We start from the raw sequence: 115,343 nt of genomic DNA, 5'->3' as shown, positions 1-115,343 counted from the left end.
TTGCCGGCGCGGGTCAGGGCGCGCAGCGGCGTCAGCGTGTCGTTGCTGACGCGCCCGGACCACACCAGCTCCCACAGCGCCGCCGAGACGGCCTGGTCGGTGGCGGTCTCGCCGGCGGCCTGCACCTGCTGGGCGAGCTGGCGGAAGAACCACGCACCGCCGCCTGCCAGCGCGTCGAGCACCGCCTGGTGCAGCTCGCTGTGGGCGAACGGCTCGTGCTCGGGCAGGGTCAGCGGCGCCTGGTCGGCGAGGTGGAGGGAGACCCACCCATCGGCGCCGGGCAGCGGTCCGTGACCGGCCCAGACCACCTCGCCGGAGGCGGTGAGCTCGTCGAGGTAGGACGGCTCGTAGTCGCGCACCCGCGCCGCCAGCACCAGCGGCTCCAGCGCGGACGCCGGCACGGCGCAGCCGGCGAGCTGGTCGACGGCCGCGAGCACGCCGTCGACGCCGCGCAGCCCGCCGCGACCGGACGTCGAGGCCGCCCACACGTGCTGCCAGGCGGGCAGGAAGCGACCCAGCGCCTCGGGGTCGACGGGCTCGACCTCCTTGCGCAGCCGCGCCAGCGAGCGCCGCCGCAGCCGGCGCAGCACCTCCGCCTCGCACCACTCGCTGCCGGAGCCGGCCGGGCGGAACTCGCCCTCGAGCACCCGCCCCTGCCCGGCGAGGCGCTGCAGGGTGTGGCGCACCACCGCGGCGCCCAGGCCCAGCCGCTCGGCCACCTGGTCGGTGGTGAACGGGCCGTGGGTGCGGGCGTAGCGGGCGACCAGGTCGCCGATGGGGTCCTCGACCGGGTCGGTGAAGGCGTCAGGGGTGCCGGGCGGCACGGGGGTGCCGAGCCCGTCGCGCAGGCGCCCGACGTCCTCGATGGCGCTCCAGCGCTCCGCCCCGGCCATCCGCAGGTGCACCACGCGGCGGCTGTCGGCCAGTGCCCCGAGCCAGCCCGTCACGTCGGCGTCGGGCACCGAGCGGGCCACGATCTCCTCGGTGCTGAGCGGGCCGAGCAGGCGCAGCAGGTCGGCGACGCCCTCGGCGTCGCGGGCGCGCCGCTCGTCGGTGAGCCGCTGCAGCTCGGCCTCCACCTCGGTGAGCACCTCGGGGTCGAGCAGCTCGCGCAGCTCGGCGCGCCCGAGCAGCTCGGCGAGGAGGCCCTGGTCGAGGGAGAGCGCGGCAGCGCGGCGCTCGGCCAGGGGGGAGTCGCCCTCGTAGACGAACTGCGCGACGTAGCCGAAGAGCAGGCTGCGCGCGAACGGCGACGGCGAGGGCGTGGCGACGTCGACGACCTGCACCTCGCGCCGCTCGACGCGACGCATCAGCGCGACGAGCGCGGGCAGGTCGTAGACATCCTGGAGGCACTCGCGCACGGCCTCGAGCACGATGGGGAACGACGGGTACTTCGACGCCACCTCGAGCAGCGCGGCGGAGCGCTGGCGCTGCTGCCACAGCGGCGAGCGGCGTCCGGGGTCGCGTCGCGGCAGCAGCAGCGCCCGCGCGGCGCACTCGCGGAAGCGGGAGGCGAACAGCGCGGAGCCGCCGACCTCCTGGGTGACCAGGTCGTCGACCTCGTCGGCCTCGAAGACCACGACGTCGGCGCCGGGCGGCTCGGCGTCGGTGTCGGGGATGCGGATGACGATGCCGTCGTCGGAGGCCACGGCCTGGCCGTCGACGCCGTAGCGCTCGCGCAGCCGGGCGTTGAGGGCCAGCGCCCACGGGGCGTGCACCGGCGTGCCGTAGGGCGAGTGCAGCACCAGGCGCCAGTCGCCGAGCTCGTCGCGGAAGCGCTCGACCAGCAGGGTGCGGTCGCTGGGCAAGACATTCGTGGCCTCGAGCTGCTCGTGGAGGTAGGTCAGCAGGTTGCTCGCAGCCCACTCGTCGAGGCCGCCGGCGCGCACCTGCGCCTCGGCCTTCGCCCGTGGCATCGCGCCCAGCTCGCGCACGAACGTGCCGATGGCCTCGCCGAGCTCGGCCGGGCGGCCGAGGCTGTCGCCCTTCCAGAAGGGCAGCTTGCCGGGGATGCCGGGGGCGGGGGTGACCAGGACCCGGTCGTGGGTGATGTCCTCGATGCGCCAGGAGGTGGCGCCGAGGGCGAACACGTCGCCCACCCGCGACTCGTAGACCATCTCCTCGTCGAGCTCGCCCACCCGCCGGCCGGGCCCTTCGCCGCCGACCAGGAACACCCCGAACAGGCCGCGGTCGGGGATGGTGCCGCCGCTGGTGACCGCGAGGCGCTGGGCGCCGGGTCGTCCGGTGAGCTCGCCGGTGACCCGGTCCCACACGATGCGCGGGCGCAGCTCGGCGAACTCGTCGGAGGGGTAGCGGCCGCTGAGCAGGTCGAGGGTGGCGTCGAAGGCCGAGCGCGGCAGGCCGGTGAACGGCGCCGAGCGGCGCACCAGGTCGAAGAGGTCGTCGACGCCCCACGGCTCGAGGGCCGTCATCGCCACCACCTGCTGGGCCAGCACGTCGAGGGGGTTGGTCGGCACCCGCAGCGACTCGATGGCGCCGCTGCGCATGCGCTGCACCGCGACGGCGGTCTGGGCGAGGTCGCCGCGGTGCTTGGGGAACAGCACCCCGCGCGACACCTCGCCGACCTGGTGACCGGCGCGCCCCACGCGCTGCAGCGCGCTGGCCACCGACGGCGGCGACTCGATCTGCACGACGAGGTCGACCGCGCCCATGTCGATGCCGAGCTCGAGGCTGCTGGTGGCGACCACCGCGGGCAGCCGGCCGCGCTTCAGGTCGTCCTCGATGAGGGCGCGCTGCTCCTTCGACACCGAGCCGTGGTGGGCCTTGGCGACGACCACGGCACCGGGGGTCTCGCCGGCGCCGGCCGACGACCCGGCCTGCGCCATCACCTGCGCCGGCGGGGCGGGCACGGGCACCAGGTCGCCGGGCGCCGCCTCGACGCCGGCGCGCTCGTTGGCGATCTCGTTCAGCCGCGCGGTGAGCCGCTCCGAGAGCCGGCGGGAGTTGGCGAAGACGATGGTGGAGCGGTGGGACTCGATCAGGTCGACCACCCGTTCCTCGACGTGGGGCCAGATCGAGGCCGCCCGGGCGCCGGACTCCTCGTCGTCCTCGTCGAAGCCGCCGGGCGCGGTCATGTCCTCCACCGGCACCACGACCTCCAGCTCCCACTCCTTGCTGGAGGGGGGCGCCACGATGTCGACGGGCGCGGAGCCGCCCAGGAACCGGGCCACCTCCTCCAGCGGGCGCACGGTGGCCGAGAGCCCGATGCGCTGGGCCGGGCGCTCGAGCAGCGCGTCGAGGCGCTCGAGGGTGAGCGCGAGGTGGGCGCCGCGCTTGCCGCCGGCCACGGCGTGCACCTCGTCGACGATGACGGTCTCGATGCCGCGCAGCGACTCCCGGGCCTGCGAGGTGAGCATCAGGAACAACGACTCGGGGGTGGTGATCATGATGTCGGGCGGGGAGGTCGTGAGCTTGCGCCGGTCGGCGGGGCTGGTGTCGCCCGAGCGCAGCCCCACCCGCACCTCCGAGACCTCGGCGCCGAGCCGGTCGGCGGTGTGGCGGATGCCGGTGAGCGGGGCGCGCAGGTTGCGCTCGACGTCGACGGCCAGGGCCTTCAGCGGGGAGACGTAGAGCACGCGGCAGCGCTTCTGCTTGTCGTCGGGCACCGCGCTGCTCAGCAGCCGGTCGAGCGACCAGAGGAACGCCGAGAGCGTCTTGCCCGACCCGGTGGGGGCGACCACCAGCGCGTGGCGCCCCGCGCCGATCGCGTCCCACGCCCCGGCCTGCGCGGGGGTCGGCTCGGCGAACGCCGCCGCGAACCACGTGCGGGTGGGCTCGCTGAACCGCGCGAGCGGGTCGACGGTCTCCGGCATGTGGCCAGTCAACACGGCGGCACCGACACCCGACCTCCCCCCGATGGCCCCGGTGACGGGGTGGAACGACGTCGCCGCGCCCGCCTAGGGTGCGGGGCGTGGTGGACGACGTGACGATCCGGCCCGACACGAAGGACTGGACGTGGGTGCTCGACCGGCCCTGCCCCGAGTGCGGGCACGACGCCACGACCGTCGACCCCGCCGACCTCGGTGGCCGGCTCCGCGCCGACGCCGCCGGCTGGCGGGCGCTGCTCACCGTCGCCGGCGGGCCCGACCCGGCGGTGCGCACCGACCCCGGGCGCTGGTCGGTGCTGGAGTACGCCGCCCACGTGCGCGACGTGCACCGGGTGTTCCTGGGCCGGCTGCGGGCGATGCTCGACACCGACGACCCGCGCTTCGCCGACTGGGACCAGGACGCCGCGGCCGCCGCGGGCCGCTACGCCGAGCTCGACCCCGTCCGGGTCGCCGCGGAGCTGGGGGAGGCGGCCGAGGAGGTCGCCGCGGCGTACGACGCCGTGGCCGACGCCGACCGGTCCCGCCCGGGCACGCGCAGCAACGGCAGCGTCTTCACCGTCGAGTCGCTGGGCCGCTACCACCTGCACGACGACGTGCACCACCTCTGGGACGTGCGCGACGCCGCGCGCGCGGTCACCGTCGGTGCCTACGAGCACGACGCCGAGGCCTACCGCGCGGCCACCGCGACCCTGGTCGACGAGACCGCGCGGCTCGTCGACGAGGTGGCGTCGCGAGCGCCCGGCGGGCGGGTGCTGGAGATCGGCAGCGGCGGCGGTCGCGACGCCCTCGCCCTGGAGGCGCGCGGGCTCACGGTGCGCCGCACCGACGTCACCGCGGCCTTCGTCGACCTGCTGCGCGCCGACGGTCACGACGCCGAGCGGCTCGACCCGCTCACCGACGACCTGCGCAGCCCCGCGGGGCCCCACGACGTGGTGTGGGCCAGCGCCTGCCTCCTGCACGTCGAGCGGGACGACCTGCCCCGGGTTCTCGCCCGGCTCGCCGAGGTGACGCGCCCCGGTGGGCTGCTGGTGGCCAGCCTGAAGGAGGGCGACGGCGACGCCTGGTCGGTGCACGGCACGATCGGGTCGGCCCGCCGCTTCGTGCTGTGGCGCGAGCCCGCCCTGCGCGCCGCGGTCGCGGGCGCCGGGTGGCGCGTCGAGCGGGTCGGCCGGCGCACCGGCCTGCGCGACACGGCCTGGCTCGAGGTGGTCGCCCACCGCTCCGGCTGACCGACCCGGGCTCCGCCCACGCCGCCCGGGGGCTCGCCCGGGGGCCGCCCGGGGGCGGACGTCATGCGTTTCGTGGAGGCGACTCCACGATTCGTATGACGTCCCGGCCCGCCGGAGGGCCGGGACAACGGGTGTTGGGACCCACCGGGGTGGACGTCATGCGTTTCGTGGAGGCGACTCCACGGTTCGTATGACGTCCCGGCCCGCCGGAGGGCCGGGACAACGGGTGTCGGGACCCACTGGGGTGGACGTCATGCGTTTCGTGGAGGCGACTCCACGGTTCGTATGACGTCCCGCACCACCGAGGGGCCGTGACGCGGGGTCGGGGGGTGTCGGCGGGGCGCGGCATCATGGGCGCATGAGGCACACGGAGTTCTGGTCGCGGCTCGACGAGGCGCTGGGGGAGGCCTCCGCCCGTCCGTGGGCCGAGCTGTTCGTGATCGGTGAGCTCGGCGGCCGCACCGCGAGCGAGGCCCTGGCCGCGGGGGTCGCGCCCAAGGAGGTGTGGGCCGCGGTGTGGCGGGTGCTGGAGCTGCCGGCCTCGAAGCGGTGACACGCGGCCGGCCGCGGTGCCGGCCGCGGTGCCGGCTGCGGTGCCGGCTGCGGTGCCGGCTGCGGTGCCGGCTGCGGTCCCGTGGCGGCCGGGCGGGCACCGGGCTGGCACAGTGGCGGCCATGACCCTGACCGCAGACGTCGCCGTGATCGGTGGCACCGGCTTCTACTCCTTCCTCGACGACCCGCAGCAGGTCAGCGTCGAGACGCCGTACGGCCTGCCGTCGGCGGCGGTCTCGGTCGGCACGGTGGCGGGCCGCTCGGTCGCCTTCCTGCCCCGGCACGGCGACCACCACGACTACCCGCCCCACGCCATCCCCTACCGCGCCAACCTGTGGGCGCTGCGCTCGCTGGGGGTGCGCCAGGTGCTGGCGCCGTGCGCGGTCGGCGGCCTGCGCCCCGACGTGGCCCCCGGTGACGTGGTGGTGCCCGACCAGCTCGTCGACCGCACCTACCGGCGCGTCCCGTCGTACGTCGAGAGCGGCGCGGTGCACCTGCCCTACGCCGACCCGTACTGCGCCCGGCTCGGCACCGCGGTGACCGACGCCGCCGCGAGCACCGACCAGGACGTGCACGCCGGCGGCACCATGGTCGTGGTCGAGGGGCCCCGCTTCTCCACCCGCGCCGAGTCGCAGCACTACGCCGCGCAGGGCTGGTCGCTGATCAACATGACCGGCCACCCCGAGGCGCCGCTGGCCCGCGAGATGCAGCAGTGCTACGCCGCGATCGCGCTGGTCACCGACATGGACGCCGGTGTCGAGTCGGGCGAGGGGGTGGGCCAGGAGGAGGTGTTCGCGCTGTTCCGCGCCAACCTCGAGCGCCTCAAGACGCTGCTCACCGCCACCATCGCCGGCCTGCCGGACCCCGACGGCTGCTCCTGCTCGACGTGGGCCGACGGCGTCGACCTCACCTACGGCGTGCCGGGGCCCGGCTCCGTCCCGGCCGCCGGGTCCGACCACCCGTCGTACGACGGGGGTGACCTCGCGTGAAGGTCCTGCTCACCGGCTCGGCCGGCTTCATCGGCGCCGCGGTCGCCGACGCGCTCGAGGCGCAGGGCGACGAGGTCGTGCGCGTCGACATGATGCTCGACATGGCCCACGGCGCGGCCACCGTGCCCGCCGGCACCCACGCCCACGACGTGCGCGACGCCGACGGCTGGGCCGACCTGCTGCGCGGCGTCGACGTGGTGTGCCACCAGGCGGCCGTGGTCGGCGCCGGGGTGAAGGTCGGCGACCTGCCGGCGTACGCCTCGCACAACGACTACGGCACCGCGGTGCTGCTGGCCGCGATGCACGAGGCGGGGCTCGACCGCATGGTGCTGGCCTCGAGCATGGTCGTCTACGGCGAAGGCCGCTACACCTGCCCGGAGCACGGCGACCAGGTGCCGCCGCCGCGTGCGCGGGAGGCGCTGGAGGCCGGCGACTTCGACAACCACTGCCGTGTCTGCGGCGGTCCGCTCGGCTGGGCGCTGGTCGACGAGGACGCCCGCCTCGACCCGCGCTCGAGCTACGCCGCGAGCAAGCTCGCCCAGGAGCACTACACCGCCGCGTGGGTGCGCCAGGCCGACGCCGCGGCGGTCGCGCTGCGCTACCACAACGTCTACGGGCCCGGGATGCCCCGCGACACGCCGTACTCCGGCGTGGCCGCGATGTTCCGGTCGTCGCTGGAGCGCGGGGAGGCGCCGCAGGTCTACGAGGACGGCGGGCAGATGCGCGACTTCGTGCACGTCGCCGACGTGGCGCAGGCCAACCTCGCGGCGATCCGCGCCACCGTGGCGGCCCCGACCGGCCACTACGCCGCCTACAACGTGGCCTCGGGTCGCCCGGTGGGGATCAAGCAGGTGGCCGAGCTGGTGGCGACCGGCACCGGGGCCGACGGCGGTCACGAGATCGCGCCCCAGGTCACCGGCGGCTACCGCCTCGGCGACGTGCGCCACATCGTGGCCTCGCCCGAGCGGGCCCGCGTCGAGCTCGGCTTCGCCGCCGCGATCACGCCCGAGGAGGGCCTGCCCGCCTTCGCCACGGCCCCGCTGCGCGCCTGAGCCCGAGCCCGGGCCTGGGCCCGGGCCTGGGCCTGGGCCTGGGCCACCCTCACCACCTCACCAGGTGGTGTACATCAGGTGCTGCAGCACCAGGGCGGCGACGACCTGGAGCCCCAGCCCCCAGCGGCGCCACCGCTCGGGCAGGAACGCCGCGCCGATCATCAGCCACGGCACGAACGGCACCCAGATGCGCTCCACCTCGGCCTTGCTCATCCGCGACAGGTCGGCCACCGCCACCGCGGCGGCGGCGGTGGCCACCAGCAGCAGCGGCGAGGAGAGCACGCCGCGCCCCAGCTCACGACCGCGCACGGCGGTGACGGCCAGCGACGCGCCCAGCACCGGACCGGCCGAGAGCACCAGCGCGGCGAGGTTGCCCCACATCCAGTACGACGCGGGGCGGTCGGCCGCGATGCCCTCCCAGTAGCGGTCGTGCAGCACCGGGTAGGCCTCCCACCACGCGAAGCCGCCCACCGCGAAGCCCAGCACCACCACGAGCGCGCTCGCCGCGGCGACCGGCAGCGGCAGCCACGACCGGGCCAGCACCAGCACCCCGAGGGCGGTCAGGCCGAGCAGCGGCAGGCCGTACGACGTCATCACCATCGCGCCCAGCAGCAGCCCGGCCAGCACCGACCAGGCGACGAGCCGGCCACGGGTGGGGCGGGTGGCGCCGATGGCCAGGCACGCCAGCCCCCAGGCGCCGAGCGCCCCGAACATCGCGTCGGCCGAGACGGCCATGAACACCGCGGCCGGGGCCAGCACCAGGAACGGGGCGGCCCGCCGGGCGACCGCCTCGTGGCCCAGCGCCCGCAGCGCCACCATGACCGCGACCGCGGTGGTGGCGGCGAGCACCGTGACGACCACGCCGGCGGCGAGGTCGCCGCCCAGGCCGACCGCCACCAGCCCCACGAAGAACAGCAGCGCCAACGGGGGGTGGCCGGCGACGTGGGTGGGCCAGTTGTCCTCGGCGGCGTAGGAGATGCGGTCGACGTACTCGCCCAGCAGGGTCGGCACGCTGGTGACGTCACGGGCCGTCGGCAGGTACTCGACGTCGCTGCCGAGCACCCGGGAGAGGCCCTCGGTGCCGTCGACCAGTGCGAGGGACAGCATCCAGGCCAGCGCCACGACGTACGACACGAGCAGCAGGCGGTGCCACGACAGGGTCGCCGACCACCGCGGGAACCAGCGCCACCCGGCCAGCGCCAGCAGCACGGCCGGCACCGTGCCGGGGCCGAACAGCTTGGGCTGCCAGTAGCCGTGCAGCGGCGGCACGGCGAGGTCGCTGTAGGAGCGGGGGGCCCGCGTCCAGGTCTCCCAGTCGAGCACGCGCGGCAGCACGACGGCCGCCACGACCAGCGCGACCGCGACCGCCAGGCCCCACACCGCGGCCCGGCCACCCGACCGCGCGTCGGCCGCCAGCCCGCCGGGACCGTCGGCGGTTCGGGGGTGGCCCGCAGGACCGGTGAGGGGGGAGCGCGTGGCCATGGCCAGACCCTAGAGGCCGCCGCCAGCGCGACCCGGGCGGCCGGCGGGCCCACCGACCGGCCAGCACAGTGGGTGTGGGGAACGTCGCGGCAAACGGTGGCCCTCGGGGTGAAGGCCGGACGGTGGCCCGTGGGGTTCGATGGACCCTGCCGGACGTCCCGGCGTCTCTGACTCGTAAGGGTTGTCCGCCTCGATGCCACCTACCGTTGACGACGTGCCCGTCTGCGACCTCGTCCTCCCCTGCAAGGACGAGGCGCCCGCGCTGGAGGCGCTGCTGCCCACGGTGCCGCCGCAGTTCGCGGTGATCGTGGTCGACAACGGCTCCGTCGACGGCACCGCGAAGGTCGCGCGGCGCCTCGGCGCGCGGGTGGTCACCGAGGCGGTGCCGGGCTACGGCGCCGCCGTGCACACCGGCCTGGAGGCCGCCACCCACGACCTGGTCGCGTTCATGGACGGCGACGGCTCCTTCGACCCCGCCGAGCTGCTGCCGCTGCTCGACGACGTCCGCTCGGGGCGCGCCGACTTCGCCGTGGGCCGCCGCCGGCCCGTCGACCGCTCGGTGTGGCCGTGGCACGCCCGCGCCGGCAACGCGCTGATCGTGGCCTGGCTGCGCCGGCGCATCGCCATGCAGGCCCACGACATCGCGCCGATGCGCGTCGCGCGCCGCCAGGCGCTGCTCGACCTCGACGTCCGCGACCGCCGCTTCGGCTACCCCGTCGAGCTGCTGCAGAAGGTGACCCGCGCCGGGTGGCGGGTCTCCGAGCGCGACGTCACCTACCACCCCCGCGCCGCCGGCACCCGCTCCAAGGTGTCGGGCTCGGTGAAGGGCACCCTGCGCACCGCCCGCGACTTCGCGCGGGTGCTCGCGTGAGCGCCGCCGTCGACGGCCCCCGCATGCTGGTGGTGGCCAAGGCCCCCGTGGCCGGCCGCGTCAAGACCCGCCTCGGCGCCGACATCGGCATGGCCGCGGCCGCGGAGGTGGCCGCCGCGTCGCTGCTCGACACCCTGGTGGCCTGCGCCGACGCCGTCGGCCCCCAGCGCTGCCACCTCTCGCTGGATGGCGACCTCCTCGACGCCGTGCACGGCGAGCAGATCCGTCGCCACCTCAGCGGCTGGCAGGTCGCCGCCCAGCAGGGCGACGGCTTCGACGAGCGGCTCGCCCACGCCCACGCCGTCCTGGCCGCCGCCGGCCCGGGCGCGGTCGTGCAGGTCGGCATGGACACCCCCCAGCTCACCCCCGACCTGCTGCTCGGCGCGGCCGCGCCGCTGCTCGACCACGACGCCGTGCTCGGTCCCGCCGACGACGGCGGCTGGTGGGTGCTCGCCCTGCGCGACCCCGCCGCGGCCGCCGCGCTGCGCGGGGTGGAGATGTCGACGCCCACCACCCACGACGACACCCGCGCCGCCCTGGTCGCCGCCGGGCTGAGCGTGGGGTCCACCGGCGTGCTGCGCGACGTCGACACCGTGGCCGACGCCCACGCCGTCGCCGCGCTCGTGCCGGGCGGGCGCTTCGCCGCGGCCTGGACGCCGGAGGTGGCCTCGTGACGCTGCGCGACGAGTCGTTCTCCACCGTCTTCAGCCACGCCCTGCGCGGCACGACCTGCCACGTCGTCGGCATGGGCCCCGACCCCGCGCTGCTGCCGGTCGGCGACTGGACCCGCGAGGCCGACGAGGCCGACCACGCCCTGCTGGCGTGGTGCAAGGGCCCCACCATCGACATCGGCTGCGGCCCCGGTCGACTCACGGCCGGCCTGGCCGACCGCGGCCACGTCGTGCTCGGCATCGACGTGGTGCACGAGGCCGTCGAGCAGACCCGCCAGCGCGGTGCCTCCGCGATCCTGCGCGACGTGTTCGAGTCGCTGCCGGGCGAGGGCCGCTGGGAGTCGGCGCTGCTGGCCGACGGCAACGTCGGCATCGGCGGCGACCCGGTGCGGCTGCTGCGCCGGCTGCGCGACGTGCTCGACCCCCGCGGCCGCGTGGTGGTCGAGCTGGCCCCGCCCGGCGTGCCGCTGACCACTCAGTGGGCCACCCTGGAGGGCGGCGGCGCCCGCAGCCGGCCGTTCCGCTGGTCGGTGCTCGGCGTCGACGACGTCGAGGACGTCGCCGCGGCCGCCGGCTGGGCCGTCACCAGCTGCGAGTCGTTCGGGGAGCGGTGGTGCGCGGTCCTCGAGGAGGTCCTGCCCCCGCGACCGCACCTGCTCGCCGTGTCGAGCGACCACCCGCCCACCACCTGAGGACCCCCATGAGCCTGCCGTGCCCGACCTGAAGAGCGCGACCGACAGGCTGCCCACGCAGGCCTCGTTCACCTCGCGCCTGCGCAGCCCGGCCGTGGCGGCCCGGGTCGGGCTCTGGCTCGGCATCTGCTTCGTCGTCGCGTTCGTCACCGGGCTGGTCAGCCACTACGCGCAGCAGGTCGTGCAGCCGGCGGGGTTCCCGAGCAGCCCGTCGTGGGGCTACCGGGTGTCCCAGGGCGTCCACGTCGTCAGCGGCACCGCCGCCGTGCCGCTGCTGCTGGTCAAGCTCTGGACGGTCTACCCCGCCCTGCTCGCGCCCCGCGCGCGCGGCCTGGGCCGGCTGGCGGTGCAGGGCCTGGAGCGGATCTCGATCCTGGTGCTGGTCGGCGCGGCGCTGTTCCAGCTCGTCACCGGCCTGATGAACTCCGCGCAGTGGTACCCCTGGGCCTTCTCCTTCCGCCCCACCCACTACGCGCTGGCCTACGTCGCCATCGGTGCGCTCGTCGTGCACGTCGCGGTGAAGCTGCCCGTCATCCGCGGCGCGCTGACCCGCGACGTCGACGACACCACCTACGACCGGCCCGAGGCCACGAAGGAGGGGGCGGTGTCGCGGCGCGGCCTGCTCCGCGCCACCTGGCTGGCCACCGGCGTCGCCGTCCTCGCCACCGCCGGTGCCGCGGTGCCGCTGCTGCGCCGGGTGTCGGTCTTCGCCGTCCGCACCGGTGACGGCCCGCAGGGGCTGCCGATCAACCGCTCCGCCGAGGCCGCGCAGGTCACCGAGGACGACGTGGACGCCGGCTTCCGGCTCACCGTCGCCGCGGGGGAGCGCAGCGTCGAGCTCACCCGCGACGACCTGCTCGCGATGACCCAGCACACCGAGGAGCTGCCCATCGCCTGCGTCGAGGGGTGGAGCGCGAGCGCCACCTGGACCGGCGTGCGGGTGCGCGACCTGGTGGCCCTGGTCGGGGCGGCGGCGACGTCCGACCTGCGGGTCACCTCGCTGCAGCGGGCGGGCTCCTTCGCGGTGACCGCGCTGCAGGGGAGCTTCGTCGAGGACGACCGCACGCTGCTGGCCCTGGCGGTCAACGGCGAGACGCTGAGCCTCGACCACGGCTACCCCTGCCGCGTCATCGCGCCCAACCGGCCCGGGGTGCTGCAGACCAAGTGGGTCACCTCCCTGGAGGTGCTCGGATGACCACCACCGTCTCCCGGGTCGTGCTCGGCGCCCTCGGCGTCGCCCTCGGGCTCTACGGCGCCTGGCTGCTGTGGTCGCGCGCGGAGCCCGCGCAGGTGCTCGACGCCCTGGTGTGGGCGGTCGGCGCGGCGCTGGTGCACGACCTGGTGCTGGCACCGGTGGTGCTCGTGCTGGTGGCCCTCGGCTCGCGGCTGCTGCCCCGCGACCTGCGCGCCCCGCTGGTCGTGGCGCTGGTCGTGCTCGGCAGCGTCACGCTGCTGGCGGTGCCGGTGCTGGGCCGCTTCGGCGCCCGCGCCGACAACCCCACCCTGCTCGACCGCGACTACGCCGCGGGCTGGGCGGTGCTGGCCGCCCTGGTGCTGCTGGGGGTCGTGCTGGGCGCGCTCGTCGTGCGCCGGCGCCGGCTGGCCGGGGCACGGGAGCGCTGAGTGGCGCTGGTGCTCGTCGTCGACGACGACACGACCGTGCGCGAGGTGGTGGTGTCCTACCTGCGCGCCCACCAGCACGAGGTGGTCGAGGCCGGGAACGGCGAGCGGGCGCTGGAGCTGATGCGCGAGCGGCGTGCCGACCTCGTGGTGCTCGACCTGATGCTGCCCGGCATCGACGGCCTCGAGGTGCACCGCCGGCTGCGCGAGGCCGGCGACGTGCCGGTGGTCATGCTCACCGCGCTCGGCGGAGAGGTCGACCGGGTCGCCGGTCTCCAGCTCGGCGCCGACGACTACGTCAGCAAGCCGTTCAGCCCGCGCGAGCTGGCGCTGCGCGTCGACTCCGTGCTGCGCCGCACCGTCGAGCCCGACGAGCCGGTCGGGCCCCGGGTGGTGGAGGACGGCGACCTGGTGGTCGACGACGCCCGGCGCACCGCCACCCGGGCCGGCGCGCCGCTGGCGCTGACCACCCGCGAGCACGACCTGCTGTGGTTCCTGGTGACCCACCCCGGCGTGGCGCTGAGCCGCGACGACCTGCTGCAGGAGGTGTGGGGCTGGTCGGTCGGCGACCGCTCCACGATCACGGTCCACGTGCGCCGGCTGCGCGAGAAGATCGAGGACGACCCCACCCACCCGCGGCGCCTGCTGACGGTGTGGGGCGTGGGCTACCGCTGGGAGGCTGCGACGTGACCGACGACCAGGGACAGATCGTGCTGGTGGCGGCCGTGGCCGCGGTCGCCGTCGGTGCGCTCGGGCTGCTCGCCGCCTGGCTGGTGCGCCGGCTCTCGATCCGCTGGCAGCTCGGGCTGGTCGCGGTGGTGCCGGTGGTCGCCGTGCTGGCCGGCGTGCTGGCCGCGGCGCAGCGGATGTTCATCACCGACGACGACGTCGAGGTGGTCACGCTGGTGGCCGGCGCCGCCGCGGTGGTCGCCCTGGTGGTGGCGCTGGTGCTCTCGCGCGCCATCGTGCGGTGGTCGCGCTCGCTGCGCGACGAGGTGCGCCGGGTCGGCACCGAGGAGGACTACGTCGGCGAGCGCGTCGGCCCCGCGGAGTTCCGCGAGCTCTCCGAGGAGCTCGCCGGCGCGCGCGCCCGCCTCGAGGAGGCCCGCACCCGCGAGACCCGCCTGGAGGAGTCGCGTCGCGAGCTGGTGTCGTGGGTCTCCCACGACCTGCGCACCCCGCTGGCCGGCATGCGGGCGATGACCGAGGCGCTCGAGGACGGCATCACGCCCGACCCCGAGCGCTACCACCGCCAGATCCGGGTGGAGGTCGACCGCATGGTCCGCATGGTCGACGACCTCTTCGAGCTCTCCCGCATCCACGCCGGCGTCCTGCGGATCACCCCGGAGTCGGTGTCGCTGCGCGACGTGGTCAGCGACGCGATCGCCGCGGCCGACCCCGTGGCCGGAGCGCGCGGCGTACGCCTCGGCGGCAGCGTCGAGGACGGCGTGGAGGTCAGCGCCGACCCCGCAGGGCTCTCGCGGGTGGTGTCGAACCTGGTGATGAACGCCGTGCGGCACACCCCGCCCGGCGGCCGGGTCGAGATCCGCGGCGGCGCCCACGGCGACGGCGTCGAGCTCAGCGTCGCCGACGGGTGCGGCGGCCTGGCCCCCGGCGACCTGGCCCGGGTCTTCGACGTGGCCTGGCAGGCCGGCGCCTCCCGCACCCCCGACGACACCTCGCCCGGCCGCGGCGCCGGGCTGGGCCTGGCCATCGTCAAGGGCATCGTGGAGGCCCACCGGGGCGAGGTCGTCGTGGAGAACGTCGTGCCCGCCGGGGACGCCGGTGCGGCGCCGGCCGGGTGCCGGTTCTTGGTGCGGCTGCCCGCCCGGCCGCCCGCCGAGCCGCCGGTCCAGCTGCCGGCCCGGCCGCTGGTCGGTCCTGCGGCCGACGGCGAGCGCGACGCGGGCTGAACGGCCCGGGTGCTGCCTGCGCCGGTCGCGCCGGGTCGGGACCGGCGTGTCGTGGCGTGTCGGGGCGGCTCGAACACCTGTTCGGGATACAGTCGTGGCAGCGACGCGCAGTCGGCGTCCTCCACAGGTCCGGGCCGCTGGCCCACGGCTGTCGGCGGGGTCCTCTAGCGTCCAGCCAAGAGACGTTGCACCGACCACGCACCACATCCACACGACACCCGGGGTGCCCACACCCCGCACGGGACGGAGACATCATGGCTGATCGCGACAAGGCCCTCGACGTGGCCCTCGCCTCCATCGAGAAGCAGTTCGGCAAGGGCTCGGTGATGCGCCTCGGCGACGAGACCCGCGCGCCGCTGGAGGTCATCCCCACGGGCTCGATCGCCCTCGACGTCGCGCTGGGCCTCGGCGGCCTCCCGCGCGGTCGCGTGGTCGAGATCTACGGTCCGGAGTCCTCCGGAAAGACCACGGTCGCCCTCCACGCGGTGGCCAGCGCCCAGCGCGCCGGCGGCATCGTGGCGTTCATCGACGCCGAGCACGCCCTCGACCCCGACTACGCGAAGAACCTCGGCGTCGACACCGACGCCCTGCTGGTCTCCCAGCCCGACTCCGGTGAGCAGGCGCTCGAGATCGCCGACATGCTGATCCGCTCCGGGGCGCTCGACCTGATCGTCATCGACTCGGTGGCCGCGCTCGTGCCGCGCGCCGAGATCGAGGGCGAGATGGGCGACAGTCACGTCGGCCTGCAGGCCCGCCTGATGAGCCAGGCGCTGCGCAAGATGACCGGTGCGCTCAACAACTCCAAGACCACCGCCATCTTCATCAACCAGCTGCGCGAGAAGATCGGCGTCATGTTCGGCTCGCCGGAGACCACCACCGGTGGTCGTGCGCTGAAGTTCTACTCCTCGGTGCGCCTCGACGTGCGCCGCATCGAGACCCTCAAGGACGGCCAGGACATGGTCGGCAACCGTACCCGGGTCAAGGTCGTCAAGAACAAGGTCGCCCCGCCGTTCAAGCAGGCCGAGTTCGACATCATGTACGGCAAGGGCATCAGCCGCGAGGGCGGCCTGATCGACGTCGGGGTCGAGGCGGGCCTCGTCCGCAAGGCCGGCGCCTGGTACACCTACGAGGGCGACCAGCTGGGCCAGGGCAAGGAGAACGCGCGCACCTTCCTGCGCGACAACCCCGACCTGGCCAACGAGCTGGAGAAGAAGATCCTCGAGAAGCTGGGGGTCGGCCCGCAGGTCGACGCCCAGGCCGCCGAGCTGCCCGGTGACCCGATCGGCATCGACGACTTCTGATCGTGCCCGGCACTCCTGACCGCGACGCCGATCCCCGTCCTGCCCCGGCGTGGGCGGGGGTCGACGAGCCCTGGGCCGGTGACGTGTCGCTGGGCGTCGACGCCTGGACGCGTCGCGCTGGTGGCGGCGCGGCCGGCGCCTCGACCGACCCCGTCGACACGGCGAGTCCGCTCGGGGACGGCGACGACGCCGGGGACGTCGGCGACACCGCGGGTGGCTCGACGCGCGGTGGCCGCCGGGCGGGCGGCCGCTCCGGTGGTGCGGGTGCTCGTGGGTCCACCGCCCGTGGGTCCGGGGCCGGGCGTGAGCCCGGTGGTCGTGGCTCGCGCGGGGGCACGTTCGGCCAGCGGGGTCGTCGTGCGCCCGCGCCGCCCGACGACGAGGCCGTCGACCCGCACGCCGACCCCGAGTCGGTGGCACGCACCATCCTGCTCGAGCAGCTCACCGGCCGCGCCCGCAGCCGCCGCGAGCTCGGCGACAAGCTGGCCCAGCGCGACGTGCCGCCCGACGTCGCCGCCCGTCTCCTCGACCGGTTCGAGGAGGTCGGCCTCATCGACGACGAGGCCTTCGCCCGGCTGTGGGTCTCCACCCGGGGTGCCGGCGGGGGCGGCAGCAAGGCCCTGGCCCGCCGGGCCCTGAGCCAGGAGCTGCGCCACAAGGGCATCGCCGACGAGGTGGCTCGCACGGTCCTCGACGAGATCGACCCCGCCGACGAGGAGTCGGCCGCTGCCGAGCTGGTGCGGCGCAAGCTGCGCTCGGTCAGCCGCGTCGACGACGTCACCGCGACCCGGCGCCTGGTCGGCATGCTCGCTCGCAAGGGCTACCCGCCCGGGCTGTCCTACGCCGTGGTCAAGGCCGAGCTGGCCGCGTCCGGCCGTGATGACGACGCCGCTGACGACTATGACGGCGTCCCCGACCTCGAGTGAGAGGCCGCCCACGGGTGGCGGTCGGCGTCCGAGTGCCGGTGCCGAGGTCGACGCCCGCGGAGGGCACCGCCACAATGCTCGGGTGGCCGACGAGCGCGAGACCCTCACCTACGACCTGTTCGGCACCGCCGTGCGCGACCTGGCCCGCCAGGTCGTCGACGACGGCTACGAGCCCGACCTGGTCCTCGCCATCGCGCGTGGGGGCCTGGGCCTGGCGATGGGCCTGGGCTACGCCCTCGACGTGAAGAACCTGTCGGCGGTCAACGTCGAGTTCTACACCGGCGTCGACGCCCGCCTCGAGGTCCCGATCATGCTGCCGCCCACCCCGGCGGCGGTCGACCTGTCGGGGCTCAAGGTGCTGATCGCCGACGACGTCGCCGACAGTGGCCGCACGCTGGAGACGGTGCTGGCGTTCTGCGCCGACCACGTCGCCGAGGCGCGCTCGGCCGTGGTCTACGAGAAGCCGGCGACCGTCGTGCGCGCCGACTACGTCTGGCGGCGCACCGACAAGTGGATCAACTTCCCCTGGTCGACCGAGCCGCCGCTGGTGCGCCGCACGACGGTGGTGGACGCGTGATCGCCGCGGCGCTGCGCCTCCCCGCCGGTCCGGTCGACCTGCGCGCGATCCCCACCGACGCCACCCCCGGCGTGACCGGGGGCAAGAAGGAGGGCCAGGCCGCGCTGGCCGCCCTCGGTGGGCCGCTGGCCGAGCTGCAGGAGCGGCTGTTCGCCGAGCACACCACCGACCACCCCCGCAGCGTGCTGCTGGTGCTGCAGGGCATGGACACCTCCGGCAAGGGCGGGGTGGTGCGCCACACGCTGGGGCTGGTCGACCCGCAGGCCCTGCACATCACCTCGTTCAAGGCGCCGACCCCCGACGAGCTGGCCCACGACTTCCTGTGGCGCATCCGTCAGGCGCTGCCCGGCCCCGGGCTGATCGGGGTCTTCGACCGCTCCCACTACGAGGACGTGCTGATCGGGCGGGTGCGCGCGCTGGCCGACGACGCCGAGCTCGAGCGGCGCTACGACGCGATCAACGAGCTGGAGGCCGAGCTGCTCGCCCAGGGCACCACGGTGGTCAAGTGCATGCTGCACATCTCCGCGCAGACCCAGCACGAACGGCTGCTGGAGCGGCTCGACCGCCCCGACAAGCACTGGAAGTTCGCCCCCGGCGACATCGACGACCGGCGGCTGTGGCCGGCCTACCGCGCGGCCTACGAGCAGGCGCTGGAGCGCACCAACACCGAGGTGGCCCCCTGGTACGTCGTGCCGAGCGACCGCAAGTGGTACCGCAACCTGGCCGTGGGCGAGCTGCTCCACGACGCGCTGGCGCGCCTCGACCCGCAGTGGCCCGCCGCCACGTTCGACGTCGAGGAGCAGCGCCGACGGTTGCTGGAGGAGGAGCCCGTCGACCCCACCGGCGAGCCCGCGGCGGGGCCGGAGGGCACCGCGTGACCGGTCCGCTGCCCGTGGTGGCGGTGACGCGCTACGTCACGCCGCTGCGGGAGGGCGGGAGCCTGCCCGGCATCGTCGAGGCCGACGACCTCGGCACCTACGTGTGCAAGTTCCGCGGCGCGGGGCAGGGCGTGCGGGTGCTGGTCGCCGAGGTGGTGGTGGCCGCGCTGGCGCGGCGCCTGGGCCTGCGCACCCCGCGGCTGGTGGCGCTCGACCTCGACGCCGAGATCGCGCGCTACGAGGCCGACGAGGAGGTGCAGGACCTGCTGGTCGCCTCCGTGGGGCTCAACCTGGGCGTCGACTTCCTGCCCGGGTCGTTCGGGTTCGACGGGGAGGTCGCGACGCAGGGCGACGAGGCCGCGCGGGTGCTGTGGCTCGACGCGTTCTGCGCCAACGTCGACCGCAGCTGGCGCAACCCCAACCTGCTGGTCTGGCACGGCCGGCTGTGGGTCATCGACCACGGTGCGTCGCTGTACTTCCACCACGCCTGGCCCGGCGGCGTCGGCGACCCGGCCCGCTTCGCCGCCCAGCGCTGGAGCGTCGACGACCACGTCCTGGCCGCCCACGTCGACCGGCTCGCGGAGGTCGACGCCGAGGTGAGCGGCCTGCTCGACCGCGCCGTGTTCACCGAGGTGCTCGCCGAGGTGCCGGACGCCTGGCTCGACCCCGTGCCCGGCGCCGAGACGCCCGCGGCGCTGCGCGCGGCGTACGTCGACTTCCTCGACGCCCGGCTCGGCACCCGCCAGTGGCTGCCGGGTGCCGGCGGGGAGGCGGCGCGGTGACCCGCGTGGCCTACCAGTACGTCGTGCTGCGCTGCGTGCCGCGCGCCGACCGCGAGGAGTTCGTGAACGTCGGGGTGGTGCTCTACGCCCAAGCCGCCGACCACCTGGCGGTGGCGTGGCACTGCGACGACGACCGGCTGCGTGCGCTCGACCCCGGTCTCGACCTGCGCCACGTCGCCGACGCGCTGCGCTTCGTCGAGGCGGTCTGCGCCGGCGACGACCGCGCCGGTGCCGCGGCCCGCCACCCGGTCGGCCAGCGCTTCGGGTTCCTCAAGGCCCCCAAGAGCACCGTGCTGCAGCCCGGCCCGGTGCACGGCGGGCTCACCACCGACCCCGCGGCCGAGCTCGACCGGTTGCTGGCCCGCCTGGTCACCTGACCCGGCGGGCAGTGAATCCGCCGAGGGGTCAGACGGGGACGAGCTCGACGGCGCCGACGGCGTACCGGGCGAGCACGGTGCGGGCGACCTCGGGGTGGGCGCCGAGGGGCGCGCAGACCGCGATGGCGCCGGCCTCGAGGGCGAGCTCGGCCGACCGGTCGGTGGCCGCGCCGGGGGTGAGGAACAGCGAGGCCACCGCGATGTGACGGCGTCCCTCGCCGCGGAACGCGCGCACGGCCTCACCGGTGGCCGGCGGCGACAGCGCGGCGAAGGCCGCGGTGACCGGCAGCTTGTGGTGGGAGCCCCAGAGCCGGGCGAGGCGGGCGACGGCCTGGTTGGCCAGGGGGTCGGTGGAGCCCTCGGCGGCGAGCACCAGCGCGTCGAGCTCACGCACCCGCGAGCGGCTCAGCGCCTCGCGCATCCGCACGTCGAGCACCTCCAGGAAGCACGGCTCGAGGCCCAGCACGGCGGTGGCCCGCACACGCAGCCCCGGGTGGCGCTCGGCGACGGCGGCGACGGTGGCCGCGACCTCCGCCGCGGCGGCCGGCGACTCGGTGAGCAGCATCGGCACCACCACGACCTCCTCGTGGCCGCTGCGCACGAGCCGGTCGACCACGGTCTGCAGGGAGGGCTTGGCATGGTCGAGGTAGGCCCGCTCCACCTTGAGGTCGGGGCGCATGGAGCGCACCTCGGCGACCAGCGCGTCGACGGTGTCGGCGGCGCGCGGGTCGCGGCTCCCGTTGGCCAGGGTGATCAGTGCCGGAGCAGCCATCTCGTGGCCTCCTCTTCAGTGGGTCCGTGTGGTGCGAGCGGATCGTGCAGGTGGTGCGGTGCAGGTGGCGCGGGCCGAAGGTCAGGGGGCGGTCACACGTGGATGCCGCACTCGGTCTTGCCGGTGCCGGCCCAGCGGCCGCTGCGGGCGTCCTCGCCGGGGGCGACGCGGCGCGTGCAGGGCGCGCAGCCGATGGAGGGGTAGCCGTCGTAGACCAGCGGGTTGACCAGGATGCCGTTGTCGGCGATGTAGGCCTCGACCTGCTCGTCGCTCCACCGGGCGATGGGGGAGACCTTGACCTTGCCCTTCTTGGCGTCCCAGCCGATGACCGGCGCGATGACGCGGTTGCGGGTCTCAGCGCGGCGCAGACCGGTGGCCCAGGCGTCGTAGTCGTCCAGCGAGCGCGCCAGCGGCTCCACCTTGCGCAGCTTGCAGCACAGGTCGGGGTCGGTCTTGTACAGGTCCTTGCCGTACGTTGCGTCCTGCTCGGCCACGCTCTGCACCGGGGTGATGGTGAGCAGGTTGACCGGCATCGTCGCCTCGACGGCGTCGCGGGTGCCGATGGTCTCGATGAAGTGGTAGCCGGTGTCGAGGAAGACCACGTCGATGCCCGGGACCACCTTGGAGGCCAGGTGGGACAGCACGGCGTCGCCCATCGAGGACGTCACGGCGAACCGGTCGCCGAAGGTGGCGGCGGCCCACTCGATGATGTCCTCGGCCGGGGCCAGCTCGAGCTCGGCGCCCCAGTGCGAGACGAGGTCGCGCAGCTGCTCGGGCGAGCGGCCGGCGGTCTCGATGCCGCGGTTGTGGCGGGCGGTGGTGGTGGTGGCGCTCATGACGGTGCTCCCTGGCTCGTCGAGCCCGGCCGGACGAGGCCGAGCATCGACAGGGAGAAGGCCCGCAGGCACGACCTGCATTCCCAGGCGCCGTGTGGGGACGTCGTGGCGCCGTCGGCCGCGACCACCTCGTGGGGCCACAGGTCCTCGTCACCGCAGTAGGGGCAGTGGAACGGCACGCCCCGCTCGCTCACGGTGTCGCCCCCGCCACGGGGGCCAGGACCTTCTCGCCCTTGAGCAGCTCCTCGTCGGCGCGGCCGACCCAGGTGGCGAACGACTCCTCGCCGACGCGGTCGGCGAGGTAGTTGGTGACCAGGGCGGCGACGTAGTCACCGAGGCCGGCGCTGGTCACCTTGTGGGCGCGCAGCTTGCGACCGAAGGTGGCCTCGAGCCCGGTGGCACCACCGAGGTGCACCTGGAAGCCCTCGACCTGCTCGCCCTCGTGCATGACCAGCTGGCCCTTGAGGCCGATGTCGGCGACCTGGGTGCGGGCGCAGGCGTTGGGGCAGCCGTTGACGTTGACGGTGATCGGCACGTCGAGGTCGGGAAAGCGCCGCTCGAGCTCGTCGACGAGGTCGCGGGAGCGGTCCTTGGTGTCGACGATGGCCAGCTTGCAGAACTCGATGCCGGTGCAGGCCATCGTGTTGCGCCGCCAGCCCGAGGGCCGACCGGACAGGCCGATGGCGTCGAGGTCGTCGAGCAGCGCGTCGACCGCGGCCGGCTCCACGCCGATCAGCACGATCTTCTGGTACGGCGTGAGGCGGGCGCCCTGCACCCCGTGACGGTCCATCAGGTCGGCCAGCTGCACCAGGAGCGTGCCGGAGACGCGACCGGCGGTGGGGGCGATGCCGACGTAGCGGCGTCCGTCCTTCTGCTCGTGCACGCCGATGTGGTCGCGGTGGCCGACCGGCGAGGGCGGGGAGGGGCAGGAGACGAGCTCGCGGCCCAGGTACTCCTTCTCCATGACCTCGCGGAATCGCTCCACGCCCCAGTCGGCGACGAGGAACTTCAGCCGTGCGCGCGACCGCAGCCGGCGGTAGCCGTAGTCGCGGAAGATCGAGGCGACGGCCTCCCAGACGTCGGGCACCTCGTCGAGCGGCACCCACACGCCGAGGCGCTGGGCCAGCATCGGGTTGGTCGACAGCCCGCCGCCGACCCACACGTCGAAGCCGGGGCCGTGCTCGGGGTGGACGGTGCCGACGAACGACACGTCGTTGGTCTCCGGCGACACGTCGTGGGAGGGGTGCCCGGTCAGCGCGGTCTTGAACTTGCGCGGGAAGTTCGAGAACGCCGGGTCGCCGATGTAGCGGCGCTTGATCTCCTCCAGCGCGGAGGTGCCGTCGATGATCTCGTCGGCGGCGACGCCGGCGACCGGCGAGCCGAGGAACGGGCGGGGGGAGTCGCCGCAGGCCTCCAGCGTGCTGAGGCCGGCGTCCTCGAGGCGCTCCCAGATCGTCGGCACGTCCTCGACGCGGATCCAGTGGTACTGGATGTTCTCGCGGTCGGTGACGTCAGCGGTGTCGCGGGCGAAGTCGCGCCCGATGGTGCCGAGCGCCCGCACCGTCTGCGGCGGCAGCAGGGCGCCGTCGGAGCGCACGCGCATCATGAAGAACTCGTCGTCGAGCTCCTCCTCGGCCAGCGTCGCGGTCTTGCCGCCGTCGAAGCCCGGGGCGCGCTGGGTGTAGAGGCCCATCCAGCGGAAGCGACCGCGCAGGTCGGCGGGGTCGATCGAGGCGAAGCCGCGCTTGGAGTAGGTGTGCAGGATCCGGTCGCGGACGTTGAGGGGGTTGTCGTCCTTCTTCGTCTGCTCGTTCTTGTTCAGCGGCTCGCGGTAGCCGAGGGCCCACTGGCCCTCGCCCCGCTTGGGGCGGGGACGGGCGGTGCGGGCGGGTGCGTCAGTCATGGGGGAGTTCCTCGCGAGGGCTGTCTGCGTCGATGAGCGCGCGACTCTTCGCTGGTCGGAACCACGTCGTCGGGGTTCTGGTCGACCTCGGAAGACCGGCGCCCGCGGTCGGTGGTGCGGGCGGCGCGTCGTGTCGCCGGTGAGGCGCGACGCTGGTCAGTGAGGTCGACACATCGAGCTGCGGGTGCGCCCGAGGTCCACGTGGCGTCGGACCACGAGGAAGGCGGACGTCGCAGCGGAGATCATGTCAAGGAGTCTCAGTCCTCGGACCGTCCGCCGACAAGGCGAAATCCCATGATGTGGGACGCGTGTCCGCATGTTGGTACGCACCCCCGGAACGGCGGGCCGCGCGCCGTCCGGTGCGGCCCAAGTCACACGGCCGTGACGCGTCCGCGACCGTCCGGCGAGCCGGCCTCCGCGCGTACGCTGGTCATCATGACCGCCACGCCCGACCTGACCAGCAGCGTCTACTCCCAGGCCCTGGAGCTCATCGCCTCGGTCGAGCCGCGCATCGCCGAGGCCACCCGTCAGGAGCTGGCCGACCAGCGGGCGTCGCTGAAGCTGATCGCCAGCGAGAACTACGCCAGCCCGGCGGTGCTGATGACGATGGGCACCTGGTTCAGCGACAAGTACGCCGAGGGCACCGTCGGCCACCGCTTCTACGCTGGCTGCCAGAACGTCGACACCGTGGAGTCGCTGGCCGCCGAGCACGCCCGCGAGCTGTTCGGCGCCGAGTACGCCTACGTGCAGCCGCACTCCGGCATCGACGCCAACCTGGTGGCGTTCTGGTCGATCCTGGCCCACCGCGTGGAGTCGCCGGCCCTGGCCGAGCTCGGCGCGCGCAACGTCAACGACCTCACCGACGAGCAGTGGGAGACGCTGCGCCGTTCGCTGGGCGACCAGCGCCTGCTCGGCATGTCGCTCGACGCCGGCGGTCACCTCACCCACGGCTTCCGCCCCAACATCAGCGGCAAGATGTTCCACCAGCAGCAGTACGGCACCGACCCGGTCACCGGCCTGCTCGACTACGACGCGCTGGCCGCCAAGGCCCGCGAGTTCAAGCCGCTGGTGCTGGTCGCCGGGTACTCCGCCTACCCCCGCCGGGTGGACTTCGCCAAGGTCCGCGAGATCGCCGACGAGGTCGGCGCCACCCTGATGGTCGACATGGCCCACTTCGCCGGGCTCGTGGCCGGCAAGGTGTTCACCGGCGACGAGGACCCGGTCCCGCACGCCCACGTCGTCACCAGCACCACCCACAAGTCGCTGCGCGGCCCCCGCGGCGGCATCGTCCTGGCCACCGAGGAGTACGCCCCGTCGGTCGACCGCGGCTGCCCGATGGTGCTCGGTGGCCCGCTGTCGCACGTGATGGCCGCCAAGGCCGTCGCCTTCGCCGAGGCCCGCCAGGAGTCGTTCCGCACCTACGCCCAGCAGGTCGCCGACAACGCGAAGTCGCTGGCCGAGGGCTTCCTCACCCGCGGCGCCACCCTGGTCACCGGCGGCACCGACAACCACCTCGTGCTGCTCGACGTGTCGTCCTACGGCCTCACCGGCCGCCAGGCGGAGTCGGCGCTGCTCGACGCCGGCATCGTGACCAACCGCAACTCGGTGCCGGGCGACCCCAACGGCGCCTGGTACACCTCCGGCATCCGCCTCGGCACCCCGGCGCTCACCACCCGCGGCTTCGGCCACGACGAGTTCGACACCGTCGCCGAGCTGATCACCCACGTGCTCGCCAACACCCAGCCCGGCACCACCAAGGCCGGCGGCCCCTCCAAGGCGTCGTACGCCCTGGAGGCCGGCGTGGCCGACAAGGTCAAGGACGCCTCCGCCGAGATGCTCGACAAGCACCCGCTGTACCCCGGCCTCGAGCTGTCCTGACCTGCCCGCTGGTCGAGCGCCGGCGAGCGTCCCCGTTCGTTGGTCGAGCAGCGAGCGCCAGCGAGCGACCCCGTTCGTTGGTCGAGCAGCGAGCGCCAGCGAGCGTCGTCGAGACCCACCCACGCCGTACGTCGGCACGCACCTGGCACCCTGGCGGCATGCAGGAGACCACCCCGCCGAGCCCGACGTACCAGTGGGCCGTGCGCCACGACCCCGACGCGCTCGTCGTCCAGCTGCCCCCGGTGGCGGTGGACGACGGCGGCGCGGTGCGTGACGCGCTGCGCGGGTTGTTCCTGCGCCGCGGGTTCACCCCGGTCGACGACCCGGACCACGTCGGTCCCCGGGCGGCGAACGGCTGCCTGCTGCACCGCGTCGTCGACACCGAGGCCACGCTGGTGGTGCTGATCAGCGAGGCGGTGGGTGCCACGCGCATCCCCGTGCCGCACGGCGACCGGGCCTGGTCGGCGCGGGTGTTCGAGGCCGGTGAGGTCACCGTGCTGCTCACCGAGGCGGCCGTGGACCCCAGCGGCGGGCTCACCGTGGCCAGCCTGGCCGCCGACGTCGCTGCCGGCGGCGTGCACGCGGCGCGGGTGCCGGCCGGCACGCTGTGACCGCGCCCGCGCGTTCGGTGCCGACGGGGCCGACGACCCCCTAGGCTCCAGCGGTGCAGCAGCAGGAGCAGGCGGCGGTCGACGCAGAGGCGTTGCCGCCCACCCACACGCGGGTCGGCCGGGCCGGCCCCACCGCCAGCATCCGCGCGTGGCAGCTGTGGCGTCTCGCGGTCGTGCTCGGGTGGGTGGTCGTCCTCGGCTTCGTCGTCTCCACCGGCTCCCGGGAGTCGACGTGGGACGACTTGCGCCGCGACGTCGCCAGCGGCCAGGTCGACGAGGTCGACGTCGTCGGTGGCCTCGAAACGGGCAGTCGCGGCTCGGTGCCGGTGGAGCTCCGCTGGCGCGACGGCGTCGTCCGGCACACCGCGACGGTGGTCGAGCGCCCCTCGGCGGTCGTGGTGACGCGGCGGCCGAACCGCACGGTCGTCGTGCCCGACGTCGCTGCCCGGCTCCAGGCAGTCGACCCGGGCGTGACCGTCCGCCAGGTGTCCCGGCCTGCCGGGACCTGGGAGGGGTCGGCGACGGTCTACGGGTGGAGCGCCGCGGGGTGGACGTTCGGCGCCACGCTGATCTTGTGGGTCGCCACGCTGCTCCTCCTCGTCGGCTCGCCCGAGCCGCGGTGGGCCACCCGGTGGGCGTGGTTCTGGGTGTACGCCATGGTGCCGCTGGTCGGCCTGCTCGCCTACCTCGCGCTCGGCGGTCCGGCCCGGCGGGTCCCCGGTCGACCCGTCGACGGCCGGATGACCGGCGGCTGGGCGTTCCTGCTCGCGCTGGTGCTCGGGTCGGCCACCAGCGCGTTCGGGTAGCGGTCGGGGCTCAGCGCGCCCTGCGGTCGTGGAACCACCGCGCCAGCCGGAGGCCGAACCGGCGGCCCCGTGCCTCCGCGGCTGCGTTGCCGGTGTTTTTCAGTGCGATGTAAAGCCCGCCGACGACGGAGGAGCCGAGCCCGAGGACGACGTACGTGCCGGTGTCCAGCTGGCTCGGTGACCAGATCTGCCGCCCGACCCACACGGTGACGCAGATGAGCGTGCCGACCACGAACTTGGTCAGGAACGACCACGACCTCACAGACACCTCCTCGGGGTTCACTCGCCCTCGTCGGGCGCGCAGCTCGCTTCGTTGGTCGAGTAGCGAGCGCCAGCGAGCGTATCGAGACCCCGCAGTCCGGGGATGTCTCAGCCACAGCGGCGTGCCGGGGGTGGGGAGGGCAGGGCCGCGCCGGTGCTGCCGACCGGGGCTCACGTCCCCGACGCGACCAGCGAGTCGCCGAGCGGGGTGCGCCAGTAGAGCACCTCGCGCCCTGACCGTCGACGCAGCACGACGCCGGCCCGGAGCAGCACCCGCAGGTGCCCGCCCACCGACCCCAGGGGCAGCCCCGTGAGCGCCGCCAGCTGCGACGTGCTGCGCGGCACGTCGAGCAGCCCGAGGAGCGCGGCGCGGTTCGTCCCGACGAGGCCGGGGAGGCCTCCGGCGCCGGGAGCCCCGGTCGTGGCCAGTCGCCCGGCGAGCGGGTAGTAGAGCGCGTAGCGGTCGCCGCGCCAGCCCACCCACCTGCCGTCGGCGTGTGTCGGCACGAAGCGCAGCCGCGCGCCCAGTGGGAGGACGCGGGTGGGCAGGTCGAACCGGTTGATCCGCAGGTGCCCGTCGCCCACCCACTCCAGGTCCGGCCCGAGGTCGCGCAGGACCGCCGCCCAGCCGTGCCGGGACAGCTGCGCCGTGCGGGCGACGACGTCGGCCCGCAGCAGCCGCTGGCGGCGTGGCCAGTCGGTCTCCAGGGTGTGCGTCCAGAGCCACCGCAGCAGGTCGACCGCCACCTCACGCAGCCCGGGCTCCAGCAGCGACGGGTCGAGAGGTGCGCGAGTGGTGGCGCGCAGGTCGGCGCGCACGTCGTCGTCGGTGAGCCGCGCCAGGGCAGCGATCTCCTCGTCGAACGTCGGGTCGGGCGTCGCGGCGGGGTCGGCGAGGTAGTCCGCGATCCAGCCGGACGCTCGGGCGGAGGAGGTGCGGAAGCTGGCCCGCACCAGGTCGGCCCCGGTGGGGTGCGCCGAGAGCCACGACGCGAACGCCGCGCCGTGGGCGGCCCGGAACGCGCGCTGCTCGGGAGAGCGGGGGCTCGTGAGCCACCCCAGCGCCCCCACCACCTCGGCCTTGGGCGAGGTGCCGAAGCCACTGGTGGCCAGGACGTCGGCCGGCACCTGCCAGGTTCCCATGTTTCGCCTCCACGCGAAACGTTACCCGCCGTGGTGCGAGGCGGGCGAGGGTCGGCCGGTGAGGACCTACCGCGAGCTGTTCGCCGTCGCCGAGTTCCGGGTGCTGTTCGGCTCGACGTCGCTGCTGGTGGCGGCATCGTCGGTGGGCGGCCTGGCGCTCGGCACGCTGGTCTACGAGGAGACCGGCTCTCCGCTGCTCAGCGCGTTCGTGATGTTCGGCGGGCCGCTCGTGCGGATCACCTGCTCGTGGTTCGTGCTGTCGCTCGCCGACCTGTGGCGCCCCCGCACCGCCATCTCGGTCTCGGCCGGGGTGCAGGCGGCGTCGTTCGCCCTGCAGGCGCTGCCCGACCTGCCGCTGGCGGGCCGGTTGGTGCTGCTGGTGGTGCCCTGGGTGGTGCTGTCGGCCGTCGGGGGCGGCACTCCTGCCCTGGTGGCCGACATCCTGCCGCCGGGCGCCTTCGTCTTCGGCCGGGCCACCCTGAACGTCGCGGTGGGCGTGATGCAGGTGGTGGGGTACGGCGCCGGCGGGCTGCTCCTGCTGACGCTGACCACCACCGAGCTGTTCCTCGGCGCCGCGGTCGTGGCCCTGGCCGTGGTGGCGCTGGTGCGGCTCGGCCTGTCGGACCACCCGCCGCGGGCCTCCGGGAAGGCCGTGCCGCGCAGCCGCGCGGCCAACCGAGCCCTGCTCGGCTCCCCGGTGCTGCGCCCGGTCTACCTGTCGCTGTGGGTGCCGAACGGCCTGGTGGTCGGCTGCGAGGCGCTCGTCGTCCCGTACGCCGGCGAGCGGGCCGGCTTCCTCTTCGCGGCCACGGCCGTGGGGATGCTCGCCGGCGACGTGGTGATGGGCCGCTTCGTGCCGCCACGCCTGCGCGACCGCCTGGTGGAGCCGGCGCGGCTGCTGCTCGCCGTGCCGTGGCTGCTGTTCGTGCTGCAGCCCGGCCTCGTCGTCGCCTGCCTCCTGGCGGCGGTGGCCTCGGTCGGCTACTGCGCCAGCCTGCCGCTGCAGGAGCGGCTCGTCGTGCGCACCGCCCCGGACATCCGGGGTCACGTGCTGGGGCTGAACGGCCTGGGCATGATGGCGATGCAGGGCGTCGGCGCGCTGCTCGCCGGCGGCGTCGCCACGGCCCTCGGTGCGGATGCCCGCGCCGCCGGGCTGGCCATCGCCGTCATGGCCGCGGCCTCCGTCGTGGTGACCGTCGCCCTCACGCCCGGCCTGCGCCGCAGCCGGGCAGGTCGTGCGCCCGAGGTCGTCGGGATCGGCTCGTGAGCCGCCCGCGGCCCGCGGCGGCGAGCGCGGTGGCACGTCGACGCCCACCTGCGGAGGACCGTCAGTCGCCGGCCCTGCCCGACCCCGGCAGCGGGGGCAGCTCAGCACGCACCGAGCGGGCGAACCCACCGTCGACGTGCACGACGTAGGCCTCGTCGTCGTCGCGGGGCCCGATGAGGTCGGACCAGAACAGGTCGTCGTACTGACCGGATCGCACGAACTCGGCCCACTGCTGTGGCGTCACCACGACGGTGACCACGTCGTCACCGGTGTCGACCTCGAGCCGGTCGGGGGCGACCTGGGTGACCGTTCCCTCGCCGGCCAGGTCGCTGAGCAACCAGGCCCAGGACTCGGGGGGCCCCGTCACGGGCACCACCGGTACTCCAGCTCGGGGCGCCCGCCGCGGCCGTAGCGCGGGGCTCGCTCGGCGCGGCCGGTGTCGGCGAGGTGCTCGAGGTAGCGGCGCACGGTGACGCGGGAGGCGCCGACGAGGGCGGCGACCTCGGAGGCGGAGCGGGCGGCGCCGGCGTCGCGCAGGGCCGCGGTCACGTCGCGCAGCGTCTCGGCGCTCATGCCCTTCGGCACGCCGGCGCCCACCGCCGGGGCGCGCAGGTGGGCGAACATCGAGTCCACCTCGTCCTGGGCCATCTCGGGCGGCGAGGCGGCGACCTGCTCGCGGTAGGCGGCGTACTGCTCGAGCTTGGCGCGGAACGTGGCGAAGGTGAACGGCTTGAGCAGGTAGAGCACCACGCCCTGGGTGACCGCGTGGCGCACCACCTCGGCGTCGCGCGCGGAGGTGACCGCGATGACGTCGCACAGGTGACCCGCGGCCCGCACCCGCTGCAGCAGGCCGAGCCCGTGGCCGTCGGGCAGGTGGAGGTCGAGCAGCACCAGGTCGACGCTTCGACCCTGCTGGCGCTCCTGCTCGAGCAGCCGCGCCGCGTCGGCGGCCGAGCGGGCGGTGCCGGCCACGGCGAAGCCCGGCACGCGTGCGACGTACGCCGTGTGGGCCTCCGCGGCCCGCGCCTCGTCCTCCACCACCAGCACCCGCACCACCGGCGACCCGCTCACCGCGCACCCCCTGGAGCCGGCTCGGCGGCGACCGGCGCGACCGCCCGCAGCGTCACCACGAACTCCGCCCCGCCCAGCGGCGAGCGGCCCACGGCCACCTCGCCACCGCGGCGGCGCGCCACCTGCCCGACCAGCGCGAGACCCAGGCCGCGGCCGCCGTCGGCGCCGGCCTTGGTGGTCCAGCCCCGCTCGTGCACCCGCGCGGCGGAGGCGTCGTCGAGTCCGGGGCCGGAGTCGCCCACGCTGATCCGTACGTCGGCACCTGCGGCTGCCAGCCCCACCACCACCCGCCGCTGGGCGGCGCCGGCGACGGCGTCGAAGGCGTTGTCGACGAGGTTGCCGAGCACGGTGACCAGCTCGCGTGGCGCCACGGTGGTGCCGGCGGGCAGCCCGCCCTCGATGACCAGCTCGATGCCGCGCTCGACCGCCTCGGAGGTCTTGCCCAGCAGCAGCGCCGCCACCACGGGGTCGCCGGTGGCGCCGACGACCTGGTCGGCGAGCAGCTGGGCGACCTGCAGCTCCTCGGTGGCGAAGTCGACGGCCTCGTCGGGCCGGCCCATCTCGATCAGCGACACCACGGTGTGCAGCCGGTTGGCGGCCTCGTGGTTCTGCGAGCGCAGCGACTCCGTGAGCCCGCGCACGGCGTCGAGCTCGCCGGTGACCGCGCGCAGCTCGGTGTGGTCGCGCAGGGTGACCACGGCGCCGACGTCGCGCCCGTCCCAGGCGGCGGGCGCTGACGACACCAGCAGCAGCCGCTCGCCGGCGAGGTAGAGGTCGTCGGACTCCGCGGTGGGCGCCAGCGCGGCCGCGACCAGCCCGGGCGCCAGGCCGAGGTCGTGCACCGAACGGCCGACGACCGGGTCGGTGCGCGGGTCGGGGCCCTCGCCGGGGCCGGGCAGGCCGAGCAGGCGGCGCGCCTCGTCGTTGACCAGCTGCACCCGCCCCTCGGTGTCGATGAGCAGCAGCCCCTCCCGCACCGCGTGCAGCACCGCGGAGTAGTACTCGTACATCCGGGTGATCTCCTGCTCGCCGAGCCCGTGGGTCTGGCGCCGCAACCGCCGGCTGACCAGCCAGGCGCCCACCAGCCCCGCCGCCAGCACGGCCGCGGCCGCGAGCGCGACGAGCAGCAGGTCGCCGCGGAACGTCTCGTCGATCGCGCGCACGGTGATGCCCACCGACACCAGCGCCACCACGGCGCCTTCGTCGGTGACCACCGGCACCACTGCGCGCATCGAGGGCCCGAGGGTGCCGGTGTACTCCTGGGTGAACACCTCCCCGCGCGGCGCGCCGCCGAGGTCGCCGACGAACGGCTCGCCGATGCGCGCGGGGTCGGGGTGGCTGAAGCGGGTGCGGTCGAGGGCCATCACGGTCACGAAGTCGACGTCGGCGTCGCGGCGCACCTCCTCGGCGTAGGGCTGCGCCACCGCGCTGGGGTCGTCGCCCTGCACGGCCGCCACGATGGTGGGGGAGTCGGCGACCGCCTCGGCCACGCCGACGGCCCGCTCGGTGGCCGAGTCGCGCGCGTCGCGGCGGGCGTCGTACGCCGCGAGCGCCAGCGACGCCACGACCAGCACCACCACGACCGCGACCTGGAGCAGCAGCACCTGCCGGGCGACGGAGCCGTCGCGCCGCGACCCGCCCGTCCCACCCCGCCAGCGCCCCACCCGCGCATCATGCCCCACCGCGCCGACGACGGGACCGTCGTGAACTCAACGACCACAACGGTGACGGCCGTCACACGGAGTGCGACGGTGCTCACGCCGGGCAGCCCGCCCGCCGCAGACTCGGAGGTCACCATGAGCAGCACCACCCGCGCCGGGACGGGGCAGCAGGCTCCCCGCAGCCGCACCCACTACCTCTACCTCGCCGTCATCGTGGCCGTGCTGGCCGGCATCGCCGTCGGCTTCATCGCCCCCGACTTCGCGGTGAGGCTGAAGTTCCTCGGCGAGGCGTTCGTCGCGCTGATCAAGATGATGATCCAGCCGGTCATCTTCGTGACGATCGTGATCGGCGTCGGCTCCGTGGCCAGCGCGGCACGCGTCGGCAAGGTCGGCGGCCTGGCCCTCGGCTACTTCCTCACCATGTCGACGGTCGCCCTGGCCATCGGCCTGGTGGTCGGCAACATCCTCAAGCCCGGCGAGGGGCTCGACCTCGACGAGGAGACCGCCGCGCTGGGCCAGGAGACCGCGGGGGAGAAGGAGACCACCACCGACTTCATCCTCGGCATCATCCCCGACTCGCTGTTCTCGGCGCTGACCTCCGGCGAGGTGCTGCAGACCCTGCTGGTCGCCCTGCTCGTCGGGTTTGCCCTCCAGGCCATGGGCCGCAGCGGCCAGCCCGTGCTGCGCGTGTTCACCCACCTGCAGCGGCTGATCTTCCGGGTGCTGGCCATGGTGATGTGGGCCGCCCCGATCGGTGCCTTCGGCGCCATCGCCGGCGTGGTCGGCGAGACCGGCATCGACGCGCTGAAGAGCCTGGCGGTCATCATGATCGGCTTCTACATCACCTGCGCGCTGTTCGTCTTCGTCGTGCTCGGCACGCTGCTCAAGGTCGTCACCGGCGTCAACATCCTCAAGCTGTTCAAGTACCTCGGCCGCGAGTTCCTGCTGATCGTCTCCACGTCGTCGTCGGAGACCGCGCTGCCCCGCCTGATCGCCAAGATGGAGCACGCCGGCGTCGACAAGCCCACCGTCGGCGTCGTGGTGCCGACCGGTTACTCGTTCAACCTCGACGGCACCGCGATCTACCTGACGATGGCCTCGCTGTTCATCGCCGAGGCGCTGGGCGACCCGCTGTCGATCGGCGAGCAGATCTCGCTGCTGCTGTTCATGATCATCGCCTCCAAGGGCGCTGCGGGCGTCTCCGGCGCCGGCCTGGCGACGCTGGCCGGTGGCCTGTCGTCGCACCGCCCCGAGCTGCTCGACGGCGTCGGCCTGATCGTCGGCATCGACCGGTTCATGTCGGAGGCCCGTGCGGTCACCAACTTCGCCGGCAACTCGGTGGCCACCATCCTCATCGGCCACTGGACCGGCGGCCTCGACCGCGGCCAGCTCGACCGGGTGCTGGCCGGGGACGACCCGTTCGACGAGACCACCATGGTCGACGACCACGGCGAGGACGACGCCGAGCCGGTCGCCGCGGGCACGCACACCCCGGGCGACGCGCTGCCGGCCGAGAAGGTCTGAGCGCACCCACACCGGCACGAGGGCCCCACCGCAGCCGCGGTGGGGCCCTCGTCGTCGTACGCCGGGGCTCAGACCACCGGGGTCGTGCGCTCCACCACGGCGCGGTGGTCGCCGCCCTCGAGGGCGCCCAGCACCCCGTCGTACGACGCGCCGAGGCGGGAGGCGCAGAAGACGTCGGCCACCGCGGGGTCGCCGTGGCGCACCAGCAGCGAGCCCTGCAGCACCACCGCCATCCGCGCGGCCAGCCGGCGCGCTTGGCGCTCCATCGCGGCGGCGTCGCCCAGCAGCGTGCCGAGCAGCGCGAGCGTGGTCTCCACCGCGCGGTCGAGGCGGGCGTCGCCGCCGCGGGCCAGGCCGACCTCGGTGATCCACGCGTCGAGCGCCTCGGGCTCGCGGCCCAGCGCGCGCAGCACGTCGAGGGCGTTGACGTTGCCCGAGCCCTCCCACACCGAGTTCAGCGGCGCCTCGCGGTAGAGCAGGGGCATGCCCGACTCCTCCACGTAGCCGTTGCCGCCCAGGCACTCCAGCGCCTCGGCCACCATCATCGGGGTGCGCTTGCACACCCAGAACTTCGCCAGCGGCAGCGCCAGGCGGCGCAGCGCGGCCTCGTGGGGGTCGTCGCGGCGGTCGACGGCGGCCGCCAGCCGCATCGCCAGCACGGTCGCGGCCTCCGACTCCACGGCGAGGTCGGCCACCACGTTCTGCATGAGCGGCTTGTCGGCGAGCAGCCCGCCGAAGGCGGAGCGGTGGGCGACGTGCCACGACGCCTCGGAGACCGCGCGGCGCATCAGCGACGCCGAGCCCAGCACGCAGTCGAGGCGGGTGGCGGCGACCATCTCGATGATGGTGCGCACCCCGCGGCCCTCGTCGCCGAGGCGCACCGCCACGGTGCCGTCCATCTCGAGCTCGGAGGAGGCGTTGGAGCGGTTGCCGAGCTTGTCCTTGAGGCGCACGACGTCAAGGGGGTTGCGGGTGCCGTCGGGCAGCACCCGCGGCACCACGAAGCAGGTGACGCCGTCGGCGGCCTGGGCCAGCACCAGGAACACGTCGTTCATCGGGGCGGAGGTGAACCACTTGTGCCCGTGCAGCGTGTAGGTGCCGTCCTCGGCGGTGGGCCGGGCGCGGGTGACGTTGGCGCGCACGTCGGAGCCGCCCTGCTTCTCGGTCATCCCCATGCCGGCCAGCGCCCCGCGCTTCTGCGAGGCCGGGCGCAGGCCGGGGTCGTAGTCGCGGGAGGCCAGCAGCGGCGTCCACTCCTTCGCGAGGGCGTCGTCGGCGCGCAGGGCCGGCACGGCGGCGTACGTCATCGACACGGGGCAGCCGTGGCCGGGCTCGGTGTGCGACCACGCCATGAAGCCGGCGGCCCGACGTACGTGGGCGTGGGGGTCGTCCTGCTCCCACGGCGTCGCGGCGAGGCCGTGGCCCACCGCGCGGCCCATCAGCCAGTGCCAGCTGGGGTGGAACTCGACCTCGTCGACGCGGGTGCCGTAGCGGTCGTAGGGCACCAGCCGCGGGTGGTGCTCGTTGGCGAGCCGGCCGTGCTCTCGGGCCTCGGCGCTACCGGCCTCGCGACCCAGCGCGCGCAGGTCGTCGAGCACCTCGGGGCCGGCGTGGCGCACCACCGCCTCCGCCAGCGCGTGGTCGGCGGTGACGACGTCGTGGCCCACCAGCGGCGGCGCCTGGTTGGTGACGGTGCGCAGGTCGCCGCGACCGGGCGCGGGCTCGCCTCCGCGTGCGGGGGAGGGGGTCGACATGGCGTTACCGTACGACCCATGGCCACCTCCGCCCGGCACAGCGCGGTCGGGTCGGCCGTGGAGGCCTGGGGACGTCGCGCCGCCGCGACGTTCTGGCGGCTGCTGGTCACCACCGTGGGCTCGTGCCTGCGCTACCGGGTGACCGGGCTGGCCGCCGAGGCGGCGTTCTTCGCGGTGGTCTCGGTGCCGCCGCTGATCTTCGCGCTGGCCGGGGCCATCGGCTACGTCAGCGACCAGTTCTCCCCGGCGCAGGTCGAGGACGTGCGTCAGGCCATCCTCGACGTGGCGTCGCGCGCGCTCACCGAGGGCGCGGTCACCGACGTGGTCGCGCCCACGATCGACGACGTCCTGCGCGGCGGGCGCTTCGACGTGATCTCGCTGGGCTTCGTGCTGGCGCTGTGGTCGGGCTCCCGCGCGCTCAACGTCTTCGTCGACACCATCACGATCATGCACGGGCTCGGCGGCGAGCGGGGGATCGTGAAGACCCGCGCGCTGTCGTTCGTCCTCTACATCCTCGCGATGATCACCGGCGTCGTCTCGCTGCCGCTGGTGGTGGCGGGGCCCACGCTCGTGGGCCGCTGGCTGCCCAACCGCGCCGACGTCCTGATGGCGTTCTACTGGCCGGTGGTGCTGGTGCTGTGCATCTGCTTCCTGGCCACGCTCTACCACGTGTCGGTGCCGGTGCGGACGAGCTGGAGCTTCAACCTGCCCGGCGCCACGTTCTCGCTGGTGGCCTGGATCGGCGGGTCCTACCTGCTGCGCTGGGTGCTCACCGTGACCGCGTCCGACTCCCGCTCCGTCTACGGCCCGCTGGCCGCACCGATCGCGGTGCTGCTGTGGCTCTACCTGGTGGCGATCGCGGTGCTGATCGGGGCGGCGGTCAACGCCGCCTTCGACACGGTGTGGCCGCAGAAGACGACGTCGAGCGCCCGCCGCGAGCTGGTCGCGCGGCTGCGCCAGCGGATGAACCGGGAGCGCCCGCACGAGCTCGACGAGGGCGTCGACTAGATTCGCCCCGTGGCCGACCTCCCCGAGCCCGCCCCCGGCGGCAGACGCGGGATGGTCTCCCTCCCCGACCGTGCCCGAAGTCCCGTCTGGGAGCTCAGCCGGCGCCTGCTGATGGCGGCGGGCATCCTGGTCGGCACCGTGCTGCTGGTCTACTTCGACCGCTCCGGCTACCGCGACGGCAACGACCCCGCCTCGAACTACGCGGTCGACTTCAAGGACGCGATCTACTACACGACCGTCACCCTCAGCACGACCGGGTACGGCGACATCGCGCCGGTCTCCGACACCGCGCGCATGGTCAACGCCTTCATCATCACCCCGGCCCGCATCGCCTTCCTGGTGCTGCTGATCGGCACCACCCTCGAGGTCCTCGCCTCGCAGGGCCGCGAGCTGCTCCGGGTCTCCCGGTGGAGGAAGCACATGGACAAGCACGTCGTCGTCATCGGGTACGGCACCAAGGGCCGCAGCGCGGTCGACACCCTGATCAACAACGGCCTCGACCGCGAGGGCGTGGTGGTGGTGGACCCCAGCGCCCTGGCGCTGCAGGACGCCCACGCCGACGGCCTCGCCGTGGTCACCGGCGACGCCACCCGTCGCGAGGTGCTGCGCCGCGCCGGCGTCGCCCGCGCCGAGCAGGTCATCATCACCACCGACCGCGACGACTCCAACGTGCTGGCCACCCTCACCGTGCGCCAGCTCAACCCCGACGCCTGGATCGTGGCGGCGGTGCGCGAGCAGGAGAACGCGCCGCTGATGAAGCAGTCGGGCGCCGACTCGGTGATCACCTCCTCCGACGCCGTGGGCCGGCTGCTGGGGCTGTCGTCGATGTCGCCGACGCTGGGCTCGGTGATGGAGGACCTGCTCACCTACGGCGACGGCCTCGAGGTCGCCGAGCGCGACCTGCTCGTCGCGGAGGTCGGCAAGCAGCCGCAGACGCTGCCCGACCAGGTGATCGCGGTGGTGCGCGACGAGAAGGTCTACCGCTACTTCGACCCGGTGGTCACCCAGCTCGCCCGCGGCGACCGGCTCGTGGTCGTGCGCCCCGCCCGCGAGCTGCCCTGGGCGCCCCGCCCCGGCACCCACAACGAGGACTCCGCCTCCGACTGACCCCTCCTCGCCCGTCGAACACCTGTTCGAAGATGTGAGACGATGCGTCGGTGGTGTGGGGCAGGCCGGTCGGCGCGGACGCCGCCGGCGCGTGCCCGGCGCGGCACTGCTGGGTCGACGAGGCCGTCGACGACGAGGGCGTGCGCCGCCCCGGCCTCCTCGTCGAGTGGCGCCACGACGACGACGGCTGGCAGGGCCGGGTCGTCTACGCCGTCCGCGTGCGCCCCGACGAGTGGGGCCTGGTCGAGGAGTGGCTCCCCGGCCGCCTCCTCACCCCCCGCTGACCGCGTCTTTTCGTCGGTCGAGCGCCGCCCTTTCGTTGGTCGAGTAGGTCGCGCAGCGACCGTATCGAGACCCCCGCAGCCCGCGCTGGGACCTTATCGAGCGAGTCCCAGCGGAGGGTCGGGTGGTCTCGATACACCTCGTCGCTGGCGCTCCTCGGCACTCGACCACCGAGCCCGCTGGTCGGTGGTTGAGGAGGGAGCGCCAGCGACCGTCTCGAAACCACCCGGCTCCGCACGTCGTCGGCCAAGTAGGTCGCGCAGCGCCCGCCGGGTGTTCGTTGGTCGAGTAGGTCGCGCAGTGCCCGCCGGGTGTTCGTTGGTCGAGTAGGTCGCGCAGCGACCGTATCGAGACCCAGGCCCACCCCTTGCGCCGTTCTTGAGGATCCGCAGAGCCCATCGAGCGCCGCCACCGCACGCCCCCTTGAGCCGGACCGCGCAGAGTAGTGCTCACCGGAAGGCCGGCGGGGGAGCGATCCCCGGCCGGCCACCCGGGCTCGCGCATGGGGGCGCGGACCGGGTCAGGTCGCAGCTCGAGCACTCCACCAGGTGATGCCTCACCGGGTGGCCGCTCGCGCGATGCGTCCCGTCACCGGCCACCGAGGGAGGCGGCCGGCGTCAGGGCGTTCCGGGGACGTTCGGGGGGGCGTCTCCGGGGACACGCCAGGCCCCCGCCCAGGACCACCCGGGCGGGGGTGCTGGCGCGTGGGCACCGACAGCCTTCCCGAGGTCGCGCGGGTCTACAGGACGGTCTGGGCGACGACCCAAGCGCCGATCAGGCACAGGTCGAGGACGGTGAGGAAGAACGCGCCGTACCCGATCAGCAGCCCTGCACGCCGTACCCAGCGCGCACCGCCGCCCTGCATGCGGTCGGCGCCCCACCCGAATCCCGCAGCGACTGCTGCGAGGAGGAGGGACACCGCGGGAGGGGCGACGAGGAAGACCCAGTAGACGACGACGAAGACCATCAGCTCGACTTCGACGGCGAGCGCGACGACCGCGGCCGCGGTGACGAGCAGCGTGAACGTCACGGTGAGCACGGCCGTCGCCCGGATGATGTTGCGCAGTTCGCGACGATCGTCGGTGGCGGTCACGCCGTCATCCTGCCCACCGTGCTCGCGCACCTGACCGGCGGCCAAGCACGTGCGGCGGCATCGTCACCACACGGAGAAGGCCCCGCCTCCCAGGTGGGGAGAACGGGGCCTGACCTGCGTGTACCGGTGGTGGGCGATACTGGGTTTGAACCAGTGACCTCTTCCGTGTCAAGGAAGCGCGCTACCGCTGCGCCAATCGCCCGAGGTGGAGACGGGATTTGAACCCGTGTAGACGGATTTGCAGTCCGTTGCCTCGCCTCTCGGCCACTCCACCACTGGAGGTCAAACCAAGAGAGAGACCTCTCCGAGCGGACAACGAGACTCGAACTCGCGACCTCAACCTTGGCAAGGTTGCGCTCTACCAACTGAGCTATGTCCGCTTGCATCCGACCAGTTCGGTCGGCGACGTGAGAACAGTAGCCCACGCCCCAGGGCGTGCCAAATCCGGGTGTCGGCGGCGTGGCGAGGGGTGGTCCGGGGTGTTTCGGGCCGGCGTACGACGCCCGTCGTGGCCCCGCGCAGGGCCCTCCCGAGGCCGTCCGGCGGCCCTAGAGTGGGCGTCATGCACGCGTGGATCGACGGCCGACTGCTCCCCGACGCCACCGCCGCGGCGGTCCCTGTCAGCGACCACGGGCTCACCGTGGGCGACGGCGTCTTCGAGGCCGTGAAGGTCGTCGACGGCCGCCCGTTCGCCCTCGACCGCCACCTCGAGCGGCTCGGCCGCAGCGCCGCCGGCCTCGGGCTGCCGCCGGTCGACCTCGACGCCGTGCGCGGGGGAGTGCGAGCCGTCCTGGGCGCTGAGCACCTGCCCCTGGGCCGCCTGCGCATCACCGTCACCGGCGGTCCCGCGCCGCTGGGGTCGGGGCGCGGCGACGCCGCCCCGACGGTGATCGTCGTGGCGGCGCTGCTCGCGCCGGCGGTCGAGGTGGTCTCGGTGGCGACCGTGCCGTGGCCCCGCAACGAGCGTGGTGCGCTCGCCGGGCTGAAGACCACGTCGTACGCCGAGAACGTCGTCGCGCTCGCCGAGGCGCAGCGCCGCGGCGCGAGCGAGGCGGTGGTGGCCAACCTCGCCGGCCACCTCTGCGAGGGCACCGGCTCCAACGTCTTCTACGTCGTCGACGGCGAGCTGCGCACCCCCACGCTCGCCAGCGGCTGCCTGGCCGGCATCACCCGCGCGCTGGTGCTGGAGTGGCACGGCGGCCGCGAGGTGGACGAGCCCATCGAGGTGGTGCGCGAGGCCAGCGAGGTCTTCCTGGTCTCCACCACCCGCGACGTGCAGCCGGTGGAGCGCTGGGACGACCTCGCCCTGCCCGCCCCGGGCCCAGTCACCCTGGCCGCCCAGGCCACCTGGCGGGCGCGCGAGCACGAGCTGCTCGCCGACGCCTGACCCGGTCGAGATGGCCGTCGGGCGACACGAGGATGGGGCGGATGTGAACGTCGGCCCCAGGATGGGCTAGTGTTTCCGCCGCACCACAGGGGCGATTGGCGCAGTGGTAGCGCGCTTCGTTCACACCGAAGAGGTCACTGGTTCGAACCCAGTATCGCCCACCCCGTTTCCGCAGGTCAGAGGCACTTTTCTCCGAGCAGACTGACCGGCGAGGAACATACGAGGAACAAGGGACGCCCACTTCTGGCCGTTATTGACCGTCCGGTCGCTCGCCCCCGACTTGAGCTGCACTGGATGAATGACGTCGTACCTCCAATATTCCCGCAGACTCGGACTGCTGAGTCCCGGGATGAAGGCCCGGCCCTCCGCCCAGACATCCTCGGAGTCCCGCACCTTGCGTTGAACGCGCGAGCTTGATCCAAGAACGAACTGATCGAAGTTTGAGGGGACCTTTCCCACCTCCGATCGGTGGCTGCGACGCTCGCTGGACGCCCACGCGCCAAGCCGCAGGCTCGCTTTCTGCGCCGGGATCACGGCCGGGCTGCGATGCCTTACCGGGGCGGCCGGATTCGCCGGGTTCGCTATCGGGTGGCTCGCGGGTGCTCACACGGCCCACAGTGCCCACGGCTACCGCCGGCGCATACGGGTGGCAGACACCTACGCGTCAGCGGTAGCGGGACCGGCTGTGGCGGCAGTGGCCGTGTAGCCGCCACTCAGGTGCCGTTCGGCATCGACGGGCCCGCAAGCATGGGGTAGCTGGGGTGAGACCGTGTCGTTCACGGCCAGGGCCCCGTCACGTGCATACGACACAGAGGTCCTTGATCTTGAAGCAGAGAGCCGGCACCGTTCAGCGCACACCCCCGCCACCGCGATGCAGCAGAGGAGCCCGGCTTTGTGATTCATCGAACTCGGGACGATCCATGAACACGCCTGGCATGGTGCGCGGGCGTCACTTCACGACCTACGTGGAGACCATGAAGGAGCTGAAGCGGCAGGGCTCCTACGCTGCTGCTGAGAAGTTGATCCTTGAGCTTATCGACGCCACCGAAGAGGAAGCACGAGTCAAGAGGTGGGGGCCGGCGCCGGCCTACTACGAGCACCTCGCCATCGTCTATCGCAAGACAGGACGCCCAACAGACGAAGTCCGGCTTCTCCGCCGGTTTGAGAACGCCAACCGCGATTACGGCGGCCTGACCGACAGGTTCCGCGAACGGATCGCCAAAGCCGAACAGCTATGCGCCGAGTCAGGCGTTGCAGCGCCCGCTGGCGCTGCCGATGCATCACAAGATGCTGTTCTGCTGGCGTCACCCAGCAACAACCCCGGGCACACCCCAGTCCCGAAACCCAACAGGATGGACACCCCGATGGCTAAGCGCCGAGGATTCTTCGCAGAATTGCAGCACCAGGCCGCGGTCGCTGAGCGCGACCGGCAGCGCAGCAGCGCAGCAGCGGTTCGTGCGGCCCAGAAGCAGCACCGCGAGGCCGAGCAGGCTCGTGCCCGGGCCGAGCGGGCCAGGGTGGCCGCGTCACGCGCCACCGAGAAAGACCGCGCAGCTGCGGAGCGGGAAGCGAAGAAACTCCACGCGGAAGCGCAGATGGCACAGGTGGAATCGTTGAACGCGGCGTTGGAATCTACCCTGGCGGACGTCGACTCAGTCCTCGAATGGACGCTGAGCGTCGACGACCACGTCGACCTTGAAGAACTCCGCCGTGTGGTTGAACATCCCGCGTTCACGTCGAAGCACCTCGCTCCTCTCACACCACCTGGTCCGATCTTCGCGCCGCCGGAGCCGGCCTTTGTTGAGCCCGCCGCCCCCACTGGGGTGGGTGCGATGTTCGGAAAGAAGAAGCACGCGCAGGCGGTGGAGCTGGCACGCCAAGAGTTCACCCGGGTACACGCCATGTGGCGGAACGAGGCAGCGGCGGTTCCGGTGCGTCAGCTCGAGCAGGCGACCAAGCATCAGGCCGCGGATGCCGAGCGGCAGGCCAAGCTCGCCGCAGATGAGGCGACCTACGCCGCCCAGTCACAGGAGCGGCAGTCCAAGGTCGACGCCGAGAACGCCCAACTCGACGCCCTGATCACAGCCTTGGCGGTGGGAGAGAAGGCGGCGGTTGAGGAGTACTTCGGCATCGTGTTCGGCAACTCGGTCTACCCTGACCCGATCACCATCGACATCGAACAGTCCTACAATCCGGCCGAAAAAGAACTCGAGGTAGCGCTGCGTCTTCCCGGGCCAGAGGACCTCCCGACCACCCGGGCCTACAAGTACACGAAGTCGAGCGACGAGATCACCGAGAGCGAGCAGAGTGCTACCGACCAGAAGAAGCGCTACAACGGGCTCGTGCACGCCATCGTGCTGCGGACCCTGCATGAGGTGTGGGAGTCAGACCGCCTCGGCCACGTCGAAACGATCGCTCTGACCGCTGGGGTCGAGCACATCGACCCCGCCACCGGGCGCCTCACCACGACTCCTCTCGTCGCGGTAGCCGCTCACCGAGGAGACTTCGAGTCCATCGACCTGGCCCATGTCACTCCGGTCGAGACACTGAAGCACCTAAAGGCCGTTGTGTCGAAGAACCCGCACGCCCTCACCCCGATCGACCTGCCAGACGGGGTCCGCGGATGAAATTCAACACGCCCCCCGGGTGGCCACCCCCACCAGCCGGCTGGGTCCCCGACGCCATCTGGCGCCCCGACCCTTCCTGGCCGCCAGCGCCACCCGGATGGAACTTCTGGGTTCCCGACGACGCCCCCACCCAAGAGCCAGCGACACCGGAGCCAGCGACACCGGAGCCAGCGACACCGGAACCTTTGGCACCGGAACCTGTGGCACCGGAACTAGTGACAGCTGACCAACCCTCGCCTGATGGGTCCAGCGACGATGAGTTGGTTGAACCCGAGTCGGAAGCTCCATCTGCGGCACCGCAGGAGCCTCCACCCGAGCCATCCGTTGCCGATGCAGGAGGTGCCGGTCAAACGGAGATCTCGGAACTGCGCAGCCAGCTCGAGGCGGAGCTGCGGCTCTCAGCGAGCCTCCGGGCGGAGCTGGCCACAGCATCCGCGGAGGCAGCTTCGGCTGGCAGGTCGGACGTCGCCCCGGCCGCAGCCGGCCGCACCACCATTGACGAAAAGCTCGAAGCGGCCCGGCGCGAGCTCGTCGAGCTCAACGACGCTGTCCTTCTGCAACAGGTCGGCATCTACGACTACCACCACCCCCTCGAGAACGCCGAGGCCTACAAGGCCCGTTTGGCCGACATCCGCGACCGCATCAAGGACGCCATTCGGACCAAGGCCGCCATCGAGGCCTCTGACCGGTTCGCCTACAACAACTCCCTCGCACAGGGTCGCAAGATGACCGGCGACTTCTCCAAGCTGATGCTCCGCGCCTACAACGCCGAAGCAGACAACTGCGTCCGGTCCCTGCGCGCCGGGTCCATCGCCGCAGCCATCAAGCGCCTCAACGGGTCGGTCGAGACGATCGCCCGCCTGGGCTCCATGATGGAGATGCGAGTCAGCCCCGACTATCACGCCCTGCGCATCGAAGAGCTCGAGCTCACCTCTGACTACCTGTTCAAGGTGCAGGAGGAACGCGAAGAGGCCCGCGAAGAACGCGAACGGCTGCGCGAGGAGCGCAAAGCCGAGCAGGAGCTTGCAGCCGAGAGGGAACGCCTCGACAAGGAACGCAACCACTACGCCAACACAATCGCTGCCCTGCGCGAGCAGGGCAAAGAGGACGAAGCTGTAGAGCTGGAACAGCGAGTGGCGCAGATCGATGACGCAATCGCTCAGAACGACTTTCGAGCAGCCAACATCCGTGCCGGGTACGTCTACGTCATCAGCAACATCGGCGCGTTCGGACCCAACGTCGTCAAGATCGGACTCACCCGACGCCTCGAGCCGCTCGACCGTGTCCGCGAGCTAGGCGATGCTTCGGTGCCGTTCCCGTTCGACGTGCATGCCATCTACTTCTCCGACGACGCCGTGCAACTCGAAAATGAGCTCCACGTCGCGTTCGCAGCCATGCGCGTCAACCACGTGAACCTGCGGCGTGAGTTCTTCTTCGCCACTCCTGCCGAGGTTCGCGACGTGCTCGCGACCAAGGTCGGGAACCTCCTCGAGTTCACCGAGGCTCCCGAGGCAACCCAGTACTTCCAGAGCCACGGAGCCTGGCCCGCAGCTCCCACCGGCGCGAGCCAGTAGCTGGCGGCCTCCAGTGCTCCCGTGTGCGTGCCTCCGCTTGTGTGGTGCCGGCTGCACAGATGAGGTGGAGGGGCGCCTCCCCGCAGACGCCGCGCCGGCTACCGCCCGGGTGAGGGACTTTCGGACGAGTTGCACGCCGCGATCGAGGCCGAGCTCCAGTGTCAGCAGCGGATGCAGTGTCAGCGGGGATCCCAGTGTCAGCATGGACCGCCTCTGACACTCCGGCCGGATTTCCTACTCGCCGACGATGAACCGCGAGGGCCGCATGATCAGATCCACGCAAACCCCAATAGTCCGGGGAGGCGGGGGCACTTCACTTGCGCGTAGCGAGCGCCCGAGGGCCCGACGTCGGTTCATGCGGACATTGTCGACGACGATGCGACGACTCGCAGGAGTTCGGTCGATTGGCGCCTCCTCAGCCAGTGGCTATAAGGCTTGTGGACTCAAAGATTAGTTCTGGAAGCGGCTGACGCAGACGCCACGTGAGGGCGACTGGTCGGTCTCCTTCGAGGTCGCCGTAGAGGTCGACTTGGCCAAAGCACCGGAAGGTGCTTTCGATGCCTCCGCTGCTTTTCTCGCGGACGAAGAGCAGTCGGTGCTGAGACGCGTCCGAGCCACGCCCAATGCAGCGGAGCATCGCGCTGGTGTGCTGCCTCCAATTGTTCGGTGACTCCCAGTGGAACAAGTCGGCCGAGACAGCGTGATCCTTGTACTGGATGTTCGAAGCGAACTTCGACTCATCCTTGTTGAGGGTCACGAACATGAGTTGGGTGCGGCTCTGCGGTACGAAGTAGACGCCTTCCCGGTGCTCCTTGGGCTTGTCGATCGCACTGATACCCATCGCGGCGAAGACCTCGGCCCGCGTGTAGCGCGCGTGAGCCATCAGCGGGACATCATCGAGACCAGCAAGTGGTGTCACGTCCGCGTCGCGCTGCGCGTGGACAAGCGGCACCAGCTCGGCGAGCTCGGCGAGGACGGCGGGGTGACGCCACAGCTGGTCGAAGCCTTCTTGCAGCGTTGGCGGCTTCATCCCGAGCAGGTGCATGAGCTGCATCGCCAGCCGGCTCTCGGTTAGCGACGCGCCGTCGGCGCGAGGGGCATCGTCAGCTGCGAGCCACCTGGACCAGGTGCTCGCCCGCAGCCGGTCCGTCGCGTGTTGCACAAACCCGACGCGCTTGAGAAGGGCTGCCTCGGCCTCCTGCGTCGGAGAGTCGTTCGGCTCGGCGCTCTGGTCCGCGACACCGACAGCTCGTTGGAGTCGCGTCCATGACATCTTGCGAGCATCTGCTGCATAGAACTGCTCGATACTGCGCTCTGTGTCACGCAGGAAGTCTCGGAGTGACGACGCACCCGTTACTCGGAGATCGTGCTGGAGTCCCTTGAACCCTGACTTGGGTGCCAACGCCTTCAGGCGCTCGAGGACGCGCTCTCGCGCGACACGTTCGAGAGTGATGGCGCAACCGGCCGGCAGGAAGGGGAACTCACTCTCTGCCTGTTTCCTCAGGCTGCCGCGAGCCGGGTTGATGAGTGCCTGGAAGCGAGTTTCGTAGCGGTATTCGACTCGGTGCTGGCCGATGAAGTCCAACACCAGGCAGCCTTGTTTGCCCGGTGCCTGACGCAGCCCGCGACCGAGTTGCTGGGTAAACAGCACCGGACTCTGGGTAGGTCTCAGCAGGAGCAATGTGTCGACGTCCGGCAGGTCGATGCCCTCGCCGAGTACGTCGACGCTGAAGACGACCTGGAGCTTGCCCGCCTTCAACTTGTTCAGCACCACGTCGCGGTACGGCTGGTCGTGAGTGCCGTCGAGGTATCCGGCGTTGATGCCGAGCCGCATGAACTGTTCGGCCATGAACCGCGCGTGGCTGATGGACACGCAGAACCCCAAAGCGCGCATCGTTCGTGGATCGTCGACCCAACGCTCGAGGGCCTGAACCACGAGCTTCACCCGCTCGTGATCACCCGTGTACAGCGCTTCGAGCTCGCCGACCGCGTAGTCACCGTGCCGCCAGTTGAGCGTCCGAAGATCGGTGCCGTCATCGACTCCGACGTAGTTGAACGGCGCCAGCAATTGATCGTCGACGGCCTCCCAGAGCCGCAACTCCGTCGTGTACTGCCCACCGAACAAATCAGCGACGTTGACCCCGTCGGTGCGCTCGGGGGTGGCGGTGAGGCCGACGATCTCTCGCGGTGAGAAGTGCTCGATGACCCCGCGCCAGGAGTCGGCGGAGCCGTGATGGGCTTCATCGATGTAGATAACGTCGTAAGCGTCCGGCGGCACAGTTGCCAGACGGTTGTGCAAGGTCTGCACCATCGCGAAGACATGCGTGTCGCTGGGCAGTTCTCCGCCGCCGGCGAGCATCTCGCCGAACCCGGGATCCTTCAGTGCTGTGCGGAATGTGCTCCGTGCTTGCTCGAGGATCTGCTCGCGGTGAGCCACGAAGAGCAGGCGCGGGCGAGCCGCCCCCGGCAGGCACAACCGGGCATAGTCCAGTGCGGCAATGACCGTCTTGCCAGTCCCTGTAGCGGCAACAACGAGGTGCCGGTGCTCGTCGAATGATTCGCGACGCAGGTTCAAAGTATCGAGCACCAAACGTTGGTGGGGCTTTGGCTGCAGGACGAGTTCGGAGTATGCGTCGGTGAGCTGTCGCTGGAGCTGATCGATCGTCCGCTGCGAAGTTCTGCTGTGCGCCTGAACGGCATAACCCCTGCCGGCGAGAAGCGCTGTATCGAGTCGCTCGCGGTCGGCGGTTGTGTATCGCTCGTAGACGGGGGTGTGCCAGTAGCTGTCGAAGGTCTGTTGGATTCGACCGAACACGCCGGGCGCGTCAGCCCGGGCCAGTCGGACGTTCCACTCGAGGCCCGAGTAGAGCGCTGCGTCCGAGAGGTTCGAGGAACCCACGCACGCCGTATCGAGCTCGCCTGGCCGGCGGAACAGCCACGCCTTCGCATGGAGCTTTGTTGCTTGGCCCTGGTAGTTCACTCGGACCTCGGCGCCGAGTTGGACGAGTTCATCGAGCGCCTTGGCGCTGGTAGATCCGAGGTAGGTCGAGGTGATGACGCGGACTCGACCTCCACGCTCGAGCAGCTTGCGGAACTCCTCTTTGAGCGGGTGGAAGCCGGTGTACCCGACGAAAGCACAGATGAGGTCGACTTCGTCGGCGCAGCGGATCTCTTCCTTCAGGACCTTGCCGAATGCCGGCTCGCCCGTGCCGTTGACGAGCAGCTCGCTGGATGTGAGGGGAATCGTGGGGTGGTCCGGCAGTGGGCCGCCCGCCAGGCCACCGACGGTTCGCACGCCCTTCAGTAGTCGTGGTGGCAGGCTGACTCGATCTCCGACTAAGTCGGTGCCCAGTGCCTCGATTGCGGAGTTCACGACGGTGGCGCTGGCCTCGACTGCTGCCGCGTCGTTTGGATTGCGCAGCCTGCGCGCCACTCGCAGGAGATGCTTGCCCAATCGCACCACGGCCTCACTCGCCCGGAGCGGATCGTCAATCACCTGTTCCGGATCGAGGGTCGCCAGGAGGTCGGCGAGCTCGCTCGTCACGAGCTCATCGCGCAATCCGTGCTGGAGCGGGTCGTGAGCCATCCGCCGCCTCCAGAGTCAGTGATGCTTGTGCTCGAGTCGCGGTGAGCTTAGAAGGTTTTCGACGACCGTTGAGCGGAACAGACGGATCTCCGGCACCTAGAAGAACGGGCGCATGTACTCGCGCAAGTGCGGGTCGACCACGTAGACGTAGGTGCCCCGAATGCCACGAGTCAGCAGCACGCTGTAGATGTTCTGGACGTACTCGAGCAGGTCAGCATCGCTCAGCTTCTGTCCTGGGTTGTTCTGCCTGCCCTTCTTGTCGTAGTAACTCTCGCGGTTGAACTTCAGGCTGCGGGTGGCCGGGTCGTAGGTGAGGTCCCGACCGATGATCACTCCCGCGTAGTTGAGGTCGTACCCCTGGATCGTGTGGATCGAGCCAACCTCGTCGATGGACTTGGGGGAGTCGACCCAGTCCACGACTCGGCTGTTCCACTGGAGTTCGATGCCGGGGAAGACGATGTCGGCTCGCAGCTTGTCCTTCTTGCTCTCCCAGGACCACGCGTAGCCGGCCAGGAGGCGGGCAAGCCCGTGCTCCGCGTCGCGGGTCTTGATGGCGTCGACCATCCGCCCGACATCTTCAAAGAAGCGGAAGTCGTACTCGCCGAAGTCGATGGTCTGCGTAGGCGGAGTCGAACTCAGTACCCGACGGACATGATCGACGTAGTCCTCACCTGCGCGGACACGCATCTGCGAAGTGAGTCGATGCAGGCGTCCCTGTGCCAGCGACGCCGCGCATAGCTCGGCGAGCAACGAGGCATCGAGATCGGCCGGACGGACGCGTTGCCGCGCGTCTACCAGGAGCACCTGCTGGTGGCTCTGCTGCGTGACCCATTCGAGTTGGGTGTACTTCGGGTCGTCACCCCCGAAGAGCGTGGCGTTGATTTCCGCGAACTCTCGATTCTTCTGCGCTGAGGTCTGGTTCGCCCTCTGGTTGAGCCGGTGGCTCTCGTCGACCACCAGGAGGTCCCAGGTGTGGGCACTCTTCCCGACGTCGAATGGGGACAGCACCATCTGAGCAGTGAGTCCCGGCGTTCTCGCGAACACCGCCTGGATGGACTTCCGAAGCGATTGCTGGGGGACGACCAGGCCGATTCGCAGCCCGCTCAGGGTTGCGGCGTTGTCTGCAGTGAACAGCCCTGAAAGGTAGGTCTCCGACTCGAACGGCTCGCCGTCCCACTCTCCGATGTCGCGCAACATCTTCACCAGGAAGATCGCGACCACTGTCTTCCCGGTCCCAGGGCCTCCCTCGATCACTGTTTCACTGCCCGGTTCCCCGCGCAGGTCAGCCAGAAGGCCCTGGACGATCGAGACGACCGCGTCGCCTTGCTGCTCGGTGAGCGACTTGAACGGCGAGAGCTTGAAGAGATCCGAGTTCTCGATCTCCTCGATGGTTGCCTCAAACAGGCCGTCTGCCCGCAGCCGTTCGAAGATTTCGCGGAACCGCCCGCGGTAGCGCTCCCGTTCGAAGTAGCTTCCGTCCACGACCCCAGCGTTGCCATTCAGCACCCGTCGACCGTCGCCGTGAAACAGTTGGATCAGGTACGACTCAAGATCAAGGCACGCCGACTTGTTGAAGGTATCGTCGATGATCACCCTGGCCTCAACTAGCTGCACCTTTCTGCCCTGATCCAGGTGTTGGCGGAGGCGGCCGCCCCCATCGAGAGACTCGCCGACGTACACCTCGGTGTCGTTGTTCAGCGTGTAAACGACGGGCCAGTCGCGATGCCGATCGGTTGCCCGTCCCCAGGCCGCGACGGCACCGTGATCGAACCTAAGTCGTTCAATCCGGAAGTCGGTCATACTTCGTGCTCCGCCCACGCGCCTTATCGATCGGATACTTGCGCTGCGTCGATTCCAGCTTCGACAAGACGATCGCGTCCGGGTCGAGCTCAAGCTTGTCGGCCAATAGCCAGCAGTAGGTCAACACGTCAGCGAGCTCATCGCGGACAGCGTCGGGATCACCCTGGTCCGACCATTGGAAGCACTCGAGCAACTCTGCGGCCTCGATCACGACCGACCTCGCGAGGCTGGCCGGCGTGTGAAACTGCGCCCAGTCACGCTCGTCCACAAGCCTCCGCAACGCCGTGCGCACCGCCTCATCAACCACGCGACCACCTTAGGGTCGGAACTCGCGACAGTGGTGTGAAACGCGGGCCGGATGCCTATATCGCGGACATCGACCGCTACGGACCCTTAGCAGCAGTCCAGGCCGCCGCTCTCAGGCGACACCGCGAAGAGTCCGAAACCCGCACGCGCCGGCCCCGGCATCCCGCTCACCACTCCCCTCACCACCCTGCTCACCACTGGACCCAGCCGGGGCATGGCAGCTGGAACTGTTGCGCGAGCTAAGAGCTGCCGGATTCTCTGTAGACCTCAACAAATTGCACTGACCCGCAGCCCGACTTCGCGGTGAGTCATGGGTTCCCAGTCGGGGCGTTCGTGGCATCCAGTCACCCACGATCAAGTGCCAATCGGCACGGTTCGCTTTCAGCTCATGGATTCGGACTGGGCTCACGAAGGGAGCGCAAGGTCGAGGTCGCAACCGGTGCCGAGTACTTCAGACTCGCTCAGCGTTGGCACCGAGTAGAACGGACCATGGACTACGCGAACGATTGGTATGACGAGACGATCACCGATGCATTGACTGGCGCCGTCATCCGGGACTGCCACGAGCGATTGAGCGAACGCCAAAGCCGGGATAACGCGAGACATCGGAGGGACAGAGCCGAGTAGCACGGCGGTTGCCAGCAGTCTCCAGACAACATCGGACGCAACGCTCGGCTGAGCGTCTCGGGAACGCATCCTCATCTGTCACGGCCCCGAATCGGCGTACGTCATTCCTCGCGTCTGCACGCTCGGCCTACTGCCGGAGCATTCCAACGTGGGTGTTCAGAGTGCGCAGCGCCCGGTCGATGTTCGCGAGACTCTCTTCGGACTTGGTGAGGCTCGAACTTGAAACCTTGCTTCCTGTTGACGGAGAGGGCGCCACGGGCCCGTATCCCTCAGTTACAACGTCGAACTGGTCGAAGTACTCGGTCCCCCCGTCATCGTTGTAAGTGGCGGTCACTCTCACACTAGGGTCGGCACCTGCGACTGTCCGCCCAGGATCTTTCTCCATCCGCCACATCACTCGACGTCGCGCGCCTGGCGGAAGCGTGTGGGATCGCGACAAGAACAGGGACAAGCGCTCACTGATGTGATCGTCGGCATCTCGCGCCGCGAGCGGCCCGGCGTCGATGCGGACGTTGCGCGCGATCGAGCGGCCAACGTTCTCGATGGTGATGTCCCAGAACCCATTTCCATGGAGCCCTGGGACGAGATCAATGTTCACGTAAGGGCGAGTCTGTCGAGCACTGTCGTCCGCAAGCAACTTCAATTGCGCGACTGAGGCTCGGAAGGCCGTGAACGCGAAAACAGCAAGACCCAACGTCCCGATCGCAGTCGCGATGCCGGCACAAACTGTCAGCCACTCAAACGTCGTCATGACGGCTAGTGTGCAGGCAAGCGCCGACAGTAGTGGCGTTACCGATCCACCGCCACGAGACGTTTTGCCGTCCGCCCGCAGACTCCCGTCGGATCCAGCTACGGGCTCGGCGCACTCCTTGCTACTTCGTCTAGGGGTTCCACCGCGCCGGGGACGTCTTTGCGCCGCGTGTCACTTGGCCGTCAACTGAGGGTGGTTGCTATCGCGGTAGACAGATCGGCTCCGAGCCTGTGGACTCGCGGCGTGACAGACACACTCGCAGTCGCATCTGCGCTGATCGCAGCAGCTGCTCTCGGCTTCTCCGGTTGGCAACTGCGTCTGATCCACCAGGACCGCAGGACAGAGCGAGAGCTGGAGATCGGCGGTGTCTGCCTATCGTGGCGGGCTGCGTCGGCCCCCAACGAGGCGGACGTAGACGCCGACGGCAACGCCGTCTGGAAGTACGTGTTCACCTTGACTAACCCTGGACGCTTCCCAATCAGCGACGTGGTTGCACGGGTGACATTCCCCGGCCCGGTAATGAGGATTCGGCACAACGGCGTCGGTGCCGCGGCCGTGACCGTCGAGCTCAAGCATCCAGTGCTGGCGGGTGGTTCGAGTTTCGACTGGGCAGCTCGACGTCTGAAGACTCGTTTCAACCCATCGCCGGATCGAGGTGCAATCACCGCCCAGGTGTCGTTCGTCGACTCCGAAGGGTTTTCACACAAGACTATCTGGCCAGCCAGGCGTCTTTCTCCGTAGGTCCCTCAACTACGTCCTTTTCGCCGATACGTCAAGAGGCAGGCGGCAGCCCGACTCAAATGACTCTATGACCGTCCACATGGCGAGCACCGCCAGTGGAGCCGTGGGCACGGTGGATTGCTCTCGTTGAGCGGGTGGTTCCTGATCCAATCAGGGGGCGCTGGCCGTGCTCAGCGCCGGTTCCACTTGTTTCGCAGCGTGACGAGGCCGTCGAGGTCGTCGGCGGAATCCAGAGTCGCGTCTAGGCACAGCCCGACCTGTTCGATACGCATCTGGCCGTTGGTGCCGAGCGGTACCTGCACCCACCAATCCACCCACTTCTTGACCGAATCTCTCAGTAGTTCGTGTGGCCCGCGGTGTGCCCACTCGTAGCCGAGAGACCGGCGGGTTGCTTCAATTCGTCGTGCAGCCCACAGCACTGTGAAGAGGTCCTCGATGCGAGCAGAGCGCTCTTCTGGGCTGTCGAACGTGATGCACTCTCCTGAGGCGAGCTGGTCGGCGTACTCGTAGACAAGTGCGCCGACACGGTGCCGAGCCGTCGCGACGGTGCCGTCGCTGACGAAATCGACCGCGCGCATGACTCGTTCGTAGGCCGCGCGGCGAGCCGCTAGCGCACTGAAAGCTGCGCCGACCGCGAGCGCGATCACAGAGATGAAGAAAGTCAAGACAGCGGAGCTCGGCATGCTGTGATCCTCTCGCACCATATGGAGATCCAGCGGGATTTGTTCTTGCCCTCCGTCCCCGGCCCCGGGCGTAGCCATGACCGTCCGATGCGACCTACGCCGCTCGGGTGGCACGGCCGCCCGAATTTCTGATGCCGCGTCATACCCCCGCCTATGAGCCAGCCAGCTCCGACAGCCGCCGTGCGATCTCGGCGTCGCGGTCGGCAGCCGCGTGCTGGTAGCGCGTCGCTGCCCTTGGTGTTGAGTGGCCGGGGCGACCCATAAGTTCCGCCAGCGTGGCACCGGTCTGCGCGGCCAGGACAGCGCCGGTGTGTCGGAGGTCGTCCCAACGGAGGTCTGGGCGGCCGGCGGCCTCGCGGGCCGGGTAGAAGACTTTGTAGAGCGTCGCCGGAGCCATGTGACGGTTGCTGTCGCCTGCGGCCGGGAAAAGCAGCGATTCTCGGCCGGGTGCGGTGTGTTCGGACAGGTGGTCTTTCACCAGCGGCAGCAGGGGTGGGATGGCGATGTCGCGGACGCCCGCGTCGGTCTTGGGTGGGCCGATGATGAACTCCCCGTCGACCCGGACGACGCCACGGCGTACCTTCACCCGCCCGGTGCGCAGGTCGATGTCGCCGCGGCGGAGCTCGGTCAGCTCGCCGAAGCGCATGGCGCACCACGCAGCCAGGAGCGCCATCAGCTTGTAGCGATCCGGCATCTCCTCGACGACCGTCCTGAGCTCGTCGAGGCTGGCTCGCTGGACGTGGCGGGCCGCGCTTCGCGCTGCCGGCACCGCGGATCTGAGCCGGGTTGTAGGGAACCAGGGATGGGGGCGCTCCGAGGCCGCGCTGGCGAAGACCGTGCGGAGGAGGCTGTGGGACTGGGCGCGGGCGGTCTCTCGTCCGGGCGCGAGAGTGTCGTACCAGCCGTTCACGTCCTCGGCCGAGATCCGGTCCATCCGCTCGTCGCCGAACGTCGGGTAGATGAACGTGTCGAGGAACATCCGGTACTGCCTAGTCGTGGGCCGCAGGGCGCGGCCCTGCGTCTTCCTCGTCTCGAGCCGCTCGTCGGCGTACGCGTGCAGGGTGGGGATCTCCCTCTGACGGGTTGCGCGCGCGGCCGCATCTTGTGCTCAGAGCTCCGGGTTGATCTCGGCGCGTCGCGAGGTCAGCCACGCGATACATCGTCCTTCGCCGCGAATGTCTCCGGTGCGCGATGCAGCCTGCGGTCGGGCCCGGTGTAGGCGGCTCGGTAGCGGCCCGATGTGAGCCGCTCGACGCGGCCGAACCCACGCCGCCCGCTCGCGCTCCTACTCGTCACGCCAGTTCCTACAGACTCGACTCTGCGGAACAAGGGGGTGCAAATCTGTCCCGACGTGTCTGCGCCTGTCGTCGGCGCATGCGGCCTTTGATCTGCGCAGATACAGCAATTCGGCGCAGCGGCGCGAGTTAGGCGAGGGTGTCTCTCAAAACTCCGAACCCACTATCGCCAACTAGTGGGAATGGCCGCTCCCGGATACCGGGTTCGGCGCGGGCAAGGCGCGGTCAAGGTCGTCGGGGCGTGCCAGTGACCTCGGCCCCGGCCCTCTCGAGGAGGACCGGGGCCGAGGCGGTGTCCGCGACTCACGCCGTCGGAGTGAAGGTTCACCCGTTGTCGTGGATCTCCGGACTGTGGCACTGGCCCCGCCAGAGCGGGCCCCCCGGCACCGCTCGGATCGGGGGTGATGTCGTGGCGAGCCGCGATCCCCTCCAGTGCCTCCATCGTGGGGTCCGGGTCTCCGGATGAGGTATGCGTCACCTCAAGGCTTCTGCAAGGTCGCTTCGCTCTGCGTTGGTGACTAATGCGCCTCAGTGCGAGAGTTTGAGGCCGACGACGCAGCCGACGATGCCGAGCAGCAGCACGATCCGCACGATCGAGACCGGCTCCGCGCCACTGGCCATCGCCCAGCCGGCGGTGGTGGCCGCGCCGATGCCGACCCAGACGGCGTACGCCGTGCCGACCGGCAGGTCGCGCAGGGCCCAGGCGAGGCCGGCCATGCTGCCGGCCATCGCGACCAGGAACACCACCACGGGCCCGGCGCGGGTGAAGCCGTCGCTGCGGTCGAGTGCGGTGGCCCACACCGCCTCGAGCAGACCGGAGACGACCAGGACGATCCAGGGCATGGGAGCTCTCCTCGAGCATCGTCTTGTCGCTGTCCGGGTACGACGCGCCTCGTCCGGGTGCCGGTGTGGCACGTCCAGGGTGCCACGGGGTGGTGCGGGGGTCTCGATACGCTCGCTGGCGCTCGCTACTCGACCAACGAATGAGCGAGATTCGTCGGCGCTCGCTGCTCGACCAGGGCGCTTGGCTGGGTCTCGATACGCTCGCTGGCGCTCGCTACTCGACCACCGAAGCAGTGAGTTCCTGCCCGACACACGAGCGGAATGCGGGCCGGCCCTGACCCGTTGAGGCAGGCATGACCACCATCGGGCTCATCGGAGCAGGGAACATCGGCAGCACCGTCGCGCGGCTCGCGGTGCGGGCCGGCCACGACGTCGTCCTCAGCAACAGCCGCGGGCCGGAGACGCTGGCCGACCTCGTCGCCGAGCTGGGCGAGCACGCCCGCGCGGGCACCGCACAGGAGGCCGCGGAGGCGGGCGAGGTGGTCGTGGTGACCATCCCGCTGAAGAGCTACCGCGACGTGCCGGTCGAGCCGCTGCGCGGCAAGGTCGTCATCGACACCAACAACTACTACCCCGAGCGCGACGGCCAGATCGCCGAGCTCGACGACGAGTCGACCACCACCTCCGAGCTGCTGCAGGCACACCTGCCGGAGTCGCAGGTCGTGAAGGCGTTCAACAACATCACCTCCGGGCACCTCCTCGGCCTTGCCCGCCCCGCCGGCGCCCCCGACCGCAGCGCGCTGGCCATCGCCGGCGACGACGCCGCGGCCAAGCAGAGCGTCACCGACCTGCTCGACTCGCTGGGCTACGACGTCCTCGACGCGGGTCCGCTCGCCGAGGGTTGGCGCTACCAGCGCGACACCGCGGCCTACGGCGCGCCGTACGCCGGGCCCGGCCCCGAGGGTTGGACCGCAGACGGCGGGCAGCAGGTCACCGCGGAGACCCTGGCGGGGGAGCTCGCCGCGGCGCAGCGCTACCGCGACCTGGCCTGACCCCTCCCGCACGCAGCACCACCCGAGCCCCGCGGCCCGGGACCCCGCGAAACCCGTGGGCGTCCCGGGCCGCGCGGTCGTTACGCTGGGCGCGGCCCGCCGAGCCGTGCGAGCCGCCGCCACGCCACCCCCAGGAGCCACCGTGCCCGACCTCAAGATCTCCCTCGTCCACGCCGGTGTGCGTGAGGTGCGGGAGGTCACTGCGGGCACGAAGGCCTGGCAGCTGTTCGCCGACGAGCCGACCGTCGTCGCCGCCCGGGTCGGCGGCACGCTGCGCGACCTGGCCCACGAGCTCGCCGACGGCGACGAGGTGGAGGGCGTGGCGGTCGACTCCGCCGACGGCCGCGACATCCTGCGCCACTCCACCGCCCACGTGATGGCCCAGGCCGTGCAGCAGCTGTTCCCCGACGCCAAGCTCGGCATCGGCCCGCCGGTGCAGGACGGCTTCTACTACGACTTCGACGTCGCGACCCCGTTCGTGCCCGAGGACCTCGCGAAGATCGAGACCGCGATGCGCAAGATCATCAAGGAGGGCCAGCGCTTCGACCGCCGGGTCACCTCCGACGCCGACGCGATCAGCGAGCTGGCCGACGAGCCGTACAAGATCGAGCTGATCGGCCTGAAGGGTTCGGGCAAGGGCGAGGACGCCGCCGAAGGGGCGAGTGTCGAGGTCGGCGCCGGCGAGCTGACCATCTACGACAACGTGCGCCGCAACGGCGACGTGGCGTGGAGCGACCTGTGCCGCGGGCCCCACCTGCCCACGACCAAGCGCATCCCGGCGTTCAAGCTGACGCGCAGCGCCGCGGCGTACTGGCGCGGCGACGAGAAGAACAAGCAGCTGCAGCGCATCTACGGCACCGCGTGGGAGTCGAAGGAGGCGCTGGAGGCCCACCTCGAGCGCATCGCGGAGGCCGAGAAGCGCGACCACCGCAAGCTCGGGCGCGAGCTCGACCTGTTCAGCTTCCCCGACGAGATCGGCTCCGGCCTGCCGGTCTTCCACCCCAAGGGCGGCGTGATCAAGCGCGAGATGGAGGACTACGTCCGCCAGCGCCACATCGAGGAGGGCTTCGACTACGTCGGCACCCCGCACATCTCGAAGGAGCAGACGTTCCACCTCTCGGGACACCTGCCCTACTACGCCGACGGCATGTTCCCGCCCATGGACCTCGAGGGGTCGAGGTACTACCTCAAGGCGATGAACTGCCCGATGCACAACCTGATCTACCGCTCGCGCGGGCGGTCCTACCGCGAGCTGCCGCTGCGGCTCTTCGAGTTCGGCCACGTCTACCGCTACGAGAAGTCCGGCGTCATCCACGGCCTGACCCGGGTGCGCGGCTTCGCCCAAGACGACTCGCACTCCTACGTCACCGAGGAGCAGGCGCCCGGCGAGATCACCCACCTGCTCGAGTTCGTGCTCGGGCTGCTGCGCGACTTCGGCCTCGACGACTTCTACCTCGAGCTGTCGACGCGCGACGACTCCAAGCCCGACAAGTTCGTCGGCTCCCAGGAGCAGTGGGACAACGCCACCGACATCCTGCGCACCGCCTGCGAGGCCTCGGGCCTCGACCTGGTGCCCGACCCGGGTGGCGCTGCGTTCTACGGCCCGAAGGTGTCGGTGCAGGCCAGGGACGCCATCGGCCGCACCTGGCAGATGTCGACGATCCAGTACGACTTCAACCAGCCGCAGGGCTTCGACCTGACCTACCAGGCCTCCGACGGCACCCGGAAGCAGCCGGTGATGATCCACTCGGCGAAGTTCGGGTCGATCGAGCGGTTCCTCGGCGTGCTCGTCGAGCACTACGCCGGGGCGTTCCCGCCCTGGCTCGCCCCGGTGCAGGTGCAGCTGATCCCGGTCGCCGACTTCGCCGGCGACTACCTGCACGACGTCGCGCGGCGGATGAAGCTGCAGGGCCTGCGCGTCGAGGTCGACGACTCCGACGACCGGTTCCAGAAGAAGATCCGCAACGCGCAGCTGCAGAAGGTGCCGTTCATGCTGATCGCCGGCAACGACGACATCGAGGCCGGCGCGGTCTCGTTCCGCTACCGCGACGGCCGCCAGGACAACGGGGTGCCGCTCGAGGAGGCCATCGCCCGCGTCAGCGCCGCCGTGGGGTCGCGCGAGCAGGTGTGACCCGGGTGCGGCGGTGGAGGAGCGGCCTGGCCGCCGCGCTGCTGTGCGGCGTGGCGGTCGCCGGCTGCTCGTCGGGCGGTGAGGACGAGGCGGGCGCCGGGGTGGTGCGGCGCCAGGCCGAGCAGCGCCTCGACGCCGGCGCCCCGCCGCTACCCGAGCCGCCCCGCTCCACGCGCCCGGACCGTCCGGACGACGCCGCGTCCACCCCGCCGGAGGTCAGCGACTCCGAGCTGGCCGACCTGGCCGATGCCGCCGAGGGCGCCGCGCGCGAGCAGGAGCGCGCCGTACCGCGGTTCACCGCGCCCGTGCTCGGCGGCGACATCAGCTGGCCGCAGTGCCCCCGCGGCCTCGGCATCCCCGAGAAGCGCACGCTGGGGCTGCCCCCGCCGCTGCCCGAGGCGCGCTACGTCGTCATCGGGCTCACCAACGGCCCCGGGTTCGTGGCCAACCCCTGCCTGGCCGACCAGGTGACGATGGCCCGCGAGCGCGGCCTGCTCACGTCGGCGTACGCCGTGTCGAGCTTCCCCGACGACGCCGAGCTTGCCGAGCACGGCGACGACGGGCCGTACGACGACGGCTCGCGCCTCGGTGCGCTGGCCAACACCGGCTACCAGCAGGCCCGCTACAACGTGGACGCGCTGCGGGCCGCGGGCCTGGAGACGCCGGTGGTGTGGATCGACGTGGAGCCGGTGCCCGACTTCGAGTGGAGCACCGACGCCACCGCCAACGCGGCGGTCGTGCAGGGCGTGGCGCGCGGCTACACCGACGCCGGCTACCGCATCGGCGTCTACTCCACCCCCGCGCTGTGGGACGCCGTGGTCGGCCCGCTCGAGCTCGGCGTGCCGGAGTGGCGCGCGGCCGGGCAGACCTCGCGCGACGAGGCGGAGTCGCGGTGCGGCGACGACTGGGTCATCCAGGGCGGCGAGGCCGTGATGGGCCAGTGGGTCGAGGCCGAGCGCGACCAGAACATCACCTGCGGCGACGTGCACACCGACCTCGGCCAGTGGTTCTCCCGCCCGTGACCCCGGGCCGCGCACCGCATGTAACGCGGTGTCCACGACTCGGGGCGGCGCTGCAGCACCGCACCAGGACGGTGGACACCGCGTTACATGCGGCGGTGGGTGGCAGCGGGGGCGGGCGATACGCTGCGGGTCGAGACGGACGACGAGGCGCGGCGGGTGCGCGCACAGGACGGGGTGGGGCATGGCGGTGACCGAGCGCGGTCGCCCCGACGGGCGCCAGGCCCGCTGGGACCGGCACAACCGGGAGCGCCGCCAGCAGATCCTCGACGCCGCGCTGGCCGTGATCGAGGCCGAGGAGCCGGGCGCCGAGGTGCACGTGCAGCAGTACGCCGAGCAGGCCGGGCTGAGCCGCAGCGTGCTCTACCGCCACTTCGCCGACCGCGCCGACCTCGACCGCGCCGTGCAGACCCAGATCGTCGACGCGCTGGCCGCCGAGCTGCTGCCCGCGGTCACCCTCGACGGCACCATCCCCGACATCGTGCGCCGCGTCGTGCGCACCTACGTCGACTGGGCCGTCACCCACCCCGCGCTCCACCACGTGGCCGCGCAGGACACCTCCTCCGACGGCACCGGCCCCCTGCAGCAGGGCATCGAGCGCATCGCCACCCAGGTCGCCGAGCTGATCACCACCGCCATGGAGGTGCTGGGCCTCGAGGTCACCGACGACGAGCGCGCCGCCGTCGACCCGCTGGTCTTCGGGCTGGTGGGCGCGGTGTTCGGCGCCGTGCGCCGGTGGATGTCGCGCCCGGGCCACACGCCGCCGGCCACGGTCCTGGTCGACATCACCACCGACTCGGTGTGGTTCATCCTGCGCGGCCACGCCCGCACCCTCGGCCTCACGCTGCAGCACGACCAGCCCGTCGAGGAGCTGCTCGCCGCCCAGGCCGCCGCCCGCGCGGCCGCCGCCGGGGCCGACGAGCCGGCGCGCGTCGTACGCCGTGCGGTGCCGGCCGGGCCGGCCGGGCCGGTCGAGGTAGTGCGGTGAGCGGCGTGCGGCTGCAGGACGGCGTGGGGGAGCCCGACGACCTCGAGCGGCTGTGGACGCCCCACCGGATGGCCTACATCCGTGGGGAGAACAAGCCGTCCGACACCACGTCGGGGCAGTGCCCGTTCTGCCGCATCCCGGCCCTGCCCGACGCCGACAGCCTGGTGGTGCACCGCGGCGAGCTGGCGTTCGTGCTGCTGAACCTCTACCCCTACGCGCCCGGCCACCTCATGGTCTGCCCCTACCGCCACCTCGCCGACTACACCGAGACCACCGACCAGGAGGCCGCCGAGATCGCCGACCTCACCCGCACCGCGATGCGGGTCGTGCGGGCCACCTCGCGCGCCGAGGGCTTCAACATCGGGATGAACCAGGGTGCGGTGGCCGGCGCCGGCATCGCCGCCCACCTCCACCAGCACGTCGTGCCGCGCTGGCCCGGCGACCAGAACTTCATGCCGATCATCGGGCGCACCAAGACCCTGCCCGAGCTGCTCGACGACACCCGCGACCTGCTGGCCGCCGCCTGGCCCGGGCCCACCGCGTCGTGAGCACCGCCTCGACCGCGGACGCCGGGCTCGCCGCCGCGCTCGTCCGCGACGCCGGCCGGCTGGCCCGCCGGATGCGCGCCGAGGGCCTGGCCACCGAGCACAAGACGTCGGTCTCCGACGTGGTCACCGCCGCCGACCGCGCCGCCGAGGCGCTGGTGCTCGACCGGCTGGTCGCCGAGCGGGCCGCCGACGGCGTGCTGGGCGAGGAGGGCACGGCCCGGGCCGGTACCAGCGGCCGCACCTGGGTGGTCGACCCCGTCGACGGCACCTACAACTTCGTGCGCGGCCTCACCGGGTGGTGCTCGGCGCTCGCGCTGGTCGACGGCGACGACCTGCTCCTCGGCGCCGTGCACCAGCCCCACACCGACCACACCTGGGTGGGCGGGCCAGGCCTGCCCACCACCGTCGACGGGGAGCCCCTGCCGCCGCTGGTCGACCGGCCGCTGGCCGAGTCGTGCGTGGCGACGTACCTGCACCCGCCGCTGCACCCCACGCCCGTGGGTCGGGCCTGGGCCCACGCCCTCGAGCCCGCCGCCACGCTGCGGATGCTGGGGTCGGGCTCGATGGACGCCGTGCTGGCCGCCGAGGGCCGCGTCGACGTCGTCGTGCAGCACACCGTGCCCGACTGGGACCGCCTGCCCGGGCAGGCCCTGCTGCTCGGCGTCGGCGGCGCCGCGCGCGAGGTGGAGGCCGCGGGGCGGCGCTGGTACGTCGCCGGCGTACCGACCGCGGTGGCCGAGGTGTGCGCGCGGCTGGTGGCCGACGCGGGCGCGCGGCCCGGCGACCGCTAACCTGCTCCCGCCATGATGGAACGTTTCCGCGCCTTCTGGACGAAGGTCATCGCCCCGGTCGCCCACCTGCTCATCCGCCTCGGCGTGAGCGCCGACGTGGTGACCCTCGTCGGCACGATCGGCCTCAGCGCCGGTGCGCTGGTCTTCTTCCCCCAGGGCATGCTGCTCACCGGCGTGCTGGTGGCCACGGCGTTCGTCTTCTCCGACCTGATCGACGGCTACATGGCCCGCACCCAGGGCACGAGCAGCAAGTTCGGTGCGTTCCTCGACTCCACCCTCGACCGCATCGGCGACGGCGCCATCTTCATCGGCCTCGCGCTGTACTTCGCCGGCCCCGGCGACAGCACCCTCTACCTCGTGCTGTGCCTGGTCTGCCTGCTGATGGGCGGGGTCACCTCGTACGCCCGCGCCAAGGCGGAGGGGCTGGGTTACACCGCGAAGGTCGGCATCGCCGAGCGGGCCGACCGCCTCGTCGCCATCCTGGTGATGACCGGGCTGAGCGCCATCTTCGACCTCCCGATCCTGCTCCACGTCGTGCTGTGGGCGCTCGCCGCGGCCAGCACCGTCACCGTGGTGCAGCGCATCTGGGTGGTGCGCCAGCAGGCCCTCGCCGAGGCGGCCGCGCCGGGCCCGCACGCCTGACCGGCGGCCCGTCGGTGAATGTGACCGGGAGGTAAACAACCGTAGGCTCGGGGCATGTCCGAGACCTCTGCGCAGCCCACGTCAGCGACCGGCACCACCCGCGTGAAGCGCGGGATGGCCGACATGCTCAAGGGCGGCGTCATCATGGACGTCGTCACCGCCGAGCAGGCCAAGATCGCCGAGGACGCCGGCGCCGTGGCCGTCATGGCGCTGGAGCGGGTGCCGGCCGACATCCGCGCCCAGGGCGGCGTCTCGAGGATGAGCGACCCCGACATGATCGACTCGATCATCGACACCGTCTCGATCCCGGTGATGGCCAAGGCCCGCATCGGCCACTTCGCCGAGGCGCAGGTCTTGCAGAGCCTCGGCGTCGACTACATCGACGAGTCGGAGGTGCTGACGCCCGCCGACTACGCCAACCACATCGACAAGTGGCAGTTCACCGTGCCGTTCGTGTGCGGCGCCACCAACCTCGGCGAGGCGCTGCGCCGCATCTCCGAGGGCGCGGCGATGATCCGCTCCAAGGGCGAGGCCGGCACCGGTGACGTCTCCAACGCGGTCATGCACATGCGCACCATCGGCGGTGAGATCCGTCGGCTCTCCTCGCTGTTGCCCGACGAGCTGTACGTCGCGGCGAAGGAGCTGCAGGCGCCGTACGACCTCGTCGTGGAGGTGGCCCGGCGCGGTGCGCTGCCGGTGGTGCTGTTCACCGCCGGCGGGATCGCCACCCCCGCCGACGCCGCGATGATGATGCAGCTCGGCGCGCAGGGCGTGTTCGTGGGCTCGGGCATCTTCAAGTCCGGCAACCCCGCGCAGCGCGCGGAGGCCATCGTCAAGGCCACCACCTTCCACGACGACCCCGACGTGGTCGCCAAGGTCTCCCGCGGCCTCGGCGAGGCCATGGTCGGCATCAACGTCGACGAGATCCCGCAGCCACACCGCCTGGCCGAGCGCGGCTGGTGACCCTCGTCCCCTCGGCTCGCTGCGCCGGGGTGCGCGTCAGCGGAGCTCGGGGCAGGTGAGCCGCGCGCGGTCGGCGGCGCCGAGCGCGTCGTAGTCGCCGACCAGGTCGAGCACCCGGCCGCGCTCGTCGAGGTAGGCGCGGAAGTCGTAGGGCCGGGCGGCCCAGTAGAGCTGCGGCTCGCCACCGTCGGCGACGGTGTAGGCGCCCGACGGCTCGCCCATCACCGCGACCACCGCCGCGCGGTCGCTGCCGAGCGCCACGTCGCACCAGCGGGCCACCCACCGGTCGGTGACCCCCTCGCCCGCCGCGGCGTCGCCGCGCGGGCCGGTGTCGGCGACCTGCCACGCGGCGTCGGCGTACGTCATCGTGACGGTCTGGTCGATGTCGGCCAGGTCGACCGCGAGCAGCACCCGCTCCGCGGTGGCGCTGGTGACCTCCACGGCGCCGGCCGCGGTGGCGAGGGCCTCGGTCGGCTCGCTCCACAGCACGTCCACGAACACCGGGCACGGGTCGCCCTGCGCCGCCCGCCCGAGCAGGATCGCCCGCTGCCGCAGCTCGATGGTGAACCCCGGCGCGTGGCGCGCGCAGGCCGCTTCCGGGTCGCGCGCCTCGAGCGCGGCCATCCAGGCGCGGTACGCCGTCGCCGCTGCTGCTCCGGGCTGGTCGTCGGTGGCGCCGGTGTTCCCGGCGTCGGGGGTGGCCGTCGGTGCTGTCGCGCCGGGCGAGGGCGTGCCGCCCGTCGAGGCCAGTGGCCGGGCGGGCTGCTCCTCGGCGCACGACACCGTCGGGCCGAGCAGTGCCAGGAGCGCGAGCGCGGCAGCGGTTCTCACCCGACGACCGGGGGACTGCGCCGAGCGCGGTGACGGGCGGGGCCGGTGAGGCAGGACGCGCGGGTCTCGTGGCCTCGGTCGCACGGCCGCAACTGTGCCACGCGCAGGACCACGCGCAGGACCACGCGGGTGACTACGCTCGGGACCACCCGGCGCCGGGGACGGGCCCGAGGCCTGCCCGCGGCGTCCGGCCGGCCACCTCCTAGCATCGCCCGGGTGAGCACCCCCGTCGTCGGCGTCCTGGCCCTGCAGGGCGACGTCGCCGACCACGTCGCGACCCTCGCCGCGCTCGGCGTCGAGGCCCGCACGGTGCGCCGTCCCGAGGAGCTGGCCGCCGTCGACGCGCTCGTCGTGCCGGGCGGGGAGTCGACCACGATGATCCGGCTGGTGCGGGCCTTCGACCTGCTGGAGCCGCTGCGCGCGCGCATCGCGGGCGGGCTGCCGGTGCTCGGCACCTGCGCCGGGATGATCCTGCTCGCCGACCGCGTCGAGGACGCCGCCCCCGGGCAGGAGACGCTCGGCGGGCTCGACGTCACGGTGCGCCGCAACGCCTTCGGCCGCCAGGTCGACTCGTTCGAGGGCGAGGTGGAGGTCAGCGGCCTCGACGCCCCGGTGCACGCAGTCTTCATCCGGGCGCCGTGGATCGAGGACGCCGGTGCCGCGGTGGAGGTGCTCGCCCGTGTCGGGCAGGGGCCGGCCGTGGGTAGGATCGTCGCGGTCCGCCAAGGACCGCTGATGGCGACGTCGTTCCACCCCGAGGTCGGGGGAGACGCCCGCGTCCACGGGTTGTTCCTGGACACGGTCGCCCAGCACGCACGCACGCTCGCGCTGACGCCGGGCGCGGAGTCGACGGAGGAAGAGGGATCGCATGTCGGGGCACTCCAAGTGGGCGACCACCAAGCACAAGAAGGCCGTCGTCGACGCCAAGCGCGGCAAGATGTTCGCCAAGCTGATCAAGAACATCGAGGTCGCGGCCCGCATGGGCGGCGGTGACGTCACCGGCAACCCGACGCTGTTCGACGCGATCCAGAAGGCCAAGAAGTCCTCGGTCCCGAACGACAACATCGACCGCGCGGTCAAGCGCGGCTCCGGCGCGGAGACCGGCGGCGCCGACTACCAGACGATCATGTACGAGGGCTACGGCCCCGCCGGTGTCGCGATGCTCATCGAGTGCCTCACCGACAACAAGAACCGCGCCGCCATGGAGGTGCGCACCGCGATGTCGCGCAACGGCGGCTCGCTGGCCGACCCCGGCTCGGTGTCGTTCCTGTTCAACCGCAAGGGCGTCGTGGTCGTGCCGGCCGAGCAGGAGGGCCGCACGGTCACCGAGGACGACGTGCTCGAGGCCACCCTCGAGGCCGGCGCCGACGCCGTGAACGACCTGGGCGAGGCCTTCGAGGTCGTCTCGGAGTCCACCGACCTGGTCGCGGTGCGCACCGCCCTGCAGGCCGCCGGCATCGACTACGACTCCGCCGACGCCTCCTTCGTGCCCGACATGCAGGTGGCCCTCGACAAGGACGCCGCGGCCAAGATGCTGCGCCTCGTCGACGTCCTCGAGGACCTCGACGACGTGCAGAACCTCTACGCCAACTTCGACGTCCCCGACACCGTGATGGCCGAGCTGGAAGACGCCTGACCCGCCGAGCCTGCGAGGCGGGGCAGGCGTCGCCGGTGGTCGAGCGAGGAGCGCGGCCGAGCCTGCGAGGCCGCGACCGACGTGTCGAGACCAGCCTGACCCGCCGAGCCCGACCCCGAGGACGCGCCCGCGTGTCGCGGCGCCGTACGTCGGCACCCGCGGTTAGCGTGGGACGAACACATGTTCGACGGAAGGCGACGGATGCGCGTGCTCGGGATCGACCCCGGACTGACCCGCTGCGGCATGGGCCTGGTCGAGGGCTCGGTGGGGCGGCCGCTGTCGCTGGTGGACGTCGGCGTGCTGCGCACGTCCTCCGACCTGCCGGTGGCCGAGCGGCTGGTGACCATCGAGAAGGGCGTGGACGCCTGGCTCGACGAGCACCGGCCCGACGCCGTGGCGGTGGAGCGGGTCTTCGCCCGCTCCGACGTCAGCACCGTGATGGGCACCGCCCAGGCCAGCGGCATCGCGATGGTCTGCGCCGCCCGGCGCGGGCTGCCGGTGGCGCTGCACACCCCCAGCGAGGTGAAGGCCGCGGTCTCCGGCAACGGCCGCGCCGACAAGGCGCAGGTGGGGGCGATGGTGGTGCGCATCCTGCGTCTGGAGGTGCTGCCGAAGCCCGCGGACGCCGCGGACGCCCTGGCCCTGGCCATCACCCACATCTGGCGCGGTGGCGCGCAGGCCCGCCTCGACGCGGCCGTCGCCTCCCAGCGCCGCGCCGCACCCACGACCACCACCGGGCCCACCACCCGGCCCGCGACCCGCACCCGACCCACCAGGAGCCTCACGTGATCGCGTTCGTGCGCGGCCAGGTGGCCGCGGTGTCCCTGTCCAGCGCGGTGCTGGAGGTGGGCGGGGTCGGCCTCGAGCTGCTGTGCACCCCGGGCACCCTCGCCTCGTTGCGGCTCGGCCAGCCCGCCACGCTGCCCACCAGCATGGTGGTGCGCGAGGACTCCCTCACCCTGTTCGGCTTCCTCGACGACGACGAGAAGACCTGCTTCGAGCTGGTGCAGACCGCCTCCGGCGTGGGGCCCAAGCTGGCCCAGGCGATGCTCGCGGTGCTCAGCCCTGACGACCTGCGCCGGGCCGTGGCCGGCGAGGACGTCAAGACGCTGACCCGGGTGCCGGGCATCGGGCAGAAGGGGGCCCAGCGCATCATCCTCGAGCTCAAGGACCGCATCGGTGCCCCCGGCCAGGGCACCACCGCGACGCCGGTGCCCGCTGTCGACGCGTGGCGCGACCAGGTCACCACGGGCCTGGTCGGGCTGGGCTGGTCGGCCAAGGACGCCGAGCGCGCCGCCGACGCCGTCGCCCCCGACCCCGGCACCACCCCCGACGTGCCGTCGCTGCTGCGCGCCGCGCTGCAGAGCCTGAGCAGGGCCTGACGTGCACGAGGACGAGCTCGAGGCCGCCGAGGAGGCCCACTTCCGCTCGCTGACCACCGCCGACGCCGACGCCGACGAGCGCGCCGTCGAGGCGGCGCTGCGCCCGCGCAGCCTCGACGAGGTGGTGGGGCAGGTGCGGGTGCGCGACCAGCTCGGCCTGGTGCTGGAGGCGGCCCGCCTGCGCGGCCGCGCCCCCGACCACGTCCTGCTCTCGGGCCCGCCCGGCCTCGGCAAGACGACGCTGGCGATGATCATCGCCCACGAGATGTCGACGCCGCTGCGCCTGACCAGCGGCCCCGCGATCACCCACGCCGGCGACCTCGCCGCGATCCTCTCGGGCCTCAACGAGGGCGAGGTGCTGTTCATCGACGAGATCCACCGGATGTCGCGCCCGGCCGAGGAGATGCTCTACATGGCCATGGAGGACTTCCGGGTCGACGTGATCATCGGCAAGGGCCCCGGCGCCACCGCCATCCCGCTGGAGATCCCGCCGTTCACCCTCGTCGGCGCCACCACCCGCGCCGGGCTGCTGCCCGGTCCGCTGCGCGACCGGTTCGGCTTCACCGCCCACCTGGAGTTCTACGAGCCCCACGAGCTCGACCTGATCGTCCACCGCTCCGCGGGCCTCCTGGGCGTCGAGCTCACCGACGAGGGGTCGGCGGAGATCGCCTCGCGCTCGCGCGGCACCCCGCGCATCGCCAACCGGCTGCTGCGCCGGGTGCGCGACTACGCGCAGGTGCGCGCCGACGGCGTCGTCACGCTGCCGGTCGCCCGCGCCGCCCTCGACCTGTACGAGGTCGACGAGCTCGGCCTCGACCGCCTCGACCGCGGCGTCATCGACGTCCTGTGCCGGCGCTTCGGCGGCGGCCCGGTCGGCGTGTCCACCCTCGCGGTGGCCGTGGGGGAGGAGCGCGAGACCGTCGAGGAGGTCGCCGAGCCGTTCCTGGTGCGCAACGGGTTCCTGGCCCGCACGCCGCGCGGGCGCGTGGCCACCCCGGCGGCGTGGCGCCACCTCGGGCTGGTGCCGCCCACGACGGCGGCGCCCGGGGTCGACGAGGCCCTCTTCACCGAGTGACCGCGGTGCCGCGCGCTGTCGTGGCACCCCCCGTGGCCCGCGTCGCAACACCCCCGTGACGGTGGTGCGCTCCGTGGCCTGGGCCACGGTTACACTTTGCCGTCGGTCGGCCCCCCGGGACATCGTCCTGGTCGTCGTGGGCCGCCCACCCCACTCCCTGCTCGAGAGGTTCCGTCGTGTCGACGCTCGTCAACCTGCTGCCGATCGTCCTGATCGCGCTGGTGTTCTGGCTGCTGATCATCCGGCCCCAGGCGCGGCGCGCGAAGGAGCTGCAGCGCATGCAGGGCTCGCTGGGGGTGGGTGACGAGGTCATGCTCACCTCGGGTGTCTTCGGCTCCGTGCGCGACATCACCGACGAGCACGTCGCGGTCGAGGTCGCCCCCGGCGTGGTGATCCGGGTCGTCCGGGGCGCCATCGGCTCCGTCGTCCCGGCCCACGACCCCACCACCGACACGACGGACCCCACCGACCCGCGCGAGCGGGACGGGCGCGGCGAGCCCGAGGAGATCTGACATGGCACGAGCGACCGGCCGCCCCGGACGCACCCTGGTGGTGTTCTTCCTCGGCGTGGCGATCCTCTACGGGCTCACCGCCCTCGCCGGCACCTGGAAGCCGGCCCTCGGGCTCGACCTGCAGGGCGGCACCCGCATCATCCTGATCGCCGACGGCGACCCGTCGGAGGAGAACCTCGACGAGGCCCGCCAGATCATCGACGACCGCGTCAACGGGCAGGGCGTCACCGAGGGCGAGGTCGTGGCCTCCGACGGCAACATCACCGTCGAGGTGCCCGGCGAGGACCAGAGCGAGCTCGTCGACACCGTGCAGCGCACCGCCCAGCTGCGCTTCCGCGTGGTCGCCTGCAGCCCGGTCTCCGGCTTCGCCTGCGGCACCGCCGCGCAAGGCCAGACCGGCATCCCTTCCGACGTGCCGTCGGTGGGGGCCCCCGGGGCGAACCAGGGCGGCACCCAGGGCGGGCAGACCGGCCAGGGCGGTGACCAGGGCGGCGCGAACCAGGGTGGCGCAGACCAGGGCGGCGCCGAGCAGGGCAGCAACCGTCCTGCCCCCGGCTTCGCCCAGCGCGCCGGCACCTCCGACACCACCAGCCCGTCGACGTCCCCGTCCGCCAGCGCCGACCCCAGCGCCGACCCCAGCAGCGACCCCAGCGCCAGCAGTGACCCCAGCGCCAGCGCCTCCCCGTCCGACGGCGCGTCGCCGGCCAACGCCGCGATGGACAGCTGTGTCGCGGCGGCCGCCGACGACCCCACGCTGGCCGAGCCGCTGACCTGGGCGACCAACCCCACGCCGGCCTGCGTCGAGGCGTTCAACGCCTACCAGTGCCCCGCGGAGGGCAACGGCCAGGCGATGACCGACGACCCGGCCACCCCGCTGATCACCTGCGACGACGCGGGTGTGCCGTACCTGCTCTCCCCGGCCATGATCGAGGGCACCGACCTCGAGGACGCCGCCGCGCAGATCCCGCAGGGCCAGGCCGGCTGGGCCGTGACGCTGTCGTTCAACGGCGCCGGCACCGACCGCTTCGCCGAGATCTCCCAGGAGCTGTTCACCAACGGCCGGCAGTTCGCGATCGTCCTCGACGGCGGCGTCATCTCCGCCCCCGGCGTGGACAGCCCGATCCTCAACGGCGAGGCCCAGATCTCCGGCAGCTTCGGCGAGGCCGAGGCCACCAGCCTGGCCACCAGCCTGAAGTACGGCTCGCTGCCCATCTCCTTCGGCGACACCTCGGTCGAGACCATCGGCCCCTCGCTGGCCGGCAGCCAGCTCAGTGCCGGCATCTACGCCGGCGCCGCCGGCCTGCTGCTGGTGATGCTCTACTGCCTGCTCTACTACCGCGGCCTCGGCCTGGTGGTGGTCGGCTCGCTGGCCGTCGCCGCCGCGATCACCTACGCGATGGTGCTGCTGCTCGGCGCCGGCGCGGGCTTCACCCTCACCCTGCCCGGCATCGCCGGCCTGATCATCGCTGTCGGTGTCACCGCCGACTCCTTCATCATCTTCTTCGAGCGCATCCGTGACGAGATGCGCGAGGGCAAGTCGATGCGGGTCGCGGTGGAGTCGGGCTGGAAGCGCGCCAAGGTCACCCGGCTCGCGGCCAACGTGGTCTCGCTGCTCTCGGCCGCGGTGCTCTACATCTTCGCGACCGGTGTGGTGAAGGGCTTCGGCTTCGCGCTCGGGCTCTCCACGCTGATCGACCTCGCGGTGCTGTTCTGGTTCACCAAGCCGATGGTGTCCTACCTCGCGCGCTACAAGTTCTTCAACGGCGGTGGCCGGCTCTCCGGCCTCAGCACCGAGACCCTCGGCATGGACCAGGTCCCGGCGACGGCAGGAGGGAAGGCCTGATGGGCAAGTTCTCACGGCTCGGCAACGACCTCTACGGCGGCCGTCGCTCGATCGACTTCGTCCACAAGCGCACCCCGTGGTACCTCGCGTCGCTGCTGCTGGTGGCCGCCGCGGTCGCGATCGTGCTGCTCAAGGGGCTCAACTTCGGCGTCGAGTTCACCGGCGGCAGCCAGCTGGACGTCGACGTCCCGGCGGCGTCGTCCACCCAGAGCGCCGCTGACGAGCTGCGCGAGGAGATCGCCGGCGCCGGCATCGAGGGCGCCGACAACCCGTCGGTCACCACCTCGAGCCGCGGCGCCCTGATCGTGCAGACCGAGGTGCTCGACGCCGAGGGCAGCGACGAGCTGCTGCAGGTGGTCGAGGACGTCACCGGCGCCTCCGGCGACGAGATCTCCCAGACCGAGATCGGGCCGAGCTGGGGCGAGACCGTCGCCAAGCGCGCCATCCTCGGCGTCGTCATCTTCCTGATCCTCGTCGTGCTGTTCATCTGGGCCTACTTCCGCGAGTGGAAGATGTCGGTGGCCGCGATCGTGGCGCTGGGCCACGACATCGCCATCACGATCGGCATCTACGCGCTCTCGGGCTTCCCTGTGACGCCGTCGGCGGTGACCGGCCTGCTCGCCATCCTGGGGTTCTCGCTCTACGACACCGTCGTGGTCTTCGACAAGGTGCGCGAGAACACCACCGACAAGGAGATGGCCCGCACCCGTGCGACGTACGCCCAGGCCGCCAACCTCGCGGTCAACCAGACGCTGGTGCGCTCCATCAACACCGCGATCGTCGCGCTCATCCCGATCGGCGCGATCCTCTACGTCAGCACCGTGCAGCTCGGCGCCAGCTCGCTGCAGGACCTCGCGCTGTCGCAGTTCGTCGGCATGGCCGTCGGTGTCTACTCCTCGATCTTCCTCGCGCCGCGCCTGCTGGTGCACATGAAGTCCAGCGAGACCGAGGTCAGGCTCGCCGAGAAGCGGGCCCGGGCGCGGGCCCGCGAGGCCGCCGACCCGTACGCCGCCGTGCCGAGCTTCGCCGAGGACATGCCGGTCGAGGACGAGCCCGTCGACAGCGAGGACCCCGACGCCGGCGACTCGCGTCCCGCGCCGGTGGTCGACCGCGACCGCCCGCGGCTCAGCGGCGCCACGCCGTACGTCGCCCCGCCGCGCGCCTCGGAGGCCGTCGGCCGCGGCCGGGTCGTGCCGCCCTCGCGCGGACCGGTGGGGGAGAGCCCGTCGTCCGGGCGCCAGCAGCCCACCCGGCAGACCCGCTCCAAGCGCGGCAAGAAGTGACCTCGCCGGGGGAGGACCCCCTGGCCCCCGCGCGCGACGCGCTCGCGCGGCTGGTGCTCGACGTGCCGGACTACCCGCAGCCCGGGGTGGTCTTCAAGGACATCACCCCGCTGCTGTCCGACCACGACGGCCTGAGCGCCGTGGTGGCGGCACTGGCCACGGCCGGTCGCGGCCCGCTCGGCGCCGGTGGGACGGCCGCCGACAAGGCCGTCGACAAAGTCGTCGGCATGGAGGCCCGCGGGTTCATCTTCGCCGCGCCCGTGGCGCTGGCGCTGGGCGCCGGGTTCGTCCCGGTGCGCAAGGCCGGCAAGCTGCCGCGCGAGACCCACGCGGTGTCCTACGCGCTGGAGTACGGCGAGGCGACGCTGGAGATCCACCGCGACGCGATCGCCCCGGGCGACCGGGTGCTGCTGGTCGACGACGTGCTCGCCACCGGCGGCACCGCTCGTGCGACCCAGCAGCTGGTCGAGGAGTGCGGCGGCACCGTGGTCGGCGTGGCGGTGCTGATGGACCTCGCGTTCCTGTCGTGGCGCGACGCACTCGGCGACCTCCCCGTCACGACGCTGATGACCGTCACGGGCGACTAGACTGACGCTGTGAGCGAGGAGCGCGCGGCCCCGACGTCCCCGGCTGTGCCGCGCCCCGCCGACGACACCGACGGTGTCCAGGGCGACCAGGGCGACCAGGTCGCCCCGCCGGCGTCCGGCGTGACCGACCGCCCGGTCCGCACCCCGCCGCGCACGCCGCCCCGGCGTCCCGACCGCGTCACCAACGAGCGCCAGGGCGACCCGATGTCGTCGCGCAGCGTGCGCTCGCGGCTGGCCCGCATGGGCACCCGCACCCAGGTGACCAGCCCGGTGTTGGAGCCGCTGTTCCGTGCCGTGCGCGCCAACCACCCCAAGGCCGACCTGGCGCTGCTGGAGCGGGCCTACCTCACCGCTGAGCACCACCACGGCACCCAGATGCGCAAGAGCGGCGATCCGTACATCACCCACCCGCTCGCGGTGACCACGATCCTGGCCGGCATCGGGATGACCGAGCCGACGCTGGCCGCGGCGCTGCTGCACGACACCGTCGAGGACACCGACTACACCCTCGAGCAGCTCACCAGGGACTTCGGCGAGGAGGTCGCGCTCCTCGTCGACGGCGTGACCAAGCTCGACAAGGTCCGCTACGGCGAGACCGCCGAGGCCGAGACCATCCGCAAGATGATCGTCTCGATGTCGCGCGACATCCGGGTGCTGGTCATCAAGCTCGCCGACCGGCTGCACAACATGCGCACCCTGCGCTTCGTCAAGCAGGAGACGCAGGAGCGCAAGGCCCGCGAGACCCTCGACATCTATGCCCCGCTGGCCCACCGGCTCGGCATGAACACGATCAAGTGGGAGCTGGAGGACCTCGCGTTCGCCACGCTGCACCCCAAGATCTACGACGAGATCGTGCGGATGGTCGCCGAGCGGGCGCCCTCGCGCGACCAGTTCATGGCCGAGGTGATCACGCAGGTCGAGGCCGACCTGCGCGACGCGAAGGTGAAGGCCAAGGTCACCGGCCGCCCGAAGCACTACTACTCGATCTACCAGAAGATGATCCTGGGCGGTCGGGAGTTCTCCGACATCTACGACCTGGTCGGCATCCGGGTGCTCGTCGAGGAGGACCGCGACTGCTACGCCGTGCTCGGGGTGCTGCACTCGCGGTGGAACCCGGTGCTGGGGCGCTTCAAGGACTACGTCGCGATGCCGAAGTTCAACATGTACCAGTCGCTGCACACCACGGTGATGGGCCCGCAGGGCAAGCCCGTCGAGCTGCAGATCCGCACCTTCGGCATGCACCGCCGCGCCGAGTACGGCGTCGCCGCGCACTGGAAGTACAAGGAGAACGGCCGCGGGGGCGTCGACACCGAGCGCCGCGGCGACTTCGACGACATGACCTGGGTGCGCCAGCTCCTCGACTGGCAGAGCGAGGTCGAGGACCCGGGCGAGTTCCTGGAGTCGCTGCGCTTCGAGATCAACCGCGCCGAGACCTACGTGTTCACCCCCCGCGGCGACGTCATCGCGCTGCCGTCGGGCTCGACGCCGGTCGACTTCGCGTACGCCGTGCACACCGAGGTCGGCCACCACACCATCGGCGCCCGGGTCAACGGCCGCCTCGTGCCGCTGGAGTCGGCGCTGGAGAACGGCGACGTGGTGGAGGTCTTCACCTCGAAGTCGGTCACCGCCGGACCGTCGCGCGACTGGCTGGCCTTCGTGAAGTCGCCGCGGGCCCGCTCGAAGATCCGCCAGTGGTTCACCAAGGAGCGCCGCGAGGAGGCCATCGAGCGCGGCAAGGACCAGATCGCCAAGCTGATGCGCAAGGAGGGCCTGCCCCTCAAGCGGCTGCTCTCCCACGAGTCGCTCACGCTCGCCGCCGCGCACTTCAAGCTGACCGACGTCACCGCGCTGTACGCCTCGGTGGGGGAGGGCAACCTGTCGGCGCAGGCCGTCGTACGTCGTGTCATCGACCTGCACGGCGGCAACGACGGCGCCGAGGAGGACCTCGCCGAGGCCGTCACCATCACCGGACGCCGCGGCCGCTCGAAGGTCCCGACCGGTGGTGACGCCGGCGTGCTCGTGCGCGGGGCGCCCGACGTGTGGGTCAAGCTCGCGAAGTGCTGCACCCCGGTGCCGCCCGACGACATCATCGGCTTCGTCACCAAGGGCGGCGGGGTCTCGGTGCACCGCACCGACTGCACCAACGCCTCCGACCTGCGCGGGCAGCCCGAGCGCCTGCTCGACGTCGAGTGGGCACCCGAGTCGGGGTCGACGTTCCTGGTCAACATCCAGGTCGAGGCCCTCGACCGCGCCCGCCTGCTCTCCGACATCACGATGGCGCTCTCCGACGCCCACGTGAACATCCTCTCGGCGCAGCTCTCCACCACCCGCGACCGCGTCGCGAAGAGCCGCTTCACCTTCGAGATGGCCGAGACCAAGCACCTCGACACCGTCATCCGCGCCGTCCGCGGCGTCCCCGGCGTCTTCGACGCCTACCGCGTCACCCAGTAGCCGCGCTCCTCGGCACTCGACCAGCGAGGTCCCGTTTCGTTGGTCGAGTAGCGAGCGCCAGCGAGCGTATCGAGACCCTGCCCTCGCTGGGGGGTCTCGATACACCTCGTCGCTGGCGTGGTTCCTGAGGAGCGAGCGAAGCGAGCGTCTCGAAGGGCTCCTCGGCACTCGACCAGCGACGTCCGGTTCGTCGGTCGGACTGCGAGGACGGCCCGCTTCGTTGGTCGAGTATCGAGCGCCAGCGAGCGTATCGAGACCCCTCTCCACAAGGCAGCGCCCGAGCGAGGCGCACCGTCGGCGCTCGGGTCGACCATCGTCCGCATGGCCTTCACCTACATGCTGCAGTGCGCCGACGGCTCGCTCTACGTCGGGAGCACCGTCGACCTGGACGCCCGGCTCCACCAGCACGCCCTCGGTCTGGGCGCCGGCTACACCCGCACCCGGCTCCCCGTCAGGCTGGTCTGGCACGGGGAGCACGAGAACGTCGGGGCGGCGTTCGCCCGCGAGAAGCAGGTGCAGAACTGGAGCCGGGCGAAGCGGTTGGCGCTCATCGACCAGGCCTACGCCGACCTGCCGGCGCTGGCGAAGAAGCGCTGGGGCTGAGGGGTCTCGATACGCCTCGTCGCTGGCGCTCCTCGGCACTTGACCACCGAAGGCCGGCGTCCAGCGCTGGGGGGGTCTCGATACGCCTCGTCGCTGGCGCTCCTCGGCACTCGACCACCGAGGAAGGCCCGGCTTCGTTGGTCGAGTAGCGAGCGCCAGCGAGCGTATCGAGACCTGGTTCGTTCGCCAGGGGGTCTCGATACGCCTCGTCGCTGGGGCTTCTCGGCCCCCGAACAGCGGGGGTGCTGGGGTCCGGTCAGCCGGAGAAGTCGGCGCTGGCGCGGCGGGCCATCTCGAGGAACTGGCGGCGGGAGGCCAGGTTGTCCTCGAGGTCGGCGACCTTGCGGGCGTCACCGGCGGCGCGGGCCTTGTCGAGGTCGGCCTCGACCTTCTCGATGGCCGACTCCAGCTTGCTCACCATGTCGGAGGCGCGAGCCGACTTCTCGGGGTCGGAGCGGGTCCACTGGTCGTCCTCGGCGCTGCGGATGGCCTGCTCGACGGCGCGCATCCGGCCCTCGAGCTCCTTCATCCGGTCGCGCGGCACCTTGCCGGCCGCCTCCCAGCGGTCGGCGAGGTCGCGGACGGCACGCTTGGCGGCGTCGAGGTCGGTGATCGGGAGCAGCGCCTCGGCCTCGACCAGGATCTGCTCCTTGAGCACGGCGTTGCCGGCGAACTCCTGGTCCTGCGCGGCGTTGGCGGCGTCGCGGGCGCCGAAGAAGGTGTCCTGGGCGCCGCGGAAGCGCTTCCAGAGCGCGTCGTCGGCGTCCTTGGGGGCGGGGCCGGCGGCCTTCCAGTCGCGCATCAGGTCGCGGTAGCGGCCGGCGGTGGCGCCCCAGTCGGTGGACGTGGCCAGCGACTCCGCCTCGGTGGCGAGGCGCTCCTTGACCACGCGTGCCGACTCGCGCTTCTCGTTCTGCTCCGCGAAGTGGCTCTTGCGGCGGCGGGTGTAGGCGGTGCGGGCGGTGGAGAAGCGACGCCACAGCGCGTCGTCGGAGGCGCGGTCGATGCGGGGGAGCGCCTTCCACTGCTCGAGCAGGTCGCGCAGACGGTTGGCGCCGTTGCGCCAGTCGTTGCTCTCCGCGAGCTTCTCGGCCTCGGCGACGACCTTCTCCTTGGCCGCCTTCGACTCGGCGCTGCGCTGCGCCTTCTCGACCCGGCGCGCCTCGCGCTGCTGCTCCAGCACCGGCGCGAGCGCGTCGAGGCGGGCCTCCAAGGAGGCGAGGTCGCCGACGGCGTTGGCACCGCTGACCTGGGTGCGGACCTTGCCCTGCGACTCGGTGGCCTCCTCGGGCGACATCACGCCCGACTTGATCCGCTGCTCGAGCAGCTCCACCTCGAACGCCAGCGCGGCGAACCGCTCGGTGAAGAACGTCAGCGCCTCCTCGGGCGTGCCCTCGGGGTACTGGCCCACGGGGCGCTCCCCGTCGGTGGTCCTGACGTAGACGGTGCCGTCGTCGTCGACTCGGCCCCACTGCTCGCTCGTCACTGAAGTTCCCTCGGTCTCGTGTGCACTCGGTGCGGACGCGAGGCCCCATGCTAGTCAGAGGTCGTCGGTCGCGGCGCGGGCGGCATCAACCGGTGCGACGCGGACCCTGGTCGCTCGCTAGGGTGACCGGGTGCTGATCGCCGGTTTTCCCGCAGGCCCCTGGGGCACGAACTGCTACGTCGTGGCGACCGCACCGGGCGCGGAGTGCGTGGTGGTCGACCCCGGCAAGGACTCCGCCGACGGCGTCGCCGAGCTGGTGCGCGAGCACCGCCTCAAGCCGGTCTCCGTGCTGGTCACCCACGGCCACGTCGACCACATGTGGTGCGTGGCGCCGGTCGCCGGCACCTACGACGCGACCGCCTGGATCCACCCGGCCGACCGCCACCTGCTGACCGACCCGATGGCCGGCATGTCGCGCGAGACCAGCCGGATGCTGCTCGGCCAGGACCTCGAGTGGGCCGAGCCCGACGACGTCCGCGAGCTCGCCGACGCCCAGGAGCTCGAGCTGGCCGGCCTGCGGTTCGTGGTCGACCACACCCCCGGCCACACCGCGGGCTCGGTCACCTTCCGCACGCCGTACGGCGCTGCCGCGGGGCAGCCGGACGTCTCCGAGGTCATGTTCGCCGGCGACCTGCTCTTCGCCGGCTCGATCGGGCGCACCGACCTGCCCGGCGGCGACCATCCGACGATGCTGCGCAGCCTCACCGCCAAGGTGCTCACGCTGGCCGACGACGTCGTGGTGCTCCCCGGCCACGGCGAGCAGACCTCCATCGGCCGCGAGCGCGCCACCAACCCCTACCTGCTGGACCTGGCCGACGGCGAGACCGACGGCCCGGCCCGCGTCACCCGAGGCCTCTGACCCGTGAACACCAAGATCACCCCGCTCAGCGGGTTCCCCGAGCTGCTGCCCGCCCAGCGCGTCGTCGAGCAGCAGGTCGTCGACACGCTGCGCCACGTGTTCGAGCTGCACGGCTTCGCGGGCATCGAGACCCGCGCGGTCGAGCCGCTCGACCAGCTGCTCACCAAGGGCGAGACCTCCAAGGAGGTCTACGTGCTGCGCCGGCTGCAGGAGCGCGAGGGCGGCAAGGACGCGGGCCTCGGCCTGCACTTCGACCTCACCGTCCCGTTCGCCCGCTACGTCGTGGAGAACGCCGGTCGCCTGGAGTTCCCGTTCCGCCGTCACCAGGTGCAGAAGGTGTGGCGCGGCGAGCGCCCCCAGGACGGCCGCTACCGCGAGTTCACCCAGGCCGACATCGACGTCGTCGGGCGCGACACCCTGTCGTTCCACCACGACGTCGAGGTGGCCCGGGTGATGCTCGACGCGCTGCGGCGCATCGACTTCCTGCCCGGCTTCACGTTGCAGGTCAACAACCGCAAGGTGCTCGAGGGGTACTTCCTCGGCCTCGGCCTCGACGACCCCGCACCGGCGATGACCGCGGTCGACAAGCTCGACAAGCAGTCGGCGGAGGCGGTGGCCGCGCTGCTCGTCGAGGGCGGGATGGACACCGACGTCGCCCGGCGCTGCCTGGCCATCGCCGAGATCTCCAGCCACGACACGTCGTTCGTCGCGCAGGTGCGCGCCCTGGGGGTGGAGCACCCGCTGCTCGACGAGGGCCTCACCGAGCTCGCCGCCGTCGTGGAGGGCTGTGCCTCGCTGGTCGGCCCCAAGGTCGACGTCGTCGCCGACCTCAAGATCGCCCGGGGCCTGGACTACTACACCGGCACCGTCTTCGAGACGCGCATGCGCGGCCACGAGGCCCTGGGCTCGATCTGCTCCGGCGGTCGCTACGACGCGCTGGCCACCGACGGGCGCACCACCTACCCCGGCGTCGGCATCTCGCTCGGCGTCAGCCGGGTGCTGGTGCCGCTCGTGGCGAAGGAGGGGCTCAGCGCCGACCGCTCCGTGCCGAGCGCCGTGCTGGTCGCCCTGACCGACGACGAGCCCGCCGCGCGCGCGGCCAGCGAGGCCGTGGCCGATGCGCTGCGCGCGCGCGACATCGCCTGCGAGGTCGCGCCCAGCCCCCAGAAGTTCGGCAAGCAGATCCGCCACGCCGAGCGCCGTGGCATCCCCTACGTGTGGTTCACGACCGCCGAGGGGGGCCACGAGGTGAAGGACATCCGCAGCGGCGAGCAGGTGGCGGCCGATCCGGCCACCTGGAGCCCGCCCACCGCAGACCTGCGCCCGCAGGTCGTCTCGAAGGAGCAGACCCCGTGATCCGCACCCATGACGCCGGCGCCCTGCGCGCCGAGCACGTCGGCCAGAGCGTCACCCTCGCCGGGTGGGTGGCCCGTCGGCGCGACCACGGCGGCGTCGCCTTCCTCGACCTGCGCGAGGCCAGCGGCGTCGTGCAGGTGGTGGTGCGCGACGAGGAGGTCGCCCACAGCCTGCGCAGCGAGTACTGCATCGCCGTCACCGGCGAGGTCAGCCTGCGCCCCGAGGGCAACGCCAACCCCGACCTGCCCACCGGCGAGATCGAGGTGGTGGTCACCGACCTCGAGGTGCTCAACGCCTCCGCGCCGCTGCCCTTCGCCGTCGACGACACCGGTCACGGCTCCGGCGACGTGGGGGAGGAGGCGCGCCTGCGCCACCGCTACCTCGACCTGCGTCGCGCCGGGCCCGCCGCCGCGCTGCGCCTGCGCAGCAAGGTCAACAAGGCCGCGCGCGACGTGCTCGACCGCCACGACTTCGTGGAGGTGGAGACGCCCACGCTAACCCGCAGCACCCCCGAGGGCGCCCGCGACTTCCTGGTGCCGGCGCGGCTGCGGCCCGGCAGCTGGTACGCCCTGCCGCAGAGCCCCCAGCTGTTCAAGCAGCTGCTGATGGTCGCCGGCATGGAGCGCTACTACCAGATCGCGCGCTGCTACCGCGACGAGGACTTCCGCGCCGACCGCCAGCCGGAGTTCACCCAGCTCGACGTCGAGATGAGCTTCGTCGACCAGGAGGACGTCATCGCCCTCATGGAGGACGTGATCGCCGCGATGTGGCGCCTGGTCGACGTCGAGGTGGCGCTGCCGATCCCGCGGATGACCTACGCCGACGCGATGGCGCGCTTCGGCTCCGACAAGCCCGACCTGCGCATGGGCAACGAGCTCGTCGAGTGCACGGCGTACTTCGCCGACACCCCGTTCCGCGTGTTCCAGGCCGAGTACGTCGGCGCCGTGGTGATGCCGGGCGGCGCGAGCCAGCCCCGCAAGCAGCTGGACGCCTGGCAGGAGTGGGCCAAGCAGCGCGGCGCGCGCGGGCTGGCGTACGTGCTGGTGCAGGAGGACGGCGAGCTGACCGGTCCCGTGGCCAAGAACATCACCGACGAGGAGAAGGCCGGCCTTGCCGCGCACGTCGGCGCCCAGCCGGGCGACTGCATCTTCTTCGGCGCCGGCGCCACCAAGTCGAGCCGCGCGCTGCTCGGCGCGGCCCGCCTCGAGATCGGCCGCCGCTGCGGCCTGATCGACGAGGACGCCTACGCCTTCACCTGGGTCGTCGACGCCCCGATGTTCGAGCCGGCCACCGACGCGGTGGCCAGCGGCGACGTCGCGGTGGGCTCGGGCGCCTGGACCGCGGTGCACCACGCCTTCACCGGCCCCAAGCCGGAGTTCGCCGACACCTTCGACACCGACCCCGGCAGCGCGCTGGCCTACGCCTACGACATCGTGTGCAACGGCAACGAGCTCGGCGGCGGGTCCATCCGGATCCACCGCGAGGACGTGCAGCGCCGCGTGTTCGCCGTGATGGGCCTGGGCGAGGAGGAGGCGCAGGAGAAGTTCGGCTTCCTCCTCGACGCCTTCAAGTACGGCGCCCCGCCGCACGGCGGCATCGCCGTCGGCCTCGACCGCATCTGCGCCCTGCTGGCCCGCACCGACTCCATCCGCGACGTGATCGCCTTCCCGAAGTCGGGTGGCGGCTACGACCCGCTCACCGCCGCTCCTGCGCCGATCACGGCCCAGCAGCGCAAGGAAGCCGGTGTGGACGCCCGCGCCACGGAGGATCTCCCGGCCGGTTCCTGACGCCACGGGCGCCGGAGCCCCACCTGCCGTCTCGACTGCCGAGACCAGATCGTTACGCGTGGGTGACCGCAGGCGGGGCCCGGGCGACATAGAGTCGCTCGCGGTGCGGGGCCCCCCGGGGTTCGCGCACCGCGTCCAACGTCCGTAGTGGAGAGGTGACTCGGTGAGCCTGACGGCATCGAGCGTGGAGCAGCCCGGCGACCCGGAGTTCCACGAGCCGGTCGGAGACGACGCGGCTGCCGGCAAGGTCGAGGTGCAGGGCCGCTCGCCCGCACGGCTGGCCTGGTCGCGGTTCCGCAAGGACAAGCTGTCGATGGCGGCGTTCCTCGTCGTGGCGCTCTTCCTGGTCGGCGCTGTCCTCACCCCGATCCTCGTGATGCTGGGCGTGCTGCAGCCGCAGACGTTCAACCAGGACAAGGTCGACCTGATCCGCGGCGGTCTGCCGCTCGGTCCCGCCGGCGGCATCACCTGGTCGCACCCGCTGGGCATCGAGCCCGGCACCGGTCGCGACCTGCTCTCTCGCATCCTGCTCGGCATGACGCTGTCGCTGACCATCGCGATCTCCGGCGCGCTGATCACCGTGGTGATCGGTACCGTGCTGGGCATCATCGCCGGCTTCACCGGCGGCGTCGTGGACAGCATCATCGGCCGGATCATCGACCTGACGCTGTCGTTCCCCAGCACGCTGATGCTGCTGGCGCTCTCCGGCGTCGTGGTCGACCGGATGCTCGACAGCGGTGTGCCGCGCGGCCCCGACGGCTCGTTCGTCAACGGCCTCTACATCGTGCTCGTGCTGGCCGCCTTCGGCTGGCCGCCGGTGGCGCGGCTCATCCGCGGGCAGGTGCTCTCGATCCGGGAGCGCGAGTTCGTCGACGCCGCGGTGCTGATGGGCGCCTCGCGCCCGCGCATCTACTTCAAGGAGATCCTGCCCAACCTGTGGGCGCCCCTCCTGGTCTACTTCACGCTCCTGATGCCGGCCTACGTCTCGGCCGAGGCCGCGCTGAGCTACCTCGGCGTGGGCATCCAGGCGCCGACACCGACGCTGGGCAACGTGCTGCGCGGGGCGCTGCTGTACGCCAACTCCGACCCGCTCTTCTTCTTCGCGCCGGCCATCTTCATCGCCGCGATCGTCATCTCGTTCAACCTCCTCGGCGACGGCGCCCGCGACGCCCTCGACCCCAAGGCCGGTCGCTGACCGGCCCCCTCGGGCCCCCTCCGGGCGCGGCCCGACCCCCCAGCTTTCCGCAGGAAAGACACGCCGACACCGGCGAGAACGATCCCCAAAAGGAGACTCACATGGGTAGGACACGGAAGCGGTTCGTCGCACTCGCGACGTCCGCAGTCGTCGCGATCGGCCTCGCCGGTTGCGGTGGCGACGGCGGCGACACCAGCTCGGCCCCCGACGAGGTCGCGTCGCAGGAAGTCACCGAGGCCACGAAGGGCGGTGACATCACCTACCTCGTCTCGTCGGTGATCGAGCACCTCGACCCCCAGCGCGTCTACGTCGGCCGCGACCTGTCGAACCTCGGTCGTCTGGCCTACCGCAGCTGGGTGCAGTTCCCCAGCGGCGCGACCGACGCCGAGGAGGGCACCACGCCCATCCCCGACATGGCCACCGACACCGGCACCGCCAACGAGGACGCCACCGAGTGGCAGTTCACGCTGAAGGAGGGCCCGACCTGGCAGGACGGCGAGCCCGTCACGTGCGAGGACTTCGCCTACGGCGCCTCGCGCACCTTCGCCACCGACGTCATCACCGGCGGCCCGAACTACATCATCGGCTACCTCGACATCCCCACCGCGGAGGACGGCACCTCGCAGTACAAGGGCCCCTACACCGCTGAGGGCCAGGAGCTGTTCGACGAGGCCGTCTCGTGCGACGGCAACACGATCACCTACAAGTTCAACAAGCCCTTCCCGGACTTCCCGCTGGCCGTCGCCTCGCTGCGCGCGTTCGACCCGGTGCGCGAGGACCAGGACAAGGGCGACAAGTCCGACCTCGTCGTCTTCTCCAACGGGCCCTACATGCTCGACGGCGAGTGGGACGAGGACTCCGGCGGCACCTTCGTGCGCAACCCCGAGTGGGACGGCGAGGAGGACACCAACCGTCAGGCGAACTTCGACTCGATCTCCTTCGAGGTCGGCATCGAGCCCGAGACGATCATCGAGCGGCTCATCGCCGACGACAGCAGCACCACGATCGCCGCGCAGAACGTCAGCGCCGCGCAGTACCCGCAGATCACCGGTGAGGTGGAGGACCGCTCGGTCAACATCGAGTCGCCCTTCACCAACTACCTGGTGCCGAACCACAACACCGTGACCGACCCGAAGGTGCGCCAGGCCCTCGCCCTGGCCACCAACCGTGCCGCCTACATCGGTGCGCTCGGTGGCGAGCTGGCCTCCAGCCCGGCGCTGACCATCGTCAGCCCCGACGTGCCGGGTCACCAGCCCCTGGAGACCTTCGGGTCCGAGGCCGGCGGCGACATCGACGCTGCCAAGGCGCTGCTCGAGGAGGCCGGCGTCGAGATGCCGTACCCGATCAAGCTCACCTACCCGATCGGCTCGGAGGCCTCGCAGAACGCCTTCGCCGCCCTGAAGGACACCTACGACCAGGCCGGCTTCGAGGTCGAGCTGGACGGTCTGGACCCCTCGGGCCCGTACTACGAGACCATCCAGAAGCCCGACTCCGACTCCGACCTGATCTGGGGCGGCTGGGGTGCTGACTGGCCCTCGATCTCCACGGTGCTCCCGCCGCTGTTCGACAGCCGCATCAACCTGACCGCTGCCTCCAACGGCCAGGACTACGGCAACTACGACAGCGACGAGGCCAACGCCCTCATCGACGAGGCGCTCGCCGAGCCCGACCTGGACGCGGCCAACGAGAAGTGGGCGGAGCTCGACCAGCTCCTCGCCGACGACGTGGCCTACATCCCGCTGGACACCACGCGGTTCTACTACCTGCGCGGCTCCGACATCGAGAACTACGTGAACTCGGTCTCGACCAGCGGCTACCCCGACCTCGGCGTCATCGCCGTGGCCGACGGCGGTCAGTGACCACCACCAGGTGAACAGCACCACCGCGCGTCCCTGACGCGCACCGACCGTGCGGTCCCGCCCTCCACCGGGGCGGGGCCGCACGGTCCCACCGGGCTCGTCGCGTCACGACGCACGAGCCCTGTCTCCTGCCAGCCCCCGTGCCGGTCGCCCACCGGCACCTGCGGGCCCTGATACCGACGAGACCCCGAGGTCCCCGTGTTCGCTTACGCCCTTCGACGCCTGTTCAGCGGCGCCCTGCTGCTGGTGGTCATGAGCATGGTCACGTTCCTGCTCTTCTACGCCAGCTCCAGCACCCCCGAGCGCTACGCGTGCGGGCAGAAGTGCACGGCGCAGCAGCTCGAGCAGACCAAGGCCGCGCTCGGCTACGACGAGCCGATCACCACCCAGTGGGCGAAGTTCGCCAAGGGCGTGGTCGCCGGTCGGCAGTTCCCCGACGACCCGGCGCTGCGCGAGGCCGCCCCCGAGCTGGTCACCGAGTGCGACGCCCCGTGCCTGGGCTACTCCACCGGCTACGGCGAGAACGTGCGTGACCTGATCTCCGACAAGCTGCCGGTCTCGGTGTCGCTGGCGCTGGCGGCGTTCCTCATCTGGATGGTCGGTGGGGTGCTGCTCGGGGTGGTCAGTGCCCTGTTCAAGGGCAGGGTGCTCGACCGCGGCATCGTCGCGCTGTCGCTGGTCGCCTTCGCGTTCCCCACCTTCTTCGTGGGCCAGCTGATGCTCACCTACATCGCGATCCGGTGGGGCCTGGTCGACACGCCCCGCTACATCTCCATCGCCGAGGGCGGGCCGTTCGCCTGGTTCGCCTCGCTGCTGCTGCCGGCGATCACCCTGGCGCTGGTCTACATGGCCGGCTACATCCGCATCACTCGCGCGTTCGTGCTGGAGACCCAGACCGAGGACTACATCCGCACCGCGCGAGCCAAGGGGCTGCCGCAGCGCACCGTCATCGGCAAGCACACGCTGCGTGCGGTGCTCACCCCGCTGGTCACCCTGTCGGGCCTCGACCTGGCCGGCTTGCTCGGCGGTGCGATCATCACGGAGTCGGTCTTCAACTACAACGGGGTCGGCAAGCTGTCGGTCACCGCGATCGCCCGCTTCGACCTCCCGCTCATCGTCGGCATCGTGCTCCTGGTCGCCGCGATCGTGATCATCGCCAACATCATCGTCGACATGCTGTACGCGGTCATCGACCCCCGCGTGCGCCTCGGTTAAGGAGCCACCCATGTCTTCCACGACACAGACCAGCCCGGCCTCGCGCCCGGCCGCCTCCGCCGAGCCGCTGCTGGTCGTCGAGGACCTCCAGGTCCACTTCCCGACCAGCGACGGCGTGGTCAAGGCCGTCGACGGGCTCAGCTACTCCGTCGAGCGGGGCAAGACCCTCGGCATCGTCGGGGAGTCCGGCTCCGGCAAGTCGGTCTCCAGCTCGGCCATCATGGGGCTCTTCCACGGCTCGAACGCCCAGCTGTCCGGCTCGATCAAGGTGCGCGGCACCGACGTGCTGCAGCTCAGCGAGAAGGAGATGCGCGAGCTGCGCGGGCGGGAGGTCTCCATGATCTTCCAGGACCCGCTCTCGGCCCTGCACCCGTACTACTCGGTGGGCGCGCAGATCATCGAGGCCTACCGCGTGCACCACAGCGTCAGCAAGAAGGTCGCCCGCAGGCGTGCCATCGAGATGCTCGACCGCGTCGGCATCCCGCAGCCCGACCAGCGCGTCGACTCCTACCCCCACCAGTTCTCCGGCGGCATGCGCCAGCGCGCCATGATCGCGATGGGCCTGGTCAACGACCCGTCGCTGCTCATCGCCGACGAGCCCACCACCGCGCTCGACGTGACGGTGCAGGCGCAGATCCTCGACCTGCTGCAGGACCTGCAGCGCGAGTTCGACTCCGCGGTCATCATCATCACCCACGACCTCGGCGTCGTGGCCGAGATGACCGACGACACCCTGGTCATGTACGCCGGCCGCGGCGTGGAGTACGGCAAGACCACCGAGATCCTCACCCACCCCGAGATGCCCTACACGTGGGGCCTGCTCTCGAGCGTGCCCGACGTCCTGGGCGACACCTCGGCCAAGCTCATCCCGATCCCGGGCAGCCCGCCGAGCCTGCTGAACCCGCCCACCGGCTGCGCCTTCCACCCGCGCTGCACCCACCGCGACAAGGTGCCCGGCGACCTGTGCACCACCACCACCCCTGACCTGCTGCCGGGCAACCGGTCCTCGGGCCACCTCAAGAGGTGCCACCTCGCCGACCCCGAGGCCATCTACCGAACCGAGATCCTTCCCGAGATCGCCCCCGATCTCGTCGACGAGGAGCGTTGATGTCCACCCCGCTGAGCGACGCCCCCCGGGGCGGCAGCACCACGGTCTCCGCCCACGGGGCGACCGTGGCCCCGACCGACGCGCCCACGCTGCTGTCGGTCGAGAACCTGAAGATGTACTTCCCGGTGAAGTCCTCGGGCCTCATCCACCGCAAGGTCGGCGACGTGCAGGCCGTCGACGGCGTCTCCTTCGAGGTCAAGGCCGCCGGCTCGCTGGGCCTGGTGGGGGAGTCGGGCTGCGGCAAGTCGACCACCGGCCGGCTGATCACGCGCCTCTACGAGCCCACCGGCGGTCACATCCGCTTCGAGGGCGAGGACATCGCGAAGACTCCGGAGCGCAAGCTCAAGCCGCTGCGCCGGGAGATCCAGATGATCTTCCAGGACCCCTACACCTCGCTGAACCCCCGCCACACGGTCGGCTCGATCATCGGCACGCCGCTGCGCATCCACAAGATCGTGCCGGAGAAGCAGGTGCTCTCGCGGGTCAAGGAGCTGCTGGAGATCGTCGGGCTGAACCCCGAGCACTACAACCGGTTCCCCAACGAGTTCTCCGGCGGCCAGCGCCAGCGCATTGGCATCGCTCGCGCGCTCACGCTCAACCCGAAGCTGCTGGTGGCCGACGAGCCGGTCTCCGCGCTCGACGTGTCGATCCAGGCGCAGGTCATCAACCTGCTCCAGGACATCCAGCGCGAGTTCGGCGTCGCGTTCCTCTTCATCGCCCACGACCTGGCGATCGTGCGGCACTTCTGCCCCGAGGTCGCGGTGATGTACCTCGGCAAGATCGTGGAGATCGGCGACCGCGAGAGCATCTACAACCACCCGCGCCACCCCTACACCCAGGCGCTGCTCTCGGCCGTGCCCGACGTGAAGCAGGCCGCGACCGGCGGACGCCGCGAGCGCATCCAGCTCGAGGGCGACGTGCCGAGCCCGATCAACCCGCCGTCGGGCTGCCGCTTCCGCACCCGCTGCCCGATCGCCCAGGACATCTGCGCGCGCCTCGAGCCGCCGCTGCTGCAGATCGGCAAGCAGCACAAGGTCGCCTGCCACTTCCCGGGCGCGCTGGGTCAGCACCCCAACGAGCCGCTGACGGCCGGCATGCTCGGCGTCGACCACGCCGGCAACCCCGACCCGGGGGCCAGCCCCAGCCCCGACCTGACCGACAAGCCGGGCTACGACGACACCTGGTTCGACCTGGACACCAGGACTTTTGGACGAGCCTGAGGCTCTCTTCGCCGCCGGTCCGCCGTCGCCCCCACCGGGCGGCGGCGGGTCGCTGTCGGCCCAGGCCGGCCGCGCCTCGGCGCCGCTGGCGGTGCGGATGCGCCCCCGCACCCTCGACGAGCTCGTGGGCCAGCAGCAGCTGCGCGCCCCCGGCTCGCCGCTGCGCCAGCTGATCGACGACCAGCGCTCCCTGTCGTTGCTGCTGTGGGGCCCGCCCGGCACCGGCAAGACCACGATCGCCTCGATCGTCAGCCAGTCGACCGAGCGGCGGTTCGTCGAGGTCTCCGCGGTCTCGGCCGGGGTGAAGGAGGTGCGCGCCGCCATCGACGGCGCCCGCGCCGAGCTGGCCCGCGGGGGCGCGGAGACGGTGCTGTTCGTCGACGAGGTGCACCGCTTCAGCAAGGCCCAGCAGGACGCGCTGCTGCCCGGGGTGGAGAACCGCTGGGTCTCGCTGGTGGCCGCCACCACCGAGAACCCGTTCTTCTCCGTCATCTCCCCGCTGCTCTCGCGCAGCCTGCTGCTGCGCCTGGAGTCGCTCACCGACGACGACGTGCGCGGGGTGATGACCACCGCGCTCGTCGACGAGCGCGGCCTGGCCGGTCGCTTCACCGTCACCGACGACGCCCTCGACCACCTCGTGCGCCTCGCCGGTGGCGACGCGCGGCGCTCGCTGACCTACCTCGAGGCCGCCGCCGGCACGGCGTCGGCGCGGGGGAGCACCGAGGTCGACCTGTCCACCGCCGAGACCGCCGTCGACCAGGCCGCGGTGCGCTACGACCGCCAGGGCGACCAGCACTACGACGTCACCAGCGCCTTCATCAAGTCGGTGCGCGGCTCCGACGCCGACGCCGCGCTGCACTACCTGGCGCGGATGATGGAGGCCGGCGAGGACCCCCGGTTCATCGCCCGCCGCCTGGTGATCCTCGCCAGCGAGGACATCGGCCTGGCCGACCCCGCTGCGCTCACCACCGCGGTCGCCGCGGCCCAGGCCGTGCAGCTCATCGGCATGCCGGAGGCCGGGCTCAACCTCGCCCACGCCACGGTCGCCCTCGCGGTGGCGCCGAAGTCGAACGCCGTCACCACCGCGCTGGCCGCCGCGAGCGCCGACGTACGGGCCGGGAAGATCGGGCCGGTGCCGGCGCACCTGCGCGACGCCCACTACGGCGGCGCGAAGACGCTGGGCCACGGGTCGGCCTACACCTACAGCCACGACGCGCCGTTCGGCATCGCCGAGCAGCAGTACGCCCCCGACGTCGTCGCCGACGCGAGCTACTACCGGCCCACCGACCACGGCGCCGAGGCCGCGGTCAAGGAGCGCTGGGAGCGCATCCGCCGGCTCGTGCGGGGCCGCGGTCGGGGCTGAGCGCCCCGCGATAGGGTCGGGCACCATGACGGAGCAGTGGAGCGGGTCGGCGTGGGCCGTCCCGGGCGCGCTCGCCGTCGCCGTGGTGGCGCTCGCCACGGCGCTGGTGGCCCTGCTCACGGCCCGCCGTGCCGCCCGCCGCGCGACCGCGCAGGCCGCCCACGCCACCGCTGTCGCCGCCGCGCTCGACGAGCGCCTCGACCGGCTCGAGTCCCGGCCGGCAGGCGTCGGGCGCGAGGCCCCGCCCGACCGCCCCGAGTTCGTGATCACCCACCTCGCCGAGCCCGGCGACCCGGCGGTCGCGCCGGCCGAGGACGCCACCGGCGCGGCCGGTGCCCCCGTGCGCCCCGACGGCGCGCTGTTCGCCGACCTGGTGCTGCGCGAGTCGGTGGTGCAGGCCGCGTCGCTGGCGGCAGGCGTACGACGGGCGCTGCGGCCCGAGGTGCGCCAGCGGGTGCGCCTCGAGATGCGCCGCGAGGTCAAGCGGGCGCGCAAGCAGCGCCGCACCGACCTGCGCGCCGCCCGCCGCGACGTGCAGGCCCGCCAGCGCGCCGACCTCGGCGCCGACCTCACCGCCGGGGAGCCGGCCGCGTGAGGGGCCGGCGATGAGCCGCGGACTCTGGTTCGTGGCCGGCGCCGGCGCCGGGGCCTACGCGATGGTGCGCGGGCGCCGGGCCGCCGAGGCCGTGAGCGTCGACGGACTGCGCGACCGGGTGGGCGCGGCCGTGGTCGGCGCCCGGCTGCTGCGCGACGAGGTGGCCCAGGGCCGTGCCGACGCCGAGCCCGCGCTGCGGGCGCGCGTGGGCGGCGGACTGCGCACCGCCGGCCGGCGGCCCGAGCTGGCCGCCACCCCCGTCACCCCCCTCCCGACCACCACCGGCACCACCGACACCACCACCGGCACCACCCCGATCCCGGACCCCTCCGGGACCCGCAGCACCCCAGGACAGGAAGGCACCAGCTGATGGACACCGCGGAGATCCGACGGAGGTTCCTGGCCCACTTCGAGCGGGCCGGCCACACCCCCGTCCCCTCGGCCTCGCTGCTGCTCGACGACCCGAACCTGCTGTTCGTCAACGCGGGCATGGTGCCGTTCAAGCCGTACTTCCTCGGGCAGGAGACGCCGCCCTTCGACCGCGCCACGAGCGTGCAGAAGTGCGTGCGCACCCCCGACATCGAGGACGTCGGCAAGACCACCCGCCACGGCACGTTCTTCGAGATGTGCGGCAACTTCTCCTTCGGCGACTACTTCAAGGAGCAGGCCATCGAGCTGGCCTGGGACCTGGTCACCAAGCCGCAGGCCGACGGCGGCTGGGGCTTCGACGAGGCCACGCTCTACCCGAGCGTGTACGTCGACGACCCCGAGGCCGTGGCGCTGTGGCGCAAGATCACCGGCCTGCCCGACGACCGCATCGCGCGGCTGGGCAAGTCGGAGAACTACTGGTCGATGGGCGTGCCCGGCCCCGGCGGTCCCTGCTCGGAGATCCTCATCGACCGCGGCCCGGCGTACGGCGCCGACGGCGACTTCTCCGCCGAGGACCGCTACCTGGAGTTCTGGAACCTCGTCTTCATGCAGGACGAGCTGTCGGCGGTGCGCTCGAAGGAGGACTTCGACATCGCCGGCTCCCTGCCGAAGAAGAACATCGACACCGGCATGGGCCTGGAGCGGGTCGCGTTCATGACCCAGGGCGTCGAGAACATGTACGAGATCGACGTGATGTTCCCCGTCATCGAGATGGCCGAGCAGCTCACCGGCCGCCGCTACGGCGCCGACCCCGTCGACGACGTCCGGTTCCGCGTCGTCGCCGACCACGTGCGCAGCGGCATGATGCTGATCGGCGACGGGGTCACCCCCGGCAACGAGGCGCGCGGCTACGTGCTGCGCCGGCTGCTGCGCCGTGCCGTGCGCTCGATGCGCCTGCTCGGCTACGACGACCCCGCGCTGCCCGAGCTGATGCCGGTCAGCCGCAACAAGATGGGCGAGACCTACACCGACCTGCACACCGACTGGGAGCGCATCGCCCGGGTCGCGTACGCCGAGGAGGAGGCCTTCCGGCGCACCCTGCAGTCGGGCACCCAGATCTTCGACCTCGCCGCGGGCCGGGTGAAGGAGTCCGGCGCCAGCCGGCTGCCCGGTGACCAGGCGTTCGCGCTGCACGACACCTACGGCTTCCCGATCGACCTGACCCTCGAGATGGCCTCGGAGGCCGGGCTCAGCGTCGACGAGGACGGCTTCCGCGCGCTGATGACCGAGCAGCGCCAGCGCGCCAAGGACGACGCGCGCGCCAAGAAGGGCCAGCACGCCGACACCGGCGCCTACCGCGGGGTGCTCGACGCCCACGGCCCCACCGACTGGCTGGCCTACGAGACGCTCGAGACCGAGTCGCGGGTGCTGGCGGTGCTGGCCGGTGGCGTCGGCGTCCCGGTGCTGCGCGAGGGCGAGGTGGGGGAGGTCGTGCTCGACCGCACCCCGTTCTACGCCGAGTCGGGCGGCCAGGTCGCCGACGCCGGCGTGCTGGTCGCCGACGGGGCGCGCCTCGAGGTGCTCGACGTGCAGCGTCCCGTGCGCGGCCTGGTGGTGCACCAGGTGCGGGTGCTCGAGGGCGAGCTGGCCCAGGACGCCGTCCTGCACGCGCGGGTCGACCCGGCGTGGCGCACCGGCGCGCGCCAGGCCCACTCCGGCACCCACGTCGTGCACGCCGCGCTGCGCGAGGTGCTCGGCCCCTCGGCGCTGCAGTCGGGCTCCTACAACCGCCCGGGCTACCTGCGCCTCGACTTCGGCTGGGGCTCCGGGCTGAGCCCGGAGCAGGTGCGCGACATCGAGCAGGTCTCCAACGCCGCGCTGCGCGCCGACCTGCCCGTCGGGTGGCAGTACATGACGCTGCCCGAGGCCAAGGACTGGGGCGCGATCGCGCTGTTCGGCGAGACCTACGACAACTCGCAGGTGCGGGTCGTGGAGATCGGCGGCCCGTGGTCGCGCGAGCTGTGCGGCGGCACGCACGTCGACCACTCCTCGCAGATCGGCACCATCGTGGTCACCGGTGAGTCGTCGGTGGGCTCGGGCAACCGGCGCATCGAGGCCCACACCGGCCTCGAGGGCTTCGACTACCTCGCCCGCGAGCGCGACGTCGTCGGCCAGCTCACCGGCCTGCTGAAGACCCGCCCCGACGACCTCGTCGGCCGGGTCTCCGACCTCGTCGACCGGCTCCGCGCCGCCGAGAAGGAGGTCGAGAAGGCCCGCCTGGCCCAGCTGCTCGCCGCCGGGGGCGACCTCGCCGCCGGTGCCCAGCGGGTCGGCCCGGTGCACGTGGTGGCCCACCGCGTCGACGGCGCGGCCGGGGGCGACGTACGCACCCTGGCGCTCGACGTGCGCAGCCGGCTGCCGCAGGGCGAGCCCGGCGTGGTCGTGGTCGTCGGCGTGCGCGACGGCAAGGTGGCCGTGGTCGCCGCGACCACCGACGACGCCCGCGCCCGCGGTCTGTCGGCCAACGACCTGGTGCGTGCCGTGGGCCCGCTCGTCGACGGCAAGGGCGGCGGCAAGGCCGACGTGGCACAGGGTGGCGGCACCGACACCGGACGCGTCGGCGAGGCGCTCGCCGTGGTGGCCACCGAGGTCGCCCGCGTGGTCGGGGCCTGAGGGTGCGCCACGGGGTGCGGCTCGGCATCGACCCGGGCGACGCCCGCGTCGGCGTCGCGCGCAGCGACCCCACGGGGTTCCTGGCCAGCCCGGTGGAGACGGTGAAGCGGGGCAAGGGCGACCTGGCCCGGATCGCCGCCATCGTGGCCGAGATCGCCGAGGACTCCGAGGTGATCGAGGTGGTCGCCGGGCTCCCGCGCTCGCTGTCGGGCGGCGAGGGCCCGGCCGCGGCGAAGACCCGGGTGTGGACCGCGACCCTGGCGCGCCGGCTGGCCCCGCTGCCGGTGCGGCTCGTCGACGAGCGGCTCACCACCATCTCGGCGGAGGCTATGCTGCGCGGCAGCCCGGGGGGCGTCCGCCGCGGGCCCAAGCAGCGCGCGGTGGTCGACCAGGCCGCAGCGGTGCTGATCCTGCAGCACGCCCTGGACACCGAGCGCGCCACCGGGACCCCTCCCGGTGAGGTGGTCGGTGACGACGTGGAGGACAACGCATGACTGAGCAGGACCGGCACGAGACCGACGGGTCGTCACCGCTGCCCCTGAGCAGCGCCCCCGACGCCGGGGGACGCCGCCGGCGCGAGCGCAGCAGGCTGCCCGGCTGCCTGGCCGTGCTGATCGCGCTCGCCGTGCTCGTGGGGGGCGGCTACGTGCTCTACGACCGCGGCACCGCGTTCCTCGACAGCGCCTTCAGCGACCCCGAGGACTACGACGGCCCCGGACAGGGGCGGGTGCAGTTCGAGGTGGTCTCGGGCGACAGTTCGGGCCAGATCTGCCGCAACCTCAAGGACGCGAAGGTCGTGGCGTCGGTCGACGCCTGCCTCGCGGCCGCCACCGACGACCCCGAGTCGACGGGCATCCAGGCCGGGTTCTACCAGCTGAAGCGGCAGCTCCCGTCGGCCGACGCGATCGACGTGCTCGTCGACCCCGCCAACCTGATCACCACCTCCGTCACCGTGCCGGAGGGCCTGCGCGTGGTCGACATCGTCGACATCCTCGCGAAGTCCACCCGCTACGACGCCGCCGAGTTCGAGCGCGTGCTCGACGACGAGCGCCGCCTCTCCGAGCTGGGCCTGCCCGACTACGCCGGGGGCAACCCCGAGGGCTACCTGTTCCCCTCGACGTACGCCTTCGGCCCCAAGGACGACCCCGCCGGCATGATCGAGGCGATGCTGGCGCGCTGGAGCCAGGCCGCCGACGACGCCGGGCTCGAGCAGGCCGCCGACCAGCTCGGCATCACGCCGCAGGAGCTGATGACCGTGGCCAGCCTCGTCGAGGCCGAGGGCCGCGGCGACGACATGCCGAAGGTCGCGCGGGTCATCTACAACCGCCTCAGCCCCGACAACGACGAGACCGCCGGCCTGCTGCAGATCGACGCCGCCGTCAACTACGCCCTCGGCGAGACCGGCATCGCCCGGCTGACCGACGCCGAGATCGAGTCGGTGTCGGACTCGCCGTACAACACCTACACCCAGCAGGGCCTGCCGCCCACGCCGATCGAGGCACCGGGTGACGCCGCCATCGCGGCCGCGGCCTCGCCCGACGAGGGGGCCTGGCTGTACTACGTGACGGTGAACCTGGAGACCGGCGAGACCAAGTTCGCCGAGACCTACGACGAGTTCCTCGACTACAACGCGGAGCTGGACGCCTACTGCGCCAACGAGTCCGACCGCTGCTGATGCGGTGCGCCGTGCTCGGTGACCCGATCGGCCACTCGCTGTCGCCGACACTGCACCGGGCGGCGTACGCCGAGCTCGGGCTGGCGTGGACCTACGACGCCGTGCGGGTGCCGGCGGGAGGCCTGCCCGGGTTCCTCGCCGGCCTCGACGCCGAGTGGCGCGGGCTGTCGCTGACGATGCCGCTCAAGCGGGAGCTGCTGGCGCTGGGCACGTCGGGGACGCTGCCCGACGGCCGGGTCCTGGAGGTCTCGGCGCGGGCGCGGCTGGCCGGCGGGGCCAACACGCTGGTGCTCGACGCCGACGGTGCGCAGGCCGACAACACCGACCTGCCGGGCGCGGTGGCCGCGGTGCGTGAGCACCACGACGGACCCGTGACGCGCTGCGTCGTGCTCGGCGGGGGAGCCACCGCCGCCTCCACCGGGCTCGCCGCCTGCGAGCTCGGCGCCCGCGAGGTGGTCGTGCTGGCCCGAACGCCGGGGCGCGCGGCGGAGACCGTCGCCGCGGTGGCGGCGCACCCGTCGCGCCCGAGCGTGCGCGCAGCCGGCCTGGACACCCCCGCCGCAGCGGTCGGTGCGGTGGACCTCGTGGTCTCCACGGTGCCGGCCGGCGCCCAGGAGCCGGCCCTGGTGGAGCGGTGGGCCGGCGCGCCGGTGGTGTTCGAGGTCGTCTACGACCCGTGGCCCACGCCGCTCTCGGCTGCTGTCCCCGGCGCGGGCGGGGTGCTCGTGACGGGGCTCGACCTGCTGGTGCACCAGGCCGCGCTGCAGGTGACGCTGATGACCGGGCGCCCGGCGCCGCTGCCGACCATGCGCGAGGCCGGACTCGCGGCGCTGGCCGCCCGCTGATGGAGCCGCTGCTCGTCGTCCTCGCCGCGGTGGGCTGCGGCGCCGCCTCGGCGCTCGCCCCGTCGGTGGTGGCCCGGCTCCCCGAGCCGGCGCCTGCTGTGCCCGGCGGTGCTGTGGCCGGCGGTGCTGGACCCGACGAGGTGGAGGCGGACCGGCCGGCGTCCGACGGCCCGGCGACCGACGGGGGGGAGTCGGACGGGGTGGAGGTCGGGGCCGCGGAGCCGGTGAAGCCGCGCTACGCCGACCTCGCCCGGGCGCCGCGCGTGCGGTGGTGGACCGGTCTCGCCGGCGTGGTCGCCGGGGCGCTCGTGGCGGTCGCCGCCGGGGCCGACGACCCGTGGCTGCTGGCCTACCTGCTGCCCGCCGTACCGGTCTGCGTGGCGCTGGCGTGGGTCGACGCCCGCACGCGCCTGCTGCCGTCGCGGATCGTCCTCCCGGCGACCGCCGCGCTCGTCGTGCTGGCCGTCGTGGAGTGGCTGGTCACCGGGGACCACGACGCCGTCGTGCGCGCCGGCACCGGGCTGCTGGCGGCGCGCTCGGTCTACTGGCTGCTCTGGGCGGTGCGCTCGGCCGGCATGGGCTTCGGCGACGTGCGGCTGGCCGCGCTCCTCGGGCTGGTGCTCGGCCGGGCCGGCTGGGCCGAGCTGCTCGTCGGCACGTACGCCGGCTTCCTGGTCTTCGCCGTGCCGGGCGCCCTGCTGGCGGTCGTGCGCCGCGACCGCTCGCTGCTGCGCGCCGCGTTCCCGTTCGGCCCGTTCATGGTGGTCGGCGCCCTCCTCGGGCTCCTCGCCGGCCCCGCCGTCGTCGACGCCCTGCTCCGCTAGGCCCCTGCCTCGGGGTCCTGTCGCGGGTCTGTGGGTGGGGTCGTGTGCCTGGGGACGCGCCGGGCCGCGTCGTGGGACACACGACCCGGCTGGTGCCCCGGTGACCCCGGGTGGTTCGCGGGTCGGTGTGCGGGTCGTGTGCCTGGGGACGCGGTGGGCCGCGTCGTGGGGCACACGACCCGGGTGGTGCGCCGGTGACCGCGGGTGGTTCGCGGGTCGGTGTGCGGGTCGTGTGCCTGGGGACGCGCCGGGCCGCGTCGTGGGGCACACGACCCAGGCACACGACCCAGGCACACGACCCAGGCACACGACCCAGGCACACGACCCAGGCACACGACCCAGGCCACACGACCCAGGCCACACGACCCAGGCACACGACCCAGGCACACGACCCAGGCACACGACCCAGGCACACGACCCAGGCACACGACCCAGGCACACGACCCAGGCACACGACCCAGGCACACGACCCAGGCCACACGACCCAGGCACACGACCCACCAGCGGTCTCGGGGCGCACCGGGGGGCGCGGGGGGAGGACGGGGGCGTGGGAGACTGCGGGCATGCTGCGTTGGCTCACCGCGGGCGAGTCCCACGGCCCGTCCCTGGTCGCCGTCCTCGAGGGGATGCCCGCCCACGTGCGGGTCACCACGGACGACGTCTCCGACTCCCTGGCCCGTCGCCGGCTCGGCTACGGCCGGGGCGCGCGGATGAAGTTCGAGCAGGACCAGGTGACGATCACCGGCGGGGTGCGTCACGGCCTGACCCAGGGCGGTCCGGTGGCGATCGTCGTGGGCAACACCGAGTGGCCGAAGTGGGACCGGGTCATGTCGGCCGACCCCGTGGACGCCGACGAGCTGGCCACGCTCGCGCGCAACGCCCCGCTGACCCGCCCGCGGCCCGGCCACGCCGACCTCGCCGGCATGCAGAAGTACGACTTCGACGACGCGCGGCCCGTGCTCGAGCGGGCCTCGGCCCGCGAGACCGCCGCCCGCGTCGCGCTGGGCCGGGTCGCGTCGAACTTCCTGGCCCAGGCCTGCGGTGCGAGCGTGCTCTCGCACGTCGTCGAGCTCGGCGGCGTGCGCGCCCCCGACGGCCTGTGGCCCGCGGCCGGTGACCTCGAGCGCCTCGACGCCGACCCGGTGCGCTGCCTCGATCCCGGGGCCAGCGCCGCGATGGTCGCGCGCATCGACGAGGCCCACAAGGACGGCGACACCCTCGGCGGCGTCGTCGAGGTGGTCGTGCACGGCCTGCCCCCGGGCCTGGGCTCCCACGTGCACTGGGACCGCCGCCTCGACTCCCGCCTGGCCGGCGCGCTGATGGGCATCCAGGCCATCAAGGGCGTGGAGGTCGGCGACGGGTTCGCGCTCGCCGCGACACCGGGCTCGCTGGCCCACGACGAGATCGTGGCCACCCCCGACGGCATCCGTCGCAGCAGCGGCCGCTCCGGCGGCACCGAGGGCGGGATGACCACCGGCGAGGTGCTGCGGGTGCGCGCGGCGATGAAGCCGATCGCCACGGTGCCGCGCGCGCTGCGCACCGTCGACGTCGCCACCGGTGAGCAGGCGGTCGCCCACCACCAGCGCTCCGACGTGTGTGCCGTGCCGGCAGCCGGCATCGTCGCCGAGGCGATGGTGGCGCTCGTGGTGGCCGACGCCGTGCTGGAGAAGTTCGGCGGCGACGCGCTCTCGGAGACGCGTCGCAACGTCGAGACCTACCTCGCGTCGCTCTCCTACCGGTGAGCCCCGTGAGCCCGGACGACGCACCCTCCGGTCCCCGTGTCGTGCTGGTCGGGGCGATGGGTGCGGGCAAGACCACCGTGGCCGACCTGCTCGGCGCCCGCTGGGGCGTCGCCGTGCGCGACACCGACCGCGACGTGGAGGCCGCGGAGGGCCGCAGCGTCTCCGACATCTTCGTCGACGACGGCGAGGGCCGGTTCCGCGAGCTCGAGGCCGCCGCGGTGGCCGACGCGCTCGCCGCCCACACCGGCGTGCTGGCGCTGGGCGGGGGAGCGGTGCTCGCCCCCGCCACCCGCGAGCGCCTCGCCGGCCACTGCGTGGTCTTCCTGCGCGTCGGCCTGGCCGACGCCGCCTCCCGGGTGGGCCTCGGCACCGCCCGGCCGCTGCTGATGGGCAACGTCCGCGGCCGGATGAAGCAGCTGCTCGACGAGCGCACCCCGGTCTACGAGTCGGTGGCCACCCACGTCGTGGTCACCGACGCCCGCACCCCCGACCAGGTCGCCAACGAGATCGAGGAGCTCCTGCGATGAGCCCGAGCAACGCGGGGCCCACCCCCGAGCCCACCCCCGAGCCCGCCCCCGAGGCCACCGTCCTCCACGTCGGCGGCGCGTCGCCGTACGACGTGGTCGTGGGCCACGACCTGGGCGGGCGACTCAGCGCGCTGCTCGGGCCCGACACCACCCGCATCGCCTTCCTGTACGCCGGCACGCTCGGCGAGCTGGCGCAGCCGGTGGTCGACGCGCTGCTGCCCCACCACGACGTGCTGGCCCTCGGCCTGCCCGACGGGGAGGCGGCGAAGACCGCCGACGTGCTGGTCGACCTGTGGGAGGCCCTGGGCGCGGCGGGGTTCACCCGCTCCGACGCCGTGGTGACCTTCGGCGGGGGTGCGACCACCGACCTCGGCGGGCTGGTGGCCGCCACCTGGCTGCGCGGGGTGCGCGTGGTGCACGTGCCGACGACCCTGCTCGGCATGGTCGACGCCGCTGTCGGCGGCAAGACCGGCATCAACACCGCTGCGGGCAAGAACCTGGTGGGCGCCTTCCACGAGCCCGCCGGCGTGCTGTGCGACCTCTCGCTGCTGCACACCCTGCCCCGCGAGGAGCTCGTCGCCGGGCTCGGCGAGGTGGTCAAGTGCGGCTTCGTGGCCGACCCCGCGATCCTCGACCTCGTGGAGTCCGCCGACGTCGACGCGCTGCTCGACGACCCGTCGGGCTCGCCGGTGCTGCGCGAGCTGGTGGAGCGGGCGGTGCGGGTGAAGGTCGACGTCGTGGTCGACGACCTGCGCGAGACCGGCGGCGTCGACGGCCACCCCGGCCGCGAGGTGCTCAACTACGGCCACACCCTCGCCCACGCCATCGAGCGCGCCGAGGACTACGAGATCCGCCACGGCGAGGCCGTCGCGATCGGCTGCGTGTTCGTCGCCGAGCTCGCCGCCCGCGCCGGCGACCTGGCGCCCGACGTCGTGCGCCGCCACCGCGAGGTGCTGGGCCGGGTGGGCCTGCCCACGGCGTACGCCGGGGCGTCGTTCGAGGACCTGCTGGCCACGATGCGGGTGGACAAGAAGGCGCGCGGCAACGAGCTGCGGTTCGTCGTCCTCGACGACCTCGCCCGCCCGCGGGTGCTCGCCGGGCCCTCCGAGGCCGACCTGCGTGCGGCGTTCGCCGCGATCGGCTGAGGGCGGGCCGTGCGCGCGCTGGTGCTGAACGGGCCCAACCTGGGCCGCCTCGGGCGGCGGCAGCCGGAGATCTACGGCCGCACCACCCACGCCGAGCTGGCGCAGCGGTGCATGGCGTGGGGCCGCGAGCTGGGCCTCGAGGTGGAGGTGCACCAGACCAACCACGAGGGCGTGCTGCTCGACCTGCTCAACGACGCCGCCGACGACGCCACCCCGGTGGTGCTGAACGCCGCGGCGTGGACCCACTACTCCTACGCGCTGCTCGACGCCTGCGCCCAGCTCACCGCCCCGCTGGTGGAGGTGCACATCTCCGACCCGCGGCAGCGGCCCGAGGAGTTCCGCCACCACTCCGTGGTCACGGCGTACGCCGTCGAGGTGGTCGCGGGACAGGGCGTCGACGGCTACCGCACCGCCCTCGAGGTGCTCGCCCGCCACAGCGGCTGACCCGGCGCCCGGCGAGTGGGACGCCGCCGGGGCGGGCCGGTAGGCTGAGGTGTTCGTCCGGCACGACGCGGACGCGTCCCGATCCCCGAAGCAGTGAGGCTGAACCGCGCACATGGCATCGACCAACGACCTGAAGAACGGCATGGTGCTCAACATCGACGGACAGCTGTGGGCCGTCGTCGAGTTCCAGCACGTCAAGCCCGGCAAGGGCCCGGCGTTCGTGCGCACCAAGCTGCGCAACGTCGAGTCGGGCAAGAACGTCGACAAGACGTTCAACGCCGGCACCAAGGTCGAGACCGCCACGGTCGACCGCCGCACCATGCAGTACCTCTACAACGACGGCACGTCGTTCGTCTTCATGGACGTCGGCACGTTCGACCAGCTCGAGGTCAGCCCCGAGGTGCTCGGCGGCGGCGCGAACTTCCTGCTGGAGAACCAGGAGGCCATCGTGGCCACCAACGAGGGCCGGGTGCTGTTCGTCGAGCTGCCGGCCTCCGTCGAGCTCGTCGTCACCTTCACCGAGCCCGGCCTGGCCGGCGACAGCGCCACCGGTCGCACCAAGCCCGCCACGCTCGAGACCGGCCACGAGATCCAGGTGCCGCTGTTCGTGAACCAGGGCGAGAAGGTCAAGGTCGACACCCGCGACTCGTCCTACCTCGGTCGAATCAAGTCCTGATGGCGGCCCGCTCCAAGGCCCGCAAGCGGGCGCTGGACGTGCTGTTCGCCGCCGACATGCGCGGTGAGTCACCGGTGGAGTCCCTCGAGCGCTCCGTCGCCGAGGGCGCCCCGCCGACCCACGACTACACCGGCGCGCTGGTGCACGGCGTCGCCGCGCACCAGGCGCGCATCGACGAGCTGCTCGCCGGCTACTCCGAGGGCTGGACCCTCGACCGGATGCCGGCCGTCGACCGCAACGTGCTGCGCATCGGCGTCTACGAGCTGCTCTGGGCCGACGACGTGCCCGACGCGGTGGCGGTCGCCGAGGCCATGTCGCTGGTGCGCGAGCTGTCGACCGACGAGTCGCCGCAGTTCGTCAACGGCGTCCTCGGGGCCCTGCAGCGCGACAAGGCCACCCTGGTCTGAGCGCGACCCGCCGGCCCGTCACCGAGAGGTGAGCGGGCGCAGACCCCCGTGGGTCATGCTGGACCCATGAGCGAACAGAGCGTGGACCTCGTCGTCATCGGTCTCGGCCCCGGCGGCGAGGCGCTGGCGAGCACCGCGGCCAAGGCGGGGCTCCAGGTCGTCGCCGTCGACAAGCACCTCGTCGGCGGCGAGTGCCCCTACTACGGCTGCATCCCCACCAAGATGATGGTGCGGGCCTCCGACGCCCTCGCCGAGGCCCACCGGGTCAACACGCTGGCCGGCGACGCCACGGTCGTGCCGTCGTGGGCACCGGTCGCGCGCCGCGTCGACGAGGAGGCCACGGCCGGCTGGGACGACACCGTGGCCGTCGACCGGCTCCAGGACGCCGGCGCCACCGTCGTGCACGGCGTGGGCCGCCTCGACGGACCCCGCCGCGTCGTGGTGGAGGCCCCCGACGGCACCCGCACGACGTACGTCGCCTCGCGCGGCGTCGTGGTCAACCCCGGCACCCGCCCCGCCGAGCTGCCGGTCGAGGGGCTGGCCGGCACGCCGTACTGGACCAACCGCGAGGCCGTGCGCACCACCTCGCTGCCCGGCACGCTGGCGGTGATCGGCGGCGGCCCCATCGGCTGCGAGCTGGCCCAGGTCATGTCGCGCTTCGGCGTGCGCGTCACCGTCGTGCAGCACGGCGACCACCTGATGCCCGGTGACGAGCCCGAGGCCGGTGCGCTGATCGCCGACGTCTTCGCCCACGAGGGCATCCGGGTGCTCACCGGACGTTCCACCGAGCGGGTGGCCCACGCCGACGGCGCCTTCACCCTGACCCTCGACGACGGCCAGGAGCTGGTGGCCGACCAGCTGCTGGTCGCCGCCGGACGCACGCCCAACCTCGACGACCTCGGCCTGGAGACCGTCGGGCTCGACCCCACCGCGCGGGTCCTGGAGGTCGACGAGCACCTGCGTGCCGGCGACGGGCTGTGGGCCATCGGCGACGTGACCGGCAAGGGTGCGTGGACCCACGTCTCGATGTACCAGTCGGCGGTCGCCGCGCGCGACGTCCTCGGCGAGGAGGGCCCCGCCGCCCGCTACCACGCCGTCCCGCACACCACCTTCACCGACCCGGAGGTCGGCGGGGTGGGCCTCACCGAGCAGCAGGCCCGCGACGCCGGCCTGCGCGTGCGCACCGGCAGCACGCCCCTGGAGCAGTCGTCGCGGGGGTTCACCCACGGCGTGGGGGCCCGCGGGCTGATCAAGCTGGTCGAGGACGCCGACCGCGGCGTCCTCGTCGGCGCCACCGCGATCGGCCCGGGTGGCGGGGAGATCCTCGGTCTGCTGGCCCTCGCGGTGCACGCCGAGGTGCCGGTCGACACGCTGCGCACGATGATCTACGCCTACCCGACGTTCCACCGCGCGGTGGAGACCGCCGTGGCCGACCTGGGCTGACGGCCCACCCCCGGGCGGGTGGCCAGCACCACCCGCGCGGGGCGCTAGGTTGCGGGCCATGGGTGAGATGACGCGCAAGGCGGAGCGGGCCGGCGACCAGGCGGAGGCCAGCCCCTGGCTGGACCACGCGGTGCGGGCCGGCCTGGTGGCGTACGGCGTCGTGCACCTGCTGCTGGCCTGGGTCGCCCTCCAGCTGGCGATGGGCGACCAGAGCGGCAGCGCGTCGAGCAGCGGTGCCCTGCAGCAGCTGGCCGACGAGCCCTTCGGCCAGACCCTGATCTGGCTGATCGCGCTCGGCATGTTCCTGCTCGTGGTGTGGCGCCTGCTCGAGGCGTTCGCCGGTCACCACGACGAGGACGGCGGCAAGCTGTGGCTCGCCCGCGGCGGCTCGGTGCTGAAGGCCGTCATCTACGCCTCGATCGGGTTCAGCGCCGTGCAGGTCGCCACCGGCTCGTCCTCCGGCGGCGGCTCCGACCCGCTCACCGCGCGCATCATGAACTGGCCGGGCGGCCAGTGGCTGGTCGGCCTCATCGGCCTGGCGATCCTCGGCTACGGGGTCGCCCAGGTGGTGCGCGCCTGGACCGAGGGGTTCCGCGAGCACCTCACCGCGGAGGGCAAGAGCGGCGACGCCGGCACGGCGTACGTCTGGTTCGGCAAGATCGGCTACGTCGCCAAGGGCATCGCCATCGGCATCGTCGGCGGGCTGTTCCTCTACGCCGCTGCCGTCCACGAGGCCAAGAAGTCCGGCGGCCTCGACCAGGCCCTCCACGAGGTGCTCCAGCAGCCCTACGGCCCGTTCCTCCTCGGCGCGCTCGCGCTCGGCATCGGCTGCTACGGCCTGTTCTGCTTCGCCCGCGCCCGGCACCTCTCGCGCTGAGCGGCTCGCCCCGCCGGGCTGGCTGCGGCCCGGCTGCCGGTGTGGGCGCACCCTGTTAGGTGGGGGCGTGACCAGCGACCTGCAGACCGACGTGGTGGTGCTGGGCCTCGGCGCGGGCGGTGAGCACGTCGCCACCAAGCTCGCCCGCGCGGGCCTGCGCGTGGTCGGCGTGGAGGCCGACCTGGTCGGCGGCGAGTGCCCGTTCCACGGCTGCACCCCCTCCAAGCTGATGATCCGCGCCGCCGACGCCCTCGCCGAGGCCCGCCGCGCCGCGACCCTCTCGGGTGCCGTGGAGGTGGTCGCCGACCTCGGGCCGGCCGCCGCACGCATCCGCGAGGCCAACCACGACTGGCACGACGAGTCCCACACCGCCCCGCTGCGGGACGCCGGCGTGGTGCTGGTGCGCGGCCACGGGAGGCTCGCCGGGCCGGGCGTGGTGGAGGTCGACACCGACGCGGGACGGGTGCGGGTGGTCGCCACGCGCGGCGTGGTGCTCGGCACCGGCACCGCGCCGGCCGTGCCGCCGGTCGAGGGCCTCGCCGGCACGCCGTACTGGACCAACCGGGAGGCCGTGCGCGCCACCGAGGCGCCGCGCCGGCTCGTCGTCGTCGGCGGCGGACCGATCGGGGCCGAGCTCACCCAGGTCTTCGCGCGCTTCGGCAGCGAGGTGACGCTGCTCGAGGCCGGCGACCGGCTGCTGGCCCCCGAGGAGCCCGAGGCCGGCGAGCTGGTGGCCGGCGTGCTGCGGGCCGACGGCGTCGACGTGCGCACCGGCGCCGAGGTGGAGCGGGTGCAGCACGCCGACGGGCTGTTCCGGGTCACCGTGGGCGGCGACGTGGTGGGGGCCGAGCGGCTGCTCGTGGCCACCGGGCGATCGCCCCACCTGCGCGACGTCGGGCTGGAGACGGTCGGCCTCGACCCCGCGGCACCCCTCGTGGACGTCGACGACCACCTGCGCGCCGGCGAGCGGCTGTGGGCCGTCGGCGACATCACCGGCAAGGGCCCGTGGACCCACGTCGCGCTCTACCAGGGCGCCGCGGTCGTGCGGGACGTGCTCGGGCAGGCCGAGGGGCCGTGGGCCGACTACCGCGCCGTCAGCCGGGTGACCTTCACCGACCCCGAGGTCGGGGCCGTGGGCCTGACGGAGGAGCAGGCGCGCGACGCCGGGCTCGACGTCGCGGTGGGGCACGCCCAGGTGGAGCGGTCGAGCCGCGGCTGGATCCACGGCGGGCAGGGCCTGGTCAAGGTCGTCGCCGACCGTGGCCGGGGCGTGCTGGTGGGCGCCACCACGGTGGCCCCCAGCGGGGGCGAGGTGATCGGCATGCTCACCACCGCCGTGCACGCGCAGGTCCCGGTCTCCACGCTGCGGGCCATGCACTTCGCCTACCCGACCTTCCACCGCACCATCCAGGCCGCGCTCGACGACCTCGACGAGCAGACGGGCGGGTAGGCGGCCGGCTGCGGGACGGGTCGACGGGGGGCGGCGGGGCGCGCAGCGGCGGGTGTGACCCGGGCCGGCGCGGGGAAGGGGGGTCTCGCAGCACCCGTCGCCCATCTCGGAGGAACGATGACGCAGCCGCACGAGCCCGCCGACCACCTGCCCGCGCAGCCGCAGCCCGGGGAGCCCGTGCAGCCCGCGCAGCCCGCGCCGCCGGAGCAGTCCGCGAGGTCCGCGGAGCCGGCGGGCCCGGTCGAGCCGACCGCGCCCGGCGACACCTCCGACCGGCTCTACCGGGTCGAGGACCTCGAGGCGTACGCCGCCGCGCAGGCCGCCTCGCCCGCCGCCCCGCCTGCACCCGCGCCGCCGCGCACCGACCACCTCGCCGACCCGCTCGCCGACCCACTGGGCGACCCGTTGGGCGACCCGTCGGGCGACCCGTCGGACGGCCCTGCCGAGCCCGCAGCGCCCGTGCCCGCGACAGCGCCCGTGCCCGCGACGCCGCCCCCGCCGCCGTCCTGGACGCCGGGGCCCGCGGGTCCGGCCCACCTCGGGCCGGACGCCACGGGCGTGCCGGCCCCGAGCTGGACGCCGGCGACGGCCTCCCCGCCGCCGGCCGCCCCGCCGGCCGGATGGGTGCAGGCACCGCCGTTCGCCGCCGGGCCCACCACCGTCGGGCCCACCATCGCCGGGTCAGCGGCGCCGTCCCCGGCGGCGCCGGTGGTGCCCGCTCCGGCGGCACCCGCACCGGGCGCCGGGGAGCCGCGCCGGTTCATGTCGGCCACCGACTTCCTGGAGCGGCGCACCGACGACGGCGACGACGGTCCCGCGACCTGGGGGTGGCGCGGCCGGGTGCGACGCTGGACCGGCGGCGCGGTGAGCCCGTCGGCCGGGGCGAAGGAGCAGACCCACCGCCAGGAGCGCGCCGCGGTGCAGCGCGAGTTCGACGGGCCCCGCACGATCGCGTTCATCAACCCCAAGGGCGGCGCCGCGAAGACCACCGGCGTGCTCGCCGCCGGCCACACCTTCGGCACCGTGCGCGGCGGTGGCGTGGTGGCCTGGGACAACAACGAGACCCGCGGCACGCTCGGCATCCGCGCCACCCGCGGCCACCACCGCAACACCACCCGCGAGCTGCTGGAGGACCTCGCCCGCTTCGGCGACGTGCAGCAGTCGCGCATCGGCGACCTCGGCGGGTTCGTCCGCTCCCAGGGCGACGCGCACTTCGACGTGCTGGCCTCCGACGAGCGCCCCGACGTCACCGGCACCATCCGCGCCGACGACTTCGTGGCGGTGCACGACCTGCTCGAGCGGTTCTACCGGGTGATCCTGGTCGACACCGGCAACAACATGCGCGCCGAGAACTGGCTGGCCGCGGCCGAGGCCGCCGACCTGCTGGTGGTCACCAGCACGGTGCGCGAGGACACCGGCTACAGCGGGCTGTGGATGCTCGACGCCCTGCAGGACGCCGGCTACCAGAACCTGAAGTACCAGACCGTCACCGTGCTCTCCGACCCCTCCCCGAAGGTCGACGCCAAGCTGGCCGGCGACCTGGTGGAGGTCTACCAGCAGCGCACCCGCGCGGTGTTCCGGGTGCCTTACGACCCGGCGCTGGTGTCCGGCTCCGTGGTGCCCTACCACCAGCTCTCGCCCGAGACGCGGGCCTCCTGGCTCACCGCGTGCGCAGGCATGGCGGCCGCCCTGTAGGCCCCCGCGACCCGTGCCTCGTCGCCCGTGCGGGGAACATCCGGTCGCCGGCGGGTGCTGAGCCACGCATGCGAGCAGCCACCTACACCCAGCCCGGTCCGTCGTCCGTCCTGTCCGTCGTGGAGCGCGACCTGCCCGAGCCCGGCCCGGGCGAGGTGCGGGTGCGGCTCGTGCGCGCGGGGGTCAACCCCACCGACTGGAAGTTCCGCGCCACCACCATGCGCGGCCACGACGAGGTCACCCCGGGCCAGGACGGCGCCGGTGTGGTCGACGCGGTGGGGGAGGGCGTCAGCCGTCTCGCCGTGGGCGACCGCGTGTGGCTGGTGCTGGGCAACCACCCGAAGGCCCTCGGGACCGCCGCCGAGCACACCGTGCAGCCGGCCGAGCACGTCGTGATGCTGGCCGACGCGGCGTCGTACGACCTCGGCGCCAGCCTGGGGGTGCCGGCCGTGACGGCCCACCGCGCCCTCACCGCGGGCGAGAGCGTCACCCGGCTCTCGCCGGGCGCCCTCGCCGGCCAGGTGGTGCTGGTGGCCGGCGGCGCCGGCGCGGTCGGCAACGCCGCGATCCAGCTGGCCCGCTGGGCCGGCGCGTCGGTGATCAGCACGGTGAGCAGCGACGAGAAGGCCGCCCTGGCCGTGGCCGCGGGCGCCCACCACACCGTCAACTACCGCGTCGGTGACGCCGCCGAGGCCGTCCTGGCCATCGCCCCCGACGGCGTCGACCTGGTCGTGGAGGTGGCGCTGGCGCAGAACATCGCCCTCGACGTCGCGGTGCTGCGCAACCGCGGCACCCTGGCCTACTACGCCGACAACGGCGGCGCCGAGGCCGCCGTGCCGGTGCGGGAGACCTTCGCGAAGAACCTGCGCCTGCAGGGCCTGCTGCTCTACACCCTCGGCCAGGACCTGCTCGACGCTGCGACCGAGGACATCACCGCCGCGGTCGCCGACGGCGCGCTGGGCGTGGGCGAGGACCTCGGGATGCCGCTGCACCACCACCGCCTCGACGACGTCGCCGCCGCCCACGACGCGGTCGAGTCGGGCGTGGTCGGCAAGGTGCTGCTCGACGTCGCCGACGCCTGAGGCCGCGCCGTCGGGGCTGCTAGGGTCGCCCGCGATCGACATCCTTTAACGAGCCGTCCCGTGAGGCGGAGAAGGAGGTCCGGACCGTGTCGGAGCGCCCCGAGCCCCCACGTCCTGCACCCGCCGCCGCGCACCCGCCGCAGGCCGCCCGCACCGTCCTCGACGAGCGCGACATCGCCCGGGCGCTGACCCGCATCTCCCACGAGATCCTCGAGCGCAACAAGGGCGGCGCCGACCTGGTGCTGCTCGGCATCCCGCGGCGCGGGGTGCCGCTGGCCGAGCGGATCGCGGAGCGCATCGCCGCGGTGGAGGGCGTCGAGGTGCCGGTCGGCTCGCTCGACGTGACGATGTACCGCGACGACCTGCGCCTCAAGCCCGCCCGCGCGCTGATGCCCACCCAGATCCCGCCCTGCGGGGTCGACGGGCGCACCGTCGTCCTGGTCGACGACGTGCTGTTCTCCGGGCGCACCATCCGGGCCGCGCTCGACGCCATCGGCGACATCGGGCGCCCGCGCGCGGTGCGGCTGGCCGTGCTGGTCGACCGCGGCCACCGCGAGCTGCCGATCCGCGCCGACTTCGTGGGCAAGAACCTGCCGACGTCGCTGGTCGAGCGGGTCAGCGTGCGGCTGGTCGGCGTCGACGACACCGACGCCGTCACCATCACCGGCCCGGGCATCGGCCCGGGCGTCGACCCGGGCACCGACCAGGGCGCCGGCACGGCGGGGGACGGCGCGTGAAGCACCTGCTCAGCGCCGGCGACCTGAGCCGCGACGACGCGCTGCTGGTGCTGCGCACCGCTGCGGAGCTGCGCTCGCTGGCCGACCGGCCGATCAAGAAGCTGCCCGCGCTGCGCGGGCGCACCGTGGTCAACCTGTTCTTCGAGGACTCCACCCGCACCCGCATCTCGTTCGAGGCCGCCGCGAAGCGCCTCTCGGCCGACGTCATCAACTTCGCCGCGAAGGGCTCGAGCGTCTCCAAGGGCGAGAGCCTCAAGGACACCGCGCTGACCCTGGAGGCGATGGGCGCCGACGCCGTGGTGGTGCGCCACCCGGCCAGCGGCGCGCCCCACCGCCTCGCCCACTCCGGGTGGGTGCGCTCGAGCGTGGTCAACGCCGGTGACGGCACCCACGAGCACCCCACCCAGGCGCTGCTCGACGCGTTCACCCTCACCCGCCACCTCGTCCAGGACGACGGCGGGCTCGACGGGCGGCGCATCGCGATCGTCGGCGACGTCCTGCACAGCCGGGTCGCCCGCTCCAACGCGCTGCTGCTGGCCACGCTGGGCGCCGAGGTGACGCTGGTGGCACCGCCCACGCTGCTGCCGGTGGGCGTGGGCACCTGGCCGGTCGAGACGTCGTACGACCTCGACGCCGTGCTGCCCGGCGTCGACGCCGTGATGATGCTGCGGGTGCAGCGCGAGCGGATGCAGGGCGGGTTCTTCCCGACCCCGCGGGAGTACTCGCGGCGCTACGGCCTCGACGGGCGCCGGATGGCGACCCTGCAGGACCACACCATCGTCATGCACCCCGGCCCGATGGTGCGCGGCATGGAGATCACCGCCGACGTCGCCGACTCGCCCCGCTCGGTGATCGTGGAGCAGGTCACCAACGGCGTCGCCGTGCGGATGGCGGTGCTGTACCTGCTGCTCAGCGGCTCCGACCCGACCACCACCGAGGAGAACGACGCGTGACCGACTACCTGATCCTCGGCGCCACCCTGCCCGACGGCCGGCAGGGCGACCTCGTCCTGCGCGACGGGCTGATCGCCGCGCTGGGCGCCGACGCCGCGGCGCCCCGCGACGGCGTGGCCCTGGAGACGATCGACGCGACCGGGCTGGTCGCGCTGCCGGGCCTGGTCGACCTGCACACCCACCTGCGCGAGCCCGGCCGCGAGGACGCCGAGACCGTGGAGACCGGCACCCGCGCGGCCGCCATGGGCGGCTTCACCGCCGTGCACGCGATGGCCAACACCGACCCGGTGGCCGACACCGCCGGCGTCGTGGAGCAGGTCTGGCGCCTGGGCCGCGAGGCCGGGCACTGCGATGTCTTCCCCGTCGGCGCGGTCACCGTCGGCCTCGCCGGCGAGCGCCTCGCCGAGCTCGGCGCGATGGCCGACTCCGCCGCCCGGGTGCGGGTGTTCTCCGACGACGGGCGCTGCGTGAGCGACGCGGTGCTGATGCGCCGGGCACTGGAGTACGTCAAGGCCTTCGACGGCGTGATCGCCCAGCACGCCCAGGAGCCCCGGCTCACCGAGGGCGCGCAGATGAACGAGGGCGATCTCTCGGGACGCCTCGGCCTCACCGGCTGGCCGGCGGTGGCCGAGGAGGCGATCATCGCCCGTGACTGCCTGCTCGCGGCCCACGTCGGGTCCCGGCTGCACGTGTGCCACGTGTCGACGGCCGGCTCGGTGGAGATCGTGCGCGAGGCCAAGGCGCGCGCCCGCCGGGAGGGCGGCTGGGACGTCACCGCCGAGGTGTGCCCCCACCACCTGCTGCTCACCGACGAGCTCGCCGCCACCTACGACCCGATCTACAAGGTCAACCCGCCGCTGCGCACCCGCGCCGACGTGGAGGCGCTGCGCGCAGGGCTGGCCGACGGCACCATCGACGTCGTCGCCACCGACCACGCCCCGCACCCCCACGAGGACAAGGACTGCGAGTGGGCCGCGGCGGCGTTCGGCATGCTCGGCCTCGAGACGGCCCTGTCGATCGTGCAGGAGACGATGGTCGACACCGGCCTGCTCGACTGGGCCGGCGTCGCCGAGCGGATGTCGGCCACGCCGGCACGCATCGGCCGGCTCCCCGACCACGGCCGCGGGCTCGAGGTCGGCGCCCCCGCCCACGTCGTGCTCTACGACCCCGCCGTGCGCCGCACCGTCGACCCCGCCGCCTCGGCCTCGATGTCGCGCAACACCCCCTACCGCGGCATGGAGCTGCCCGGCCGCGTCGTCGCCACCTTCCTGCGCGGCGTGCCGACCGTGCTGGACGGCGCCCTGGTCTGAGGTCGGGGTGGGCGGCTTCCCCGGCCGGCCGGGGAAACCGCCTCTTGGTGGCTGAAGTTTCAGCCACCAAGAGGCAGGTTCCGCCTCCCAGTCGCGGGATGACCCGACTGCGGGACCCCGGCCGCCCCACGCCCGGCCGCCACCCGAGGCCCGCCTGTCGCCACGCCGTCCCCACGCCGTCCCCACGCCGCCCCCCCGCCGGCCCTGCCGGGCCGGCCCGGACGCCGACCCGGCGGCGACGGGGCGGCCGCGGGCGGGAGACTGCCCGGGTGACCGACCCGATCCGGCGCCTGCTCGCCGACCCGCCCGACCTGCCGATCACGGCGGGCCTGCCGGGGGTGCTCGCGGCGCTGCGCGAGCGGGGGGCGGTGGTGGTGCAGGCCCCGCCCGGCACCGGCAAGACCACGCTCGTGCCGCCGGCGGTCGCCGACCTGGTCGGGACGTCCGGGCGGGTGGTGGTGACCCAGCCGCGGCGCATCGCCGTGCGTGCCGCCGCCCGGCGCCTGGCCGGTCTGCTCGGGGAGCCGGTCGGGGCGACGGTCGGCTACGCCGTCCGGGGGGAGCGGCGCACCGGCCCCACCACCCGGGTCGAGGTCGTCACGACCGGGCTGCTGCTGCGACGCCTGCAACGCGACCCCGACCTGCCCGGGGTCGCCGCGGTGGTGCTCGACGAGGTGCACGAGCGCGCCCTGGACGCCGACCTGGCGCTGGCCCTGCTGCTCGACGTCCGCCGCCACCTGCGCGACGACCTGCTGCTGGTCGCGATGTCGGCCACCGTCGAGGCCGAGCGCACGGCTGCGCTGATGGGCAGCCCGCCGGTGCCCGTGGTCGACGTGCCGGGCGCGCTGCACCCGGTCTCCCAGCACTGGGACCCGCCGCCGCCCGGTGTGCTGCGCACCGACGACCACGGCGTGTCCGCGGCCTTCCTCGACCACGTCGCCGCCACGACGCGGCGTGCCCTGGCCGCGCACGACGGTGACGCGCTGGTGTTCGTGCCCGGGGTGCGGGAGGTCGACGGCGTCGTGCGCCGCCTCGCGAACGCCGGAGGCCCGGTGGACCCGGTGGGCGAGGTGGGCGGGGTGGACGTGCTGGCCCTGCACGGTCGGCTGCCGGCCGCCGAGCAGGACCGTGCGCTGCGCACCGGCGACCGGCGGCGCGTGGTGGTCTCGACCGCCGTGGCGGAGTCGTCGCTGACCGTGCCCGGCGTGCGGGTGGTCGTGGACGCCGGGTTCTCCCGCGAGCCGCGCACCGACCACCGTCGCGGGCTGGCCGGCCTGGTGACGGTGCGGGTGAGCCGCGCCGGTGCGGAGCAGCGCGCCGGCCGCGCGGGGCGGGAGGGGCCGGGCGCGGTGCACCGCTGCTGGTCGCGCGAGGACCACGCCCACCTCGCCGCCCACCCGGAGCCCGAGGTGGCGGTGGCCGACCTGACGTCGTGGAGCCTGGAGGTGGCCCTGTGGGGAGCCCCCGACGGTGCGGGGCTGGCCCTGCTCGACCCGCCCCCGCCGGCGGCCCTGGACGCCGCCCGGGCCACGCTGCGCGGCCTGGGCGCCGTCGACGAGGACGGCGCCGTCACCGAGCGGGGCCGCGCCGTGGCCCGGGTGCCGGTCGACCCGCGGCTGGGCCGGGCCCTGCTCGACGGCGCCCCGCTGGTCGGGGCGCGCCGTGCGGCGGAGGTCGTGGCGCTGCTGTCGGAGGACGTCCGGGCCCCGGGGGGCGACCTGGTGGCCGCGCTGCGCGCCCAGCGGCGCGGCGGGCCCGGCACCGCGGCCTGGCGCACGGCGTCCGAGCGGCTGCTTGCCGCGCTACCGGCCAGCGGGTCGACCCGCGGGCCGACCGGCGCCCTGCCCGACGACCTGGCGGTCGGGGCGGTGGTGGCGCTGGCCCACCCCGAGCGGGTGGCCCGGAAGCGACCGGGCTCGAGCGCCCTGCTCCTGGTCGGGGGCACGGGCGCGGTGCTGCCCCGCGAGGGTCACGGCGCGGGCGGGCTCACCGGGGTGGAGTGGCTGGCGGTCGCCGACGTCGACCGGCGTCCCGGCCAGCGCGAGGCGACCGTGCGCTCCGCGGCGCCCCTCGACGAGGACCTCGCCCTGGAGGCGGCATCGGCGTGGTGGGTGGAGGAGGACCGGGTCGCGTGGGTGTCCGGGCGCGTGGAGGCGCGCCGGACCACCCGTCTGGGCGCCATCGCCCTGACCTCCGCGACGCTGCCCGACCCGCCGGTCGAGGCGGTGGTGGCCGCCGTGCGCGAGGGGCTGCGCCGCGACGGCCTCGACGCCCTGCCGTGGACCGACGCTGCGACCGCGCTGCGCCGCCGTCTGGCCTTCCTGCACCGGGCGCTGGGCGACCCCTGGCCCGACGTCTCCGACGAGGCGCTGCTGGGCGACCTCGACCGGTGGGCCGGCCCGGCGCTGGCGCGGGTACGGAGCCAGCGCGACCTGCAGCGCCTCGACGTGCTGGCGGGGCTGCGCCGGTTGCTGCCGTGGCCGCAGGCCGGCCGCCTCGACGAGCTGGCACCCGAGCGGCTGGTCGTCCCGAGCGGCTCGAGCGCGGCGGTCGACTACACCGGCGAGCAGCCGGTGCTGGCGGTGCGCATCCAGGAGGTCTTCGGCTGGGCGAGCACCCCGCGCCTGGCCGACGGCCGGGTGCCGGTGCTGCTCCACCTGCTCTCACCGGCGCGCCGTCCGGCAGCGGTCACCGCCGACCTCGCGTCGTTCTGGGCCACCGGCTACCCCGCGGTGCGTGCCGAGCTGCGCGGGCGCTACCCCCGTCACGCCTGGCCCGAGGACCCCTGGACGGCGCCGCCCCGGCGCGGGCTCCCGCCCCGCCGCTGACCGTCCGGCCCCGGCTCCGCTTGACCGCCGCCACCGGGGGAACCGGGCCCGGATCGCCGCGACCCGCACCCGCACCGGCCCGACCCGGCCGGGGCGCCCTCAGGACAGGACACCCCCATGCCCGCCGTCGAACGCACCGTGACCGTCGACCGTCCGCTCGAGGTGGTGTGGGCGTTCATGTCCGACTTCACCAGCACCGAGGAGTGGGACCCGCCGACGGTGTCCACCACCCGGGTCAGCGGCGACGGCGGGGTCGGCACGACGTACCGCAACATCTCGCAGTTCCTGCGCAAGCGCACCGAGGCGCTCTACACGGTGGTCGAGGTCGATTCCGCCCCCGGGCGCCACCTGATGCGCCTGGAGGGCGAGTCGGGCCCGGTGCGGCTGCACGACACCCTGACCGTGCAGGAGACCCCCGACGGCACGGCCGTGACCTACCGCGCGGAGTTCGACCCGCGAGGGCCGGCCAAGCTGGTCTCGCCGCTGCTGGTACCGGCGCTGAAGGTGCTCGGCGACGCCACCGCACGTCAGCTGCGCACTGCTCTCGAGCGCCTCTGAGGCTTCCGCTCGATCACCGGTCACCGGACGGACGGCGTGCCGCCCCGGGGGTCCTGCGCTGCTAGGCTCGAGGCTGCTCGGCATCCTTTAACGATCCGTCCCGTGAGGCGGAGAAGGAGGTACGGCGTGCCCACGCATGCCCCCGCGGTCCTCGTCCTCGAGGACGGCCGCACGTTCCACGGCGAGGCCTTCGGCGCCGAGGGCGAGACCTTCGGCGAAGCCGTCTTCAGCACCGGCATGACCGGCTACCAGGAGACGCTCACCGACCCGTCCTACCACCGTCAGGTGGTGGTGATGACCGCCCCCCACATCGGCAACACCGGCATCAACGACGACGACGCCGAGAGCCACCGCATCTGGGTGGCCGGGTACGTCGTGCGCGAGCCCGCCCGCGTCGCCAGCAGCTGGCGCAGCCGCCGCAGCCTCGACGACGAGCTGCGCGCGCAGGGCGTCGTCGGCATCAGCGGCGTCGACACCCGGGCGCTGACCCGACACCTGCGCGAGCGCGGCGCGATGCGCGTCGGGATCTCCTCGACCGGCGCCGACCCCGTCGCGCTGCTGGCGCGGGTGCGGGAGACCGACGGCATGCGCGGCACCGAGCTGGCCGGCGAGGTGTCCACCACCGAGGCCTACGTCGTGCCGGCGGTGGGGGAGAAGCGGTTCACCGTGGCCGCCCTCGACCTCGGCATCAAGACCATGACGCCGCGGCGGATGGCCGAGCGCGGCGTGGAGGTGCACGTGCTGCCCGCCACCTCCACCCTCGACGACGTGCTGGCCGTCGAGCCCGACGGCCTCTTCTACTCCAACGGGCCCGGCGACCCCGCCGCCACGACCGCCCAGGTCGAGCTGCTGCAGGGCGCGCTGGGCCAGGAGCTGCCGTACTTCGGCATCTGCTTCGGCAACCAGCTGTTCGGCCGCGCGCTGGGCCTGGAGACCTACAAGCTCACCTACGGCCACCGCGGGATCAACCAGCCGGTGATGGACCGCACCACCGGCAAGGTCGAGGTCACCTCCCACAACCACGGCTTCGCCGTCGCGTGGCCCGAGGGCGTCGACCTGGACACCGCCACCCCCACGCCGTGGGGCGAGGTCGGCGTGAGCCACGTGTGCCTCAACGACGGCGTCGTCGAGGGCCTCGAGCTGCGGGGTCCCGACGGCGCGCTGCGCAGCTTCTCGGTGCAGTACCACCCCGAGGCCGCTGCCGGCCCCCACGACGCGGCGTACCTCTTCGACCGCTTCGTCGACCTGATGTCCGAGCGCCGCCGGCCCGAGCCAGCGGTCAGCACCACGAGCGACACCCCCGACGGCGAGGAGGCCTGATGCCCAAGCGCGAGGACATCCGCAGCGTGATGGTGATCGGCTCCGGGCCGATCATCATCGGCCAGGCCGCCGAGTTCGACTACTCCGGCACGCAGGCCTGCCGGGTGCTGAAGGAGGAGGGCATCCGGGTCGTCCTGGTGAACTCCAACCCGGCCACGATCATGACCGACCCCGACGTCGCCGACGCCACCTACGTGGAGCCGATCACGCCGGAGTTCGTCGAGAAGGTCATCGCCAAGGAGCGCCCCGACGCGCTGCTGGCCACCCTCGGCGGGCAGACCGCGCTCAACGCCGCGATGGCGCTCGACGCCGCGGGCGTGCTGGAGAAGTACGGCGTCGAGCTGATCGGCGCCTCCATCGAGGCGATCGACCGCGGCGAGAACCGCCAGGTGTTCAAGAAGATCGTCGAGGAGCTCGGCGGCGAGGTGGCCGGGTCGATGATCTGCCACACCATGGACGACTGCTTCGCGGCCGTCGAGCAGTTCG

The 115,343-nt window shown here is 72.9% G+C and carries 103 protein-coding genes, 4 tRNA genes, 1 pseudogene and 1 riboswitch (2 of these 109 cut by a window edge); of the genes and pseudogenes, 83 read left to right on the top strand and 25 right to left on the bottom strand.

Translation table 11 applies throughout. The annotated features are described in order from the left end of the window. Nucleotides 1–3,833 carry the 5' portion of an ATP-dependent helicase gene (locus tag AC4OR8_RS10370; protein WP_492165474.1) on the bottom strand. 820 nt of this gene lie to the left of the window's left edge, so only the first 3,833 of its 4,653 coding nucleotides appear in the window; the start codon lies at nucleotides 3,831–3,833; its stop codon lies off the left edge, out of view. A gap of 98 nt (nucleotides 3,834–3,931) precedes the next feature. On the opposite strand from AC4OR8_RS10370, the gene AC4OR8_RS10365 reads away from it, so the two are divergent. From AC4OR8_RS10365 to AC4OR8_RS10350, 4 genes are all read left to right on the top strand, one after another. After that, the gene (locus tag AC4OR8_RS10365) at nucleotides 3,932–5,077 is read left to right on the top strand and encodes a class I SAM-dependent methyltransferase (protein ID WP_492165473.1); all 1,146 of its coding nucleotides are present in this window, start codon (nucleotides 3,932–3,934) and stop codon (nucleotides 5,075–5,077) included. Between the two features lie 358 nt (nucleotides 5,078–5,435). Next, nucleotides 5,436–5,630: a DUF3046 domain-containing protein gene (locus tag AC4OR8_RS10360; RefSeq protein WP_492165472.1), complete on the top strand. Its 195-nt coding sequence runs from the start codon at nucleotides 5,436–5,438 to the stop codon at nucleotides 5,628–5,630. Nucleotides 5,631–5,751: 121 nt separating this feature from the next. Further along, complete coding sequence (locus AC4OR8_RS10355) at nucleotides 5,752–6,618, top strand: S-methyl-5'-thioadenosine phosphorylase (protein WP_492165471.1); 867 nt, start codon at nucleotides 5,752–5,754, stop codon at nucleotides 6,616–6,618. Continuing rightward, on the top strand, nucleotides 6,615–7,670 hold the full coding sequence (locus AC4OR8_RS10350; RefSeq protein WP_492165470.1) for an NAD-dependent epimerase/dehydratase family protein: 1,056 nt from the start codon (nucleotides 6,615–6,617) through the stop codon (nucleotides 7,668–7,670). Before AC4OR8_RS10355 ends, AC4OR8_RS10350 begins: the two co-directional genes overlap by 4 nt. Nucleotides 7,671–7,727: 57 nt before the next feature. On the opposite strand, the gene AC4OR8_RS10345 is transcribed toward AC4OR8_RS10350, so the two are convergent. After that, entirely contained in the window at nucleotides 7,728–9,152 is a 1,425-nt protein-coding gene (locus AC4OR8_RS10345; protein WP_492165469.1) for a hypothetical protein, read from the bottom strand. A gap of 214 nt (nucleotides 9,153–9,366) precedes the next feature. Here AC4OR8_RS10345 and AC4OR8_RS10340 point away from each other — a divergent pair, with 214 nt between their 5' ends. From AC4OR8_RS10340 to AC4OR8_RS10280, 13 genes are all read left to right on the top strand, one after another. Continuing rightward, nucleotides 9,367–10,023 (top strand): glycosyltransferase family 2 protein, encoded by a 657-nt coding sequence (locus tag AC4OR8_RS10340; protein WP_492165468.1) that lies wholly within the window; start codon nucleotides 9,367–9,369, stop codon nucleotides 10,021–10,023. Next, on the top strand, nucleotides 10,020–10,697 hold the full coding sequence (locus AC4OR8_RS10335) for a TIGR04282 family arsenosugar biosynthesis glycosyltransferase (protein WP_492165467.1): 678 nt from the start codon (nucleotides 10,020–10,022) through the stop codon (nucleotides 10,695–10,697). The genes AC4OR8_RS10340 and AC4OR8_RS10335 overlap by 4 nt, the downstream gene beginning before the upstream one ends. After that, complete coding sequence (locus AC4OR8_RS10330; RefSeq protein WP_492165466.1) at nucleotides 10,694–11,386, top strand: class I SAM-dependent methyltransferase; 693 nt, start codon at nucleotides 10,694–10,696, stop codon at nucleotides 11,384–11,386. Before AC4OR8_RS10335 ends, AC4OR8_RS10330 begins: the two co-directional genes overlap by 4 nt. 19 nt (nucleotides 11,387–11,405) lie before the next feature. Then, nucleotides 11,406–12,581, top strand: coding sequence for a molybdopterin-dependent oxidoreductase (locus AC4OR8_RS10325; RefSeq protein ID WP_492165465.1), 1,176 nt, complete (start codon nucleotides 11,406–11,408; stop codon nucleotides 12,579–12,581). Further along, nucleotides 12,578–13,009, top strand: a complete 432-nt coding sequence (locus AC4OR8_RS10320) for a hypothetical protein (protein WP_492165464.1) — start codon at nucleotides 12,578–12,580, stop codon at nucleotides 13,007–13,009. The genes AC4OR8_RS10325 and AC4OR8_RS10320 overlap by 4 nt, the downstream gene beginning before the upstream one ends. Then, nucleotides 13,010–13,696 (top strand): response regulator transcription factor, encoded by a 687-nt coding sequence (locus tag AC4OR8_RS10315; protein WP_492165463.1) that lies wholly within the window; start codon nucleotides 13,010–13,012, stop codon nucleotides 13,694–13,696. Continuing rightward, entirely contained in the window at nucleotides 13,693–14,919 is a 1,227-nt protein-coding gene (locus AC4OR8_RS10310; protein WP_492165462.1) for a sensor histidine kinase, read from the top strand. Before AC4OR8_RS10315 ends, AC4OR8_RS10310 begins: the two co-directional genes overlap by 4 nt. 254 nt (nucleotides 14,920–15,173) lie before the next feature. Beyond that, entirely contained in the window at nucleotides 15,174–16,220 is a 1,047-nt protein-coding gene (gene recA, locus AC4OR8_RS10305; RefSeq protein WP_492165461.1) for a recombinase RecA, read from the top strand. Between the two features lie 2 nt (nucleotides 16,221–16,222). Continuing rightward, the gene (locus AC4OR8_RS10300) at nucleotides 16,223–17,146 is read left to right on the top strand and encodes a regulatory protein RecX (protein WP_492165460.1); all 924 of its coding nucleotides are present in this window, start codon (nucleotides 16,223–16,225) and stop codon (nucleotides 17,144–17,146) included. An 82-nt stretch (nucleotides 17,147–17,228) separates the two neighbouring features. Then, nucleotides 17,229–17,723, top strand: a complete 495-nt coding sequence (locus AC4OR8_RS10295) for a phosphoribosyltransferase (RefSeq protein WP_492165459.1) — start codon at nucleotides 17,229–17,231, stop codon at nucleotides 17,721–17,723. Beyond that, entirely contained in the window at nucleotides 17,720–18,601 is an 882-nt protein-coding gene (locus tag AC4OR8_RS10290) for a PPK2 family polyphosphate kinase (RefSeq protein ID WP_492165458.1), read from the top strand. The genes AC4OR8_RS10295 and AC4OR8_RS10290 overlap by 4 nt, the downstream gene beginning before the upstream one ends. Next, nucleotides 18,598–19,383, top strand: coding sequence for a HipA family kinase (locus AC4OR8_RS10285; RefSeq protein ID WP_492165457.1), 786 nt, complete (start codon nucleotides 18,598–18,600; stop codon nucleotides 19,381–19,383). The genes AC4OR8_RS10290 and AC4OR8_RS10285 overlap by 4 nt, the downstream gene beginning before the upstream one ends. Beyond that, nucleotides 19,380–19,760, top strand: coding sequence for a DUF3037 domain-containing protein (locus AC4OR8_RS10280; protein WP_492165456.1), 381 nt, complete (start codon nucleotides 19,380–19,382; stop codon nucleotides 19,758–19,760). The genes AC4OR8_RS10285 and AC4OR8_RS10280 overlap by 4 nt, the downstream gene beginning before the upstream one ends. 28 nt (nucleotides 19,761–19,788) lie before the next feature. Here the strand turns inward: AC4OR8_RS10280 and AC4OR8_RS10275 are convergent, their stop codons facing one another. The 3 genes from AC4OR8_RS10275 to AC4OR8_RS10265 form a co-directional block, all read right to left on the bottom strand. Further along, a complete protein-coding gene (locus AC4OR8_RS10275; protein ID WP_492165455.1) occupies nucleotides 19,789–20,532 on the bottom strand; it encodes a sirohydrochlorin chelatase in 744 nt (247 codons plus the stop codon). Between the two features lie 92 nt (nucleotides 20,533–20,624). Further along, entirely contained in the window at nucleotides 20,625–21,368 is a 744-nt protein-coding gene (locus AC4OR8_RS10270) for a phosphoadenylyl-sulfate reductase (RefSeq protein ID WP_492165454.1), read from the bottom strand. A gap of 190 nt (nucleotides 21,369–21,558) precedes the next feature. After that, on the bottom strand, nucleotides 21,559–23,271 hold the full coding sequence (locus tag AC4OR8_RS10265) for a nitrite/sulfite reductase (RefSeq protein ID WP_492165453.1): 1,713 nt from the start codon (nucleotides 23,269–23,271) through the stop codon (nucleotides 21,559–21,561). A 435-nt stretch (nucleotides 23,272–23,706) separates the two neighbouring features. On the opposite strand from AC4OR8_RS10265, the gene AC4OR8_RS10260 reads away from it, so the two are divergent. The 3 genes from AC4OR8_RS10260 to AC4OR8_RS10250 all read left to right on the top strand — a co-directional run bounded on the left by AC4OR8_RS10260 (nucleotide 23,707) and on the right by AC4OR8_RS10250 (nucleotide 26,566). Continuing rightward, nucleotides 23,707–25,149, top strand: coding sequence for a glycine hydroxymethyltransferase (locus AC4OR8_RS10260; protein ID WP_492165452.1), 1,443 nt, complete (start codon nucleotides 23,707–23,709; stop codon nucleotides 25,147–25,149). A 158-nt stretch (nucleotides 25,150–25,307) separates the two neighbouring features. After that, nucleotides 25,308–25,760: a hypothetical protein gene (locus AC4OR8_RS10255; protein WP_492165451.1), complete on the top strand. Its 453-nt coding sequence runs from the start codon at nucleotides 25,308–25,310 to the stop codon at nucleotides 25,758–25,760. A 53-nt stretch (nucleotides 25,761–25,813) separates the two neighbouring features. Further along, the gene (locus AC4OR8_RS10250; protein ID WP_492165450.1) at nucleotides 25,814–26,566 is read left to right on the top strand and encodes a hypothetical protein; all 753 of its coding nucleotides are present in this window, start codon (nucleotides 25,814–25,816) and stop codon (nucleotides 26,564–26,566) included. A gap of 10 nt (nucleotides 26,567–26,576) precedes the next feature. Here the strand turns inward: AC4OR8_RS10250 and AC4OR8_RS10245 are convergent, their stop codons facing one another. After that, the gene (locus tag AC4OR8_RS10245; RefSeq protein WP_492165449.1) at nucleotides 26,577–26,828 is read right to left on the bottom strand and encodes a hypothetical protein; all 252 of its coding nucleotides are present in this window, start codon (nucleotides 26,826–26,828) and stop codon (nucleotides 26,577–26,579) included. 170 nt (nucleotides 26,829–26,998) lie between these two features. Next, the gene (locus AC4OR8_RS10240; protein WP_492165448.1) at nucleotides 26,999–27,970 is read right to left on the bottom strand and encodes an ArsR/SmtB family transcription factor; all 972 of its coding nucleotides are present in this window, start codon (nucleotides 27,968–27,970) and stop codon (nucleotides 26,999–27,001) included. Nucleotides 27,971–28,028: 58 nt separating this feature from the next. Between AC4OR8_RS10240 and AC4OR8_RS10235 the strand changes: the two genes are divergently transcribed. Then, nucleotides 28,029–29,237: an MFS transporter gene (locus tag AC4OR8_RS10235; protein WP_492165447.1), complete on the top strand. Its 1,209-nt coding sequence runs from the start codon at nucleotides 28,029–28,031 to the stop codon at nucleotides 29,235–29,237. Between the two features lie 61 nt (nucleotides 29,238–29,298). Here AC4OR8_RS10235 and AC4OR8_RS10230 read toward each other — a convergent pair whose 3' ends face one another. From AC4OR8_RS10230 to AC4OR8_RS10220, 3 genes are read right to left on the bottom strand one after another with little or no spacing between them, the layout of a single operon-like run. Next, the gene (locus AC4OR8_RS10230; RefSeq protein WP_492165446.1) at nucleotides 29,299–29,604 is read right to left on the bottom strand and encodes a hypothetical protein; all 306 of its coding nucleotides are present in this window, start codon (nucleotides 29,602–29,604) and stop codon (nucleotides 29,299–29,301) included. Continuing rightward, nucleotides 29,601–30,308 carry a response regulator gene (locus AC4OR8_RS10225; RefSeq protein ID WP_492165445.1) on the bottom strand — a complete coding sequence of 236 codons (708 nt, stop codon included), beginning with the start codon at nucleotides 30,306–30,308 and terminating at the stop codon, nucleotides 29,601–29,603. The genes AC4OR8_RS10230 and AC4OR8_RS10225 overlap by 4 nt, the downstream gene beginning before the upstream one ends. Next, entirely contained in the window at nucleotides 30,305–31,972 is a 1,668-nt protein-coding gene (locus tag AC4OR8_RS10220; protein ID WP_492165444.1) for a sensor histidine kinase, read from the bottom strand. The genes AC4OR8_RS10225 and AC4OR8_RS10220 overlap by 4 nt, the downstream gene beginning before the upstream one ends. Nucleotides 31,973–32,104: 132 nt before the next feature. On the opposite strand from AC4OR8_RS10220, the gene AC4OR8_RS10215 reads away from it, so the two are divergent. Next, the gene (locus tag AC4OR8_RS10215) at nucleotides 32,105–33,493 is read left to right on the top strand and encodes a cation:dicarboxylate symporter family transporter (protein WP_492165443.1); all 1,389 of its coding nucleotides are present in this window, start codon (nucleotides 32,105–32,107) and stop codon (nucleotides 33,491–33,493) included. 68 nt (nucleotides 33,494–33,561) lie between these two features. On the opposite strand, the gene AC4OR8_RS10210 is transcribed toward AC4OR8_RS10215, so the two are convergent. Then, a complete protein-coding gene (locus AC4OR8_RS10210; RefSeq protein WP_492165442.1) occupies nucleotides 33,562–35,247 on the bottom strand; it encodes an acyl-CoA dehydrogenase family protein in 1,686 nt (561 codons plus the stop codon). Nucleotides 35,248–35,265: 18 nt separating this feature from the next. Between AC4OR8_RS10210 and AC4OR8_RS10205 the strand changes: the two genes are divergently transcribed. The 3 genes from AC4OR8_RS10205 to AC4OR8_RS10195 are packed head-to-tail and all read left to right on the top strand — an operon-like array spanning nucleotide 35,266 to nucleotide 37,646. Beyond that, nucleotides 35,266–36,255: a YihY/virulence factor BrkB family protein gene (locus AC4OR8_RS10205; protein WP_492165441.1), complete on the top strand. Its 990-nt coding sequence runs from the start codon at nucleotides 35,266–35,268 to the stop codon at nucleotides 36,253–36,255. Nucleotides 36,256–36,306: 51 nt separating this feature from the next. Beyond that, nucleotides 36,307–37,362 carry a potassium channel family protein gene (locus AC4OR8_RS10200; protein WP_492166408.1) on the top strand — a complete coding sequence of 352 codons (1,056 nt, stop codon included), beginning with the start codon at nucleotides 36,307–36,309 and terminating at the stop codon, nucleotides 37,360–37,362. A gap of 50 nt (nucleotides 37,363–37,412) precedes the next feature. Continuing rightward, nucleotides 37,413–37,646, top strand: a complete 234-nt coding sequence (locus AC4OR8_RS10195) for a hypothetical protein (protein ID WP_492165440.1) — start codon at nucleotides 37,413–37,415, stop codon at nucleotides 37,644–37,646. Between the two features lie 737 nt (nucleotides 37,647–38,383). Here AC4OR8_RS10195 and AC4OR8_RS10190 read toward each other — a convergent pair. The 4 genes from AC4OR8_RS10190 to AC4OR8_RS10175 form a co-directional block, all read right to left on the bottom strand. Next, entirely contained in the window at nucleotides 38,384–38,737 is a 354-nt protein-coding gene (locus AC4OR8_RS10190; protein WP_492165439.1) for a hypothetical protein, read from the bottom strand. 127 nt (nucleotides 38,738–38,864) lie between these two features. After that, nucleotides 38,865–38,939, bottom strand: a tRNA-Val gene (locus AC4OR8_RS10185). Nucleotide 38,940: 1 nt separating this feature from the next. Beyond that, a tRNA-Cys gene (locus tag AC4OR8_RS10180) sits at nucleotides 38,941–39,011 on the bottom strand. 33 nt (nucleotides 39,012–39,044) lie between these two features. Further along, a tRNA-Gly gene (locus AC4OR8_RS10175) sits at nucleotides 39,045–39,117 on the bottom strand. 182 nt (nucleotides 39,118–39,299) lie between these two features. Here AC4OR8_RS10175 and AC4OR8_RS10170 point away from each other — a divergent pair. The 4 genes from AC4OR8_RS10170 (at nucleotide 39,300) to AC4OR8_RS10155 (ending at nucleotide 44,325) form a co-directional block, all read left to right on the top strand. Beyond that, a complete protein-coding gene (locus AC4OR8_RS10170; protein ID WP_492165438.1) occupies nucleotides 39,300–40,124 on the top strand; it encodes an aminotransferase class IV in 825 nt (274 codons plus the stop codon). Between the two features lie 89 nt (nucleotides 40,125–40,213). Continuing rightward, nucleotides 40,214–40,285 (top strand) — tRNA-Val (locus AC4OR8_RS10165). Between the two features lie 813 nt (nucleotides 40,286–41,098). Beyond that, nucleotides 41,099–42,751: a hypothetical protein gene (locus AC4OR8_RS10160; RefSeq protein ID WP_492165437.1), complete on the top strand. Its 1,653-nt coding sequence runs from the start codon at nucleotides 41,099–41,101 to the stop codon at nucleotides 42,749–42,751. Between the two features lie 260 nt (nucleotides 42,752–43,011). Beyond that, nucleotides 43,012–44,325 (top strand): SNIPE associated domain-containing protein, encoded by a 1,314-nt coding sequence (locus AC4OR8_RS10155; RefSeq protein ID WP_492165436.1) that lies wholly within the window; start codon nucleotides 43,012–43,014, stop codon nucleotides 44,323–44,325. A gap of 415 nt (nucleotides 44,326–44,740) precedes the next feature. On the opposite strand, the gene AC4OR8_RS10150 is transcribed toward AC4OR8_RS10155, so the two are convergent. The 4 genes from AC4OR8_RS10150 to AC4OR8_RS10135 form a co-directional block, all read right to left on the bottom strand. Beyond that, nucleotides 44,741–47,869, bottom strand: a complete 3,129-nt coding sequence (locus tag AC4OR8_RS10150; RefSeq protein WP_492165435.1) for a DUF3427 domain-containing protein — start codon at nucleotides 47,867–47,869, stop codon at nucleotides 44,741–44,743. 138 nt (nucleotides 47,870–48,007) lie between these two features. Then, nucleotides 48,008–49,711, bottom strand: a complete 1,704-nt coding sequence (locus AC4OR8_RS10145; protein ID WP_492165434.1) for a DNA/RNA helicase domain-containing protein — start codon at nucleotides 49,709–49,711, stop codon at nucleotides 48,008–48,010. After that, the gene (locus AC4OR8_RS10140) at nucleotides 49,692–50,018 is read right to left on the bottom strand and encodes a nucleotide pyrophosphohydrolase (RefSeq protein WP_492165433.1); all 327 of its coding nucleotides are present in this window, start codon (nucleotides 50,016–50,018) and stop codon (nucleotides 49,692–49,694) included. The genes AC4OR8_RS10145 and AC4OR8_RS10140 overlap by 20 nt, the downstream gene beginning before the upstream one ends. 753 nt (nucleotides 50,019–50,771) lie before the next feature. Next, nucleotides 50,772–51,395: a DUF8453 domain-containing protein gene (locus AC4OR8_RS10135; protein WP_492165432.1), complete on the bottom strand. Its 624-nt coding sequence runs from the start codon at nucleotides 51,393–51,395 to the stop codon at nucleotides 50,772–50,774. Nucleotides 51,396–51,638: 243 nt separating this feature from the next. Here AC4OR8_RS10135 and AC4OR8_RS10130 point away from each other — a divergent pair, with 243 nt between their 5' ends. Beyond that, nucleotides 51,639–52,136 carry a hypothetical protein gene (locus AC4OR8_RS10130; protein WP_492165431.1) on the top strand — a complete coding sequence of 166 codons (498 nt, stop codon included), beginning with the start codon at nucleotides 51,639–51,641 and terminating at the stop codon, nucleotides 52,134–52,136. Nucleotides 52,137–52,306: 170 nt separating this feature from the next. Here the strand turns inward: AC4OR8_RS10130 and AC4OR8_RS10125 are convergent, their stop codons facing one another. The 4 genes from AC4OR8_RS10125 to AC4OR8_RS10110 form a co-directional block, all read right to left on the bottom strand. Next, a complete protein-coding gene (locus AC4OR8_RS10125; protein WP_492165430.1) occupies nucleotides 52,307–52,819 on the bottom strand; it encodes a hypothetical protein in 513 nt (170 codons plus the stop codon). 151 nt (nucleotides 52,820–52,970) lie between these two features. Beyond that, entirely contained in the window at nucleotides 52,971–53,798 is an 828-nt protein-coding gene (locus AC4OR8_RS10120) for a tyrosine-type recombinase/integrase (RefSeq protein WP_492165429.1), read from the bottom strand. Between the two features lie 164 nt (nucleotides 53,799–53,962). Beyond that, nucleotides 53,963–54,115 carry a hypothetical protein gene (locus AC4OR8_RS10115; protein ID WP_492165428.1) on the bottom strand — a complete coding sequence of 51 codons (153 nt, stop codon included), beginning with the start codon at nucleotides 54,113–54,115 and terminating at the stop codon, nucleotides 53,963–53,965. Nucleotides 54,116–54,642: 527 nt separating this feature from the next. Beyond that, complete coding sequence (locus AC4OR8_RS10110) at nucleotides 54,643–54,957, bottom strand: DMT family transporter (RefSeq protein ID WP_492165427.1); 315 nt, start codon at nucleotides 54,955–54,957, stop codon at nucleotides 54,643–54,645. 12 nt (nucleotides 54,958–54,969) lie between these two features. Beyond that, a riboswitch (guanidine-III (ykkC-III) riboswitch) is annotated at nucleotides 54,970–55,034 on the bottom strand. Between the two features lie 216 nt (nucleotides 55,035–55,250). On the opposite strand from AC4OR8_RS10110, the gene AC4OR8_RS10105 reads away from it, so the two are divergent. The 8 genes from AC4OR8_RS10105 to pdxS all read left to right on the top strand — a co-directional run bounded on the left by AC4OR8_RS10105 (nucleotide 55,251) and on the right by pdxS (nucleotide 63,031). After that, the gene (locus tag AC4OR8_RS10105) at nucleotides 55,251–55,949 is read left to right on the top strand and encodes an NADPH-dependent F420 reductase (protein WP_492165426.1); all 699 of its coding nucleotides are present in this window, start codon (nucleotides 55,251–55,253) and stop codon (nucleotides 55,947–55,949) included. A 142-nt stretch (nucleotides 55,950–56,091) separates the two neighbouring features. Continuing rightward, nucleotides 56,092–58,080 (top strand): threonine--tRNA ligase, encoded by a 1,989-nt coding sequence (gene thrS / locus AC4OR8_RS10100; RefSeq protein WP_492165425.1) that lies wholly within the window; start codon nucleotides 56,092–56,094, stop codon nucleotides 58,078–58,080. Between the two features lie 5 nt (nucleotides 58,081–58,085). Further along, nucleotides 58,086–59,102 carry a glycoside hydrolase family 25 domain-containing protein gene (locus AC4OR8_RS10095; RefSeq protein WP_492165424.1) on the top strand — a complete coding sequence of 339 codons (1,017 nt, stop codon included), beginning with the start codon at nucleotides 58,086–58,088 and terminating at the stop codon, nucleotides 59,100–59,102. Nucleotides 59,103–59,283: 181 nt separating this feature from the next. After that, entirely contained in the window at nucleotides 59,284–60,087 is an 804-nt protein-coding gene (locus AC4OR8_RS10090; RefSeq protein ID WP_492165423.1) for a TetR/AcrR family transcriptional regulator, read from the top strand. After that, a complete protein-coding gene (locus AC4OR8_RS10085; protein ID WP_492165422.1) occupies nucleotides 60,084–60,635 on the top strand; it encodes an HIT family protein in 552 nt (183 codons plus the stop codon). The genes AC4OR8_RS10090 and AC4OR8_RS10085 overlap by 4 nt, the downstream gene beginning before the upstream one ends. Next, a complete protein-coding gene (locus tag AC4OR8_RS10080; RefSeq protein WP_492165421.1) occupies nucleotides 60,632–61,426 on the top strand; it encodes an inositol monophosphatase family protein in 795 nt (264 codons plus the stop codon). The genes AC4OR8_RS10085 and AC4OR8_RS10080 overlap by 4 nt, the downstream gene beginning before the upstream one ends. A 12-nt stretch (nucleotides 61,427–61,438) precedes the next feature. After that, on the top strand, nucleotides 61,439–62,068 hold the full coding sequence (gene pgsA / locus AC4OR8_RS10075; RefSeq protein WP_492165420.1) for a phosphatidylinositol phosphate synthase: 630 nt from the start codon (nucleotides 61,439–61,441) through the stop codon (nucleotides 62,066–62,068). A gap of 54 nt (nucleotides 62,069–62,122) precedes the next feature. After that, nucleotides 62,123–63,031: a pyridoxal 5'-phosphate synthase lyase subunit PdxS gene (gene pdxS / locus AC4OR8_RS10070; RefSeq protein ID WP_492165419.1), complete on the top strand. Its 909-nt coding sequence runs from the start codon at nucleotides 62,123–62,125 to the stop codon at nucleotides 63,029–63,031. A gap of 36 nt (nucleotides 63,032–63,067) precedes the next feature. Here the strand turns inward: pdxS and AC4OR8_RS10065 are convergent, their stop codons facing one another. Beyond that, nucleotides 63,068–63,862 (bottom strand): hypothetical protein, encoded by a 795-nt coding sequence (locus tag AC4OR8_RS10065; protein WP_492165418.1) that lies wholly within the window; start codon nucleotides 63,860–63,862, stop codon nucleotides 63,068–63,070. Nucleotides 63,863–64,078: 216 nt separating this feature from the next. On the opposite strand from AC4OR8_RS10065, the pseudogene pdxT reads away from it, so the two are divergent. The 11 genes and pseudogenes from pdxT to AC4OR8_RS10010 form a co-directional block, all read left to right on the top strand. Then, a pseudogene (pdxT, locus tag AC4OR8_RS10060) lies at nucleotides 64,079–64,672 on the top strand (pyridoxal 5'-phosphate synthase glutaminase subunit PdxT); the annotation flags it as partial. Between the two features lie 58 nt (nucleotides 64,673–64,730). Continuing rightward, on the top strand, nucleotides 64,731–65,498 hold the full coding sequence (locus AC4OR8_RS10055; RefSeq protein ID WP_492165417.1) for a YebC/PmpR family DNA-binding transcriptional regulator: 768 nt from the start codon (nucleotides 64,731–64,733) through the stop codon (nucleotides 65,496–65,498). A 201-nt stretch (nucleotides 65,499–65,699) separates the two neighbouring features. Beyond that, nucleotides 65,700–66,287: a crossover junction endodeoxyribonuclease RuvC gene (gene ruvC / locus AC4OR8_RS10050; protein ID WP_492165416.1), complete on the top strand. Its 588-nt coding sequence runs from the start codon at nucleotides 65,700–65,702 to the stop codon at nucleotides 66,285–66,287. Next, the gene (ruvA, locus tag AC4OR8_RS10045; RefSeq protein WP_492165415.1) at nucleotides 66,284–66,880 is read left to right on the top strand and encodes a Holliday junction branch migration protein RuvA; all 597 of its coding nucleotides are present in this window, start codon (nucleotides 66,284–66,286) and stop codon (nucleotides 66,878–66,880) included. Before ruvC ends, ruvA begins: the two co-directional genes overlap by 4 nt. Nucleotide 66,881: 1 nt before the next feature. Continuing rightward, the gene (ruvB, locus tag AC4OR8_RS10040) at nucleotides 66,882–67,955 is read left to right on the top strand and encodes a Holliday junction branch migration DNA helicase RuvB (protein WP_492165414.1); all 1,074 of its coding nucleotides are present in this window, start codon (nucleotides 66,882–66,884) and stop codon (nucleotides 67,953–67,955) included. A 176-nt stretch (nucleotides 67,956–68,131) separates the two neighbouring features. Further along, nucleotides 68,132–68,467 (top strand): preprotein translocase subunit YajC, encoded by a 336-nt coding sequence (yajC, locus tag AC4OR8_RS10035; RefSeq protein WP_492165413.1) that lies wholly within the window; start codon nucleotides 68,132–68,134, stop codon nucleotides 68,465–68,467. A gap of 1 nt (nucleotide 68,468) precedes the next feature. After that, nucleotides 68,469–70,310, top strand: coding sequence for a protein translocase subunit SecD (gene secD, locus AC4OR8_RS10030; RefSeq protein WP_492165412.1), 1,842 nt, complete (start codon nucleotides 68,469–68,471; stop codon nucleotides 70,308–70,310). Then, nucleotides 70,310–71,593: a protein translocase subunit SecF gene (gene secF / locus AC4OR8_RS10025; protein ID WP_492165411.1), complete on the top strand. Its 1,284-nt coding sequence runs from the start codon at nucleotides 70,310–70,312 to the stop codon at nucleotides 71,591–71,593. The genes secD and secF overlap by 1 nt, the downstream gene beginning before the upstream one ends. A gap of 20 nt (nucleotides 71,594–71,613) precedes the next feature. Next, nucleotides 71,614–72,180, top strand: coding sequence for an adenine phosphoribosyltransferase (locus tag AC4OR8_RS10020; protein ID WP_492166407.1), 567 nt, complete (start codon nucleotides 71,614–71,616; stop codon nucleotides 72,178–72,180). Between the two features lie 240 nt (nucleotides 72,181–72,420). Next, complete coding sequence (locus tag AC4OR8_RS10015; RefSeq protein ID WP_492166406.1) at nucleotides 72,421–74,631, top strand: RelA/SpoT family protein; 2,211 nt, start codon at nucleotides 72,421–72,423, stop codon at nucleotides 74,629–74,631. Nucleotides 74,632–74,952: 321 nt separating this feature from the next. After that, nucleotides 74,953–75,234: a GIY-YIG nuclease family protein gene (locus tag AC4OR8_RS10010; RefSeq protein ID WP_492165410.1), complete on the top strand. Its 282-nt coding sequence runs from the start codon at nucleotides 74,953–74,955 to the stop codon at nucleotides 75,232–75,234. Between the two features lie 256 nt (nucleotides 75,235–75,490). Here AC4OR8_RS10010 and AC4OR8_RS10005 read toward each other — a convergent pair whose 3' ends face one another. Then, nucleotides 75,491–76,720: a DUF349 domain-containing protein gene (locus AC4OR8_RS10005; protein ID WP_492165409.1), complete on the bottom strand. Its 1,230-nt coding sequence runs from the start codon at nucleotides 76,718–76,720 to the stop codon at nucleotides 75,491–75,493. Nucleotides 76,721–76,850: 130 nt separating this feature from the next. Here AC4OR8_RS10005 and AC4OR8_RS10000 point away from each other — a divergent pair, with 130 nt between their 5' ends. The 34 genes from AC4OR8_RS10000 to carB form a co-directional block, all read left to right on the top strand. Beyond that, a complete protein-coding gene (locus tag AC4OR8_RS10000; protein WP_492165408.1) occupies nucleotides 76,851–77,579 on the top strand; it encodes an MBL fold metallo-hydrolase in 729 nt (242 codons plus the stop codon). A 3-nt stretch (nucleotides 77,580–77,582) separates the two neighbouring features. Beyond that, complete coding sequence (hisS, locus tag AC4OR8_RS09995; protein ID WP_492165407.1) at nucleotides 77,583–78,935, top strand: histidine--tRNA ligase; 1,353 nt, start codon at nucleotides 77,583–77,585, stop codon at nucleotides 78,933–78,935. Continuing rightward, on the top strand, nucleotides 78,932–80,722 hold the full coding sequence (aspS, locus tag AC4OR8_RS09990) for an aspartate--tRNA ligase (protein WP_492165406.1): 1,791 nt from the start codon (nucleotides 78,932–78,934) through the stop codon (nucleotides 80,720–80,722). Before hisS ends, aspS begins: the two co-directional genes overlap by 4 nt. A gap of 163 nt (nucleotides 80,723–80,885) precedes the next feature. Beyond that, nucleotides 80,886–81,917, top strand: a complete 1,032-nt coding sequence (locus tag AC4OR8_RS09985; RefSeq protein ID WP_492165405.1) for an ABC transporter permease — start codon at nucleotides 80,886–80,888, stop codon at nucleotides 81,915–81,917. A 101-nt stretch (nucleotides 81,918–82,018) separates the two neighbouring features. Further along, on the top strand, nucleotides 82,019–83,776 hold the full coding sequence (locus AC4OR8_RS09980; RefSeq protein ID WP_492165404.1) for an ABC transporter substrate-binding protein: 1,758 nt from the start codon (nucleotides 82,019–82,021) through the stop codon (nucleotides 83,774–83,776). 198 nt (nucleotides 83,777–83,974) lie between these two features. After that, nucleotides 83,975–84,991 carry an ABC transporter permease gene (locus tag AC4OR8_RS09975; protein WP_492165403.1) on the top strand — a complete coding sequence of 339 codons (1,017 nt, stop codon included), beginning with the start codon at nucleotides 83,975–83,977 and terminating at the stop codon, nucleotides 84,989–84,991. A 10-nt stretch (nucleotides 84,992–85,001) separates the two neighbouring features. Then, nucleotides 85,002–86,099, top strand: a complete 1,098-nt coding sequence (locus AC4OR8_RS09970; protein WP_492165402.1) for an ABC transporter ATP-binding protein — start codon at nucleotides 85,002–85,004, stop codon at nucleotides 86,097–86,099. After that, complete coding sequence (locus AC4OR8_RS09965) at nucleotides 86,099–87,319, top strand: ABC transporter ATP-binding protein (RefSeq protein ID WP_492165401.1); 1,221 nt, start codon at nucleotides 86,099–86,101, stop codon at nucleotides 87,317–87,319. Before AC4OR8_RS09970 ends, AC4OR8_RS09965 begins: the two co-directional genes overlap by 1 nt. Continuing rightward, a complete protein-coding gene (locus tag AC4OR8_RS09960) occupies nucleotides 87,306–88,682 on the top strand; it encodes a replication-associated recombination protein A (RefSeq protein ID WP_492165400.1) in 1,377 nt (458 codons plus the stop codon). The genes AC4OR8_RS09965 and AC4OR8_RS09960 overlap by 14 nt, the downstream gene beginning before the upstream one ends. Nucleotides 88,683–88,707: 25 nt before the next feature. Beyond that, entirely contained in the window at nucleotides 88,708–89,277 is a 570-nt protein-coding gene (locus AC4OR8_RS09955; protein ID WP_492165399.1) for a hypothetical protein, read from the top strand. A 10-nt stretch (nucleotides 89,278–89,287) separates the two neighbouring features. After that, complete coding sequence (locus AC4OR8_RS09950; protein WP_492165398.1) at nucleotides 89,288–89,647, top strand: DUF6167 family protein; 360 nt, start codon at nucleotides 89,288–89,290, stop codon at nucleotides 89,645–89,647. Further along, nucleotides 89,647–92,319 carry an alanine--tRNA ligase gene (gene alaS, locus AC4OR8_RS09945; RefSeq protein ID WP_492165397.1) on the top strand — a complete coding sequence of 891 codons (2,673 nt, stop codon included), beginning with the start codon at nucleotides 89,647–89,649 and terminating at the stop codon, nucleotides 92,317–92,319. Before AC4OR8_RS09950 ends, alaS begins: the two co-directional genes overlap by 1 nt. 2 nt (nucleotides 92,320–92,321) lie before the next feature. After that, nucleotides 92,322–92,813, top strand: coding sequence for a Holliday junction resolvase RuvX (ruvX, locus tag AC4OR8_RS09940; RefSeq protein WP_492165396.1), 492 nt, complete (start codon nucleotides 92,322–92,324; stop codon nucleotides 92,811–92,813). Continuing rightward, nucleotides 92,810–93,994 carry an endolytic transglycosylase MltG gene (mltG, locus tag AC4OR8_RS09935; RefSeq protein ID WP_492165395.1) on the top strand — a complete coding sequence of 395 codons (1,185 nt, stop codon included), beginning with the start codon at nucleotides 92,810–92,812 and terminating at the stop codon, nucleotides 93,992–93,994. Before ruvX ends, mltG begins: the two co-directional genes overlap by 4 nt. 11 nt (nucleotides 93,995–94,005) lie before the next feature. Next, nucleotides 94,006–94,839 (top strand): shikimate dehydrogenase, encoded by an 834-nt coding sequence (locus AC4OR8_RS09930; protein WP_492165394.1) that lies wholly within the window; start codon nucleotides 94,006–94,008, stop codon nucleotides 94,837–94,839. Continuing rightward, nucleotides 94,839–95,663: a prepilin peptidase gene (locus AC4OR8_RS09925; RefSeq protein WP_492165393.1), complete on the top strand. Its 825-nt coding sequence runs from the start codon at nucleotides 94,839–94,841 to the stop codon at nucleotides 95,661–95,663. The genes AC4OR8_RS09930 and AC4OR8_RS09925 overlap by 1 nt, the downstream gene beginning before the upstream one ends. Before the next feature lie 563 nt (nucleotides 95,664–96,226). Further along, nucleotides 96,227–97,405, top strand: coding sequence for a chorismate synthase (aroC, locus tag AC4OR8_RS09920; RefSeq protein WP_492165392.1), 1,179 nt, complete (start codon nucleotides 96,227–96,229; stop codon nucleotides 97,403–97,405). Between the two features lie 5 nt (nucleotides 97,406–97,410). Then, nucleotides 97,411–97,932, top strand: coding sequence for a shikimate kinase (locus tag AC4OR8_RS09915; protein WP_492165391.1), 522 nt, complete (start codon nucleotides 97,411–97,413; stop codon nucleotides 97,930–97,932). Continuing rightward, entirely contained in the window at nucleotides 97,929–99,077 is a 1,149-nt protein-coding gene (aroB, locus tag AC4OR8_RS09910) for a 3-dehydroquinate synthase (RefSeq protein WP_492165390.1), read from the top strand. The genes AC4OR8_RS09915 and aroB overlap by 4 nt, the downstream gene beginning before the upstream one ends. Before the next feature lie 9 nt (nucleotides 99,078–99,086). Next, entirely contained in the window at nucleotides 99,087–99,521 is a 435-nt protein-coding gene (locus tag AC4OR8_RS09905) for a type II 3-dehydroquinate dehydratase (protein WP_492165389.1), read from the top strand. Between the two features lie 112 nt (nucleotides 99,522–99,633). After that, nucleotides 99,634–100,197: an elongation factor P gene (efp, locus tag AC4OR8_RS09900; RefSeq protein ID WP_492165388.1), complete on the top strand. Its 564-nt coding sequence runs from the start codon at nucleotides 99,634–99,636 to the stop codon at nucleotides 100,195–100,197. Next, complete coding sequence (nusB, locus tag AC4OR8_RS09895) at nucleotides 100,197–100,604, top strand: transcription antitermination factor NusB (RefSeq protein WP_492165387.1); 408 nt, start codon at nucleotides 100,197–100,199, stop codon at nucleotides 100,602–100,604. The genes efp and nusB overlap by 1 nt, the downstream gene beginning before the upstream one ends. Before the next feature lie 66 nt (nucleotides 100,605–100,670). After that, the gene (locus tag AC4OR8_RS09890; RefSeq protein WP_492165386.1) at nucleotides 100,671–102,047 is read left to right on the top strand and encodes a dihydrolipoyl dehydrogenase family protein; all 1,377 of its coding nucleotides are present in this window, start codon (nucleotides 100,671–100,673) and stop codon (nucleotides 102,045–102,047) included. A 58-nt stretch (nucleotides 102,048–102,105) separates the two neighbouring features. Further along, nucleotides 102,106–102,924 carry a DUF1206 domain-containing protein gene (locus AC4OR8_RS09885; RefSeq protein ID WP_492165385.1) on the top strand — a complete coding sequence of 273 codons (819 nt, stop codon included), beginning with the start codon at nucleotides 102,106–102,108 and terminating at the stop codon, nucleotides 102,922–102,924. 67 nt (nucleotides 102,925–102,991) lie between these two features. Then, nucleotides 102,992–104,374, top strand: a complete 1,383-nt coding sequence (locus AC4OR8_RS09880) for a dihydrolipoyl dehydrogenase family protein (protein WP_492165384.1) — start codon at nucleotides 102,992–102,994, stop codon at nucleotides 104,372–104,374. A 117-nt stretch (nucleotides 104,375–104,491) separates the two neighbouring features. Next, on the top strand, nucleotides 104,492–106,069 hold the full coding sequence (locus AC4OR8_RS09875; protein ID WP_492165383.1) for a MinD/ParA family ATP-binding protein: 1,578 nt from the start codon (nucleotides 104,492–104,494) through the stop codon (nucleotides 106,067–106,069). A gap of 68 nt (nucleotides 106,070–106,137) precedes the next feature. Further along, nucleotides 106,138–107,151, top strand: coding sequence for an NADPH:quinone reductase (locus tag AC4OR8_RS09870; RefSeq protein ID WP_492165382.1), 1,014 nt, complete (start codon nucleotides 106,138–106,140; stop codon nucleotides 107,149–107,151). A gap of 86 nt (nucleotides 107,152–107,237) precedes the next feature. Continuing rightward, the gene (gene pyrR / locus AC4OR8_RS09865) at nucleotides 107,238–107,888 is read left to right on the top strand and encodes a bifunctional pyr operon transcriptional regulator/uracil phosphoribosyltransferase PyrR (RefSeq protein WP_492165381.1); all 651 of its coding nucleotides are present in this window, start codon (nucleotides 107,238–107,240) and stop codon (nucleotides 107,886–107,888) included. Beyond that, nucleotides 107,885–108,841: an aspartate carbamoyltransferase catalytic subunit gene (locus AC4OR8_RS09860; RefSeq protein ID WP_492165380.1), complete on the top strand. Its 957-nt coding sequence runs from the start codon at nucleotides 107,885–107,887 to the stop codon at nucleotides 108,839–108,841. The genes pyrR and AC4OR8_RS09860 overlap by 4 nt, the downstream gene beginning before the upstream one ends. Beyond that, nucleotides 108,838–110,151, top strand: a complete 1,314-nt coding sequence (locus tag AC4OR8_RS09855; protein WP_492165379.1) for a dihydroorotase — start codon at nucleotides 108,838–108,840, stop codon at nucleotides 110,149–110,151. Before AC4OR8_RS09860 ends, AC4OR8_RS09855 begins: the two co-directional genes overlap by 4 nt. A 269-nt stretch (nucleotides 110,152–110,420) precedes the next feature. After that, nucleotides 110,421–112,979, top strand: a complete 2,559-nt coding sequence (gene hrpB, locus AC4OR8_RS09850; RefSeq protein ID WP_492165378.1) for an ATP-dependent helicase HrpB — start codon at nucleotides 110,421–110,423, stop codon at nucleotides 112,977–112,979. 117 nt (nucleotides 112,980–113,096) lie between these two features. Beyond that, entirely contained in the window at nucleotides 113,097–113,537 is a 441-nt protein-coding gene (locus tag AC4OR8_RS09845; RefSeq protein WP_492165377.1) for an SRPBCC family protein, read from the top strand. A 126-nt stretch (nucleotides 113,538–113,663) separates the two neighbouring features. Then, entirely contained in the window at nucleotides 113,664–114,857 is a 1,194-nt protein-coding gene (gene carA / locus AC4OR8_RS09840; protein WP_492165376.1) for a glutamine-hydrolyzing carbamoyl-phosphate synthase small subunit, read from the top strand. Further along, on the top strand, nucleotides 114,857–115,343 hold the start of the coding sequence (gene carB, locus AC4OR8_RS09835) for a carbamoyl-phosphate synthase large subunit (protein ID WP_492165375.1). 2,852 nt of this gene lie beyond the right edge of the window; 487 of the gene's 3,339 nt are visible here — the first part of the coding sequence; its start codon is at nucleotides 114,857–114,859; its stop codon lies beyond the right edge, outside the window. The genes carA and carB overlap by 1 nt, the downstream gene beginning before the upstream one ends.

The organism is Nocardioides sp. FY1077, assembly GCF_058681775.1.
Note: the sequence above shows the minus strand (reverse complement) of the source record. Positions and strands in the feature narration are given on the sequence as shown.

Bases quoted from the DNA above. Each gene is read 5' to 3' on its own strand.
- AC4OR8_RS10360 (WP_492165472.1), top strand. From the start codon at position 5,436: ATGAGGCACACGGAGTTCTGGTCGCGGCTCGACGAGGCGCTGGGGGAG.
- AC4OR8_RS10355 (WP_492165471.1), top strand. From the start codon at position 5,752: ATGACCCTGACCGCAGACGTCGCCGTGATCGGTGGCACCGGCTTCTAC.
- AC4OR8_RS10345 (WP_492165469.1), bottom strand. From the start codon at position 9,152: ATGGCCACGCGCTCCCCCCTCACCGGTCCTGCGGGCCACCCCCGAACC.
- AC4OR8_RS10320 (WP_492165464.1), top strand. From the start codon at position 12,578: ATGACCACCACCGTCTCCCGGGTCGTGCTCGGCGCCCTCGGCGTCGCC.
- recA (WP_492165461.1), top strand. From the start codon at position 15,174: ATGGCTGATCGCGACAAGGCCCTCGACGTGGCCCTCGCCTCCATCGAG.
- AC4OR8_RS10275 (WP_492165455.1), bottom strand. From the start codon at position 20,532: ATGGCTGCTCCGGCACTGATCACCCTGGCCAACGGGAGCCGCGACCCG.
- AC4OR8_RS10270 (WP_492165454.1), bottom strand. From the start codon at position 21,368: ATGAGCGCCACCACCACCACCGCCCGCCACAACCGCGGCATCGAGACC.
- AC4OR8_RS10265 (WP_492165453.1), bottom strand. From the start codon at position 23,271: ATGACTGACGCACCCGCCCGCACCGCCCGTCCCCGCCCCAAGCGGGGC.
- AC4OR8_RS10260 (WP_492165452.1), top strand. From the start codon at position 23,707: ATGACCGCCACGCCCGACCTGACCAGCAGCGTCTACTCCCAGGCCCTG.
- AC4OR8_RS10255 (WP_492165451.1), top strand. From the start codon at position 25,308: ATGCAGGAGACCACCCCGCCGAGCCCGACGTACCAGTGGGCCGTGCGC.
- AC4OR8_RS10240 (WP_492165448.1), bottom strand. From the start codon at position 27,970: ATGGGAACCTGGCAGGTGCCGGCCGACGTCCTGGCCACCAGTGGCTTC.
- AC4OR8_RS10215 (WP_492165443.1), top strand. From the start codon at position 32,105: ATGAGCAGCACCACCCGCGCCGGGACGGGGCAGCAGGCTCCCCGCAGC.
- AC4OR8_RS10210 (WP_492165442.1), bottom strand. From the start codon at position 35,247: ATGTCGACCCCCTCCCCCGCACGCGGAGGCGAGCCCGCGCCCGGTCGC.
- AC4OR8_RS10205 (WP_492165441.1), top strand. From the start codon at position 35,266: ATGGCCACCTCCGCCCGGCACAGCGCGGTCGGGTCGGCCGTGGAGGCC.
- AC4OR8_RS10200 (WP_492166408.1), top strand. From the start codon at position 36,307: ATGGTCTCCCTCCCCGACCGTGCCCGAAGTCCCGTCTGGGAGCTCAGC.
- AC4OR8_RS10170 (WP_492165438.1), top strand. From the start codon at position 39,300: ATGCACGCGTGGATCGACGGCCGACTGCTCCCCGACGCCACCGCCGCG.
- AC4OR8_RS10160 (WP_492165437.1), top strand. From the start codon at position 41,099: ATGAAGGAGCTGAAGCGGCAGGGCTCCTACGCTGCTGCTGAGAAGTTG.
- AC4OR8_RS10145 (WP_492165434.1), bottom strand. From the start codon at position 49,711: ATGACCGACTTCCGGATTGAACGACTTAGGTTCGATCACGGTGCCGTC.
- AC4OR8_RS10135 (WP_492165432.1), bottom strand. From the start codon at position 51,395: ATGACGACGTTTGAGTGGCTGACAGTTTGTGCCGGCATCGCGACTGCG.
- AC4OR8_RS10125 (WP_492165430.1), bottom strand. From the start codon at position 52,819: ATGCCGAGCTCCGCTGTCTTGACTTTCTTCATCTCTGTGATCGCGCTC.
- AC4OR8_RS10120 (WP_492165429.1), bottom strand. From the start codon at position 53,798: ATGTTCCTCGACACGTTCATCTACCCGACGTTCGGCGACGAGCGGATG.
- AC4OR8_RS10110 (WP_492165427.1), bottom strand. From the start codon at position 54,957: ATGCCCTGGATCGTCCTGGTCGTCTCCGGTCTGCTCGAGGCGGTGTGG.
- AC4OR8_RS10105 (WP_492165426.1), top strand. From the start codon at position 55,251: ATGACCACCATCGGGCTCATCGGAGCAGGGAACATCGGCAGCACCGTC.
- AC4OR8_RS10090 (WP_492165423.1), top strand. From the start codon at position 59,284: ATGGCGGTGACCGAGCGCGGTCGCCCCGACGGGCGCCAGGCCCGCTGG.
- pgsA (WP_492165420.1), top strand. From the start codon at position 61,439: ATGATGGAACGTTTCCGCGCCTTCTGGACGAAGGTCATCGCCCCGGTC.
- pdxS (WP_492165419.1), top strand. From the start codon at position 62,123: ATGTCCGAGACCTCTGCGCAGCCCACGTCAGCGACCGGCACCACCCGC.
- AC4OR8_RS10055 (WP_492165417.1), top strand. From the start codon at position 64,731: ATGTCGGGGCACTCCAAGTGGGCGACCACCAAGCACAAGAAGGCCGTC.
- ruvC (WP_492165416.1), top strand. From the start codon at position 65,700: ATGCGCGTGCTCGGGATCGACCCCGGACTGACCCGCTGCGGCATGGGC.
- secD (WP_492165412.1), top strand. From the start codon at position 68,469: ATGGCACGAGCGACCGGCCGCCCCGGACGCACCCTGGTGGTGTTCTTC.
- secF (WP_492165411.1), top strand. From the start codon at position 70,310: ATGGGCAAGTTCTCACGGCTCGGCAACGACCTCTACGGCGGCCGTCGC.
- AC4OR8_RS10015 (WP_492166406.1), top strand. From the start codon at position 72,421: ATGGGCACCCGCACCCAGGTGACCAGCCCGGTGTTGGAGCCGCTGTTC.
- AC4OR8_RS10010 (WP_492165410.1), top strand. From the start codon at position 74,953: ATGGCCTTCACCTACATGCTGCAGTGCGCCGACGGCTCGCTCTACGTC.
- AC4OR8_RS09980 (WP_492165404.1), top strand. From the start codon at position 82,019: ATGGGTAGGACACGGAAGCGGTTCGTCGCACTCGCGACGTCCGCAGTC.
- AC4OR8_RS09970 (WP_492165402.1), top strand. From the start codon at position 85,002: ATGTCTTCCACGACACAGACCAGCCCGGCCTCGCGCCCGGCCGCCTCC.
- AC4OR8_RS09965 (WP_492165401.1), top strand. From the start codon at position 86,099: ATGTCCACCCCGCTGAGCGACGCCCCCCGGGGCGGCAGCACCACGGTC.
- AC4OR8_RS09955 (WP_492165399.1), top strand. From the start codon at position 88,708: ATGACGGAGCAGTGGAGCGGGTCGGCGTGGGCCGTCCCGGGCGCGCTC.
- AC4OR8_RS09950 (WP_492165398.1), top strand. From the start codon at position 89,288: ATGAGCCGCGGACTCTGGTTCGTGGCCGGCGCCGGCGCCGGGGCCTAC.
- alaS (WP_492165397.1), top strand. From the start codon at position 89,647: ATGGACACCGCGGAGATCCGACGGAGGTTCCTGGCCCACTTCGAGCGG.
- mltG (WP_492165395.1), top strand. From the start codon at position 92,810: ATGACTGAGCAGGACCGGCACGAGACCGACGGGTCGTCACCGCTGCCC.
- AC4OR8_RS09925 (WP_492165393.1), top strand. From the start codon at position 94,839: ATGGAGCCGCTGCTCGTCGTCCTCGCCGCGGTGGGCTGCGGCGCCGCC.
- aroC (WP_492165392.1), top strand. From the start codon at position 96,227: ATGCTGCGTTGGCTCACCGCGGGCGAGTCCCACGGCCCGTCCCTGGTC.
- aroB (WP_492165390.1), top strand. From the start codon at position 97,929: ATGAGCCCGAGCAACGCGGGGCCCACCCCCGAGCCCACCCCCGAGCCC.
- efp (WP_492165388.1), top strand. From the start codon at position 99,634: ATGGCATCGACCAACGACCTGAAGAACGGCATGGTGCTCAACATCGAC.
- nusB (WP_492165387.1), top strand. From the start codon at position 100,197: ATGGCGGCCCGCTCCAAGGCCCGCAAGCGGGCGCTGGACGTGCTGTTC.
- AC4OR8_RS09890 (WP_492165386.1), top strand. From the start codon at position 100,671: ATGAGCGAACAGAGCGTGGACCTCGTCGTCATCGGTCTCGGCCCCGGC.
- AC4OR8_RS09885 (WP_492165385.1), top strand. From the start codon at position 102,106: ATGGGTGAGATGACGCGCAAGGCGGAGCGGGCCGGCGACCAGGCGGAG.
- AC4OR8_RS09875 (WP_492165383.1), top strand. From the start codon at position 104,492: ATGACGCAGCCGCACGAGCCCGCCGACCACCTGCCCGCGCAGCCGCAG.
- AC4OR8_RS09870 (WP_492165382.1), top strand. From the start codon at position 106,138: ATGCGAGCAGCCACCTACACCCAGCCCGGTCCGTCGTCCGTCCTGTCC.
- AC4OR8_RS09845 (WP_492165377.1), top strand. From the start codon at position 113,097: ATGCCCGCCGTCGAACGCACCGTGACCGTCGACCGTCCGCTCGAGGTG.